This is a genomic window from Scandinavium sp. (assembly GCF_032012665.1).
Classification (GTDB): domain Bacteria; phylum Pseudomonadota; class Gammaproteobacteria; order Enterobacterales; family Enterobacteriaceae; genus Scandinavium.
In genome coordinates this window covers 1-84,028 of the sequence record NZ_DALZVG010000023.1, presented here as the reverse complement: position 1 = coordinate 84,028, position 84,028 = coordinate 1, and the positions used below count along the sequence as shown (strand labels likewise).

Annotated in this window: 82 protein-coding genes and 2 pseudogenes; 40 read left to right on the top strand and 44 right to left on the bottom strand. The window is 55.8% G+C overall.

The annotated features are described in order from the left end of the window. Together RTU33_RS17080 and clpS are read right to left on the bottom strand one after the other, a co-directional pair. On the bottom strand, positions 1-1,428 hold a 1,428-nt coding region (locus RTU33_RS17080), incomplete at its 3' end, for a Clp protease N-terminal domain-containing protein (RefSeq protein ID WP_312628956.1). Between the two features lie 30 nt (positions 1,429-1,458). Next, positions 1,459-1,779, bottom strand: a complete 321-nt coding sequence (gene clpS, locus RTU33_RS17075; RefSeq protein WP_312628955.1) for an ATP-dependent Clp protease adapter ClpS — start codon at positions 1,777-1,779, stop codon at positions 1,459-1,461. A 336-nt stretch (positions 1,780-2,115) separates the two neighbouring features. Between clpS and cspD the strand changes: the two genes are divergently transcribed. Continuing rightward, positions 2,116-2,343, top strand: a complete 228-nt coding sequence (cspD, locus tag RTU33_RS17070; protein ID WP_312628953.1) for a cold shock-like protein CspD — start codon at positions 2,116-2,118, stop codon at positions 2,341-2,343. 69 nt (positions 2,344-2,412) lie between these two features. Here cspD and macB read toward each other — a convergent pair whose 3' ends face one another. After that, positions 2,413-4,356 (bottom strand): macrolide ABC transporter ATP-binding protein/permease MacB, encoded by a 1,944-nt coding sequence (macB, locus tag RTU33_RS17065; RefSeq protein ID WP_312628952.1) that lies wholly within the window; start codon positions 4,354-4,356, stop codon positions 2,413-2,415. Further along, on the bottom strand, positions 4,353-5,468 hold the full coding sequence (gene macA / locus RTU33_RS17060) for a macrolide transporter subunit MacA (protein WP_312628951.1): 1,116 nt from the start codon (positions 5,466-5,468) through the stop codon (positions 4,353-4,355). The genes macB and macA overlap by 4 nt, the downstream gene beginning before the upstream one ends. Positions 5,469-5,619: 151 nt before the next feature. On the opposite strand from macA, the gene RTU33_RS17055 reads away from it, so the two are divergent. Then, positions 5,620-6,576 carry a VirK/YbjX family protein gene (locus RTU33_RS17055; RefSeq protein WP_312628948.1) on the top strand — a complete coding sequence of 319 codons (957 nt, stop codon included), beginning with the start codon at positions 5,620-5,622 and terminating at the stop codon, positions 6,574-6,576. Here RTU33_RS17055 and RTU33_RS17050 read toward each other — a convergent pair. Beyond that, positions 6,573-8,231: an ATP-dependent endonuclease gene (locus RTU33_RS17050; protein WP_312628946.1), complete on the bottom strand. Its 1,659-nt coding sequence runs from the start codon at positions 8,229-8,231 to the stop codon at positions 6,573-6,575. The two genes, RTU33_RS17055 and RTU33_RS17050, sit on opposite strands and share 4 nt — an antisense overlap. Before the next feature lie 399 nt (positions 8,232-8,630). On the opposite strand from RTU33_RS17050, the gene aqpZ reads away from it, so the two are divergent. The 4 genes from aqpZ (at position 8,631) to hcr (ending at position 13,127) form a co-directional block, all read left to right on the top strand. Next, a complete protein-coding gene (gene aqpZ, locus RTU33_RS17045) occupies positions 8,631-9,323 on the top strand; it encodes an aquaporin Z (RefSeq protein ID WP_312628945.1) in 693 nt (230 codons plus the stop codon). Positions 9,324-9,452: 129 nt separating this feature from the next. Continuing rightward, positions 9,453-10,352 carry a lysine exporter LysO family protein gene (locus RTU33_RS17040; protein WP_312628943.1) on the top strand — a complete coding sequence of 300 codons (900 nt, stop codon included), beginning with the start codon at positions 9,453-9,455 and terminating at the stop codon, positions 10,350-10,352. Between the two features lie 143 nt (positions 10,353-10,495). Further along, positions 10,496-12,148, top strand: a complete 1,653-nt coding sequence (gene hcp, locus RTU33_RS17035) for a hydroxylamine reductase (protein ID WP_312628941.1) — start codon at positions 10,496-10,498, stop codon at positions 12,146-12,148. 10 nt (positions 12,149-12,158) lie between these two features. Beyond that, positions 12,159-13,127 (top strand): NADH oxidoreductase, encoded by a 969-nt coding sequence (gene hcr / locus RTU33_RS17030; protein ID WP_312628939.1) that lies wholly within the window; start codon positions 12,159-12,161, stop codon positions 13,125-13,127. Between the two features lie 117 nt (positions 13,128-13,244). Here the strand turns inward: hcr and RTU33_RS17025 are convergent, their stop codons facing one another. Next, positions 13,245-13,679 carry a DoxX family protein gene (locus RTU33_RS17025; protein WP_312628938.1) on the bottom strand — a complete coding sequence of 145 codons (435 nt, stop codon included), beginning with the start codon at positions 13,677-13,679 and terminating at the stop codon, positions 13,245-13,247. Positions 13,680-13,831: 152 nt separating this feature from the next. Here RTU33_RS17025 and poxB point away from each other — a divergent pair, with 152 nt between their 5' ends. The 4 genes from poxB to RTU33_RS17005 all read left to right on the top strand — a co-directional run bounded on the left by poxB (position 13,832) and on the right by RTU33_RS17005 (position 19,143). Further along, positions 13,832-15,550, top strand: coding sequence for a ubiquinone-dependent pyruvate dehydrogenase (poxB, locus tag RTU33_RS17020; protein ID WP_312628937.1), 1,719 nt, complete (start codon positions 13,832-13,834; stop codon positions 15,548-15,550). 38 nt (positions 15,551-15,588) lie between these two features. After that, positions 15,589-16,590: a low-specificity L-threonine aldolase gene (gene ltaE, locus RTU33_RS17015; protein WP_312628935.1), complete on the top strand. Its 1,002-nt coding sequence runs from the start codon at positions 15,589-15,591 to the stop codon at positions 16,588-16,590. Positions 16,591-16,599: 9 nt separating this feature from the next. Next, a complete protein-coding gene (locus tag RTU33_RS17010) occupies positions 16,600-18,042 on the top strand; it encodes a DUF2867 domain-containing protein (protein WP_312628934.1) in 1,443 nt (480 codons plus the stop codon). A gap of 87 nt (positions 18,043-18,129) precedes the next feature. Further along, positions 18,130-19,143, top strand: a complete 1,014-nt coding sequence (locus tag RTU33_RS17005) for an NAD(P)-dependent oxidoreductase (RefSeq protein WP_312628932.1) — start codon at positions 18,130-18,132, stop codon at positions 19,141-19,143. Here RTU33_RS17005 and RTU33_RS17000 read toward each other — a convergent pair. Both RTU33_RS17000 and RTU33_RS16995 read right to left on the bottom strand, forming a co-directional pair. Continuing rightward, a complete protein-coding gene (locus RTU33_RS17000; protein WP_312628930.1) occupies positions 19,140-19,982 on the bottom strand; it encodes an N-acetylmuramoyl-L-alanine amidase in 843 nt (280 codons plus the stop codon). The genes RTU33_RS17005 and RTU33_RS17000 overlap by 4 nt on opposite strands. Then, positions 19,979-20,302 carry a heavy metal-binding domain-containing protein gene (locus RTU33_RS16995; RefSeq protein ID WP_312628928.1) on the bottom strand — a complete coding sequence of 108 codons (324 nt, stop codon included), beginning with the start codon at positions 20,300-20,302 and terminating at the stop codon, positions 19,979-19,981. The genes RTU33_RS17000 and RTU33_RS16995 overlap by 4 nt, the downstream gene beginning before the upstream one ends. Positions 20,303-20,412: 110 nt before the next feature. Between RTU33_RS16995 and RTU33_RS16990 the strand changes: the two genes are divergently transcribed. From RTU33_RS16990 to artJ (RTU33_RS16965), 6 genes are all read left to right on the top strand, one after another. Next, positions 20,413-20,925 carry a lipoprotein gene (locus RTU33_RS16990; protein ID WP_312628927.1) on the top strand — a complete coding sequence of 171 codons (513 nt, stop codon included), beginning with the start codon at positions 20,413-20,415 and terminating at the stop codon, positions 20,923-20,925. Between the two features lie 208 nt (positions 20,926-21,133). Further along, entirely contained in the window at positions 21,134-21,862 is a 729-nt protein-coding gene (artP, locus tag RTU33_RS16985; RefSeq protein WP_312628926.1) for an arginine ABC transporter ATP-binding protein ArtP, read from the top strand. Between the two features lie 20 nt (positions 21,863-21,882). After that, the gene (gene artJ / locus RTU33_RS16980; RefSeq protein WP_312628925.1) at positions 21,883-22,614 is read left to right on the top strand and encodes an arginine ABC transporter substrate-binding protein; all 732 of its coding nucleotides are present in this window, start codon (positions 21,883-21,885) and stop codon (positions 22,612-22,614) included. 6 nt (positions 22,615-22,620) lie between these two features. Continuing rightward, on the top strand, positions 22,621-23,337 hold the full coding sequence (gene artQ / locus RTU33_RS16975) for an arginine ABC transporter permease ArtQ (RefSeq protein WP_312628924.1): 717 nt from the start codon (positions 22,621-22,623) through the stop codon (positions 23,335-23,337). Beyond that, on the top strand, positions 23,337-24,005 hold the full coding sequence (gene artM / locus RTU33_RS16970) for an arginine ABC transporter permease ArtM (RefSeq protein ID WP_312628922.1): 669 nt from the start codon (positions 23,337-23,339) through the stop codon (positions 24,003-24,005). The genes artQ and artM overlap by 1 nt, the downstream gene beginning before the upstream one ends. Positions 24,006-24,177: 172 nt before the next feature. Continuing rightward, entirely contained in the window at positions 24,178-24,909 is a 732-nt protein-coding gene (gene artJ, locus RTU33_RS16965) for an arginine ABC transporter substrate-binding protein ArtJ (RefSeq protein ID WP_312628920.1), read from the top strand. An 84-nt stretch (positions 24,910-24,993) separates the two neighbouring features. On the opposite strand, the gene RTU33_RS16960 is transcribed toward artJ (RTU33_RS16965), so the two are convergent. Together RTU33_RS16960 and RTU33_RS16955 are read right to left on the bottom strand one after the other, a co-directional pair. Then, complete coding sequence (locus tag RTU33_RS16960; RefSeq protein ID WP_312628919.1) at positions 24,994-26,466, bottom strand: ATP-binding protein; 1,473 nt, start codon at positions 26,464-26,466, stop codon at positions 24,994-24,996. Continuing rightward, positions 26,463-27,185 carry a response regulator transcription factor gene (locus RTU33_RS16955; RefSeq protein WP_312628918.1) on the bottom strand — a complete coding sequence of 241 codons (723 nt, stop codon included), beginning with the start codon at positions 27,183-27,185 and terminating at the stop codon, positions 26,463-26,465. The genes RTU33_RS16960 and RTU33_RS16955 overlap by 4 nt, the downstream gene beginning before the upstream one ends. Positions 27,186-27,346: 161 nt before the next feature. Between RTU33_RS16955 and RTU33_RS16950 the strand changes: the two genes are divergently transcribed. Beyond that, positions 27,347-27,601 carry a hypothetical protein gene (locus RTU33_RS16950; protein WP_312628917.1) on the top strand — a complete coding sequence of 85 codons (255 nt, stop codon included), beginning with the start codon at positions 27,347-27,349 and terminating at the stop codon, positions 27,599-27,601. 130 nt (positions 27,602-27,731) lie between these two features. Here the strand turns inward: RTU33_RS16950 and rlmC are convergent, their stop codons facing one another. The 10 genes from rlmC to RTU33_RS16900 all read right to left on the bottom strand — a co-directional run bounded on the left by rlmC (position 27,732) and on the right by RTU33_RS16900 (position 36,646). Then, positions 27,732-28,859, bottom strand: coding sequence for a 23S rRNA (uracil(747)-C(5))-methyltransferase RlmC (rlmC, locus tag RTU33_RS16945; RefSeq protein WP_312628916.1), 1,128 nt, complete (start codon positions 28,857-28,859; stop codon positions 27,732-27,734). Positions 28,860-28,901: 42 nt separating this feature from the next. After that, the gene (locus RTU33_RS16940) at positions 28,902-29,375 is read right to left on the bottom strand and encodes a YbjO family protein (protein WP_312628915.1); all 474 of its coding nucleotides are present in this window, start codon (positions 29,373-29,375) and stop codon (positions 28,902-28,904) included. A gap of 72 nt (positions 29,376-29,447) precedes the next feature. Then, positions 29,448-30,293: a putrescine ABC transporter permease PotI gene (gene potI / locus RTU33_RS16935; protein WP_312628914.1), complete on the bottom strand. Its 846-nt coding sequence runs from the start codon at positions 30,291-30,293 to the stop codon at positions 29,448-29,450. Then, positions 30,290-31,243 (bottom strand): putrescine ABC transporter permease PotH, encoded by a 954-nt coding sequence (gene potH, locus RTU33_RS16930; RefSeq protein WP_312628913.1) that lies wholly within the window; start codon positions 31,241-31,243, stop codon positions 30,290-30,292. Before potH ends, potI begins: the two co-directional genes overlap by 4 nt. Before the next feature lie 11 nt (positions 31,244-31,254). Beyond that, positions 31,255-32,388 carry a putrescine ABC transporter ATP-binding subunit PotG gene (potG, locus tag RTU33_RS16925; protein ID WP_312628912.1) on the bottom strand — a complete coding sequence of 378 codons (1,134 nt, stop codon included), beginning with the start codon at positions 32,386-32,388 and terminating at the stop codon, positions 31,255-31,257. A 199-nt stretch (positions 32,389-32,587) separates the two neighbouring features. Then, a complete protein-coding gene (gene potF / locus RTU33_RS16920) occupies positions 32,588-33,700 on the bottom strand; it encodes a spermidine/putrescine ABC transporter substrate-binding protein PotF (protein WP_312628911.1) in 1,113 nt (370 codons plus the stop codon). Positions 33,701-34,105: 405 nt separating this feature from the next. Further along, positions 34,106-34,585, bottom strand: a complete 480-nt coding sequence (locus RTU33_RS16915) for a YbjN domain-containing protein (RefSeq protein WP_312628909.1) — start codon at positions 34,583-34,585, stop codon at positions 34,106-34,108. Positions 34,586-34,692: 107 nt separating this feature from the next. Next, positions 34,693-35,595, bottom strand: a complete 903-nt coding sequence (rimK, locus tag RTU33_RS16910; RefSeq protein WP_312628907.1) for a 30S ribosomal protein S6--L-glutamate ligase — start codon at positions 35,593-35,595, stop codon at positions 34,693-34,695. A gap of 57 nt (positions 35,596-35,652) precedes the next feature. After that, entirely contained in the window at positions 35,653-36,375 is a 723-nt protein-coding gene (gene nfsA / locus RTU33_RS16905; RefSeq protein WP_312628905.1) for an oxygen-insensitive NADPH nitroreductase, read from the bottom strand. Further along, entirely contained in the window at positions 36,359-36,646 is a 288-nt protein-coding gene (locus tag RTU33_RS16900; protein ID WP_312628903.1) for a DUF1418 family protein, read from the bottom strand. The genes nfsA and RTU33_RS16900 overlap by 17 nt, the downstream gene beginning before the upstream one ends. Positions 36,647-36,820: 174 nt before the next feature. On the opposite strand from RTU33_RS16900, the gene RTU33_RS16895 reads away from it, so the two are divergent. Beyond that, entirely contained in the window at positions 36,821-37,084 is a 264-nt protein-coding gene (locus tag RTU33_RS16895; RefSeq protein ID WP_312628901.1) for a GrxA family glutaredoxin, read from the top strand. Positions 37,085-37,099: 15 nt separating this feature from the next. Here the strand turns inward: RTU33_RS16895 and RTU33_RS16890 are convergent, their stop codons facing one another. Then, entirely contained in the window at positions 37,100-37,474 is a 375-nt protein-coding gene (locus tag RTU33_RS16890) for an inner membrane protein YbjM (protein WP_312628900.1), read from the bottom strand. Positions 37,475-37,735: 261 nt separating this feature from the next. On the opposite strand from RTU33_RS16890, the gene RTU33_RS16885 reads away from it, so the two are divergent. Beyond that, complete coding sequence (locus RTU33_RS16885; protein WP_312628899.1) at positions 37,736-39,421, top strand: aspartate:alanine antiporter; 1,686 nt, start codon at positions 37,736-37,738, stop codon at positions 39,419-39,421. A gap of 566 nt (positions 39,422-39,987) precedes the next feature. Here RTU33_RS16885 and RTU33_RS21895 read toward each other — a convergent pair. After that, positions 39,988-40,062, bottom strand: a pseudogene (locus RTU33_RS21895) (phage baseplate assembly protein V); the annotation flags it as partial. 87 nt (positions 40,063-40,149) lie between these two features. Here RTU33_RS21895 and RTU33_RS16880 point away from each other — a divergent pair. Then, positions 40,150-40,638, top strand: coding sequence for a hypothetical protein (locus RTU33_RS16880; protein ID WP_312628898.1), 489 nt, complete (start codon positions 40,150-40,152; stop codon positions 40,636-40,638). Between the two features lie 69 nt (positions 40,639-40,707). Here the strand turns inward: RTU33_RS16880 and RTU33_RS16875 are convergent, their stop codons facing one another. From RTU33_RS16875 to RTU33_RS16865, 3 genes are read right to left on the bottom strand one after another with little or no spacing between them, the layout of a single operon-like run. Beyond that, on the bottom strand, positions 40,708-41,040 hold the full coding sequence (locus tag RTU33_RS16875) for a DUF1493 family protein (RefSeq protein WP_312628897.1): 333 nt from the start codon (positions 41,038-41,040) through the stop codon (positions 40,708-40,710). Beyond that, entirely contained in the window at positions 41,034-41,477 is a 444-nt protein-coding gene (locus RTU33_RS16870) for an STM2901 family protein (protein WP_312628896.1), read from the bottom strand. Before RTU33_RS16870 ends, RTU33_RS16875 begins: the two co-directional genes overlap by 7 nt. Before the next feature lie 10 nt (positions 41,478-41,487). Further along, entirely contained in the window at positions 41,488-41,973 is a 486-nt protein-coding gene (locus RTU33_RS16865) for an Hcp family type VI secretion system effector (protein ID WP_312628894.1), read from the bottom strand. Positions 41,974-42,401: 428 nt separating this feature from the next. Here RTU33_RS16865 and RTU33_RS16860 point away from each other — a divergent pair, with 428 nt between their 5' ends. Beyond that, positions 42,402-43,202, top strand: a complete 801-nt coding sequence (locus tag RTU33_RS16860) for an SDR family oxidoreductase (protein WP_312628962.1) — start codon at positions 42,402-42,404, stop codon at positions 43,200-43,202. 1 nt (position 43,203) lies between these two features. Here RTU33_RS16860 and RTU33_RS16855 read toward each other — a convergent pair whose 3' ends face one another. Then, positions 43,204-44,061, bottom strand: coding sequence for a nickel/cobalt efflux protein RcnA (locus tag RTU33_RS16855; RefSeq protein WP_312628893.1), 858 nt, complete (start codon positions 44,059-44,061; stop codon positions 43,204-43,206). A 122-nt stretch (positions 44,062-44,183) separates the two neighbouring features. Here RTU33_RS16855 and rcnR point away from each other — a divergent pair, with 122 nt between their 5' ends. Further along, the gene (rcnR, locus tag RTU33_RS16850) at positions 44,184-44,456 is read left to right on the top strand and encodes a Ni(II)/Co(II)-binding transcriptional repressor RcnR (protein WP_312628892.1); all 273 of its coding nucleotides are present in this window, start codon (positions 44,184-44,186) and stop codon (positions 44,454-44,456) included. A gap of 7 nt (positions 44,457-44,463) precedes the next feature. Here rcnR and RTU33_RS16845 read toward each other — a convergent pair whose 3' ends face one another. Next, positions 44,464-45,006, bottom strand: coding sequence for a TetR family transcriptional regulator (locus tag RTU33_RS16845; RefSeq protein WP_312628961.1), 543 nt, complete (start codon positions 45,004-45,006; stop codon positions 44,464-44,466). An 84-nt stretch (positions 45,007-45,090) separates the two neighbouring features. Here RTU33_RS16845 and RTU33_RS16840 point away from each other — a divergent pair, with 84 nt between their 5' ends. Together RTU33_RS16840 and RTU33_RS16835 are read left to right on the top strand one after the other, a co-directional pair. After that, positions 45,091-46,293, top strand: a complete 1,203-nt coding sequence (locus RTU33_RS16840; protein ID WP_312628891.1) for an MFS transporter — start codon at positions 45,091-45,093, stop codon at positions 46,291-46,293. After that, positions 46,293-47,105 carry a Cof-type HAD-IIB family hydrolase gene (locus RTU33_RS16835; protein ID WP_312628960.1) on the top strand — a complete coding sequence of 271 codons (813 nt, stop codon included), beginning with the start codon at positions 46,293-46,295 and terminating at the stop codon, positions 47,103-47,105. Before RTU33_RS16840 ends, RTU33_RS16835 begins: the two co-directional genes overlap by 1 nt. Positions 47,106-47,203: 98 nt before the next feature. Here RTU33_RS16835 and RTU33_RS16830 read toward each other — a convergent pair whose 3' ends face one another. Next, positions 47,204-48,433 (bottom strand): MFS transporter, encoded by a 1,230-nt coding sequence (locus RTU33_RS16830; RefSeq protein ID WP_312628890.1) that lies wholly within the window; start codon positions 48,431-48,433, stop codon positions 47,204-47,206. Positions 48,434-48,698: 265 nt separating this feature from the next. On the opposite strand from RTU33_RS16830, the gene ybjG reads away from it, so the two are divergent. Both ybjG and deoR read left to right on the top strand, forming a co-directional pair. Beyond that, positions 48,699-49,307, top strand: coding sequence for an undecaprenyl-diphosphate phosphatase (ybjG, locus tag RTU33_RS16825; RefSeq protein WP_312628889.1), 609 nt, complete (start codon positions 48,699-48,701; stop codon positions 49,305-49,307). Between the two features lie 74 nt (positions 49,308-49,381). Then, positions 49,382-50,146, top strand: a complete 765-nt coding sequence (deoR, locus tag RTU33_RS16820; RefSeq protein WP_312628888.1) for a DNA-binding transcriptional repressor DeoR — start codon at positions 49,382-49,384, stop codon at positions 50,144-50,146. Between the two features lie 106 nt (positions 50,147-50,252). Here deoR and dacC read toward each other — a convergent pair whose 3' ends face one another. Further along, positions 50,253-51,461, bottom strand: a complete 1,209-nt coding sequence (gene dacC / locus RTU33_RS16815; RefSeq protein WP_312628886.1) for a serine-type D-Ala-D-Ala carboxypeptidase — start codon at positions 51,459-51,461, stop codon at positions 50,253-50,255. Between the two features lie 240 nt (positions 51,462-51,701). On the opposite strand from dacC, the gene RTU33_RS16810 reads away from it, so the two are divergent. Continuing rightward, complete coding sequence (locus RTU33_RS16810; RefSeq protein WP_312628959.1) at positions 51,702-52,328, top strand: glutathione S-transferase family protein; 627 nt, start codon at positions 51,702-51,704, stop codon at positions 52,326-52,328. Positions 52,329-52,330: 2 nt separating this feature from the next. Here RTU33_RS16810 and RTU33_RS16805 read toward each other — a convergent pair whose 3' ends face one another. After that, positions 52,331-53,443 (bottom strand): PQQ-dependent sugar dehydrogenase, encoded by a 1,113-nt coding sequence (locus RTU33_RS16805; protein WP_312628885.1) that lies wholly within the window; start codon positions 53,441-53,443, stop codon positions 52,331-52,333. A gap of 201 nt (positions 53,444-53,644) precedes the next feature. On the opposite strand from RTU33_RS16805, the gene RTU33_RS16800 reads away from it, so the two are divergent. Further along, the gene (locus tag RTU33_RS16800) at positions 53,645-53,875 is read left to right on the top strand and encodes a DUF2554 family protein (RefSeq protein ID WP_312628884.1); all 231 of its coding nucleotides are present in this window, start codon (positions 53,645-53,647) and stop codon (positions 53,873-53,875) included. 32 nt (positions 53,876-53,907) lie between these two features. On the opposite strand, the gene ampC is transcribed toward RTU33_RS16800, so the two are convergent. Beyond that, positions 53,908-55,056 (bottom strand): class C beta-lactamase, encoded by a 1,149-nt coding sequence (gene ampC, locus RTU33_RS16795; RefSeq protein ID WP_409438256.1) that lies wholly within the window; start codon positions 55,054-55,056, stop codon positions 53,908-53,910. 196 nt (positions 55,057-55,252) lie between these two features. Between ampC and RTU33_RS21890 the strand changes: the two are divergent. Then, positions 55,253-55,339 (top strand): annotated as a pseudogene (locus RTU33_RS21890) (hypothetical protein); the annotation flags it as partial. 89 nt (positions 55,340-55,428) lie between these two features. On the opposite strand, the gene RTU33_RS16790 reads toward RTU33_RS21890, so the two are convergent. Genes RTU33_RS16790 through RTU33_RS16775 form a run of 4 tightly spaced genes read right to left on the bottom strand, consistent with a single transcriptional unit; the run spans position 55,429 to position 57,966 of the window. Then, entirely contained in the window at positions 55,429-55,680 is a 252-nt protein-coding gene (locus RTU33_RS16790; RefSeq protein WP_312628883.1) for a bacteriocin immunity protein, read from the bottom strand. Next, a complete protein-coding gene (locus RTU33_RS16785; protein ID WP_312628881.1) occupies positions 55,677-55,934 on the bottom strand; it encodes a hypothetical protein in 258 nt (85 codons plus the stop codon). Before RTU33_RS16785 ends, RTU33_RS16790 begins: the two co-directional genes overlap by 4 nt. Next, positions 55,931-57,493 carry an S-type pyocin domain-containing protein gene (locus tag RTU33_RS16780; RefSeq protein ID WP_312628880.1) on the bottom strand — a complete coding sequence of 521 codons (1,563 nt, stop codon included), beginning with the start codon at positions 57,491-57,493 and terminating at the stop codon, positions 55,931-55,933. The genes RTU33_RS16785 and RTU33_RS16780 overlap by 4 nt, the downstream gene beginning before the upstream one ends. Next, positions 57,493-57,966, bottom strand: a complete 474-nt coding sequence (locus tag RTU33_RS16775) for a PAAR domain-containing protein (protein WP_312628878.1) — start codon at positions 57,964-57,966, stop codon at positions 57,493-57,495. The genes RTU33_RS16780 and RTU33_RS16775 overlap by 1 nt, the downstream gene beginning before the upstream one ends. Before the next feature lie 402 nt (positions 57,967-58,368). On the opposite strand from RTU33_RS16775, the gene rimO reads away from it, so the two are divergent. Beyond that, positions 58,369-59,694, top strand: coding sequence for a 30S ribosomal protein S12 methylthiotransferase RimO (gene rimO / locus RTU33_RS16770; protein ID WP_312628877.1), 1,326 nt, complete (start codon positions 58,369-58,371; stop codon positions 59,692-59,694). Positions 59,695-59,789: 95 nt separating this feature from the next. Here rimO and gsiD read toward each other — a convergent pair whose 3' ends face one another. From gsiD to iaaA, 5 genes are all read right to left on the bottom strand, one after another. Next, positions 59,790-60,701 (bottom strand): glutathione ABC transporter permease GsiD, encoded by a 912-nt coding sequence (gene gsiD / locus RTU33_RS16765; protein WP_312628875.1) that lies wholly within the window; start codon positions 60,699-60,701, stop codon positions 59,790-59,792. Beyond that, positions 60,702-61,622: a glutathione ABC transporter permease GsiC gene (gene gsiC / locus RTU33_RS16760; RefSeq protein WP_312628873.1), complete on the bottom strand. Its 921-nt coding sequence runs from the start codon at positions 61,620-61,622 to the stop codon at positions 60,702-60,704. 81 nt (positions 61,623-61,703) lie between these two features. Then, a complete protein-coding gene (gene gsiB / locus RTU33_RS16755) occupies positions 61,704-63,245 on the bottom strand; it encodes a glutathione ABC transporter substrate-binding protein GsiB (protein ID WP_312628871.1) in 1,542 nt (513 codons plus the stop codon). A 15-nt stretch (positions 63,246-63,260) separates the two neighbouring features. Next, positions 63,261-65,117 (bottom strand): glutathione ABC transporter ATP-binding protein GsiA, encoded by a 1,857-nt coding sequence (gsiA, locus tag RTU33_RS16750; RefSeq protein WP_312628869.1) that lies wholly within the window; start codon positions 65,115-65,117, stop codon positions 63,261-63,263. After that, entirely contained in the window at positions 65,117-66,055 is a 939-nt protein-coding gene (gene iaaA / locus RTU33_RS16745) for a beta-aspartyl-peptidase (RefSeq protein ID WP_312628868.1), read from the bottom strand. Before iaaA ends, gsiA begins: the two co-directional genes overlap by 1 nt. Before the next feature lie 198 nt (positions 66,056-66,253). On the opposite strand from iaaA, the gene moeA reads away from it, so the two are divergent. Both moeA and moeB read left to right on the top strand, forming a co-directional pair. Next, positions 66,254-67,489, top strand: a complete 1,236-nt coding sequence (gene moeA / locus RTU33_RS16740; RefSeq protein ID WP_312628867.1) for a molybdopterin molybdotransferase MoeA — start codon at positions 66,254-66,256, stop codon at positions 67,487-67,489. Next, the gene (gene moeB, locus RTU33_RS16735) at positions 67,489-68,244 is read left to right on the top strand and encodes a molybdopterin-synthase adenylyltransferase MoeB (protein ID WP_312628866.1); all 756 of its coding nucleotides are present in this window, start codon (positions 67,489-67,491) and stop codon (positions 68,242-68,244) included. The genes moeA and moeB overlap by 1 nt, the downstream gene beginning before the upstream one ends. Positions 68,245-68,335: 91 nt before the next feature. Here moeB and fsa read toward each other — a convergent pair whose 3' ends face one another. Continuing rightward, positions 68,336-68,998, bottom strand: coding sequence for a fructose-6-phosphate aldolase (gene fsa, locus RTU33_RS16730; protein WP_312628864.1), 663 nt, complete (start codon positions 68,996-68,998; stop codon positions 68,336-68,338). Positions 68,999-69,132: 134 nt separating this feature from the next. On the opposite strand from fsa, the gene RTU33_RS16725 reads away from it, so the two are divergent. The 4 genes from RTU33_RS16725 to RTU33_RS16710 all read left to right on the top strand — a co-directional run bounded on the left by RTU33_RS16725 (position 69,133) and on the right by RTU33_RS16710 (position 74,972). After that, positions 69,133-70,032: a glycyl-radical enzyme activating protein gene (locus RTU33_RS16725; protein ID WP_312628862.1), complete on the top strand. Its 900-nt coding sequence runs from the start codon at positions 69,133-69,135 to the stop codon at positions 70,030-70,032. Between the two features lie 4 nt (positions 70,033-70,036). Further along, positions 70,037-72,469 (top strand): formate C-acetyltransferase/glycerol dehydratase family glycyl radical enzyme, encoded by a 2,433-nt coding sequence (locus RTU33_RS16720; RefSeq protein WP_312628860.1) that lies wholly within the window; start codon positions 70,037-70,039, stop codon positions 72,467-72,469. Positions 72,470-72,673: 204 nt separating this feature from the next. Then, positions 72,674-73,483 carry a Cof-type HAD-IIB family hydrolase gene (locus RTU33_RS16715; RefSeq protein WP_312628858.1) on the top strand — a complete coding sequence of 270 codons (810 nt, stop codon included), beginning with the start codon at positions 72,674-72,676 and terminating at the stop codon, positions 73,481-73,483. Between the two features lie 223 nt (positions 73,484-73,706). Further along, complete coding sequence (locus tag RTU33_RS16710; protein WP_312628856.1) at positions 73,707-74,972, top strand: DUF1479 domain-containing protein; 1,266 nt, start codon at positions 73,707-73,709, stop codon at positions 74,970-74,972. On the opposite strand, the gene RTU33_RS16705 is transcribed toward RTU33_RS16710, so the two are convergent. Beyond that, the gene (locus tag RTU33_RS16705) at positions 74,969-76,060 is read right to left on the bottom strand and encodes a LacI family DNA-binding transcriptional regulator (protein ID WP_312628854.1); all 1,092 of its coding nucleotides are present in this window, start codon (positions 76,058-76,060) and stop codon (positions 74,969-74,971) included. The two genes, RTU33_RS16710 and RTU33_RS16705, sit on opposite strands and share 4 nt — an antisense overlap. Positions 76,061-76,345: 285 nt before the next feature. Here RTU33_RS16705 and RTU33_RS16700 point away from each other — a divergent pair, with 285 nt between their 5' ends. From RTU33_RS16700 to RTU33_RS16690, 3 genes are all read left to right on the top strand, one after another. Beyond that, positions 76,346-77,647: an MFS transporter gene (locus RTU33_RS16700; RefSeq protein WP_312628853.1), complete on the top strand. Its 1,302-nt coding sequence runs from the start codon at positions 76,346-76,348 to the stop codon at positions 77,645-77,647. Between the two features lie 14 nt (positions 77,648-77,661). Next, on the top strand, positions 77,662-80,028 hold the full coding sequence (locus tag RTU33_RS16695; protein ID WP_312628851.1) for a glycoside hydrolase family 31 protein: 2,367 nt from the start codon (positions 77,662-77,664) through the stop codon (positions 80,026-80,028). A gap of 144 nt (positions 80,029-80,172) precedes the next feature. Beyond that, positions 80,173-80,418 (top strand): hypothetical protein, encoded by a 246-nt coding sequence (locus RTU33_RS16690; RefSeq protein WP_312628849.1) that lies wholly within the window; start codon positions 80,173-80,175, stop codon positions 80,416-80,418. Between the two features lie 167 nt (positions 80,419-80,585). Here the strand turns inward: RTU33_RS16690 and RTU33_RS16685 are convergent, their stop codons facing one another. Continuing rightward, positions 80,586-80,900, bottom strand: a complete 315-nt coding sequence (locus tag RTU33_RS16685; RefSeq protein ID WP_312628847.1) for a hypothetical protein — start codon at positions 80,898-80,900, stop codon at positions 80,586-80,588. A 290-nt stretch (positions 80,901-81,190) separates the two neighbouring features. Continuing rightward, positions 81,191-82,786, bottom strand: a complete 1,596-nt coding sequence (locus RTU33_RS16680) for an ABC-F family ATPase (protein ID WP_312628846.1) — start codon at positions 82,784-82,786, stop codon at positions 81,191-81,193. A gap of 227 nt (positions 82,787-83,013) precedes the next feature. On the opposite strand from RTU33_RS16680, the gene ldtB reads away from it, so the two are divergent. Further along, positions 83,014-83,934, top strand: a complete 921-nt coding sequence (gene ldtB, locus RTU33_RS16675) for a L,D-transpeptidase (RefSeq protein ID WP_312628845.1) — start codon at positions 83,014-83,016, stop codon at positions 83,932-83,934. Positions 83,935-84,028: the final 94 nt, after the last annotated feature.

Genomic DNA, 84,028 nt, shown 5'->3' with positions numbered 1-84,028 from the left:
CATCTTGATGGCTTCGGTTAACGCCTCAATGGCTTTATCCTGACCAAAGACCAGCATTTTCAGGCGATCGCCCAGATTTTTCAGCGTGTCGCGATCGCTTTGCGAAACGCTCTTCTCCGGAATGCGCGCAATACGCGCCACTACGGACTCGATATCCGCCACGTTGATGGTTTTTTTGCGTTTGCTGACTGGCATCAGGCGCGCACGCGCGCCCGCTTCGTCGATCACATCAATCGCCTTATCCGGCAGGTGACGATCGTTGATGTATTTCACCGCCAGCTCCACCGCCGCACGAATCGCTTTCGCGGTATAACGCACGTCGTGGTGCGCCTCGTACTTCGGCTTCAGGCCGTTGATGATCTGTACGGTTTCTTCGACGGTCGGTTCAGTAATATCGATTTTCTGGAAGCGACGCGCCAGCGCGCGGTCTTTTTCGAAAATGTTGCTGAACTCCTGATACGTCGTAGAGCCGATCACGCGAATTTTGCCGCTGGAAAGCAGCGGTTTGATCAGGTTTGCTGCATCCACCTGGCCGCCAGACGCCGCACCCGCACCGATAATGGTGTGGATCTCATCGATGAACAGAATGCTGTTGGTATCCTGCTCCAGCTGTTTCAGCAGCGCCTTGAAGCGTTTTTCAAAATCGCCGCGGTACTTGGTGCCCGCCAGCAGCGAGCCAATATCGAGCGAGTAAATGGTGCAATCAGCGATCACTTCCGGCACGTCGCCCTGCACGATACGCCAGGCGAGCCCTTCGGCAATCGCGGTTTTCCCAACGCCGGACTCACCAACCAACAACGGGTTGTTTTTACGCCTACGGCACAACACCTGAATGGCACGCTCAAGTTCCTTATCGCGGCCAATCAGCGGGTCTATGCCGCCCACGCGAGCAAGCTGGTTCAAATTGGTGGTGAAGTTTTCCATACGATCCTCCCCGCCTGCTTGCTCTTCAGTGTTCGGTTGGCTTCCGGAATCGGAAGACTGGCTCGGCTCGTCTTTACGCGTGCCGTGGGAGATGAAGTTCACCACGTCGAGGCGGCTCACTTCATGTTTACGCAGCAGATAGGCCGCCTGTGACTCCTGCTCGCTGAAGATAGCGACCAGCACGTTGGCACCGGTGACTTCGCTGCGACCGGAAGACTGAACGTGGAATACGGCACGCTGCAGTACGCGCTGGAAGCTGAGCGTCGGCTGAGTGTCGCGCTCCTCTTCGCTGGCAGGCAGTACTGGCGTGGTCTGTTCGATGAAGGCTTCGAGTTCCTGACGCAGCGCCACCAGATCCACGGAGCAGGCTTCCAGCGCTTCGCGGGCAGATGGGTTGCTGAGCAGAGCCAGCAACAGATGCTCGACGGTCATAAACTCATGACGGTGCTCGCGCGCTCTGGCGAAAGCCATGTTTAAACTGAGTTCCAGTTCTTGATTGAGCATAGGCACCTCCCCCAATTTGAATGCCTGAAATCAGGCCTGTTCCAGCGTACACAGCAGAGGATGCTCGTTCTCCTTGGCGTACTTGTTCACCATCGCAACTTTAGTTTCAGCAACTTCTGCGGTAAACACCCCGCAAATCGCCTTCCCCTGATAGTGAACCGCGAGCATCAACTGTGTGGCACGTTCTACATCATAAGAAAAGAATTTCTGTAACACGTCAATAACAAACTCCATTGGCGTGTAATCATCATTGAGCAAAATCACTTTATACATCGACGGCGGTTTTAGCGCATCGCGTACCTGGTCTTTGGTTAGCTGGTCGAAGTCCAGCCAGTCACGCGTCTTACCCATTGTCAGTGTTCATCTTCAGTTACGCTCCGGCGGGAAACGTCCCGTCACTGACCAGAGCCGGTTTACATTGAATCTACAGTAAAGCGTAGATAACTATCCTCTATTACTGCCATTCGCTATTCCTGCTATTCGCGACCTTGGTCACATTCCTTGCAATAGCGTTAACTGCTTCAAATTTTGGTGCATTTTTCACCATACTTCGCTATCTGTCGCTTGACGCGTTGCCTGATTTATCTAAATTGTACAGGCGAGAGTTGGCGAGGTTTTGAACAGCCCGTCGATTTCACCACCGGTTCTTTCCATCTGAAATAGAAGATTCTCGAAGGATGTCGATGTATGGAAATGGGTACTGTTAAGTGGTTCAACAATGCTAAAGGGTTCGGTTTTATCTGCCCTGAAGGCGGTGGCGAAGACATCTTCGCCCATTACTCGACCATCCAGATGGATGGTTACAGAACGTTAAAAGCCGGACAAGCCGTTCGGTTTGATGTCCACCAGGGACCCAAAGGCAACCACGCCAGCGTGATTGTCCCGGTTGAAGCGGAAGCCGCCGCAGTCGCGTAACGCTTTTGGTCCATTGTGACTATCCCCCACTCAAAATGCCAGTCCTGACGACTGGCATTTTTATGCCCGTTATTCGCGGGCCAGCGCGTCCACCGGGTCAAGCCTTGCGGCGTTTCTCGCTGGCAGCCAGCCAAACAGCACGCCGGTCAGCGTCGAACAGATAAACGCCATCAGCAGCGCCAGCGGTGAAAAACCAATCCCCCAGTCAGGCAGGAACAGCTGGAGCGTAAAGGCGATCATTAGCGAAAGCGAAACGCCTAACGCACCGCCTACCAGACAAACCAGCACGGCCTCAATCAAAAACTGCTGCAGCACGTCGCGGGCTCGTGCCCCCACCGCCATACGAATACCGATTTCCCGGGTGCGCTCGGTTACGGACACCAGCATGATATTCATCACTCCAATTCCGCCCACCACCAGCGAGATTATAGCCACCAGCGTTAAGAACAACTGTAGTGTATGTGTGGTCCGCTCCGCGGTTTTCAAGATGCTGTCCATATTCCAGGCAAAGAAATCTTTCTTACCGTGACGCAGCATCAGCAGCCGGGTCAGCTGCTGTTCAGCAAGCTGGCTGTCATAGCCTTCGTTAACGCGCACGGTAATGGAATTCAGCCATGACTGCCCCATAACGCGCCCGGCCATGGTGGTGTAAGGCAGCCAGACGCGCAGGATTTTACTGCTGCCAAACATGCCCTGTTTTTCATCAGCCACACCGATAATGGTAGCTGGCATATTTCCAACAAGGATGATTTCCCCTACCACGCTGGCTTTGTGCGGGAAAAGCTGGCGGCGGGTATTGCCGTCGAGCACCACCACTTGCGCACGGCTGTTAAGCTGTACGTCGTTAAAGGTATTCCCTTCGCTGAAGGTCATGCCGTAGACGTTGAAATACTGCGCGCCCACTCCTTCCACACTTGCCGACACATCCGTGTTGCCCACGCGCAAGCGGAGGCTTTTTGATACTGCGGGCGTTGCCGAACGCACCCAGGGCTGCTTCTGGATAGCGAGCAAATCGTCATATTTCAGCGCCTGCTGGTACTGCGGATCGTCGTCGCCAAAATCTTTGCCGGGATAAATATCGATGGTGTTGGTGCCAATTGCCCTGATATCTGCCAGCACCATTTGTTTAGCCGCATCCCCCACCACCACGATAGACACCACTGAGGCGATGCCGATGATAATGCCGAGCATGGTTAACAGCGTGCGCATTTTGTTGGCCGTCATCGCCAGCCAGGCCATGGTCAACGCCTCACGAAAGCCGCTGATGAACTGTCGCCATCCGGCAGTTTCAGTCGATGCCGCAATGTTTCCGGCATTTTGCCCGCCGACAAGCGGAGGCGGATTGCTGATGATCTCGCCGTCGCGAATTTCAATGATTCGTTCTGCCTGTGCCGCCACCACCGGGTCGTGGGTCACGATAATCACCGTGTGCCCCTGCGCTTTCAGCTGATGCAGGATCGCCATGACTTCTTCGCCAGAGTGGCTGTCGAGGGCCCCGGTCGGTTCATCGGCAAGAATCACCTGCCCGCCGTTCATCAGCGCACGGGCGATACTCACGCGCTGCTGCTGGCCCCCTGAAAGCTGAGACGGCTGATAATCAACGCGATCGCCAAGCCCCAGGCGCTGCAACAGCTGCTGCGCACGCTCAAGCCGCCGCTTTCGCTCCGTTCCTGCGTACACGGCCGGTACTTCCACGTTTTGCGCAGCGCTTAAATGTGCCAGCAGATGGTAGCGCTGAAAAATAAAGCCGAAATGCTCACGACGCAGGCGCGCCAGCGCATCGCCATCGAGCGTGGCGACGTTCGTGCCGGCCACTTTGTAGGTGCCGCTGGTCGGTTTATCGAGACAGCCAAGAATATTCATCAGCGTCGATTTGCCGGAACCTGAGGCACCGACAATCGCCACCATTTCACCGGCGTTGATGCTGAGCGTAATCCCCTTCAGCACCTCAACGCTCTGATCCCCGGAGGGATAGCTGCGGCGAATCTGGCTAAGTTCCAGCAACGCCGTCATTTCACCGCCCCTGGTTTGCTCTCACCGGTGATCACTTCATCCCCTTCCTCCAGGCCTTTCACCACCTCCACATCCGTGTCATTGCGTGAGCCGATGCTGATTTCGCGCTCTTTAACCTCACCGTTGCGCAGCAGGCGCACGTTATAGCGGTTATCTCCCGTAGCATCGCCAAGCGCCGACAGTGGAATACTCAGGACATTCGTCACACCGGAGAGCTGAATATGCACCTGTGCGGTCATCTCCAGACGCAGCACGCCCTGCGGATTAGGCACCTCAAAACGTGCGTAATAGAAGATGGCGTCATTCACTTTTTCCGGCGTCGGCAGAATGTCCTTCAGCGTACCTTCATAACGGGTCAGCGGATCGCCCAGAACCGTAAACCACGCTTTTTGACCAGGCTTAAGATGAATCACGTCGGCTTCAGACACCTGAGCTTTCACCAGCATGGTGCTGAGATCCGCCAGCGTCAGAATGTTTGGCGCCTGCTGCGCGGCAATCACCGTCTGGCCTTGCAGCGTGGTAATTTGCGTCACTTCACCTGCCATTGGGGCGAGGATGCGGGTGTAGTCGAGGTTCGTTTTGGCCGTGTCGAGCGTGGCCTGATTGCGCTTGATCTGCGCATCAATGGTGCCAATCTGCGCCTCTTTGACCGCCACATCCGTCGCGCTGGTGTCCAGATCCTGGCGGGAAATAAGCTGCGTTTTTGCCAGTTGCTGATTGCGCGCGTAGGTCACCTGCGCCAGTTTACGTTCGGCGATAGCCTGCAGGCGCTGCGCGCGCAGCTCCATCAGCGTCGCCTCCACTTCTTTGATCTGGTTTTGTGCCTGCTCCGGATCGATAACCCCCAGCAGCTGGTCTTTTTTCACCTTATCGCCAATCGCCACCGACAGGGTTTTCAGCTGTCCGCTCACCTGCGCACCGACGTCCACTTTGCGCACAGCGTCCAGCTTGCCGGTCGCCAGCACGCTTTGCTGCAGATCGCTTTTACGCACAATCAGCGTCTGGTAGTTCGGCAGCGGCGCGTTCAGCGTCCGCCACAGCCAGAGTCCGGCCAGCAGAACAGCCGCAATGAGGAGCAGATATAGACTTTTGCGCTTTCCCTTAAGCTTCATAACAATCCTAAATATGTGTTTACCGGGGGATGATTGTATCTAAACATTTCCTCAACGAAACCCTGTCTTTGCCGATAGTCAGGGAGCCGTTGCATCTGCGTTGAAGGAAGCGTTGATGAAATAGCCTTTTCCTTGGGCAAGGCCTGTTTCTATGTCACTCATTGCAGAACTTTCTTACTCCGAACGCCCCACGCTGAAATCCGCCTGGCGGCTGTTTCGCCAGCTTGCAAAAGGGCAGCTGCAGCCAGGACTTGCCTGGCAGAACCCCGCGTATCGCCGCAAGTTTATGCTGCGCTCTCTGTTGACGCCATTGGCGACCACCAGGCTGCTTTCTCACCTTGCCGTTCAGCCACAGCTGGAGGCCATGCTGAATGTGCAGCCGGGTTTACCCTGCCGTATACACCGCCCCTGGATTTCCATGAATATGGCACACCAGAATGCCGCCGAAGCCCTGATCTCACACTATCAGATTTTCGCGCAGAGATTGCCACGTCGGGTAATGAACGCCTACCTCAGCCAGGACGGCGCTACGCTTGCGACGTTGACCGGCCGTGATGAGCAGACCTTCAGCATTCGCCTGTGTGCGGACGCCATGATGGATAAAGAGGGCGAAGCGACCCTGGCATTCTGCGACGCACAAGACACGGTCCTGTCTGAGCTGACGTTTACGCTGTGCCAGTTTAACGGCAAACGAACGCTTTATGTCGGCGGGATGCAGGGGGCGAAATCCCACGTGCCTCACGAGCTGATTCAGGCTGCCACCAAATCCTGCAACGGCCTGTTCCCTAAGCGCCTGCTTGTCGAAGCCGCAATGGTGCTGGGCCAGCTGATGGGAATTGAAGCCCTGCGTACGGTCAGCAATGAAACGCACATCTACCGTAACGTTCGCTATCGTAAGAAAAAACAGGACAAGCTGCACGCTGACTACAACAGCTTCTGGGTGTCACTGGGTGCAACCTTAGACAGCAACGGAGACTACCTGCTGCCGCTGGAAATGCCGCGTAAGCCGATGGAAGAGATTGCCAGCAAGAAGCGCTCGGAATATCGCCGCCGCTATGAACTGCTCGACGGCCTGCACGCGCAGACCATCAGTAGCTGTCAGCGTTAATCTGCCCGCCCGCGTGCCAGCCACAGTACGCGGGAAAACATCTTCCGCAGTAATCCCGGCACGGCCTCCACGCCACGGCGCCCCGCTTCCATTGCCACCTCAATCGCCAAATCAGGTTTCGACGATCGGTGGATTGCCTTCACGATGACCCGCCGCATATTCATCGGAATACCATCCGGGATCTGCGCTACCCGATGGTAAACGTCGTCAAACCCCTGCCGGTACATAAAGTGTTCCATATCCAGCGCAGGGAGTGCTGTCAGGTGATGCCGTTCCAGCTCGCGATCGTTATTGAGCAAGCTGCGGACCGTAGCCGCATATTTTTTTCCGGCTTCGTCGCCGTCCACCAGCACGTGCCATTCAATGCCCATTCGCCGCGCGAATTTAATCAGCGGCTTTAACCCCGACTGCGCAAACTCGATAACCTTAATTCCCTCGGCATCAAAGTGGTGCCCGCACTGGCGCGCCAGTTCGTTAATAACCCAGGTCTCTGTTTCCCCTTCCACTAACAGCCAGCAGCGGGAGAACAGCGAGGAGGCACGATTAAAGCGAATGTGAAAAGCGATACGTCGACCATCCTCAGCGTTGAGTCCATCCGGCCCCAGCCGCCACGATGCAACGCGTGACGATTCGCGCACCAGACGACAGACGTGCTCAACGGGCGTCATCGACAGCAGCTCGCCGGAATTGGTGGTGGTGATACGCTGAAGCGGCAGCAGATTCAGCAGGTTCCACGCCACCGACAGCATAATCGGATGCAGCCGCGTTTCCGGATCCTCCACCAGCAACAATGGCCGCGCGTCTTTATCGAGCCGCACCGTACCCTTGGCCTGCAGCAATGTAGAGAACAGTCCCAGCAGGATCACCCGGTGGCTACGCCCGCCGGGCTTGTCGATCATCCGGTTAATGATATCGAGATAGCGCCAGCTGCGCTGCTCGTCATGAGAACGACGACGCATCAGACGATGGCGGGACTCTGCGGTGCCCTGTTCGGAAAAATAGTGCTCCAGCAGTTGCACCATCGCCGACAATCCCTGACGAATCTGCCCGTCGGACAAATTTTGCGGGCTGGTAACCAGCTCACGGGAAAGAAAATCGAGCTGGCGAGCCGTGATTTCAACATCCGGCATGTTCGGCACCGTACCGTTGCGAATTCGCCTCATAAAGCGGGCATCCCGCAGGCGCAGAACCGGCATCAGCCGCACCAGATGGCGAGCCTGAATATCAATATCATCCAGCGGCAGCGATTCTCCCGCGCCATTAATGAAGCTACGCAGGGTCATGACGCTGTTGTCTTCCGCAAGCTCGCCCTCCAGGCGGTAATGGATACGCTGATATCCGTCCTCACAGGACACCCAGCAGCGTTCCAGCGGGCGATAGCGCCGCACGCGGTGGCGGCCGGGTTCCAGTTCCCGAAACGTCAGGATGATATGCAGATGGTGTTCGCGCCCCTGAATATCACCCGGCGGAAACCAGAAATCTTCGCGGACAAAATGGTAGAGATCGGATTCCGGCGAGAGCAGCAGCGTCAGCGCATCCAGCAGGCTGGATTTACCCCAGGCGTTCTCACCGATTAATACATTGTTCTGTTCGAGCATCAGCGATAAACGATTGATACCGCGAAAGCCAACAATCTCCACTCGTTCGAGAAGCATACGCCCTCCCCCTGAAAACTTCCCTTTCGTTAACAGGAGTATAGCGGCAGGCGTCTGGCGGTGATAGCCGGGCTAAAGCAATGTTACGATTAAAAGGAAGCCGTCACTCTTTCCTCGGCAAACTAATAACCACACAAATAATAACGGCTATCTATGAATTTAATCTTATACAGGATTAATCCGGAAAAAAGTAAACTACACTTATGGAACCTTATCTCTGTACAAGGAACGAGCAGATATTAACTTAAATCAAAATTAACGGTTTTATTTCACTGGTGAAGGGATAGCGTTCGTTCTTAAAATATGAACGCTAAATTATGTCGTCTTCCCTTTGCGACGATAAATAAAGTCCGGTACAGGATTTCCTGTTACCGTCACTGTTATATTTTTGAGGTGGTTATGTTCAGAAAACTGGCTGCGGAATGTTTTGGTACATTCTGGCTTGTATTTGGTGGGTGCGGTAGCGCCGTACTGGCGGCAGGTTTCCCGGAATTAGGGATTGGTTTTGCAGGCGTCGCGCTGGCATTTGGTTTAACCGTACTGACCATGGCCTATGCGGTAGGCCATATTTCCGGTGGTCACTTTAACCCGGCAGTTACTTTAGGTCTGTGGGCCGGCGGTCGTTTCCCGGCGAAAGATATTATTGGTTATATCGTGGCACAGGTTGTCGGCGGCATTATTGCAGCAGCCATTCTGTATCTGATTGCCAGCGGTAAAACCGGCTTCGACGCGGCAGCAAGCGGCTTCGCCTCCAACGGCTACGGCGAACATTCACCTGGCGGCTTCTCTATGCTGTCCGCTATCGTCATTGAAATCGTGCTGACCTGCGGCTTCCTGCTGGTGATCATGGGTTCCACCGATAAGTTCGCCCCGGCAGGCTTCGCGCCAATTGCTATCGGCCTTGCGCTGACCCTGATCCACCTGATCAGCATTCCGGTGACCAATACATCAGTTAACCCGGCACGTAGCACCGCGGTAGCTATCTTCCAGGGCGGCTGGGCGCTGCAGCAGCTGTGGCTTTTCTGGGTTATGCCAATCATCGGCGGCATCCTCGGCGGCGTCCTGTACCGCACTCTGCTTGAGAAAAAATAAGCCTCTCCCATAGAATGCGCAAAGGTCCGGCAATCGCCGGGCCTTTTCTTTTTTCTGCTGGCTTTACTCCCTTGCGAGCTTTCGGTAGTGTCAGGAGCGCTTTTGCCACTCTAAAGGACCGGGTCGTTCATGTTTTCGGGATTGTTGATTATTCTTGTGCCGCTGATTGCCGGCTATCTGATTCCTCTGCGCAGCCGATCTGCGCTGCGGCTTATTAATCGCCTGCTGAGCTGGATTGTTTACGTCATTCTTTTCTTTATGGGCATCAGCCTTGCCTTTCTGGATAATCTGGCCAGCAACCTGCTCGCTATTTTTCATTATTCCGCGGTCACCATTGTGGTTATTCTGCTGTGCAATATTATTGCCCTGCTGTGGCTCGAACGCACGCTTCCCTGGCAGCATCACCATAGCCAGGAGAAATTACCCTCCCGTATTGCAATGGCGCTGGAATCATTGCAGCTGTGCGGCGTAGTACTGCTCGGTTTTTTACTGGGGCTCACCGGATGGTCCATTTTGCATCACGCCACGGAGGCCAGCGAATATACGCTAATCTTCCTGTTATTCCTGATCGGCATTCAGCTGCGTAATAATGGAATGACCCTTAAGCAGATTGTCCTGAACCGTCGGGGAATGATTGTTGCCGTAGTGGTGGTTGCCAGCTCAATGGCCGGCGGCGTCATTAATGCCTTTATTCTCGATCTGCCGCTAAAAACAGGTCTGGCTATGGCTTCAGGGTTTGGCTGGTACTCTCTTTCCGGTATTTTACTCACCGAATCCTTTGGTCCGGTCATCGGCAGCGCGGCCTTCTTTAACGATCTGGCGCGCGAGCTAATTGCAATTATGTTAATTCCCGGTCTTGTACTGCGCCACCGTTCCAGCGCTCTGGGCCTGTGCGGTGCCACCTCGATGGACTTCACTCTGCCGGTATTACAGCGTTCCGGCGGCGTGGAAATCGTTCCGGCAGCCATCGTTCACGGCTTTATTCTGAGCCTGCTGGTGCCGCTGCTGATGGCATTTTTCTCCGCGTAATACTCCGATGGCGGTACGCCCGTGCCGCCAAAATTGCGTTAAATCAATCTCCCTGTCATTTATCCGACAATTCCCTTTTCAGCGTTCCGTCACAGGCTTACCCTTAAACATGTATATTAAATATAACTTTAAAAGGTGTGACCATGTTCTGTGTGCAATGTGAACAAACGATTCGTACTCCGGCAGGCAACGGCTGTGCTTACGCGCAGGGGATGTGCGGTAAAACGGCGCAAACTTCTGACCTTCAGGATCTGCTGATTGCTACGCTGCAGGGCTTATCTGCCTGGGCCGTAAAAGCCCGCGAATACGGCATTGTCAGCCATGACGTTGATAGCTTCGCCCCACGCGCCTTCTTCTCTACCCTGACAAACGTCAACTTCGACTCCCCGCGCATCGTCGGCTACGCCCGCGAAGCCATCGCCCTGCGCGAAATGCTTAAAGCACAGAGCCTGGCAAAAGACGCCAGCGCAGCAGTAGATAACCCGATGGCTGATTTACAGCTGGTGAGCGACGATCTCGGTGATTTACAGCGTCAGGCAGAGATGTTCACCCCGAACAAAGACAAAGCGGCGATTGGCGAGAACATTCTCGGCCTGCGCCTGCTGTGCCTGTATGGGCTGAAAGGGGCGGCGGCGTATATGGAACACGCCCACGTGCTTGGCCAGTACGACAACGATATCTACGCCCAGTACCATAAAATTATGGCCTGGCTTGGCACCTGGCCTGCGGACATGAATGCGCTGCTCGAGTGCTCCATGGAAATCGGTCAGATGAACTTCAAGGTGATGAGCATTCTGGACGCCGGTGAAACCACCGCCTATGGCCACCCGACGCCAACCCAGGTCAACGTCAAAGCGGTCGCCGGCAAAGCGATTCTGATTTCCGGCCACGACCTGAAAGATCTCTACAACCTGCTGCAGCAAACCGAAGGCACCGGCGTTAACGTCTATACCCACGGTGAAATGCTGCCTGCGCACGGTTACCCGGAGCTGCGTAAATTCAAACACCTGGTCGGTAACTACGGCAGCGGCTGGCAGAACCAGCAGGTTGAGTTCGCCCGCTTCCCTGGCCCGGTGGTGATGACGTCTAACTGCATCATCGACCCGACCGTCGGCGAGTATGACAACCGTATCTGGACCCGCAGCATTGTCGGCTGGCCAAACGTCAGCCACCTCGAAGGCGATGACTTCACCCCGGTTATCGAACAGGCTCAACAGCTGGCGGGCTTCCCGTACGATGAAATCGAACACCTGATCACCGTCGGCTTTGGTCGTCAGACCCTGCTGGGCGCCGCTGACACGCTGATTGACCTCGTCAGCCGCGAAAAACTTCGTCACATCTTCCTCGTCGGCGGCTGTGACGGCGAACGCACCGAACGTAGCTACTTCACCGACTTCGCCACCAGCGTCCCTGACGACTGCATGGTGCTGACGCTCGCCTGCGGCAAATACCGCTTCAACAAGCTGGACTTCGGGGATATCGAAGGCCTGCCGCGTCTGGTGGATGCCGGACAGTGTAACGACGCATACTCAGCCATCATTCTGGCGGTCACGCTGGCCGAAAAACTGGGCTGCGGCGTGAACGATCTGCCGCTGTCGCTGGTGCTTTCCTGGTTTGAACAGAAGGCGATTGTGATCCTGCTGACGCTGCTGTCCCTCGGCGTGAAAAACATCGTTACCGGGCCAACCGCACCGGGCTTCCTGACCCCGGATCTACTCGCGGTGCTGAACGAGAAATTTGGTCTGCGCTCAATCACAACCGTTGAACAGGATCTGCAGCAGATGCTGTGCGCCTGAGGAGAAAATCATGACGATGCCAACTTCTCAATGCAAATGGCGGATGCAGGTGCACCACATCCAGCAGGAAACGCCGGATGTGTGGACCCTCTCCCTGCTCTGCCATGACTATTACCCGTATCGCGCGGGGCAGTATGCGCTGGTGAGCATCCGCAATTCAGCCGAAACGCTGCGTGCCTACACGATCTCCTCCACGCCGGGCGTGAGCGAATATATTACGCTGACCGTTCGCCGAATTGCCGACGGTCAGGGATCGGAATGGTTAACCCGCGACGTTAAGCGCGGTGACTATTTGTGGCTCTCCGACGCGCAGGGTGAGTTTATCTGCGACGATAAACCTGCTGACAAGCTGCTGTTGCTCGCGGCGGGTTGCGGTGTGACGCCGGTGATGTCAATGCGTCGCTGGCTGGCAAAAAACCGTCCTGAAGCCGATGTGCAGGTCATTTTTAGCGTTCGTTCGCCAGAAGACGTCATTTTTGCCGATGAGTGGCGTAACTATCCGGTCACTCTGGTGGCGGAAAACAATGCCACTCACGGTTTTGTGGCGGGTCGCCTGACCACTTCACTGCTGGAATGCGTGCCGGATCTGGCTGCCCGTACGGTAATGACCTGCGGCCCTGCGCCCTATATGGACTGGGTGGAAGAGCACGTGAAGGCGCTTGGCGTGACGCATTTCTACAAAGAGAAATTCTTCACACCCGTTGCCGAAGCGGCGACCAGCGGCCTGAAATTCACCAAACTGCAACCGGCGAAGGAGTTTTATGCTCCGGTCGGCACCACGCTGCTGGAGGCGCTGGAAAGCAATAAAGTACCGGTGAATGCCGCCTGTCGCGCTGGCGTGTGCGGAAGCTGCAAAACCCGCGTGGTCAGCGGTGAGTACAGCGTCACCAGCACTATGACGCTGACGGATGAAGAGCAGAAGCAGGGCTATGTGCTGGCCTGCTCCTGCCATCCTCAGGGTGATTTGGTGCTGGCCTGAGGAAAATGCCCGGCGGTACTGCGTTTGCAAAGCCTACAACATCCTGAACCGTAGACCGGGTTAGCGCAGCGCCACCCGGCAAAAATCTCCCGAGGTCACCCTGGCCCCGGGAGATTTTTAATTCCATTTTGACTGACTTCCCAGCGCATAGCGCCCTGCCCCCAGACAGGCAATAGCCAACGCCGCTACGAAATAAAACACCAGGCTTTCAATGGCCCACGCCCCCACCGCATCAAGCGCGAAGGTCTGGCCGGTCCCCACCATCAGCCACGCCACCACCATCGTCAACGCCAGCACAAGTGCACAAGGTCGGGTCAGAATGCCAAGAATGATAAGGCACGGCGCAATCACTTCCCCCACCAGCACGCCGTAGGCAATAAACCCCGGCAGCCCTTTTGCTACCAGCATACTGCTGATGCCGTTAACGCCATGAAAAAGCTTATGCAGACCGTGAAACAGCATTAACCCGCCAACCGCCAGACGCAGCAGCAACCTGCCAAAATCGTCTTTCGCCGCAGAACGGCGGCTATCCATTAACAATGATTTAACCATTTGACCTTATTCCTTATTTTCCCTGTACCCAAACCAGCCTATGCTGAAGAATCGAACAAATAAACCTGCTGAAAATAAGGGGATTTTGTCGCGCACGCCAGTGAGTTTCATCTAAGCTTGTAAGCGGTATCACAAAAAGGAGAAGGAAAACCATGAAACAAACGGTTGCTGCTTATATTGCGAAAACGCTTGAACAAGCCGGGGTGAAACGAATCTGGGGCGTCACGGGTGACTCCCTTAACGGGCTCAGCGACAGCCTGAACAAAATGGGCACCATTGAGTGGATGCCGACGCGCCACGAGGAAGTCGCCGCATTCGCGGCGGGCGCCGAAGCCCAGTTAACCGGCGAGCTGGCGGTCTGTGCGGGCTCATGCGGGCCAGGGAACTTGCACCTGATTAACGGCCTGTTCGACTGCCACCGCAACAACGTCCCGGTGCTGGCGATTGCCGCCCACATTCCGTCGAGCGAAATCGGCAGCGGGTATTTTCAGGAGACCCATCCGCAGGAGCTGTTCCGCGAATGCAGCCACTACTGCGAACTGGTTTCTTCGCCGGAACAGATCCCTCAGGTACTTGCACGAGCCTTGCGTGAGGCGGTGCTGAAACGTGGCGTTTCCGTGGTCGTCCTGCCGGGTGACGTAGCGCTGAAACCCACGCCAGAGAACGCCAGCACCCACTGGTATCATGCTCCGCAGCCCATCGTGGTGCCGGAAATGGAAGAACTGCGCAAGCTGGCACAGCTGCTGCGCTACTCCAGCAATATCACCCTGCTGTGCGGCAGCGGTTGTGCCGGTGCGCATAAAGAGTTACTTGAATTCGCCGGAAAGCTGAAGTCGCCGATCGTCCATGCCATGCGCGGCAAAGAGCACGTAGAATACGACAACCCCTATGACGTGGGCATGACCGGGCTTATCGGATTTTCTTCAGGTTTTCACGCCATGATGAATGCCGACACGCTGGTGCTGCTCGGCACTCGCTTCCCGTACCGACCCTTCTACCCGGCCGATGCCAAAATCATTCAGATAGACATTGACCCCGCCAGCATCGGCGCGCACAGCAAAGTCGATATGGCGCTCGTCGGCGACATTAAGGCAACGCTTGCGGCCCTGACGCCGCTGCTGGAAGAAAAAACCGACCGGGCATTCCTCGACAAGGCGCTGGAGCACTACCGTGAGGCGCGCAAAGGGCTGGATGACTTAGCCAAACCTAGCGACAAAGCCATTCACCCGCAGTATCTGGCGCAGCAGATTAGCCACTTTGCAAACGACGATGCCATCTTTACCTGCGATGTCGGCACGCCGACCGTATGGGCGGCTCGCTATCTGAAAATGAACGGCAAGCGGCGGCTGCTCGGCTCGTTTAACCACGGCTCAATGGCAAATGCCATGCCGCAGGCGCTGGGTGCTAAAGCTACTTTTCCCGATCGCCAGGTCGTGGCCATGTGCGGCGACGGTGGCTTCAGCATGTTAATGGGCGATTTTCTCTCCGTGGCACAGATGAAGCTGCCGCTTAAAATCGTGGTCTTTAACAACAGCGTACTCGGCTTTGTGGCAATGGAGATGAAAGCCGGTGGCTATCTGACCGATGGCACCGATCTGCATGACACCAACTTCGCCAACATTGCCGAAGCCTGCGGCATCAAAGGGATTCGCGTGGAGAAGTCCGCCGATCTCGACGAAGCGCTACAGCAGGCATTCAGCCATGACGGCCCTGCGCTGGTGGACGTGGTGGTGGCAAAAGATGAACTCGCCATTCCGCCACAAATTAAGCTTGAGCAGGCCAAAGGTTTCAGCCTGTATATGCTGCGCGCCATCATCAGCGGACGCGGCGATGAGGTAATCGAACTGGCGAAAACCAACTGGCTCAGGTAAAAAGAGAGGCATACCCCTGATGCAAAAAAGGAAATGCCGTGATCGATTTACGTAGTGATACCGTCACCCGCCCGAGCCGCGCCATGCTGGAACAGATGATGGCCGCCCCGGTCGGGGATGACGTGTACGGGGACGACCCGACCGTGAATGCGCTGCAGCGTTATGCAGCAGAGCTGGGCGGCAAAGAAGCCGCCCTGTTTTTGCCAACCGGCACCCAGGCGAACCTGGTGGCGCTGCTCTCCCATTGCGAACGTGGCGAAGAGTATATCGTCGGTCAGGGCGCGCATAACTATCTCTACGAAGCGGGCGGCGCCGCGGTGCTCGGCAGTATTCAGCCGCAGCCGATTGATGCCGCTGCGGATGCCACGCTGCCGCTTGATAAGGTCGCCGCTAAAATCAAAGCCGACGACATTCACTTCGCCCGAACCAAACTTCTGAGCCTCGAAAATACCCACAACGGTAAAGTCCTGCCGCGCGAATACCTGAAAGAAGCCTGGGAATTTACCCGCGAGCGCAAGCTGGGCCTGCACGTTGACGGCGCACGCATCTTTAACGCCGTCGTGGAATATGGCTGCGAGCTGAAAGAGATCGCGCAGTATTGCGACTCCTTCACGATTTGCCTTTCTAAAGGCCTCGGCACGCCGGTCGGTTCGCTGCTGGTCGGCAGCGAGGAATACATCAGGCGCGCGAATCGCTGGCGCAAAATGACCGGTGGCGGCATGCGCCAGGCGGGCATTCTGGCGGCGGCAGGCCTGTACGCGCTGAAAAACAACGTTCAGCGCCTGAAGGACGATCACGACAACGCGGCGTGGATGGCGGCCCAGCTGAAAGAGATCGGCGCTGACGTGATGCGTCACGACACCAACATGCTCTTCGTGCGCGTCGGTGAAGAAAACGCAGCAGCGCTGGGTGAACACCTGAAGGCAAACGGCGTGCTGATCAACGCCTCGCCCATTGTGCGTTTAGTGATGCATCTGGACGTCAACCGCGAACAGCTGACGGAAGTCGTTCGCCAATGGCAATCATTTTTGAATAAATAAGGATATAACGTGCCGCAAACCATTCTGGTGCTTGGCGCCAGCGGCTATATTGGCCAGCATCTGGTCACCGAACTGAGCGCGCGTGGTTTTACCGTGCGCGCTGCGGCACGTAACACGGAAAGGCTGCAAAAGCTGGCGCTGCCCGGCGTCAGCTGTCATCACGTGGATCTGAACTGGCCTAAGGAGCTGCCCGCGCTGCTTGAAGGCGTGGACACGGTCTATTTTCTGGTTCACGGCATGGGCGAAGGCGGCAATTTTATCGCTCATGAACGGCAGGTCGCACTCAACGTCCGCGATGCCCTGCGCCAACAGCCGGTGAAGCAAATTATCTTCCTTAGCTCGCTCCAGGCCCCAGAGCATAAACAGTCCGATCACCTGCGCGCCCGCCAGATAACAGGCGATCTGTTGCGTGAAGCAAGCATTCCGGTAACCGAACTGCGCGCCGGTATCATCGTCGGCGCAGGCTCCGCAGCGTTCGAGGTCATGCGCGATATGGTGTATAACCTGCCGGTGCTGACGCCGCCGCGCTGGGTGCGTTCACGCACCACGCCCATCGCTCTGGAAAATTTGCTCGTCTACCTGGTGGAATTACTGAATCATCCGGCACAGCAGCATCGCGTGCTGGAGGCCGCCGGGCCGGAAGTACTGAGTTATCAGGAACAGTTCGAGCACTTTATGCGCATCAGCGGCCGCCATCGTCCGCTGATCCCCATCCCCTTCCCCACCAGCTGGATTTCAGTGTGGTTTTTGAACGTCATCACCTCCGTACCGCCGACCACCGCCAAAGCGCTGATCCAGGGCTTAAAGCACGACCTGCTGGCGGACGATCGCGAACTACGCACGCTGATCCCGCAGGATTTGATCTCTTTCGATGAGGCCGTCAGGCGTACGCTGAAGGAAGAAGAGCAACTGATGAACTCCAGCGACTGGGGCTATGACGCTCAGGCCTTTGCCCGCTGGCGCCCCGAATATGGGTATTTTCCGAAGCAGGCGGGCTGCACCGTCTGCACCTCCGCCAGCCTCGACGCACTGTGGCAGGTGGCCAACCAGCTCGGCGGCAAAGAGCGTTATTTCTTTGGCAATATTTTGTGGGACATTCGCGCGGGCATGGACAGGCTGATCGGGCACAAGCTCGCCAAAGGCCGTCCTGAACATGCAATGCTTGCAACCGGCGATGCGGTCGACAGCTGGAAGGTGATTATCGTCGAGCCGCAAAAGCAGCTCTCATTGCTGTTTGGCATGAAGGCTCCGGGGCTTGGGCGACTCACCTTCAGCATGAAAGATAAAGGCGACCATCGTGAAATCGACGTTCGGGCCTGGTGGCATCCGCACGGTATGCCAGGCTTGTTCTATTGGCTGCTGATGATCCCGGCGCATTTGTTCATTTTTCGGGGCATGGCAAAGCGCATGGCGAAGCTTGCCGAAGAAATCACGCGAGAAACCGCGAATTGAGCGTTTTTATTCGTAGTTTCTCATTGCAAGTCAGCGTAATTCACGGAAAAATGCGCACGAAATTCTTTTCAGACACAGTGGATTGATATGAAGGTACTGGTCACCGGGGCCACCAGCGGTTTAGGCCGCAATGCGGTGGAATATCTGCGCCGTAAAGGCATCAGCGTCAGAGCAACCGGTCGCAATGAAGCGATGGGACGCCTGCTGGAAAAAATGGGCGCCGAGTTCGTCCATGCTGATCTGACCGAACTGGTATCCTCCCAGGCGAAAGTGATGCTCGCTGGCGTCGACACGCTGTGGCACTGTTCCAGCTTTACCTCGCCGTGGGGCACTCAGGAAGCGTTCGATCTGGCAAACGTGCGCGCCACCCGTCGCCTTGGCGAATGGGCCGTTGCCTGGGGCGTGCGCAACTTCGTGCATATCTCTTCGCCGTCGCTCTATTTCGACTATCATCACCGTCGCGACATCAAAGAAGAGTTCCGCCCCAACCGCTTCGCCAACGAATTTGCCCGCAGTAAAGCGGCAGGCGAAGAGGTGATCAATCTGCTGGCGCAGGCCAACCCAAACACACGGTTTACCGTCCTGCGCCCGCAAAGCCTGTTCGGCCCGCACGATAAAGTGTTTATTCCGCGCCTGGCACAGATGATGCACCACTACGGCAGCGTGCTGCTGCCGCGCGGCGGCACGGCACAGGTCGACATGACCTATTACGAAAACGCCGTTCATGCCATGTGGCTCGCCAGCCAGCCGGTTTGTGATTCCCTGCCGTCAGGGCGCGTCTACAACATCACCAACGGCGAACCCCGCAGCCTGAAAAGCATCGTGCAAAAACTTATCGACGAGCTGGATATTCACTGTCGCATCCGCTCGGTGCCGTATCCGATGCTGGACATGGTGGCCCGCAGCATGGAGCGCTTCGGCAATAAAGCGGCAAAAGAGCCCTCTTTCACCCATTACGGCGTGTCGAAGCTGAATTTTGATTTCACCCTCGACATCAGCCGCGCGGAACGGGAGCTCGGCTATCAGCCGATTGTGACGCTGGATGAGGGCATCACCCGGACGGCACACTGGCTGAAAGACCACGGCAAGCTGCCGCGTTAACCCTGCCCGTATTTCTCCAGCAGCGCCTCGGCGATAGACTGCGTTTCTGCATCCGCCGTGCCATCCCAGCGCGAGGGGCGGAAATGCATCTGAAACGCTGCGACGACCCTTTTTTGCTGCTGCCATGTCATTCCCGGCGTCACCTCATAGCCGTATCGCGCCAGTAAATCGAGTACCGAATGCATCTCAACCGGTTGCGATGGCGCACGTCCGTTCAGGTAAAATCCTACCCGGTCAGCATCCGGCCACGCACCGATCCCCTGCTGTGCCAGCTCCCGCCACGGAAATTCAGGGCCAGGATCCTCTTTACGCTGCGGAGCAATATCCGCATGGGCCACCACGTTTTGCGGCTCAATCTTGTAGCGCGAAATGATGTCCTTCGCCAGCGGGATCAGGGCGTCGATTTGCGTGGCGGCAAACGGCGAATAGCTTTTTACGCCCGCCGTTTTCTGCCAGCCGTGATTTTCCAGTTCGATGCCAATCGAGGTGTCATTAATGCGCGTGGCACCACGCCAGAAACTGACGCCCGCATGCCAGGCCAGATCCTGTTCCGGCACCAGCTGCCAGATTAGCGGCTTACCTTTACGCAGCGGCGGGGTTTCAGGGATCAGATAATGTGCACTGACGTCCCTTCCCGTGAGCGTAACCAGAGAATTGTCGAAATCACCGGCGGTGTAGTGGATCACCAGCATTTTGATTCGAGGGTACGCATTCGGCGCCGGGTGGTTAGTATCGAGCAGATAGCCCGGTTTGCTGATCAACCCCTGGCGACTCAGTTCCCTTTCACTGGAGCAACCTGCAAGCAGCAGCACCAGCGCCATGAGGAGATAACGTTTCATTGCCGTAATTTCACCGCCGTTCCGCTGACGCTCACCATCAGCATGCTGCTGTCTTTGCCGACGGTTTCGTAATCAATATCAATGCCGACTACCGCGTCCGCGCCCAGGGCTTTAGCCTGATCGCCTAATTCCTGAAAGGCGATTTCGCGTGCCTTGCGCAACTCTTTCTCATAGGCACCGGAGCGTCCGCCGACAATGTCGCGGATCCCGGCAAAAAAATCGCGGAAGATGTTCGCTCCCAGAATGGCTTCGCCGGTCACGACGCCGCAATAGTCAGTGATGGTTTGCCCTTCCAGGGTCGGGGTTGTTGAGAACTGCATTCGGCCTCCTTCTTCAATGCCTTAGCTCTGTTTATCAAACGCATTATCGTACCGATACGCTATGCTTGAAAACATCTTAATACCGTAGTCAGTCTATAAGGAAATCCACTATGCGCTATTCTGCCGCTGCCCTGCTTGTCCCTTGTGCACTTTTGCTCAGCGCCTGCACCACCGTCACGCCAGCCTTCAAGGATATCGGCACCCGCTCGGGCCCTTGCGTTGAAGGCGGTCCGGACACCGTGGCCCAGAAATTTTACGACTACCGCATTCAGCACCGCAATAACGACTGGGCCGGGCTGCGCCCGTATCTGAGCGACGACCTGGCGAAAGTGCTTAACGATGCGAATAACGACCCGAATAAACGCGCATTGCTGCAGCAGGATCCATTCTCCAGCCGCGCAACGCCACCGGACAGCGCCGATGTCAGCAGCGCATCCACCATCCCGAATACCGATGCACGCAACATACCGCTGCGCGTAGCGCTGAAGCAGGGTTCACAGAGCTGGCAGGATGAAGTGCTGATGATCCGCGAAGGACAGTGCTGGGCCGTGGATGATGTCCGCTACCTCGGCGGCAGCGTTCACGCCCCGGCTGGCACGCTGCGTCAGACGCTCTCTAAGTAAAATTCCCATCTAATAACTCAGGGTAAATGTCTGGCATTCTGTGATGAATGCTGACATTTATTCTGATGCCCCTGCGCCTTCGCTATTTTGTGCTAACTTTAAGTATAAACGCGGTTTATAGTTAAGTTTTAACGCATAAATATTGCATAACTATTCTGTGAACGTTACTATTTGCGGCCTCAATAGCTATCGGTGTCAGATTTCCCGGATGAGTATAAAACTAGAAGGCATTAACTGCTTTTACGGCGCGCATCAGGCGCTGTTCGACATAACCCTGGACTGCCCGCAGGGTGAAACGCTGGTGCTGCTTGGCCCTAGCGGCGCGGGAAAAAGTTCGCTGTTACGCGTGCTTAACCTGCTGGAAATGCCGCGCTCCGGCACCCTGTCCATTGCGGGAAATCAGTTCAATTTCAGCAAAGCACCGAACGATAAAGCGATTCGCGATCTGCGTCAGAACGTCGGCATGGTTTTCCAGCAGTACAACCTGTGGCCGCATCTGACCGTTCTGCAAAACCTGATTGAAGCGCCCTGCCGCGTGCTCGGTTTGACCAAAGAGCAGGCTTTAGCGCGTGCAGAAAAACTGCTTGAGCGTCTGCGCCTGAAGCCATACAGCGATCGCTATCCGCTGCATTTATCCGGCGGTCAGCAGCAGCGCGTGGCCATTGCCCGTGCGCTGATGATGGAGCCGCAGGTTCTGCTGTTTGATGAGCCAACCGCCGCACTGGATCCGGAAATCACCGCCCAGATTGTCAGCATTATTCGCGAGCTGGCTCAGACCCAGATTACCCAGGTGATCGTCACTCACGAAGTGGAAGTGGCGCGTAAAACCGCCAGCCGCGTGGTGTATATGGAAAACGGTCACATTGTAGAACAAGGGGATGCGGGCTGCTTTGCCGCGCCGCAGACCGAAGCGTTTAAAAACTATCTTTCACACTGATGTTTTCGGGAACAATGACAATGAAAAAAATCGTGATTGCCGCGCTGCTTGCCAGCGTCAGCCTCTCCGCAGGCGCCGCCCAGACTATTCGTTTTGCGATGGAAGCATCTTATCCTCCGTTTGAATCCATGGACGCCAGCAATAAAATTGTCGGCTTCGACGTGGATCTGGCGAATGCCCTGTGCAAACAGATTGACGCCACCTGTACCTTCACCAATCAGGCCTTCGACAGCCTGATCCCAAGCCTGAAATTCCGCCGCTTCGACGCAGTCATTTCAGGGATGGACATCACCCCTGAGCGTGAAAAGCAGGTGCTGTTCACTCAGCCTTACTATGAAAACTCCGCGCTGTTCGTCGGCCAGAAAGGCAAAATCGCCGATATTGCCGCGCTGAAGGGCAAAAAAGTGGGCATGCAGAACGGTTCTACGCACCAGAAATTCATCACTGACAAGCACCCGGAAATCACCGTTGTGCCTTACGACAGCTACATGAACGCCAAGCTGGATATGCAGAACGGCCGTATCGATGCCGTCTTTGGTGACACAGCCGTCGTCACCGAGTGGCTGAAAGCCGATCCGAAACTGGCCGCCATCGGCGACAAAGTGACCGACAAAGACTACTTCGGCACCGGCCTCGGTATTGCCGTGCGTCAGGACAACACCGGGCTGCAGCAGAAGCTGAACACTGCGCTGGATCAAGTGAAGAAAGACGGCACTTACCAGACCATCTACAGCAAATGGTTCCAGAAGTAAGACTTGATGAACGAAATGTTTCCATTAGCAAGCGCCGCCGGGATGACCGTCGGCCTTGCCGTTTGTGCGCTGGCGATTGGCCTGGTGCTGGCAATGATCTTCGCAGTCTGGGAGTCAGCCAAATGGCACCCTGTCGCGTGGGTTGGCACCGGTCTGGTCACCGCCCTGCGTGGATTACCGGAAATTCTGGTGGTCCTGTTTATCTATTTTGGCTCTTCACAGCTGCTGCTTCTGCTCTCTGACGGCTTCACGATTAACCTCGGCGTGGTACAAATCCCGGTGCAGGTGCAGATCGAAAACTTCGACGTCAGCCCGTTCCTGTGTGGCGTAATCGCCCTCTCCCTGCTTTATTCCGCCTACGCTTCGCAAACCCTGCGCGGCGCGCTGAAAGCGGTACCGCAGGGCCAGTGGGAATCCGGCCAGGCGCTTGGCCTGTCAAAAGCGGCTATTTTCTTCCGCCTGGTCATGCCACAGATGTGGCGCCATGCGCTGCCGGGGCTGGGTAACCAGTGGCTGGTGCTGCTGAAGGATACCGCGCTGGTGTCGCTTATCAGCGTCAACGACTTGATGCTACAGACCAAAAGCATCGCCACCCGTACACAGGAGCCATTTACCTGGTACATCGTGGCGGCGGCGATTTACCTGGTGATCACTCTGCTCAGCCAGTACATCCTCAAACGCATTGACCTGCGCGCGACTCGCTTTGAACGGAGACCAGGCTGATGCTTGAGTATTTACCCGAACTGCTGAAAGGGTTGCACACCAGCCTGACGCTGACCGTCGCGTCAATTGTGGTGGCGCTGATATTGTCGCTGATTTTCACCATCATCCTGACGCTGAAAACGCCGGTGCTGGTGTGGATCGTTCGCGCCTACATCACGCTGTTTACCGGCACGCCGCTGCTGGTGCAAATCTTTCTGATTTACTACGGCCCAGGCCAGTTCCCGCAGCTGCAGAACTATCCGGCGCTGTGGCATCTGCTCTCCGAACCGTGGCTGTGCGCGCTGATTGCTCTGTCGCTCAACAGCGCCGCTTACACCACACAGCTGTTCTATGGGGCTATCCGCGCTATTCCGGAAGGCCAGTGGCAGTCCTGTGGCGCGCTGGGGATGAGCAAGAAGGATACGCTGGCGATCCTGCTGCCGTATGCGTTTAAGCGCGCCCTCTCGTCTTACTCCAACGAAGTGGTGCTAGTGTTTAAGAGTACTTCTCTCGCTTATACCATTACCCTGATGGAAGTGATGGGTCACGGCCAGCTGCTGTACGGCCGCACCTACGATGTGATGGTCTTTGGCGCGGCAGGTCTGGTGTATCTGGTGGTCAACGGTCTGCTGACCCTGATGATGCGCCTGATCGAACGCAAAGCGCTGGCGTTTGAACGCCGCAGCTAGAAAGCATAAAAAAACAACAGCAAAGCGGCTATCTCTCTGGATAGCCGCTTTTTTTATATCTTAATTAAACTATTTAATCATTTTTATTGCATATAAATTCACTCAGTGGCAAGGTAATGCTCATGCCTCAGACAGGGCAAAATTGATAAGATTGACCGACGGGAGCTTTACCATGAAGAAATTAATCCTGGCAGCGCTGCTTGCCACCGTAGCCGCAGGTGCCAGCGCGGCCGAGAAAATCAGCTTTGGCGTCTCCGCTACCTACCCACCGTTCGAATCCCTTGATGCCAACAACCAGATTGCCGGGTTTGATATCGATCTGGCCAAAGCGTTATGCAAACAGATGCAGGCGGATTGCACCTTCACCAACCACGCGTTCGACAGCCTGATTCCTTCGCTGAAGTTTAAAAAATATGACGCCGTGATTTCCGGAATGGACATCACGCCGGAACGCAGCAAGCAGGTAGCATTTACCGACCCGTACTACGCCAACTCGGCGCTGGTGATTGCCAAAAAAGGCGAGTTCAGGAGCTTTGACGATCTGAAAGGCAAGCGCGTCGGCATGGAGAACGGCACCACGCACCAGAAGTATTTGCAGGACAAACATCCTGAAGTGAAAACCGTGGCCTATGACAGCTACCAGAATGCGATCATTGACCTGAAAAATGGGCGTATCGACGGCGTATTCGGCGATACTGCGGTGGTGAACGAATGGCTGAAAACCAACCCACAGCTCGGTACCGCCACGCCAAAAGTGACCGACCCGCAGTATTTCGGTACCGGCCTTGGCATCGCGGTCCGTCCGGACAACAAAGCGCTGCTGGAAAAGCTGAACGGTGCGCTGAAGGCGATTAAAGCAGACGGTACTTACGAGAAAATCAGCAAGCAGTGGTTCCCGGAGTAATTTATCTTCCCCGGTGGCGATTCGCTTACCGGGGCTATGCTAATTTTGTAGGCCCGGTAAGCGAAGCGCCACCGGGCAATGTTTTTAAAGAGGCACAAAAAAGCGGAAACAGGCACCAGACGCCGCATCCATCAGACGAATTCCCCCGCCGTGCAGCTCCAGCATGCGGCGCACTATCAGCAGCCCCAGCCCTCCTCTGTCCTCACGCGCGCTTTTGGCATTCAGCGCCGAAGGACGCTGGAACAGCTGATCGCGCAACCCTTGCTCCACGCCCGGGCCGCTGTCAGCCACTTCCACCTGCAGCTGCGCATCCTCCTGCCAGACGCGCAGTTTGATCGTCCCGCCCTGCGGCGTGTGGCGCACTGCATTATCCAGCAGGTTCGTCACCACCCGTTCAATCATCGACACATCCGCATTAAGCAAAGGCAACGTCCGCGGCATATCGACCTGAAGCGCAAGCTGCCGGGTTTCAATGGTCAGATCGAATTTCTGTGCCACGTCCTGAATCAGTTCGGCGATAGCAAACCGCTCCAGCTGCGGCTTAATGCCGCCGTGTTCAAGCTTCGCGAGCTCAAACAGCTGCTGCGATAAGTGGCGAACTTTGTGCCCCTGGCGCAGCGCAATAGCCAGATACTGCCGATTATCCTCAGGCGTTAGCGTGTCAGCCTTCAGCGAAAGCGTTTCCAGATAGCCCAGTAATGACGTCAGCGGCGTACGTAAATCATGAGAGATGTTGGCAATAAATTCACGACGCTGGCGGTCGCTGTCCGATAGCTCATCCCACTGGCTGGCAATTTTGCGCGCCAGCTCGATAAACGTGTTATGCAGAATAGCAACTTCATTGGCCGGTTCATGCTCAGGCGTTTGCTGCGCCAGCCGTTTGATGGCGCTGATGCTGTCCTGATCGAGCCCGCGCACGTCTGCGGTCAGCTGTTTAACCGGGCGCGTCACCCAGTACCAGACCATCACGCCCGCGAGGCTGCCAAACAGCGCCACCAGCAGCAGCGACCACAGCACCGTACTCCATAGCGCTTTCTGCCAGGCGCTGTCGGAGAGCGCATTCAGATCCTCACCCTGCAAAATAATGTACAGGTAGCAGCGCAGTTCACCGTCCAGCCGAACGGGGGCAACGCTGAAGACTTTCTGCTTATCCAGGCTGCGCGGATCGTCGCCAAAAACAGGCCACGCCGCGCCGCCAAGAAACGTTTGCAGCGGCGCGATGTCGATTTTCTGGCGCTTCACATGGCCCGCCGGTGCGGCGTCGGCCAGTAAATTGCCCTCCGGTGAAACCAGATAGAGTTCAACGCTCGGGTTGAGGGTCATCAGGCGGTCAAAGAGCGTTTTAAGCGTCTGACGGTTGACGTTGCCCTGCCTGTCGAGCAGCGGTTCACTGTTGACGATTTGCTGTGCCAGCCCGGCTGAGAGGCGCTGTACCATCGCGCTGCCGTACTGGCTGGTGCTGTAGAGCTGGACGCTGCATGCGGCAATAGCGCAAAGCAGCAGGATCGCAGTGAACACCAGCGTCAGCCGCTGGCTGAGGCTCAGACGGCGGATCATGTCGTACGCTCCGTTTTGTCGCTGGCGAACTTGTAGCCTTTTCCCCAGACGGTCAGAATGATTTCCGGCTCGGCGGGATCGTGCTCAATTTTGATGCGCAGACGGTTAATGTGCGTGTTGACGGTGTGCTCGTAGCCTTCATGCTGATAGCCCCAGACCCGGTCCAGCAAAGAGAGGCGGGAGAAGACTTCCCCCGGGTGACGGGCAAACCAGTACAGTAAATCGAATTCGCGGGGCGTGAGCTCAATCTGCTCACCGCGCAGCCGCACTTCACGCGCCAGCGGGTCAATGGTCAGGCCGTGACAGCTGATTAACCCACCTTCCATGCGAATGTTTTGCCCCATCGCCTCCTGGCGGCGGAACAGTGCTTTGACACGCGCAATCAATTCAAGCACCGAAAATGGCTTAGGCAGATAGTCGTCAGCCCCCATTTCAAGACCAAGCACCCGGTGCGTTTCGCTGGTACGGGCGCTGATGATGATCACCGGCAGATAGCGCGTCATCTGGCGAATGCGGCGACAAATTTCCAGACCATCAACGCCAGGCAGCATTAAGTCGAGGATCACCGCATCCCATACCTGTTTTTCAAGCTGCACCAGCGCCTGATTGCCATCCGCTTCATGGACAATCTGATAGCCTTCGTCCTGAAGGTTCAGCCGCAGCAAGGTGGCGATATCCTGATCGTCTTCCACCAGCAGTATTTTCTTTGGCGTAGTCATCGCATTCCACCGTAAGTCGTTTCTCCAAGCTTAACGCAGGGGAGCACCGCGAGTTATCACATTTTATTTAAACTTTCGTGAGGAAGTGGGGATGAGTCGTGGCGCACGATAGCGGTATATCGCTCGTCAGATATACCCACAATGCAAAATGAGGAATGACCATGAAAAAGTTAATGATTGCCGCCGCTGCCGTTTCTGCCCTGGTGATGTTTAACGCTCAGGCCGCTGACAGCATGAGTAAAGATACGATGAGTAAAGACAAGATGGCGCTGTCTCATGACGGAATGACCAAAGACGGTATGACGAAATCCCACGATAAAATGTGCAAAGACGGGATGTGTAAAGACGGCATGAAGCACGACAAAATGGACAAGATGAAAAAGGATGAAATGAAAAAAGGCGAGATGAGTCAGTAGATTCAGGTTGCATCCGCTTATCACCCTCTCCCTAACCCTCTCCCTGAGGGAGAGGGAATCTGGACGGTGCAGCTTTTTTCGAACCCGCTCAGATCCTGGCTTTCTCCCCCTCTCTTTGGGTCCAACCTTTTTATTTCCGAATCAGCAGCGTCAGCACTTCATAGTGCGCAGTATGCGGGAACATATCGAACAGCTGCACGCGGGCGACGCGGTATGCCGCCAGGTGGCTAAAATCTTTCGCCATCGACTGCGCGTTGCAGCTGGAGTAGATGATAAACGCCGGTGCCATTTCGCTCAGATAATCGCACAAGGCTTTACCGATGCCGCGACGCGGCGGATTGACCAGCACCAGCTCCGGCACGGCGCCCTGAGCGGTGGCAAACTGCGTCGAGTCCAGCGCCTGAAAATGCAGGTTATGCAGCCCTGACTCCTGGGCTGACTGCTTCGCGCAGGCAATCGCCTCCGCCGAAATTTCAATCCCGGTCAGCATCATCTCAGGCGTGGCGCAGTGCAGGCCAAACCCGCCAACGCCGCAGAACAGATCCCACATATGCTTAACCGGCCGCTCCCGCACCCAGTCTCGCGCCGTAGCGTAAAGCTGGCTCGCCACCGACGGGTTGGTCTGGAAGAAGCTTTGCGGGCGGATCCACAGCGGTACGCCGTTAAACCGTTCAGGCAGCGCCTGCTGGTCAGTGAGGAAGATTTCCTGCTCGCCTTCCATAATCGCCATGTGAACAGGCTGAATGTTCACCGAAATCACTTTCAGCTGCGGCAGCTGCGCCTGTAACCCGGGCAGCGCGGCACGCAGCTGCTCCAGTTTCGCTTCCGAACGCAGCACAAAACGCAGCATCATCCCGCCATCGAGCTGGCTTTCCGTCAGCAGCAGGTATTTCAGCTCGCCGCGCTTGCGGGCTACGTTGTAGGGCGTGAGGCCCGCTCGGGCGATAAACGGCTTCAGGGCGCTGAATACGGGCGCAAAGGTATCAGGGTAAAGCGGGCAGTCGCAGAGATCTTCCGGCGTGCCGTCGCGGTGCAGCATACCAAGCAGCGGCTTTTCTACGCTGCCGCTGACCACCATTTTGGCTTTGTTACGAAACCCTGCTTCCGGGCCGCTGACGGGCGCACTCCAGGCTTCCACGGTCGTCGAGGAGAGCAACTGCCGGAGATCCGCCATTTTGGCGGCAAGCTGTTTGGATACCGGTTGTTCCAGCCACTGACAGGAGCGGCAGCGACCGGCATCATAGAGTGCGCACTGCATAGATTGACCTTTGAGATTTCAGAGGCCGGGATTGTAGCACCGTTATTGCAGACGGAAAAACCGGCGGCTGGCGGCGGGCACGAAAAGCAGGAACAGCACCGTCATATCCGGCAATTTTTGCATCACCAGCGTGCGGAAAATTTCCCGCTTCGACTCGCCCGCAATACTGAACAGCTCAGGATAACCATAGCCTAATGAGGCGGCCCACAGGTAGCCCGCGGCGAGCACCTGGGTCAGCAGATAGAGCCAGCGCGCCCAGTTTCGCCCCTTCACCAGCGAGAAGGCGCACCAGATTTCGATAAAGACCAGGACAAGACTGGTCAGGAAAACCAGGGTTAAGGTCCAGGTCTGGACGCTGCGGTGGATGAATTCTTCCGTGCCGCGTAAACCCAGCACGTTAAAAATCATCAGCAAATCTAGGGCACGGATAAGAATAATGGCGAGTGCCGCCACCTGCACCAGAGCAGGAACGTTCAGACTGGCATGAGATTGTCGGGTTTTAGCAAAGCGTCGCAATTGTGGCCTTCCATGAAAACGCCTCCCCCGAATGGGAGAGGCGATGACACAACTCACAAGATTTTATGCGCTTCAGCCGCGTCTTGCACGCTGGATATCACGCGCCCGCTGTTTTTCAGCCCTTGCCATCAGCAGCCAGGCGATTAAACCAATAATCCCGACTACGCCAAGGATAAGCGTTGCCAGGGCGTTGATTTCCGGATTCACCCCCATGCGCACGTTTGAGAAAACCAGCATTGGCAACGTTGTTGCACCCGGCCCGGAGACGAAGCTCGCGATGACCAGGTCATCGAGCGACAGCGTGAACGCCAGCAGCCAGCCTGAAATCACTGCGGGCATAATCATCGGTAGCGTGATGACGAAAAAGACCTTCAGCGGCGTTGCACCGAGATCCATTGCGGCTTCTTCAATCGAACTGTCGAGTTCACGCAGGCGTGAGTTAATCACCACCGCGACATACGCAGTGCAGAACGTTACGTGCGCCAGCCAGATGGTCAGCATCCCGCGCTCTGACGGCCAGCCAATTGCGTGCCCCAGCGCCACAAACAGCAGCAGCAGCGACAGCCCGGTAATGACATCTGGCATGACCAGCGGCGCGGTTATCATGAAGGCAAAGCCGTTTGAGCCACGGAAGCGCCCAAACCGTACCATCACTACCGCAGCGATTGTGCCGAGAATACACGCCATCGTTGCCGCACAGGCGGCAATCGTCAGGCTCAGGCCCACGGCGCTCATCATTGCATCGTCATGGAACAGCTCACCGTACCAGCGCGTCGACCAGCCTGCCCACACCGTCACCAGCTTCGAGCTGTTGAACGAGTAGATAACCAGCATCAGCATCGGCGCGTAGAGGAACGTGAAGCCAATCAGGAGAATCAAAATGCGCCAGGGCGAGCGTACGACCGGTAAGTTGTTCATCCGTGATCCCCCATCTGTTTTTGCTGATGCTTGTGGAACCACATGATCGGCACGATCAGCAGCAACAGCATCACCACCGCCACGGCTGAAGCCACCGGCCAGTCGCGGTTATTGAAGAACTCCTGCCACAGAACGCGGCCAATCATGATAGTGTCCGGGCCGCCGAGCAGTTCCGGGATAACGAACTCCCCTACCGCCGGAATAAACACCAGCATCGAACCTGCGATAATCCCGCCTTTGGTGAGCGGCACAATCACGCTGAAGAAGGTTTTCAGCGGCTTCGCGCCAAGATCGAGCGACGCTTCCACCAGCGAATAATCAATGCGCGTCAGCGCAGTGTAAATCGGCAGCACCATAAACGGCAGGTAGGCGTAAACAATCCCGATGTAGACCGCCAGGTTGGTGTGCAGAATTTCCAGCGGCTGGTGAATAATCCCGGTCCACATCAAAAAGTTGTTCAACACGCCATTGCTCTTCAGGATGCCAATCCACGCATACACGCGAATCAGAAACGACGTCCACGACGGCAGGATCACCAGCAACAGCAGAATATTGCGGGTAGACGGCTTGCTGTGCGCCACCGCCCAGGCGAGCGGATAGCCCAGCAGCAGGCAGCAAATCGTCGAGATCGCCGCCACCTGTAACGACTGCAGATACGCCTCAAAATAGAGCGGATCGTCCGTCAGCTGCAGGAAGTTGCCCAGGTTCAGCGTCAGCGTGATCTGGTCATCGGCCCATTCCCACAAATCGGTGTAGGGCGGGATGGCCCGCGCCATGTCGGCGAGGCTGATTTTGAAAACGATAAGAAACGGCAGCAAAAACAGCAGAATAAGCCAGATATACGGCAGGGCAATCACCAGCTTACGGCCATGCTTCATCTGCATTTTCGCAAGCCAGGCGGCAAAGCCCTCAGGCTGTTTCGCGCGGACCGGAGGTTCTAATGTGCTCATTGCGCCCTCCCCTATACCGTCAAAACCACACAGCTGTCAGCATCCCAGCACAGGCGTACCTCATCGCCCCAGGTCGGCTGACCTTTGCGATAGCGGTGTTCGTTCTGTAGCTGAGCGCTGATCATCTGGCCGCTTTTCAGGCGCACGTGGTAAATCGACAGATCGCCGAGATAGGCGATGTGCACCACTTCACCGACGGCAAAGTTATAGCCATCGGCAGGCGGCTCTTCGCAGAGCATGATTTTTTCCGGACGCAGCGCCACGTACACCGGCACGTTATCCACCACGGATGCATCCGGGTCGACCTTCAGCGGATGCATCAGCCCCGGCGAGTCAATCACCAGGCCATCCTCCTGCCGCTCTTTCAGCAAGCCTTCGAACACGTTGACCGAGCCGATAAACTCGGCGCTGTAACGGGTCGTCGGGTGTTCGTAAATCTCTTCCGGCTCGCCAATCTGCACGAACTTGCCGCGGTTCATGATGGCGATGCGCCCGGCCATGGTCATCGCCTCTTCCTGATCGTGGGTCACCATCACGCAGGTGACGCCAACGCGCTCAAGGATGTCCACCACCTCAAGCTGCATCCTGTCGCGCAGTTTTTTATCCAGCGCGCCCATCGGCTCATCAAGCAACAGCAGTTTTGGGCGTTTGGCGAGGCTGCGGGCCAGGGCCACACGCTGGCGCTGGCCACCGGAAAGCTGGTGCGGCTTGCGTTTGGCAAACTCCTGCATATGCACGATGGCGAGCATCTCCTGCACCCGCGCGGCAATTTCAGCCTTCGGCAGCTTGTCCTGCTTCAGGCCGAACGCGATATTCTGTTCCACGGTCATGTGCGGGAACAGCGCGTAGGACTGAAACATCATGTTGATGGGGCGCTGGTACGGCGGCACCTGCGAGAGGTCCACGCCATCCAGCACAATTTGCCCGGCGGAGGGCGACTCGAACCCTGCCAGCATGCGCAGCAGCGTGGATTTGCCACAGCCGGATGCGCCAAGCAGGGCAAAAAGTTCGCCTTTGTAGATGGTGAGGCTGACGTCATCGACGGCGTGCTGGCCGTCAAAGGATTTGGTCAGGTTGCGGATTTCCAGCAGCGGAGTCAGCGCTTTGCGGGTTTTCGCCTGTGGGCGTGGGATTGCGTCGGTCACGATGGTGCTCTCCGGCAAAAAACGAACATTTATAGGGTCCGGTACCCTACAAAGAACTTCACAGTGCAGCTGCACTGCCCTGGTGCGAATATTGCCCGTTAGCGCTTCGCTTACCGGGTCTGCAGGCATTCGTAAGCCCGACTTGTCGGCCCGGCGAGCTCAGCGCCGCCGGGCAATATTTGCCACCGGCAGGCCTGCGTTATTTACCGGTCTTAACCGTCGTCCACGAGCGGGTGATCACGCGGTCAATTTTTGGCGACAGTACGGACTGAGTGAACAGCTTCGCACGGACGTCCGCAGGCGGATAAATGCCCGGGTTGTCGCGCACTTCAGCACTGAGCAACGGCGTCGCCGCTTTGTTGGCGTTGGCGTAATAAACGTGGTTACTGATATTCGCCACCACATCCGGACGCAGCAGGTAGTTCAGGAACTGATACGCCTCTTCGGTATTTTTCGCATCCTTAGGAATGGCAAACATATCGAAGTAAACCATCGCCCCTTCTTTCGGGATGGTGTAGGCGATATTCACGCCATTTTTCGCTTCCTTCGCACGATTTGCCGCCTGCAAAATATCGCCCGACCAGCCGATGGATACGCAAATATCGCCATTGGCCAAATCGTTAATGTATTGAGAAGAGTGGAAATAGCGGATGAAAGGACGCAGCTTCAGCAGCAAATCGTTCGCCGCGCCGCTGTAATCTTTCGGATCTGAGCTGTTCGGATCTTTGCCGAGGTAGTGCAGTACGGCGGCATAGACTTCGCTTGGCGCATCCAGGAACGAAACGCCGCAGCTTTTCAGTTTTTCGAGATTTTCAGGCTTAAAGATCAGGTCCCAGCTGTCTACCGGCGCATCTTTACCAAGGGCCGCTTTTACTTTATCAACGTTATAGCCAATGCCGGTGGTCACCATCATGTACGGAATGCCGTATTTATTATCATGGTCGTTCTGCGCCACCAGCTTGAGCATGTCCGGATCGAGGTTTTTGTAATTCGGCAATTTGCTCTTATCAATCGGCTGGAAAATACCCGCCTGCGCCTGACGCTCAAGGAACTGCGACGAGGGCACCACGAGGTCGTAACCGGTACTGCCCGCCATCAGCTTACCTTCCAGCACTTCGTTGGAGTCAAAGACGTTATAGACGACTTTAATGCCGGTTTCTTTGGTGAAATTCGCCAGCGTGTCCGGGGCAATATAGTCAGACCAGTTATAGACATGCAGCGTTTTTTGTTCAGCAGAGAGCGCACCTGCAGAGACTGCCATCAGCGCACCCGCAACCAGACCCGTTAACCATTTCTTATTTAAGGCGGTCATATCTCTTTCCTTCTCAACGTCCGTTAACAATTGGACCAAAATCCAGGCACAGTGATGCATGCAAAATTCATGCATATTTTGTCAGTCTGCAAAGAAAAGGAGCCAGGTCCTCTCCCGGCAGGAATTGCTCGCGATTGCGTCAGGATTTTTCACGCTACAATACGTTAAACGCAGTGTTTCGCGCGCCATCGCTGAGGTTTCGCAAGAATAACTTTAGCCAGGGTTGTCCGCTATAGCTCGGGTAAAAAAACGCCTTTTATCAATTTTTTATGCAAGATCACTTTATGGCGTAAGCCATCAGGCGCCTTGCAGTGGTGAATAATTCTTTAACAAGCGGTTAAAAACAGAATATTGCGGTGAAGTGCGCAGCCGCGCTGGCGGCGACTGCGTTCAGAATGCGGGACTTTAGTGCAGAAAATGGAATTGCGTTTCTTCGACGGACGGCTCTTCTTCGTCGCCTTTAAACAGCAGCTGATGTGAACCGGCTTCGAGGATCACCATCGAGACCTGCTCTTCGCTCTGGCGGAAGAACCACTCAAACTGCTCGCGGGTGACGCCCACGTTGACCGACAGCGACTGACACACCACCAGCTTCGGCAGGTTATCATCCTGAATATCGAGGAATGCTTTCACCGTCAGCGAACTGGCGTTAATCGCAGAGAGGTCGGAGGCCAGCGGCAGCAGCGCGGATGGCTTCACTTCAGCGAGCGCCGAGAACAGCACGACGTTATCCAGCAGGTCGAGTTTGGCGTCGAAAATGCCCTCAAAATTCTGCATATGCGGCAGGTGCAGCGCCTGACAGGTATCGCACTCATAGAAGCTGATGCCCATTTCGTCGAGCCATTGACGTAGCGTATCCAGACCCGGAACGACGAGTGAATCCATAAACCCTGAAACCTCTTGCAGTGAAAGAAAAGCGTAACCATAGCGGAACCGCGTAACAGGTTACGCAAAAACGCGCTCAGATGCTACGAAACAGGTGAAATCCTGTGCTAGCCACCCGTTTTCAGACAAAAACCAGGCCGGGCGTGGCGCTCTATCCAGGCGATCATTTTTCCGGCGATATCCAGACCGGTGGTTTTTTCGATCCCTTCCAGTCCCGGCGAGGCGTTCACTTCCATCACCAGCGGACCACGGTTCGCGCGCAGAATGTCCACGCCTGCGACGTCCAGGCCCAGCGTCTGCACGGCCTTGATGGCAATCTCACGCTCAAGCGGGGTGATATCCGCAACCGTTGCCACGCCGCCACGATGCAGGTTCGAACGAAAATCACCCGCCTTCGCCCGACGCTCAATAGCCGCCACCACTTCATCGCCGACCACCAGGCAGCGAATATCACAGCCTTTAGCCTCCTGGATATATTCCTGCACCAGAATGTGCGCATTCAGCCCGCGAAAGGCGTCGATCACGCTCTCCGCCGCCTGCCGCGTTTCAGCCAGCACCACGCCAATCCCCTGAGTGCCTTCCACCAGCTTCACCACCAGCGGCGCGCCGCCGACCATATCGATCAGATCGCTGGTGTCGTCCGGTGAATGGGCGATTCCGGTAACGGGCAAATCAATGCCCTGACGGGCCAGCAGCTGCAGCGAGCGTAGCTTATCGCGGGCCTTGGTAATGGCCACGGATTCATTGAGCGGGTAGCTGCCGAGCAGTTCAAACTGGCGCAGCGCGGCGGTGCCGTAAAAAGTGATGGCCGAGCCGATGCGTGGGATCACCGCATCATAGTGCGGAAGCTGGCGGCCTTTGTAATGAATAGAAGATGCCGCCGGGCTGATGTTCATATAGCAGGAAAGCGGGTCGAGAATATCGACCTGATGGCCGCGCTTCGTGGCGGCCTCACGCAGACGCTTACAGGACCAGAGCGTTCCGTCCCGGGACAAAATGGCGATTTTCACCCTGCACCTCACTGTGATGACCTGAATAAAACAGCCACATCATACCCGGAGTGAATTTTATCGGATAGCCCAGCCCTGCTTGTGCAGGTAGTCGAGAATAAACGGTCTGGTCTCTTTGACGATAGTGCGACGAATATGGTCACTCCACGTGTCCGCCCGCGTATTGCTGCCGCGCGAGAGGTAATAATTCGCCATCTCTTCGTCATAGCGTGCCAGCTCGACCTCATCGACCGGATGATACGCATTTTCATGCACGACAATGCTCGCCGGCAGACGCGGCTTCACACCAGGATCGTCCGCAGGCCAGCCGAGGCACAGGCCGAACAGCGGCAGCACGTGCTGCGGGAGCTTCAGAAGATCCGTAACCGCCTCGATGCTGTTGCGGATCCCACCGATATACACCCCACCAAGCCCCAATGACTCCGCGGCAATCATCGCATTCTGGCCCATTAGCGCAGTATCAACGGTGCCAAGCAGGAGCTGCTCAGCACGCCCCAGCTGGGCTTCCGGGCAGATTTGCAGATGGCGGTTGAAGTCCGCACAGAACACCCAGAATTCCGCCGCCTGCGCCACGTGCTGCTGCCCGCCGGTCATTTCCACCAGCTGCTTACGCAGTTGCGGATCGGTGACGCGCACGATTGAACTGCACTGTAAAAAGCTGGAGCTGGCTGCCGCCTGCGCGCTGGCAATAATCGCTTCGCGCTGCGCCTGGGTAATGGGCTCAGCGGTAAAGTGACGAATGGAACGGTGGCTTAACAGCAGATCAATGGTTGGCGTCATCGCGTTTTTCCTGGTCGGACGAAATCGGTTTATCATGGCGCTGCATCAGCTGTGGGGCAACGGTTTGTGCCATCCCGCGAAACAGCGCCACGGCGGCGGGGATCATCAACATGATGCCCGCAAAAATCATGATTATCCCGGCCATCGGACTTGCGAACGGCGCGGGTAAGGTGACGTAGTGGTTGAGTGAAAGCCAGGCCAGCACCAGCAGCACCATGCCGAGGGCTTCCAGGATCAACACGCTTTTGGGCAAAGCGCCGAGTGAACGCATTATCAGTCTCCGGAAAACGAGTATAACGTCGAGGATAGCAACTGTACCTGGCGAAACAAGCTCTGTATCGGGCAAAGCCATCGGAACGAAAGGCAGAATCTTCTTTCCGGAAAGCGGGCACGCAGGCATCATAAGCCCCATTCGCCGATAGGCTCAGTTTCAGGAGAGAAAACAATGTTTACCGTTATTTTTGGTCGTCCAGGTTGCCCTTACTGCGTTCGTGCTAAAGAGCTGGCTGAAAAGCTGACCAACGAGCGTGATGATTTTAACTTCCGTTACATCGATATTCATGCGGAAGGGATCAGCAAGGCAGACCTTGAGCAGACCGTGGGCAAACCGGTTGAGACCGTGCCACAGATTTTCGTTGATCAGAAACACATCGGTGGCTTCACCGATTTCGAAGCCTGGGCGAAAGAGAACCTGGGACTCTACGCTTAAGATACCGCGTGGGCGTTACTCGCGCCCACGCTTTGCGTTCACCAGCCCACTGATAAATAAGAAACAGAGCGCCCCCAGCGCACACCAGAATACCGCACTGAAGATCCACGCCAGCTCCTGCCAGATGGAACGATCGGTAAAAACCCCGACCCGCATCACCACCAGACATACCGGTGCCGCCAGAATGGCGCCCAGCACAGGAAACAGCAGACGCTGCTTGCTTGAGATAAAACTTGCCACTGCCCCAGGGACAGCAAAGAACAGCAGGCCCAGCTCCGGACGTCCCGACACGCGAAAGGCACCTTTCACATTCAGTAACAGAATAAGGCATACCGCAATAAAGAGGATAAAACAGCAGATAACCCCTGCCCAGGCTCGCTCAGATCTCAAAATTCCTCCTGATTATTCTCTATCAAACTCAATGACACCCGGTTGGATAAAGTTTCCGGCAATCCATGCCGTAAAGCACTTACGTAAGCTCAAACGATTGTGACTAGCCGCAGCAATCAGGAACGATTAAACTAGCGGCCTTAATTTGATGGTGAAAGCCGTCGCCCTTTTTATTGAAAACACTCAGGCGGCGCAGGGAAGACATTAGCCCAAATAACCATTCCTTTCAACAACTTACTCGTAAACAAGAAGTTGACTTCCGTGAATATAAACGTCGCAGACTTGTTAAATGGGAATTACATCCTGTTATTATTTGTGGTACTGGCGCTGGGCCTGTGTCTGGGAAAATTGCGCCTTGGATCCATCCAACTGGGTAATTCCATTGGCGTTTTAGTGGTCTCTTTGTTATTAGGTCAGCAGCACTTCAGTATTAACACTGATGCCCTGAACCTGGGCTTTATGCTGTTTATTTTCTGCGTCGGCGTGGAAGCCGGACCCAACTTTTTTTCTATCTTTTTCCGCGACGGTAAAAATTACCTCATGCTGGCGCTGGTCATGGTGGGCACTGCGCTGGTCATGACGCTGGGGCTTGGGAAGCTGTTTGGCTGGGATATCGGCCTGACCGCCGGGATGCTGGCAGGCGCCATGACGTCTACCCCCGTGCTGGTAGGCGCAGGGGACACGCTGCGCCACTCCGGCATGGCGGGGAACGAACTGGCTACCGCGCTCGATCATCTGAGTCTCGGCTACGCCCTCACCTATCTTATTGGCCTGGTGAGCCTGATCCTCGGCGCACGCTATCTGCCAAAACTTCAGCATCAGGATCTGCAAACCAGCGCCCAGCAGATTGCTCGCGAGCGCGGCCTCGACACCGATTCCAATCGCAAAGTCTACCTGCCGGTGATTCGCGCCTACCGTGTTGGCCCGGAACTGGTCGCCTGGGCCGACGGAAAAAACCTGCGCGAACTGGGCATCTATCGCCAGACGGGCTGCTACATCGAACGTATTCGTCGCAACGGCATTCTGGCAAACCCGGACGGCGACGCGGTATTGCAAATGGGTGACGAAATCGCCCTGGTCGGCTACCCCGATGCGCATGCACGCCTTGATCCAAGCTTCCGTAACGGCAAAGAAGTGTTCGACCGCGACCTGCTCGACATGCGCATCGTCACCGAAGAAGTCGTCGTCAAAAACCACAACGTAGTCGGCCGCCGCCTGGCGCAGATGAAGCTCACCGATCACGGCTGCTTCCTGAACCGCGTCATCCGCAGCCAGATTGAAATGCCAATTGACGACAACATCGTGCTGAACAAAGGTGACGTATTGCAGGTCAGTGGCGACGCGCGCCGCGTGAAAACCATCGCCGATCGCATTGGCTTTATCTCCATTCATAGCCAGGTCACCGACCTGCTCGCCTTCTGCGCGTTCTTTATCGTCGGCCTGATGATCGGCATGATCACCTTCCAGTTCAGCTCCTTCAGCTTTGCGGTAGGTAACGCGGCAGGCCTGCTGTTCGCAGGAATCATGCTCGGCTTCCTGCGAGCCAACCACCCGACGTTTGGCTATATCCCGCAGGGCGCGCTGAATATGGTTAAAGAGTTCGGCCTGATGGTATTCATGGCCGGCGTCGGCCTGAGCGCTGGCAGCGGTATTGGCCACGGCCTGGGCGCGATTGGCGGTCAGATGCTGGTTGCTGGCCTGCTGGTCAGCCTTGGCCCGGTCGTTATCTGTTTCCTGTTCGGCGCATACGTGCTGCGGATGAACCGCGCCATGCTGTTTGGCGCAATGATGGGCGCACGCACCTGCGCCCCGGCAATGGAAATTATCAGCGACACCGCCCGCAGCAATATTCCGGCGCTGGGCTACGCAGGCACCTACGCCATCGCTAACGTGTTGTTAACGCTGGCAGGGACGCTGATTATCGTCATCTGGCCTGGCCTGGGATAAATCTGAAGAAAGGCAAACGCGGAAAAAAAACGCCTGACGGGCAGAACTTTTTGATAGCGCGTCAGTCATAACTTATGCCACTGCTTTTCTTTGATGTCCCCATTTTGTGGAGCCCATCAACCCCGCCGGATTCGGTTCAAGGTTGATGGGTTTTTTGTTGCCTGGATTTTGTGACCTTCCTAATCAGCCACTTACGAGCCACCTTTAAGACAGATGGCGACAAAATGGCGGCAGCGATTTCTCCATGGCGGCGGTAGGCACAAAAAAAACCGCCAACGGCCGGTCTTAGTCAGTAAGCAAATTGTCCCTGCCTACCTTTAGAATGAGATGACGCAGCGCTGATTTTTTGCGGGCAGCATACTGAGCGCACAAAAGTCTCATGCGTCATGAAGGTATGCACAGGCAAAAGGCAGAACATAAGCGATTTCGAAATTCCTGTTAGGGCTGAAAAGCACAAATCCTCCCAAAAAAGAGTTCCCACCACGAGCATGACTTACCCACCCGCAGGTCAGACAGGTAGTTTGAGGTTGCCGGTTTTAGCCTGGCACAGTCAGTTAACCGCTACAGTTCACTTCCGTTAAAGTACCAGTACGGATCAGGTTGGTGATCAGGCCCAAGATCTCGGTCAGTTGTGCGTTCATGGGGAAAAAGTGCATTATTATTTGTCCGAAGACATCGTGATACTTTGTGAAGCATCGGGCACATCTCAACTATTCAGGAGCAATGTCATGAATTATCGATTCAATCTTCCGTGGCGATTCTATATTTCACTTTTAGGGGTCATACTCGCCATAACTTATGCCTGGGATCAAGTTGATGATGAATTCTTTAAATTTGTCATCAAATATATAGGCGCAGTTTTCTTTGGGCTTTGTCTTGTAAGCGCACTTATATTGAGAAATGGTCTATCAGAATTACCTAAAAACATTCTCAATGCGATTTGGAACATAGAAACAGCATTTGTTTTTATTTATTTAATATCTTTAACCTATTGCTATTCCATATATGGAGAGGCGCCATCAAAAAACTTCACGACCTGGGCCGAACAGCACCCTGTCTTATTCATAACTCTTACTAACTCTCTTGGTTTTGTTGCATTAGCAAGAGCTGCAACTGCATTTACCGATATTTTTAAAAAATCCATAATGATACTTCATGAAACAACCGCCGATCCAATTGGCGATTGGATAAGAAATCGTAGAAAGACTAACCATTGATATAAAATATCTTGAGCTGTATCAGCCGCCTTTTATAGAGTTTTAACAACATAACCAGTAGTTACGGAATCAACCATAAAGCCAAACCCCAGTTCGTGCAGACTCAGCAAGCATGCGAAGCGTTAGCGGCTCGGGTTCATCGTCTCCCTTGCCACAAGTGAAAAGTGCATACAGAAAGAAGGTTTCAACAGGCCAATAGCGGTAAAAATCAAAGCCGGAAGAGTCAACATCGAACCGTTCGAAATACTCCTTCATGATCTCTGCCCCTGTCTCACTGGCCCAAACGTAGTCACCTGTGCTCAAACTTGTATCAATCGTGACAGGCCAACGTTTTTTAGTGAAAAGGCCTGGCTTATTAAACCGCTCGCAGTACCACGCAATAACGTCATCATCGGTCACCATATCTTGTCGTTCCCTCTGGCAATGGTGTTGTATTTCGTCGTTACCCGATAAGCAATTTGAGCGACATCATTGGCAATAATGATTTCTCCAATGATGGGTATCCACCTGCCGACAAAAGCCCCCAAATTTGTGACATAGGCAAACTTCATTCTTTTAATGCTACCTGTTGTCAGTGTAGGTAATCGCCGTGTTTCGATATTCAGCCAGTGCCGCAACTGCGAACTTAGAGGAGAAGTTCCAGGCGTGGACCGCGCAGGCTTTCCTCTCGTGGGTATATCCGGCTGCCCCAACAAAATCAAAGCGACAGTGAACAAATCTTCTGTTCCGAGTTGTTCGGCAGTTTCATCAAGAAAAATCCAGAACAGCAGTTCGCCAGCTGTCAGGTTGGAAAATCCCCTGTAGAAATATGTTCCGGTAAGTTCTTCCACTGAATCCATCAGCCACCACCTATCCGGTTACACGTTCATTCCAGGCATCAGCAAACTGGATATTCCCATCAACGTAGCGCCATGTGATTTTTGCATAACGAAGCTGAACCTGCTCGCGGTGGCCAACATTAGTTACTATATTGGTGTCATGCATCATCGGAGTGACGGAAACAATCTTCACCCCTTCAAGCAGCATGTTGTAATATTCAACTTCCTGGCCCGCATCGTTGATGCGATACCATTTGAATTCAGCACTCTCCAACGTCTGGCCTGTCGCCACAGCTTTAAATAAATATGGGGATGAGCTATCAAACTCTTTTTCAAAGATGAGTGCGCCATGTACACGCGTACCCGTTAACTTTCCCGTGTTATTGTCTGTCGGAATATACAAATTGTGGCTGAACGAAGATATTTCGATAGAGAATTCACGATCTTGTACATCAACCGAACCCTTGATGATTGCCCCGCCGTCATCTTTCAGCCACAAATAGGATGGAATTGCCATAGATTTATAATCCCTCATGATTTATACGGATGATTTCCAGGCAATTCTAATCTTTTAAAATCGGTTGGTAAATGAGCGATTAATCCTAATGGATTGATATAAAACATCTTTTATATGTGTTGATTTGACAGCATTCATAAAATCTATTGATTCATTGAAGTGGTTTTATCAATGCCAGTGTCATAATCAGGCCATGAAGCCCATGCCACGCCTCAGCTTACTGAACCCTGTGCTCAATATTGCAAAGGCTCATGATCAAGTCACCTTTAAAACCTTCGTGTAAAGGTTTCACGGCATAACAACCTTTCGCTTTTTTTCCTGCGTTCGTAATATTCGGCGTGAAGAGCTTTAGCCAGGTTTCCGGCCAACTTGCACCAGTCTGCATATTACCCATACTTCTGAAAGACGAATACGTGAGGGGAACCGTGATGATACTTCAGGGCAAAATTGCTGTGATCTTTGGAGGCAGCGGCGCAATAGGCCGTTCGGTCGCGCTGGCGATGGCGCGGGAAGGTGCTCGGGTCTGGCTTCTCGCTCGCGAACAGGCTCGACTCGAAAATGCTCTGGCCGAAGTACGCGCAGCAGGATTCGCTGCAAATACCCTCATCGTTGATGTTCTTGATGAACAATCCACGCTTAACCAGACGGCAAAACTGGCCCAACAAACCGGCGGAATTGACATCGTCGTGAATGCTACGGGTTTTATGCACGATCAGGGTAAAGGGATTCTGGAGCTCAGCCTGTCTGAATTCAGGCAAGGATTCGATCCGTTTTTGTCAGCCATGTTCAACATTTCAAAAGCGGTGACGCCACATATGGGTGGCGATCGGGCGGGTGTGATTTTGACTGTTGTCGCACCCGCCGGAGCGATGGTGATGCCAAATCATCTGGGTCATATTGTCGGCTGTGCAGGCACCGAGGCTTTCGTTAAATCGCTCGCCAGTGAGCTTGGGCCAAAGAACATTCGAGTGGTTGGTGTGCGTTCTCATGCCATTGTCGATGCGGTTGCCGCCGGGTCTTATACGGCCGAAATCTTTGCACCAAAGGCGCAGGCGATGGGCATAACCGTTGAGCAGTGGTTAGGTGGCGCGGCGCAAAGCACAATGCTGAAGCGCCTGCCAACACTCTCAGAAGTAGCTGGGGTGATGACTTTCCTGGCATCAGAACGGGCAAATTCCATGACCGCCACCGTCGTTAACGTCACGGCAGGCGCCACCACCAGCGGCTAGATTATTTCAGAATGCCGCTCAGGCCATGTACAGCCATATAAACACCAACCACAGCGATCAGCACGCTGGAAAAGTAAGGTGCACGCCGGGCAGTTTTGTTAAACCCGCTCCAGCCTTTTGCCGCATGGCGAACGCCTATCGCTGCCCCAGCCCCAACAGTCACCAGCGTTAACGCCAGACCAATGCTGAAACTGATAACCATGGTCGCGCCAAGAGCCAGCGCTTTCAACTGGATACAAATCAGCATGACCGTCACCGCTGCCGGGCACGGGATCAGACCTCCCGTCAGCCCAAACAGCAGGATTTGCCCATTGGTAACGTCGCGGTCAGTAAACTGGCGCTGGATTTGATTGGCATGATGGCGCTCATGCGCGTCCTGATATTCCCGTGAACCCTGCTCCAGCCCCGCCAGTTCAGCATGCGTATGATCATGATGGTCGTGGTCGTGGTCGTGGTCGTGGTCGTGGTCGTGGTCGTGGTCGTGATGCTGCTGCGACTGCATTTCCTGCAACCCGTTTTTTTCACCGCGCCAGGTACGCTGGAACATCCAGAACGCGGAGCCCAGAATGATGACCGCGGAAACAAACTGGAGCCAGGGCTCTGCCGACTGAGCGGTAAATTGCTGGCTGATGTACATCCCACCAAACGCGATTATCCAGACAATCGCCGTATGGCTCACCGTCGCCGCCAGCCCCAACATCACGGCCTGACGGACCGTACCCTTAATCGCCACGATAAATGCCGCCATCATGGTCTTGGAGTGGCCGGGTTCGAGCCCATGTAAAGCCCCTAACAAAATAGCGCTCGGAATAAAAAACCAGGCATTGCCCTGCTGGAACAGGGTGGTGAAATCGGTCATAAGGCGTTCTCTCATCCGGTATTGATGCGGCGCATTCTACTCCCCCCCAGTATACAATACTACCCCCCAGTAGATCGCCGATGGTATTATGGCCCGACTTTTACCGCCGTGGAGATCGAAGCATGTCCCATACCGTCCGTGATAAACAAAAGCTGAAAGCCCGCGCGAACAAAATTCAGGGACAGGTTAACGCCCTGAAAAATATGCTCGATGAGCCGCACGAGTGCGCAGCAGTGTTGCAGCAAATTGCCGCCATTCGCGGGGCAGTGAACGGGTTAATGCGGGAAGTGATCAAAGGCCATCTGACGGAGCATATCGTCCATCAGGAAGATGAAGTTCAGCGCGAGGCCGATCTGGATGTGGTGCTGAAAGTACTCGACTCCTATATCAAATAACCCACTTTCACAGGCGGGCAATTCTCCCCACCATCTCGCGGATCTCCGCTTTACCCAGCGGCGCACGGTCTGTGACAAAATGCAGCGTCATTCCTTCGATAAACGCATCCAGCGCGCGGGCGGTTGCCGGATCGAACCACTGCTCCAGCACCTGCTGGCTGCCCTGCATCCAGTTTTGCATTACGTTTTTAAGCGCCGGTTTGCAGCCGATAAACGCATACAGCTGATACATCAGTTCCATGTTGCGCGTCGTCGTGACCTGCGCGCTGAAAATCAGCTGCGTGATGGCGTCACAGGCCTGCTGTGGGGAGTTCACTTCGGCAAAAAACGCTTTGTATTGCACCAGCATTTCATCGGTGAAGCCGCTGAACGCTTCTTCGAGTAGCGCGTCTATGCCGCTGAAATAATAAGTCATCGACCCCAGCGGCACGTCGGCGCAGCTGGCGATTTTGCGGTGCGTGACTGCCTGAATACCGTGATGCGCGATGGTGTCCAGCGTCGCCTGCAGGATCCTTTCGCGTCGTTGCGGATCGTTGGGTCTACGGGCCATCATTTTTCCTTTTGTGATTTGTGTACAAATGTACACAACCTTGCTAGTGTTGTCTCTCCCTCTTTTTGTACAGGCAGTATACGGATGACGTCGCTTTCTCCCCGCCGGGCCCTGCAGTTGCGTATGTGGGCGCTGTTTATGTTCTTCTTTTTGCCAGGCCTGCTGATGGCCTCCTGGGCCACGCGAACGCCCGCCATCCGTGACATTCTGTCGGTCAATACGGCCGGAATGGGTATTGTGCTGTTTGGCCTGTCGATAGGCTCGATGAGCGGCATACTCTGCTCGGCGTGGCTGGTTAAGCGCTTTGGCACCCGCAAAGTCATTCGCACCACCATGTCCTGCGCACTGGTCGGAATGCTCATGCTGAGCCTCGCGCTGTGGCTCGCCTCACCCTTCTTTTTCGCCTTTGGTCTGATGGTCTTTGGCGCAAGCTTCGGGGCCGCCGAAGTGGCCATTAACGTTGAAGGTGCCGCCGTCGAGCGAGAAATGAAAAAGACCGTGCTGCCCATGATGCACGGCTTTTACAGCTTCGGCACGCTGGTCGGTGCCGGTATCGGCATGGCGCTGACGGCGTTTGGAACACCTGCCACGATCCATATTCTTCTCGCCGCGCTCTTCGGCATTGCACCCATTGCGATTGCCATTAAAGCCATTCCCGAAGGTACCGGTAAAAACTCCGCCGAAAACAGCGAGCATCACGAAAAAGGCGTGCCGTTCTGGCGGGACGGGCAGCTTATGCTGATTGGCGTGGTGGTGCTGGCGATGGCCTTTGCCGAAGGCTCCGCCAACGACTGGCTGCCGCTGCTGATGGTGGACGGTCACGGCTTCAGCCCAACCTCCGGTTCGCTGATTTACGCAGGCTTTACCCTCGGGATGACCGTCGGGCGCTTTACCGGCGGCTGGTTTATCGACCGCTACAGCCGCGTGGCCGTCGTTCGCGCCAGCGCCATCATGGGTGCACTCGGCATTGCGCTGATTATCTTTGTTGACGTCGACTGGGTTGCCGGCGTCTCCGTTATTCTCTGGGGGCTCGGTGCGTCACTCGGCTTCCCACTCACCATTTCTGCCGCCAGCGACACCGGCCCGGACGCGCCAACCCGCGTCAGCGTTGTCGCCACCACCGGCTACCTGGCGTTCCTCGTGGGCCCGCCGCTCCTCGGCTTCCTCGGTGAGCATTACGGCCTGCGCAGCGCCATGCTGGCGGTGCTGTCGTTAGTCATAGTTGCCGCACTGGTGGCACGCGCGGTCGCCAAACCTGAATCTGAACCCGCTACGGAGAGTGCATGATGAGTATCAAACTGATTGCCGTCGATATGGATGGAACCTTTCTCAACGATGATAAGCGCTACAACCGGACGCGCTTTCTCGCACAGTATCAGCAGATGCAGGCCCAGGGCATTCGCTTTGTGGTCGCCAGCGGCAACCAGTACTGGCAGCTAATTTCCTTCTTTCCGGAGATGGCCGATGAGATAGCCTTCGTGGCCGAAAACGGCGGCTGGGTGCGGGATGCGGGGGAAGATGTTTTCAACTGCGAGCTGCCTGCCGGGCATTTCCGTAAGGTAGTGGATTTTCTGCACACCCTGCCGGATGTGGAAATCATCGCCTGCGGCAAGCGCAGTGCATATACCCTGAAGCGCTACAACGATGAGCTGAAGGCGATGGCCGCGCTCTATTATCACCGCCTTGAGTTTGTCGACAGCTTCGATAAACTGGACGATACCTTCCTGAAGTTTGGCCTGAACCTGCCAGACAGGCTGGTGCCGGAGGTCCAGAAAGCCCTGCATGAGGGCGTCGGCGACCTGATGACCGCCGTCACTACGGGGCACGGCAATATCGATCTGATCATTCCGGGCGTGCACAAAGCCAACGGTCTGCGCATCCTGCAACAGCGCTGGGGTATTGAGGATCATGAAGTCGTGACGTTCGGTGACAGCGGCAACGACCTGGAGATGCTGCGCCAGGCGGGGTTTGGCTTTGCGATGCAGAATGCGTGCGAAGCGGCCATTGAAGCGGCCAACCACCGCGCCCCGCACAACAATGACGAAGGCGTGCTGCAGGTGATTGATAAAGTTTTAAGGCGGGAAGCGCCTTTCTGTTAACGGGTGGTCATTTCCGTGTGGCGGCGCTGCCTTACCCGGCCTACAAATCGCGCTTCTGTAGGTCGGGCAAACAACGTGCCGCCCGGCATTTCATCAATTTACTGCTGCGAACTACCGACCGCTTTATCCTTCAGGAAGTAGGCAATCAGCCCCAGCCAGATTAGGCCGTTAGCAAGGTTAAACACGCTGAACAGGCCGTTGCCACCAGACTGATAGGCGTGCTTGCTCACCTCAATACCGACGGTGAAAATCAGCATCTGCAGCATCCCCATCGCCGCTGATACCGTGCCCTTACTCATGTCGCTGGCGAACAGGGTCAAACGTACCAGGCCCGCGTTGGCTATCCCGATGCCGAAAGCGTAAACGCTTAAGCCTGCGGTCATCCACAGATAAGCGTGGCTGGACACAACGGTTGCAGCTGCGGCGATAACCAATCCGGCCATAATCGGCCAGCCTCCCGCGATAATCAGCCAGCGCACGGTTTTGCGCGAGGTCAGCTTCGCCAGCACCAGGTTGCCGACAATCAGTGCACCAAATATTGGCACCTGCAGCAGGCCATATTCGTAAGTGCTGGCCTGTTCCCCGCTGATGATAATCACCGGCGACTGCGCAATCCACGCCAGCAGCGGCAGGCTGACAAAGCCCGTCGCCAGCGCTCCGGCCACAAATCGCAGGTTCTTCAGCACCAGGCCATAGTCTTTGCCAAGCTCTTTTACCGACAGCTTCTCGCCGAGCCGCGTCGCGGTTTCCGGCATCGCCCGCTGCAGGCCAAAAAAGGAGATCAGCGCCAGGGCGGCAAACAGCACAAACATCGTTTCCCAGGGCGCAAGGTGCACCCAGGCGGCCCCCACCAGCGGCCCGAGCAGCGGCGCAATCAGCGCTACGTTCGCCATCAGCGCGGTGATTTTGATACACACCGCTTCCTCAAACGACTCCTGAATTGCGGCGTAGCCCACCGCACCAATAAAGCACAGGCTGATGCCCTGCAGGAAGCGCAGGAAGGTGAACTGTTCAATGTTTTGCGCCAGCAGCGTGGCGAGGCAGGTGACAATGAACCATACCACGCCGGTCAGCATCACCGGACGACGGCCAATACGGTCCGACAGCGGCCCAAGGAGCCACTGTAAAAACATCCCGCCAGCCAGATAGGCGGTCATCGAGGTTGGCACCCACTCCATCCCGGCGTTGAACTGCTCAACCACCGCCAACATGCCCGGCTGGATCATGTCGTTACCGATATAGGTTGAGAATTCGTAAAGCACCAGACAGAGCGGAAAAAGTAACGCCTGACGACCGAGGCGTTTGCCAGAAAGTGAAGGGTTTTGCATGCAATCTCTTAACGGTAAAAAATCGCGTGAAGTGTAATGAATGATAGTGGATGACGATAGCGAAAAGTGCGTGAAACACCCTGTTACAGCACAAATTTACTCGTTTAAGGTTCGCTTAAGTTGCGGACCCTATACTGCCGCCAGTGAAAGCAGAAAAATTAACGCTGACCTCAACCGCCTGACAATTAAGACAATCCCTCTTACTTGTCCCGGCGTTAATTTTTTAAGGTGAGCACCGTCATCAAACTGTAAGAGCCCGCACGCTATGCTGGAAAATTTGAATACCTCGCTGTTTTACTGGATTAACGCCACCCCGGCGTCGCCGCAGTGGATGATCTCGCTCGCGATTTTCATCGCCAAAGATCTGATCAATATCGTGCCGCTGCTGGCGGTTGCGCTCTGGCTCTGGGGGCCGCGTAAGCAGGTCTGTGCCCAGCGTCAGCTGGTGATTAAGGTGGCGATGGCGATTGGCGTAAGCCTGCTGCTTTCGTGGGTTGTTGGTCACATTTATCCGCACGACAGACCGTTTGTTGACGGTATCGGCTATAACTTCCTGCATCACTCTGCGGATGACTCCTTCCCAAGCGACCACGGTACGGTGATTTTTACCTTTGCGCTGGCGTTCCTGTTCTGGCATCGCCTGTGGTCTGGCGTAGTACTGCTGGCTATTGGCTGCGCGATTGCCTGGTCCCGCGTTTACCTCGGCGTGCACTGGCCGCTTGATATGGTCGGCGGCTTCCTCTCCGGACTCAGCGGCTGTCTCGCCTCCCAGGTGCTGTGGCTGATGTTTGGCGAAGCCATCTACCGCCGGTTGCAGGCCATGTACCGCTTCTGCTTCTCGCTGCCTATCCGCAAAGGCTGGATACGTGACTAAGCCGGGCGGCAGAGGTAAAATCGCCGCCGGACCCTTCGCCTGCCGCGACGGGCATTAAGGCTTACAGGGGTTTTATGGAAACACGGCGCGATGAGCGAATCAGCCAGCTTATTCAGGCTCTCAAACGTAGCGATAAGCTCCACCTGAAGGAAGCCGCCGCGCTGATCGGCGTGTCGGAGATGACCATTCGCCGCGACCTCAACAGCCATCGCGGTCCCGTAGTGCTGCTCGGTGGCTACGTCGTACTGGAGCCCCGCAGCGCCAGCCATTATTTACTGAGCGATCAGAAAACCCGCCTGGTGGACGAAAAGCGCCAGGCTGCCCGCCTGGCGGCAAAGCTGCTGAAAGCCCATCAGATGGCCTTTTTTGACTGCGGCACGACCACGCCGTGGATAATCGACGCCATTGATGACGAACTGCCGTTTACCGGCGTCTGCTATTCTCTGAATACCTTTCTGGCCTTGCAGGATAAGCCACTTTGTCGGGCCATACTCTGCGGCGGTGAATTTCATGCCAGCAATGCTATCTTCAAGCCGCTCAGCCCACAGGACACGCTGAGCCATCTCTGCCCGGACATCGCCTTTTATTCCGCAGCAGGCGTTCATGCCAAACTGGGCGCAACCTGTTTTAATCTTGATGAACTGCCGGTGAAACACTGGGCGTTATCCAGCGCGCAGAAGCATGTCCTGGTGGTCGATCACAGTAAATTTGGCAAGGTAAGACCGGCGAGAATGGGTGAGATTGCGAAGTTTAACGTTATCGCCAGCGACCGCCGCCCGGATGACGAACTGGCGGCGCTGGCTAAACAGCACGGGATCGCGCTGCTGTTCGATAAATAATACATTTTGCCCGGCGGCGCTTCGCTTGCGCGGGCCTACAGAAAGGTAGCCCGATTCTCCAGGCCCTGTAAGGCGTAGCCGCCACCGGGCAAGAACTGCCAATCAGTTAAGAGAACCAGCTCCCGAACCACTGGTGGAATTTCATCAGCACGAAATCCACCATCCGGTTAAAGAACCCGCCCTCATTCACCGCTTCCATCACGATCAGCGGCCGCTGTTCGATGGTTTTATCATTCAGCTTAAAGTCGATAGTGCCAACCACCTGCCCTTTCGCCAGCGGTGCGGTCAGCTGCGGCTCGTTCAGGGTATAGCTCGCTTTCAGGTTTTTCAGCTGGCCGCGCGGGAGCGTAATGGATCCGGCGTCACCCGCACCAAGCCTGGCCTGGCTGCTGTCGCCGTACCACACGCGCTGTTCAATAAACGTGGCGTCAGGCTTGATTGGCGTGACGGTTTCATAGAAGCGGAAGCCCCAGGTCAGCAGTTTTTCGGATTCATTGAAACGGATACGGTCAGTTTTGGTACCCAGCACCACCGCAATCAGACGCATATCGCCCTGCTTCGCAGAGGAGACCAGGTTGTAGCCTGCGCCTGCTGTCGTACCGGTTTTCACGCCGTCGGCACCCAGGCTGGTGTTCCACAACAGACGGTTACGGTTCGGCTGCTTGATGTTGTTGAAGGTGAACTCTTTTTCCTGGTGAATGGCGTACTCGTCCGGCACGTCGTGGATCATGGCTTTGGTCAGCAACGCCATATCGCGGGCGGTACTGAACTGACCCGGTGCATCCAGGCCGTGCACGGTTTTGAACACGGTGTTGGTCAGGCCGAGCTTCTGCGAATAGCTGTTCATCAGGCTGATGAAGGCGTCCTGGCTGCCGGCCACGTAGTCCGCCAGCGCAATACAGGCGTCGTTGCCGGACTGAATGATCACCCCTTTATTGAGGTTCTCAACGGAAACCTGATCGCCAGGCTTCAGGAACATCACCGATGAGCCGCGCAGCGCCGGGTTGCCCGTCGCCCAGGCGTCTTTGCCAATGGTGACCATATCAGACAGCTTGATTTTATTGGCTTTTATTGCCTGCCCGACCACGTAGCTGGTCATGATTTTGGTCAGGCTCGCCGGATCAAGTTTCTCATCAGCGTTGCCCTCGCTCAGGACTTTGCCGCTGTTGTAATCCATCAGGATCCAGGCTTTGGCATCGACCGGTGGAGCTTCCGGTTGTTGAACAGCATCGGCTGCCTGTAAAGCAGGTGCCACGAGGAGTAAAAGCAGAGAGCCTGCCGCCAGGCCGCGGGGAGAAACAACTGTACGCGTCATAAAAGCCACCCAAGTATCCATTCCAAAACACACGTTACGTCACCGACGCCGTGCAACAACAGGCCGTGAGTAATAACGTAGAAATGATCTTAAAGAAACAATGCGTTGGTAAAGTTTTTAAAGTTTACGCAAGAACGGCGCGTTGTGCTGAAAACTGGACATTTTTTTTGATCGCGGTTGTGTGAAGGTTAAATTTAACTGACCATGGGCATTCACTTATGCGCTGGAATTGAGGTAATGATGATTACGCTTTGGGGCAGAAATAACTCAACCAATGTTAAAAAGGTTCGCTGGACGCTGGAAGAACTCGGTCTTTCCTATAATCAGATCCTTGCCGGGCTGGAGTTTGGCCTGAATCATGACGCCGACTATCTTGCCAAAAATCCCAACGGGCTGGTGCCGCTGCTGCATGATGACGCGACCGACATCACCTTATGGGAATCAAACACCATCGTGCGCTACCTCGCGGCACAGTACGGGCAGGAAAGCCTGTGGCAGAGCAATCCAGCCCAACGTGCACAGGGCGAAAAGTGGATGGACTGGGCCAACGGCACGCTCTCTCCGGCTCACCGGGTCATCCTGATGGGGCTGGTCCGCACACCAGCGGAAAAACGCGACCAGGCAGCCATTGATGCAGCCATCGCGCAGTGTGAAGCGCTGTTCGCGATTCTGGACGACGCGCTGGCGCATTCCAACTGGCTTTCCGGCGACAATTTTGGCACTGGCGATATCGCCGTGGCGCCGTTCGTCTACAACCTGCTGGAAACGGTCAAAACCTGGCAGCCGCACCCAAATTTACAGCGCTGGTATCAGCAGCTATCGCGCCGTCCGGCGTACCAGAACGTGGTCATGATCCCGGTCACCTGATCTCAGGCAGCCGGACTCACCTTCAGCAGTTCCCCATCGGACTCGTCGGTCAGCACGTAAAGATAACCGTCGGGTCCGATGCGCACGTCACGAATGCGCTGTTTCCTATCACCCAGAATGCGCTCCGTTTCCGTTATCTTATTACCGTCGACGTTCAGAACAATCACCGCCTGATCCTTTAACGCGCCAACAAACAGCTTATGCTGCCATTGCGGGAATTTATCAGCGTCATAGAAAGCCATACCGCTCACGGCGGGCGACTGTTTCCAGAAGAAAAGCGGTGGCTCAGTGCCCGCCACTTTTTCACCTTTGGCCTCCGGGATCGGCAAACCGCTGTAGTTGATGCCATGCGTTGCCAGCGGCCAGCCGTAGTTTTTCCCGCGCTGCGGAATGTTAATTTCATCACCGCCGCGTGGCCCGTGCTCGTTCAGCCACAACGCCTGGCTCCAGGGATTCATCGCCATGCCCTGTGGATTACGAATGCCCCAGGACCAGATTTCCGCCCGAGCTCCGGGCTGGTTGACGAACGGATTATCCGGCGGCACTTTGCCCTCTTCGGTCAGGCGCACGACTTTGCCCTGAAGTTTGTCGAGGTCCTGCGCCGTCGAACGCTGGTTATTTTCGCCCAGGCCAATATAGAGATAGCCTTTGCCGTCGAACGCCAGCCGACCGCCGAAGTGGTTACCGGTGGAAAGTTTCGGCGTTTGTCGGAACACGACCCTGAACGCTTCCAGGCGGGATAAGTCATTACTCAACCGCCCGTAACCGACCGCCGTTCCCGCTTTACCGTCATCGCCCACCTCGGCATAACTGAGCCAGACTCGTCGGGACTGCGCAAAATCCGGGGCCAGCGCCACATCCAGCAAACCGCCCTGCCCGTTGGCCCATACTCGTGGAATGCCCAACAGCGGGTCAGAAAGTCCTTTGCCCTCCTGCCACAGACGCAGCTGCCCACCGCGCAGCGTAATCAGCAGCCCTTTATTGTCCGGCAAAAAGGCCATCGACCAGGGATGATCCAGCTTGCGCTGCAGCACCTCAACCTGAACACCGGCGGCAAACGCGGCAGGCGTAACAAGAAAAGCAGCAAGAAGAAGACTCATTGCGACACGCGGCATAGCAGACTCCTTTGGCAATCACTGCGTTAAGGGTAGCCAGCCTGAGGCTCGCGACCTCCACTTTTACAAAAACTTAACCATTGCGCTTTTTCACCCGCACAAAAAAGCACCATCCGTTGAGGCTTTGTTTGGAAAACTGAATAGTCACGCAATGAAACCATTGCTATAGTGCGCCGGTCTTCTCAACCAGACGGTGCCATTATGTTCAGGAAAGGGTTATCAATCGTACTGCTGCTGTGCTCACTTTTTTCCGGCCAGCTGATGGCGAACGCCAACGGACATGAGTTTTATCAGGTAGAAAACGCAGACCACTGGATGCGTCACAATGCAGACAGCGATGATATTCGGGCGAGATTCAGGGACGCCGCCGATGAATTGCGTGAGGATCACCACACCATTAAAGAACGCAAACCCGAGGTGATCCACCTCTGACAAGGCTTCCCCGTTCGGGGAAGCCTGTGAACTTAGCGTAATGCGTTAAGAATTTGCCAGGCTGCCGTGACGCGAACCGGATTCGGGTAGTTCTTGTTCGCCAGCATCACAATGCCCATCTCCTGCTGCGGCACATAGGCGATATAAGCCCCAAAACCGTTGGTGCTGCCGGTTTTATGCAGCCAGCTGGCAGGCGTTGCCGGGCGCGGTGGGGTCTGCAACGCGGCAGGAGTGGCCTTCAGCGCCACATCGTTGCCGCTGGCGGTAATCACCTGATGCGAATCGACAGGCCACGGATACATTTCCCAGCCCAGCCCCTGATACATATCGCCCACTTTGTAATAGCCGCTCTGCGCAGTGCCGATGGCTTTTTTCAGCACGGTATCGCTATCCGGTAGCTGCTGCGGCGCGATATTGGCCTGCATAAACTTCGCCATATCCTGGATAGTGGTTTTCACGCCGTAGGCTTCTGCATCCAGCATCCCCGGCGTCACGCGCACCGCTTTGCCGTCCCGATAGCCCCAGGCATAATTTGCCTTTTCCGCATCAGGCACGGTGATGAAAGTGTGCGACAGGTTCAGAGGCGAGAAGAGATTCTTCTGCATGAACTGCTCGAAACTCAGACCGCTTTTGCTCACAGCCAGCGCACCAAACAGGCCAATGCTGGCGTTGGAATAATTGCGCATCGTGCCCGGCGTCCACTGCGGCTGCCAGCCGTTGTAATAGCGCCACAGCGCGGCCTGGTTTGTCACCTCCTCCGGCACCTGCAACGGCAAACCGCCAGCGGTATAGGTAGCCAGATCCAGCATGGTGATTTTCTGCCACTGCGGTGCGCTCAGCGCATTCTCGTATTTTGCCGCCGGATCGCTGAGCTTCACGATCCCACTTTCCACCGCGTAAGCGCCTGCGGTGCCGGTAAAGGTTTTACTGACCGATCCCAGTTCAAATAAAGTGTCGTCAGTCACCGGGCGCCTCGCCTGGACGTCCGCGAGGCCATAGTGGAAATAGTAAGGCTTGCCGCGATAAATCACCGCCACTGCCATGCCGGGAATCTGCTGCTCTTTCAGCAACGGTTTAACGGTATCATCAACAATCTGTTGTAATTTTTGCGCTGAAACCGGCCCGGACGCAGCGGCCACCAGCGGCACAGCAGTGAGTGAAGTGGCAAGAATTAGCGCCATAAAGCGCGGATGTTGAAGGACAGAAGTGCAGGTGTTCGTTTTCATTTTCCCTCCTGATAAACGAATCGTAATGGTCAACCCGCGTCATTAAGCCGAAAACCCACCCGGCCTGCAATTCTTCAGTACAAATTTCCCGCCGACCTCTGTAGAATCCACGCCCTGACGACCATTCCAAAAATCGAACAATTTTTAAGCTATGAGCAATGTGACACAGCAGCCGAAAATCGGCTTCGTCTCTCTGGGTTACCCGAAAGTCAAAAATAATACATTACTGACTTTGCTCTAATCCCCAGCATGATTGACTTAGGCGAAAAAAAGCCGGGATAAAAACCCGGCGCTTCGAATCAACATGTATTGCTTTCTACCGCAAATTCATTCTTCACGAAAGCCGGGTTTACCGTTGGCTTTACGCCACTCTTGCACCTTATTTGAAATTGCTTCAGGTGTTGCGTCCGCTGTCGATTGAGGGTAGTAAATCAGGTCTGAACCTTCAGGATGTTCAGTCAGTTGAATGAACAATTCTAAAAGATCGTCTTGGTGGGCTTCAGTCCCTTGGCCACGGATTATCTCGGCGACTAAGCTGATGAAATCGCTTTTTATATAATCACTGATTAACGTATTCAAGCAGTTTCCCCACCAGCAATTTGCACAATGACATCTTCTGAATAGAATTTTTCACCGAGCAAATTTTCCAGTTGCAGAGCCTGTGCTTTAGCCACGTTAAATCCTGCAATACCTTTTACAAACGCATCTTCGTCATCTGGCCTCCATTGCATAATACCGGCAATGCTTTTCAGTTTGTCTTGGGGGATGTCGATTTCCAGAACCAATTCTTCGCTTTGTTTATCAAAAACTTCTACAGAATAGCTTATCATCACTTTTCTACCTTTCTGGTTGGGTCTGCTGGCTTGGTCTGCTCACCCGTTATGTGATTGAATTCACCTAAATGGTTACGCCCCGAACGATCATAAACTTCAACCGTACCATGCTGAGAATCCCATTCGTAAATTTTACCTTTGGCGTCTTTCCATCTTGCCCGAAGCTGCCCACCACCCTGGATAGCCGTTTTTCGAGGTGCTCTTTTTGCATCAGGAAAAGCTGGTAGCGGTGGAGTTCCTTTTGGCGCTGTATGGTATTTATGATCCGAATTCAGGTAGATATAAATTGGCGGGATATCTGAAATGGGCAGGATCAGAATGTAATCCGCAAAACTCTTTTCATCCGGTGCCGGGGTGCTGGTCGTGGTGATTTCGGTATTGTCCGGGAGTGGATCAACAATCACAGAAGACGGAAGGCGCGGCGGAGTCTGGTTTCCTGTATTCCAGGGTTTATTAGTTCCAGATTGATCGGGAGTCCAGATAATGGTTACAGGGTTTTCTTCTTCGGTGGTGAAGGTGTATGCCTGTTGGTTGTTGTCCCACTGCATTTTACGGACTCGCACCATATCTTTACCCGGTGGCGTATGCCAGCCATGCGGTACGGGATTGTCGTTAGCATCATTCTCCCATGAGAAACGTACACGGGTTGGGGCTTCACTCATTTGTGACAGCCGCATACGGTCAATAAAATCTTGTTCGCCGTCATTCAGTCTGCCGGGCATCATACCCACTAAAAACCCGGCAACTGATGCACCAGCACCAGCCGTGGCAATTTCTGCACCTCTTACCGCCCATGTGCCATAGGTAGCAAAACGCCCGGCGACCTGTTCAAGGACACTTACGCCAGCCGTTGCAGTTTGTGCTCTTGTTGCACTGGCAGCGGCTGCAACTGCGGCCTGATAATCCATTTCCTCATGATTGCCGTTGAGCCACTTATAAAGGGCGCTACGTTTCTTTGGTTTTGGGATATCTTCCGGAGCTGCTGGTTTTTTCTTTGCCGTCTGAGCGTGTTGTGGTACGTCTGAATCGATTGAAGGGTCATTGACTGGTGCTGCACGGAAAAAGCCCATCACTGCAAAGTTGCTGTGCGGCTCTTGTTCCCTTCCTGCGTCATTACAGCCTTCACCGCGAAGGCAGGATTTAGCAAAAACCCGGCTATATTCACGTTCTTGATTTGATTGTTTGGCATCAGCGCCTTGAGCCTGCCCAATTGGTCCAGGGAGTGCAGGCATCTCGACGAGATGGGACAGATCCATATGCGTTACTGTTGGTTCTTCATCAAACTCATAATAATCATCCCAGTTTGAAGGAACGAATTTCGATTTGCAGGGACAGGAACTATAGCTGTGTAGCGTTCCGGCAATCCTTTTACCATGTATGTCGTCGTCTTCAAGCCCGCCGCAAATACGGTAATGACCAGGATGTTTACCGCAGGTAACTTTATGACCTTCGCAGGCCATGTCTTTATCAAAAAACTGGTGATCGCTCCATCCTTCAAGGATTCTTCCACCGCAAACAGTCTTATCACCTCTGAACAGAAAGTAGCCCTGGACCCCCATTAGTGCTTACTCCCTGGCATGGTCAGGAATCCTTCCGGGAGTGTGTCACCTTCACGAAAAGCCAGTTTGCTGCATGATTGTGGGGTAGAGATTATTTCGTCGCCGTTATCAAGCATACTGCCAACGAGTGCAGCAGATGAGCCCTGCATAACACGCGCCTTGCCAGCCCCAGAAATGATCGTGGCTTCACTGCCATCAGCATATACAACCTTGTCACCAACCCGGGCAATTTGTAACCCTCCGGTCGTCGCACCGCCTGAAGCATGGCGAATGACTCCATCGCGACGGGTAAGACTTCCAATGACTGCAAACCGGAAAATGTGAGCTAACGGGCGGCTTAAATACTGTTTGTTAAATTCTTCAAGTTCTTTTCTGGTTTTGTCGTCACAGAGGGATAAAAGCTCTTCATCGTATGGTGGTTGTGATTGGGCTTCATGGATTTCGGGTGTGATTTCATTGGTATATTGCTGCATAAGTCCCTCTGCATCGTATCAATTTATCCTCATATACCATCCATTGTACGAATAATGCGCACGTGCCGAAAGCAATTTGCACTCAAAAATGAAATAGAGTTTCATAACATTCACGACTTGAATACTTCCCTTTTTCTCATTCAACGTGTGAAATTCACATCAGGGTATTCCTTTGAATTGCTGATGAGGTAAAACATGACTACTGTGACAATGATGCGAATAATAACTGGCAATTGTGGTAACTATCGGCCCCTCCCTCACACTATTTATCAGTCATTCTCGTTTACAGACAGCTTTCCTTCGACAACCGACGACCACATGCAATTCTTCAGTACAAATTTCCCGCCGACCTCTGTAGAATCCACGCCCTGACCATTCCAAAAATCGAACAATTTTTAAGCTATGAGCAATGTGACACAGCAGCCGAAAATCGGCTTCGTCTCTCTGGGTTGCCCGAAAAACCTGGTGGACTCTGAACGTATCCTCACCGAACTGCGCACCGAAGGCTACGACGTAGTACCAAGCTACGACAACGCCGACATGGTAATCGTCAATACCTGCGGCTTTATCGACAGCGCGGTGCAGGAATCTCTGGAAGCCATCGGCGAAGCCCTGAAAGAGAACGGCAAAGTGATTGTGACCGGCTGCCTGGGCGCGAAGGTCGATCAGATCCGTGAAGTGCACCCGAAGGTGCTGGAAATCACCGGTCCGCACAGCTATGAGCAGGTGCTGGAACACGTGCATCACTATGTGCCAAAGCCGCAGCACAACCCGTTCCTGAGCCTGGTGCCGGAACAGGGCGTGAAGCTGACGCCGCGCCATTATGCCTACTTAAAAATTTCCGAAGGCTGTAACCATCGCTGCACCTTCTGCATCATTCCATCCATGCGTGGCGATCTCGACAGCCGCCCGATTGGCGACGTGCTCTCTGAAGCGAAACGTCTGAAGGATGCTGGCGTGAAAGAGCTGCTGGTGATCTCTCAGGACACCTCCGCCTACGGCGTTGACGTCAAGCACCGCATGGGCTTCCACAACGGCGAGCCGGTAAAAACCAGCATGGTCGGCCTGTGTGAACAGCTGGCGAAGCTCGATATCTGGGTTCGTCTGCACTACGTTTACCCTTATCCACACGTGGACGACGTTATCCCCCTGATGGCGGAAGGCAAAATTCTGCCGTATCTGGATATCCCACTGCAGCACGCAAGCCCGCGTATTCTCAAGCTGATGAAGCGCCCGGGCTCCGTGGATCGCCAGCTGGCACGCATCAAGCAGTGGCGCGAAATCTGTCCGGAACTGACCCTGCGATCCACCTTTATCGTCGGCTTCCCGGGTGAAACCGAAGAAGATTTCCAGATGCTGCTCGACTTCCTGAAGGAAGCGCGCCTGGATCGCGTTGGCTGCTTCAAGTACAGCCCGGTAGAAGGTGCCACCGCCAACGAACTCGAAGGTCAGGTGCCGGAAGACGTAAAAGAAGAGCGCTGGAACCGTTTCATGCAGCTGCAGCAGCAGATTTCTGCTGAACGCCTGCAGGAGAAAGTTGGCCGTGAAATTATGGTCATTGTTGATGAAGTGGATGAAGAAGGCGCGATTGGCCGCAGCATGGCCGACGCCCCGGAAATCGACGGGGCGGTGTACCTCAACGGTGAAACTCGCGTGAAGCCAGGCGACGTGCTGCGTGTGAAAGTTGAACACGCCGACGAGTACGACCTGTGGGGTTCACGGGTTTAATCTTCCCTCTGTAGGCCCGGTAAAGCGTTTGCCGCCACCGGGCGCTATCGATGTTGCCGGATGGCGCTTCGCTTATCCGGCCGACAAAATCTCTCCTATCCTTTTATCTTCGGATCCAGCGCATCGCGCAGGCCGTCGCCCAGCAGGTTAAACGCCAGCACCGTTAAGAAAATCGCCAGCGCCGGGAACAGTGCAACGTGCGGTGACATCACCATATCGGCCCGCGCTTCGTTGAGCATGGCACCCCACTCCGGCGTCGGCGGCTGTGCGCCAAGCCCAAGGAACGACAGGCTAGCGGCAGAGATAATTGACACACCGATGCGCATAGTGAAATAAACCACAATCGACGACACCGTGCCGGGCAGAATATGGTGGAACAGAATAGTCGCGTCGCTGGCGCCGATGCTGCGCGCCGATTCGATGAACGTCTGCTGCTTTAACACCAGCGTATTGCCGCGCACCAGGCGTGCAAAGGCGGGAACGGAGAATATCGCCACCGCGATAATCACGTTTGCCATACCGTTGCCCATCACCGCCACAACGGCAATAGCCAGCAGGATACCGGGGAACGCAAACAGCACGTCGCAGATGCGCATGATGATTCTGTCCCACCAACCTTCGTAGTAGCCTGCCAGTAGCCCAAACACGGTGCCAACAGCCGCGCCGATTAATACAGCAAACACCCCCGCCGCCAGGGAAATCTGTGCGCCAACCAGCACGCGGCTAAAGATGTCACGCCCGAGCGAATCCACACCAAACCAGTGCACCATCGACGGGCCTTCGTTCAGCCGATCGTAGTCGAAGTAATTTTCCGCATCGAACGGCGCTATCCATGGCGCCACAATCGCCACCACAATCAACAACAGCACAAACACGCCTGCGGCCATTGCCACCGGCTGTTTGCGGAACTTGCGCCAGAACTCATGCCACGGCGTGCGCACCTGTCCGGGCGCAATCCCCGGAAGCGCGTTGATCACCGCCTGACGTCGCCAGTTTAACAATCGCATTTACTTGTACCGGATAGCCGGGTTGATGGCGGCATACAGCACGTCCACCACCAGATTGATAAGAATAAACTCCAGCGAAAAGAGCAGGACTTCCGCCTGAATCACCGGGTAATCACGCATCTCCACTGAATCCACCAGCAGGCGTCCGAGGCCTGGCCAGTTGAAGACTTTTTCGACCACGATGGAGCCGCCGAGCAGGAAACCAAACTGCAGCCCCATCATTGTCACCACCGGGATCATCGCGTTGCGCAGGCCGTGTTTGAGCACGACCCAGGTTTCACTGACGCCTTTAGCTCGCGCGGTGCGCATGTAATCTTCGTTGAACACATCCACGAAAGAAGCGCGGGTAAAGCGCGCCATCACCGCAGCCACAGCGGCGCCGAGGGTAATGGATGGCAGGATGTAGTGCCGCCAGCTATCGGCCCCGACGGTCGGCAGCCAGCCGAGCTGTACCGAGAAAATCTGCATCAGCAGCATCCCTAAGGCAAAAGCCGGGAAGGATATCCCCGTAACGGCTATCGCCATGCCGAGCCTGTCCGGCCAGCGATTACGCCACACGGCGGCGGCAAGGCCCATCGCCATGCCGAAAATCACCGCCCAGATCATACTACTGAGCGTCAGCCACAGCGTGGGCAGAAAGCGGCTGGCTATCTCCACGGATACCGGACGGCGCGACACCATCGACATACCGAAATCGCCCTGCAATACGTTGGCAATGTAGTGACCAAACTGCACGTACAGCGGCTGATCGAGCCCCAGCTGCTGCCGCACCATCGTTACCACCTGCGCGTCGGCTTCCGGCCCGGCAATCAGCCGCGCCGGGTCGCCCGGCAGCAGATGGACGAACAGAAATACCAGCACCGCCACGATGAGCAGCGTCGGGATCAGGCCGAGCAGGCGCTTGAGGACGTAGTTAAGCATCCTTTCCCCTTACCCCAGCCCTCTCCCCATAGGGGCGGGAGGGAAAAGGAGATGCGGCCAGGCTGCTGTGGATCAACGTAATCACTGCGTTAAGTCCGCCTCGTCAAAACTGAACCCGGTATCCGGCATGATGTAAAAACCGGTCAGATTTTTGCTGTGGGCAGACACCAGCTTTTCCACCACCAGAGGCACCCACGGCGACTCCTTCCAGATGATGTCCTGGGCATCTTTATACAAGCGCGCTTTCTCTTTGGTATCACTCGTTTTCAGCGCATCGGCCAGATCTTTGTCAACCTGCGGATTGCTGTAGAACGCGGTGTTGAACTGCGTTGGCGGCCAGTTTTGCGAGGCGAAGAGCGGTGACAGCGCCCAGTCGGCTTCCCCGGTTGACGCAGACCAGCCGGTGTAGAACATTCTCACTCCGCTCTCTTTCTGTCCCTTGGCTTCCACTTCTGAAGCGCGCTGGCCCGCATCCATCGCCGTGACCTTCGCCTTGATGCCCACCTGCGCCAGCTGCTGCTGGGTGAACTGCAGGACTTTCTGCGCGGTGCTGTGGTTATGCGATGACCAAAGCGTAGTGCTAAAGCCGTTCGGGAACCCGGCTTCTTTCAGCAATTCGCGGGCTTTGGCCGGATCGTATGGCCACGGTTTGTAGGACTGGGAATACGCAATCGACGGTGGCAGCACGCCGGTTGCAGGCGTTGCATAGCCGGCAAAGGCGACCTTCACCAGCGCCTGGCGGTTAATCGCGTAGTTGATGGCCTCGCGCACTTTCGGGTTATCAAACGGCTTCTGGGTGACGTTCATGCTGATGTAGCGCTGCATGATGGAGGGGCTTGCCACCAGCTCCAGCTTGCTGTTTTTCTCCAACAGCGGTGCCTGTTCGTAAGGGATCGGGAACGCAAACTGCGCCTCACCCGTCTGCAGCATTGCCGCCCGGGTGTTGTTGTCGACGACCGGACGCCAGGTGATGGTATCGAGCTTCGGCAGCCCCTGCTGCCAGTATCCGGCAAATTTCTTCACCTTCACAAAATCGGTCTGATTCCAGGTATCAAGCTGATACGGCCCGGTGCCTACCGGATGGAAACCAATCTCTTTGCCATATTTTTTCAGCGCCGCCGGGGAGATCATTGCCGTCGCCGGATGGGCAAGAATGTTGATAAACGCAGAGAACGGCTGCTTCAGGGTAATTTTTACCGTCTGAGGGTCGACGACTTCGGTGCTGGCGATATCTTTGTACAGGTTATAGCGTTTGAGATGGTTGTCAGGGTTGCTGGCGCGATCGAGGTTCGCTTTGACCGCTTCAGCGTTGAAATCCGTACCATCCTGGAACTTCACGCCGCTGCGCAGCTTAATGGTATAAACCCGCCCGTCATCGGAAACCTTGTAGTCTTCTGCCAGCACGTTGTGCATCTTCATGTCTTTATCGAGGCCAAACAGCCCCTGATAGAATGACTTCGCTACCGCCTGTGAGAGCGTGTCGTTGGCGTCGTACGGATCGAGCGTGGTGAAGTTCGAGCCCACCGCGACCACCACGTCTTTTGCCGCCCACGCAGGCGTCGTCGCCAGGGCGGAAACAACACCCAGCGCCAGCAGCCATTTACCTGAAATCTGTTGTGTCATGTTGTTCTCCTGAGGTTATAGACGCGCAAGCGCGCTGGGGGCATCATCCCGGGCGACAAAGTGGCCGGGGCTCACCTGAACCAGCGGCGCGCTGGCCTGCTCCACGCCGCGCGGATAAATATTACCCGGCAGTTCATCTGACAGCAGTACGCGCTGCGGCCGACGATGAGCCGGATCGGCAACCGGTACGGCTGCCATAAGCTTACGGGTATAAGGATGCTGTGGATTTTCAAACACAGAGCGGCGCGGACCCATTTCCACAATTCGCCCGCGATACATCACCGCCACGCGATGACTGATTCGCTCGACCACCGCCATATCGTGAGAAATAAACAGGTAAGCGATACCCATTTCGCGCTGCAAATCGAGCAGCAGATTAATGATCTGCGCGCGAATAGAGACATCAAGCGCCGACACCGCTTCGTCGGCAATCACCACCTTCGGGTTCAGCGCCAGCGCACGCGCGATACAAATTCGCTGCCGTTGGCCGCCGGAAAACTCATGCGGATAACGCCACGCATGCTCCGGCAGCAGTCCGACGCGCTCAAGCAACCATGCGACACGGCGACGGGCATCTTCGTCCGACATCATGCGGTGCACGCGCAGCGGCTCCAGAATCGAATAGCCCACGGTCTGACGCGGATCGAGAGAGGCAAACGGATCCTGAAAAATAAACTGAATATCCCGCCGCAGCGGCTGAAGCTGGCTATCGGCAAGCTGGTCTATCCGCTGCCCGTTAAAAGTGATGCTGCCGCTTTGTGACTCCACGAGCCGCAGCAGCGCGCGTCCGGTGGTGGATTTTCCCGATCCGGATTCCCCCACCAGCGCCAGCGTCTCGCCAGGCCAAAGGTCAAAACTGACCTTTTCCACTGCGTGCACTTCACGGGTCACGCGGTTCAGTAAGCCGCTGCGCAGCGGGAAGCGGGTAACCAGATCGCGTACCTGTAAAATCGGTTCGCCAGGGACAACTGTATCCTGCTCCCCTTTCACAATGGGCGCATTCGGCAAAGGAAAACGCCGCGGCAAATCGGTGCCGCTCATCGAGCCCAGGGTCGGTACGGCTGCCAGCAGCGCCTTCGTGTACGGGTGCTGCGGTGCGCTGAATATCTGCTCCACGCTGCCGGTTTCAACCGCCTCGCCCTGATACATCACCAGCACGCGATCGGCGATGTCCGCCACCACGCCCATATCGTGAGTGATAAAGATGACCCCCATAGCCATCTCTTTTTGCAGGACGTCAATCAGCTGGAGGATCTGCGCCTGGATGGTGACATCCAGCGCCGTAGTTGGCTCATCGGCAATCAGCACCGCCGGGCGACAGGACAACGCCATGGCAATCATCACGCGCTGACGCATGCCGCCAGAAAGCTGGTGCGGATAGCGTTTTAAGATGGTTTCCGCCTCCGGAATACGAACCTGGTCGAGCATCTTTTTGGCGGCTTTCAGCGCCTCCTCGCGCCCGAGTCCCTGATGCAGTCGGATTGATTCGGCAATCTGCTCCCCCACGGTAAACACCGGGTTCAGCGACGTCATCGGCTCCTGAAAAATCATCGCCACATCCGCACCTCGCACGTGACGCATCTGTGAGGCGCTTTGTTGGGTCACCTCAATCACGTCGCGGCTGCGCCGCCGAAGCAGCATAGACTGGCTTTTAACGCGTCCGCCGGACTGCTCCAGCAGACGCATCAGCGCCAGCGCGGTGACGGATTTTCCCGAGCCGGACTCCCCAACGATGGCCAGCGTCTCGCCGCGTTTAAGGCTGAAGGAGAGGTGCTTCACCGCCTGAACGGTTTGCTGCTCCTGCTCAAAAGCGATGTTGAGGTCGCGAACCACCAGCACGTCGCTGGCGTCGATTTCATGAGCATGGTTCATCAGCGGTAAATCCCCACGCTTGAGGTATCGCCCGCATAAGCGTAAGCGCGGTACATCCCTTCGCTGTTAAACGGCAGCGCCACGTTGCCTTCGCGGTCAACGGCAATCAGGCCACCGCTGCCGCCGAGCGTAGGCAGTTTTTCCATCACCACGCGCTCGCAGGCGTCATGAAGGCTTAAATCGCTGTATTCCATCAAGGCGGAGATGTCGTAGGCCGCCAAAGTGCGCATAAAGACTTCACCCGTCCCGGTGCAGGAGACCGCAACGCTGGCGTTGTTGGCATAGCAACCCGCGCCGGGCAGCGGGCTGTCGCCTACGCGCCCCGGCAGTTTGTTGGTCATGCCGCCGGTGGAGGTCGCGGCAGCCAGATTCCCCGCCAGATCGCGCGCTACCGCGCCGACGGTGCCCATTTTAGTTTGTTCATCAAGCGGCGCGGCGCTGTGATCGAGCTGCGTTTCCCCCGCCGCCTGGGCCTGACGCAGCTGCGCCAGCCGTTCAGGTGTAGAAAACAGATCGTTGTTGACGCGCGCCATACCGCGATCCGCGGCAAAACGCTCGGCGCCTTCCCCCATCAGCAAAACATGCGGACTCTGTTCCAGCACCAGGCGGGCGGCAAGCACAGGATTGCGCAAGTGCTTCACGCCAGCCACCGCTCCGGCGTGCAGCGAATAGCCATCCATCACGCAGGCATCCAGTTCGTGTGTTTCATCGGCGGTGAATACGGCCCCAATCCCGGCGTTAAACAGCGGACACTCTTCAAGCAGGCGAACGGCTTCGGTGACTACGTCCAGCGCGCTTGCGCCCTGCTCCAGCATGTGCTGGCCCGTTTCCACGATGAAAGCGAGCGCTTCTACATACTCTTTCTCGCGCTCTGGCGACAGGCTGGTACGGGAAATGGCCCCGGCACCGCCATGAATGGCGATCACTGCGTTACTCATTGCGCCCTTCCCTTCATCTGACGGAATGCTTTTTCTATTTAGGGTATAAATATCATCATATTGACGATTATTTTATATGATTTTTGAATATAGAAAGCGTCGTCGGTGCTGTAAAGGCCTGCTGACCATCACCGTACAGTCTGGCGCGCTTTTCTGCCATAATGGGCGCATCAGACGATTTGTCGCAGGAGTGTAGTAATGGATTTTAACGCCGGACTCATGCCGCTCGACGTGGCGCTTAACGAGATGCTGGACCGTATTTCCCCGCTGAACGCCAGCGAAACGCTGCCGCTGGTGCAGGCTTTCGGCCGTATTACCGCCGAAGATGTGGTGTCGCCGCTCGACGTCCCGGGCTTTGATAACTCAGCGATGGACGGCTACGCCGTACGTCTGGCCGATCTGGCCGAAGGCAAGCCGCTGAGAGTCGCCGGAAAAGCCTTTGCCGGACAGCCCTTCGAAGGCGAATGGCCTGCGGGCACCTGCGTGCGGATCATGACCGGTGCGCCGGTGCCGCCAGGCTGTGAGGCCGTGGTGATGCAGGAAGAAACCGAACAGACCGACGACGGCGTGCGTTTCACCGCCAGCGTCAAAGCTGGCCAGAACATTCGCCTGTGCGGGGAAGATATTCGCGCAGGCCATGCAGTATTCCCGCGTGGTACACGCCTGACAGTTGCCGAACTCCCCGTGTTAGCGTCATTGGGTATCGCCAATGTAGACGTGGTACGCAAAGTGCGCGTGGCGGTGTTCTCCACCGGCGATGAGCTTAAATTACCCGGTGAGCCGCTGGCTGCGGGGCAAATTTATGACACTAACCGCCTTGCCGTTCATCTGATGCTGGAACAGCTCGGCTGCGAAGTGATCAACCTCGGGATTATTCCGGACGATCAGAACAAGCTGCGGGCGGCGTTTATCGAAGCCGACAGCAAAGCGGACGTGGTTATCAGCTCCGGCGGCGTCTCCGTGGGCGAAGCGGATTACACCAAAACTATTCTTGATGAGCTTGGTGAAATCGCCTTCTGGAAGCTTGCCATCAAGCCCGGCAAACCCTTTGCCTTCGGTAAACTGAGCCACAGCTGGTTCTGTGGCCTGCCGGGCAATCCTGTCTCTGCGGCGCTGACGTTCTATCAGCTGGTGCAGCCGCTGCTGGCAAAACTGGGCGGTAATCCCGCTTCAGGCCTGCCGCCACGTCTGCGCGTTCGCACCTCAACGCGCCTGAAAAAATCGCCGGGCCGCCTCGACTTCCAGCGTGGCATGCTGACGCGCGATGAGAACGGCGATTTGACCGTAGCGACCACCGGCCATCAGGGCTCACATATCTTCAGCTCCTTCAGTCAGGGCAACTGCTTCATCGTGCTTGAGCGCGACCGCGGCCACGTTGATGCCGGTGAATGGGTTGACGTGGAGCCGTTTAACGCGCTGTTCGGAGGGCTGTAATGAGCGTGGAGCTGAGCGATGCGGAGACGCTGCGCTACAACCGGCAAATTGTGCTTCGTGGTTTCGACTTTGACGGTCAGGAGAAGCTGAAAGCTTCGCGAGTGCTGGTCGTCGGGCTTGGCGGCCTCGGCTGCGCGGCTGCGCAGTATCTGGTAGCGGCGGGCGTCGGGCAGATGACGCTGCTCGATTTCGATACGGTGTCGCTTTCAAATCTGCAACGCCAGACGCTGCACAGCGATGTGACAATCGACCAGCCGAAGGTGATCTCGGCCCGCGAGGCGCTTGAATGCATCAACCCGCACGTGCAGTTCACCTGTATCGACGCTCAGCTTGATGAAGCTGCTTTACGTGAGCAAATTGCTGCGCACGATCTGGTGCTCGACTGCACCGATAACGTGGCGATCCGCAATCAGCTCAACGCAGGCTGTTTTACGCATAAAACGCCGCTGGTGTCCGGCGCCGCCATTCGCATGGAAGGGCAAATCAGCGTGTTTACCTATCAGCCGGATGAACCCTGTTATCGCTGCCTGAGCCGCCTGTTCGGCGAAAACGCCCTCACCTGCGTGGAGGCTGGAGTGATGGCTCCGCTGGTCGGCGTTATCGGTTCCCTTCAGGCAATGGAGGCCATCAAGCTGCTCACGACATACGGCACGCCTGCCGCCGGGAAAATCGTGATGTATGACGCGATGACCTGCCAGTTCCGGGAGATGAAGCTGATGCGGTTTGCAGGGTGTGAGGTTTGTAGTCGCACGTGAGATTGTTGCCCGGTGGCGCTACGCTTACCGGGCCTACGAGATCCCAGACAGTCTGTAGGCCCGGTAAGGCAAAGCCGCCACCGGGCAATTTTTACAGAGAAGACCGCCCAAACGCCCCCATCCAGTCCTGTTCAAACTTGTCGATAGCGGCATCCACCGCCGGTGAGGCGATAAACTGCTGAGCAACGTCCAGCGGCAGCGTGATGGACTGACAGCCCACCAGCAGACAGTCCAGCGCCTGACGCGGCGTTTTGAAGCTCGCGGCCAGCACTTTTGATTCCGGGGCATGCAGTTCCAGCAGCTGCTGTAACTCTTCCACGCTACGAATACCGCTGCCGCCCTGCGCATCAATGCGGTTCACATAAGGTGCCACATACTCAGCACCAGCCAGCGCCGCCAGCATCCCCTGCGCTGCGCCGTAAACCGCCGTACCGAGCGTCGGGATCCCTTCGGCTTTCAGCATCTTAATTGCCGCTAAACCTTCGGCCGTTACCGGTACTTTAACCACCAGATCAGCGATGATGCTGCGCAGCTTACGCGCATCGCTCACCATTCCTTCAGCCGTGTTCGCCATCACCTGGGCGAATAAACGCCCCTGCCCGCCGAGCGCGTCCTGCAATTCAGGCAGCAGCGTTTCGAGCGGCTTTTTGCCTGCCGCCACAATGCTCGGATTCGTTGTCACGCCCGCCAGTGGGAAAACGCGCGCCAGCTTTTTGACCGCGGCAGCATCAGATGTATCCAGATAGAGTTCCATACCGGTTCCTTAAAATGTGAGGTTCTGCATGCTTTAAGACTACCACGCCGCAACCGCGCGCTTTGTTGATTCACGTCAAAATCACTTTCATTCGAAAGTTATTTAATCTTTACACGAAAGCAAAGAGGCGAATTATGATCTTCAACATTCAGCGCTACTCGACCCATGATGGCCCCGGTATTCGCACCGTTGTCTTTATGAAAGGCTGCTCGCTCGGCTGCCGCTGGTGTCAGAACCCGGAAAGCCGTGCCCGCACGCAGGATCTGCTGTTTGATGCGCGTCTATGCCTCGACGGCTGCGATCTCTGCCAGCAGGCTGCCCCCGGCGTTATCGAACGTACGCTGAATGGCCTCATTATTCATCGCGAAAGACTTGAACAGCCGCAGTTGAACGCGCTGAATGGCTGCTGCCCGACTCAGGCGCTCACCGTCTGCGGTGAAGTCAAAAGCGTGGACGACATTATGACGACCGTGCTGCGTGACAAACCTTTCTACGATCGCAGCGGCGGCGGCCTGACCCTCTCCGGCGGCGAACCTTTTATGAACCCGGAGCTGGTGCTCTCGCTGCTGAAAACCAGCCACGAGCAGGGCATTCATACGGCGGTAGAAACCTGCCTGCACGTACCGTGGAAATACATCGAACCTGCCCTGCCGTATATCGATCTGTTCCTTGCTGACCTCAAGCATGTTGATACCGATAAGTTCCGGCAATGGACTGACGGCTCCGCAAAACGCGTAATGGATAACCTCAAGCGCCTCGCGGCAGCGGGTAAAAAGATGACCATTCGCGTGCCGCTGATTCAGGGTTTCAACGCCGATGAAGCCTCAATCAAGGCCATAACCGACTTCGCCGCTGACCAACTCCACGTCAGCGACATCCACTTCTTACCGTACCACACGCTCGGCATGAATAAGTACAGCCTGCTCGGCGTACCCTACTCTGCTCCCGACAAGCCGCTCGATGCCCCGGAACTGCTGGATTTTGCCCAGCAAACGGCCCGGGAAAAAGGGCTGACTGCGACCCTACGAGGATAATACGATGACCACTCTGATTCTTGATAAACTGACCGACCGCATCAAGGCGCATAAAAACGCACTGATTCACATCGTTAAGCCGCCGGTCTGCACCGAGCGCGCCCGTCATTACACCACCGTTTACCAGCAGAATATGGATAAACCGATTCCGGTACGCCGTGCGCTGGCGCTGGCTCACCATCTGGCGGAACGCACCATCTGGATCAAACACGATGAGCTGATCATCGGCAACCAGGCCAGCGAAGTGCGCGCCGCGCCGATATTCCCGGAATATACCGTCAGCTGGATTGAAAAAGAGATCGACGACCTTGCCGACCGTCCGGGCGCGGGCTTTGCGGTGAGCGAAGAAAATAAGCGCGTGCTGCATGAAATCTGCCCGTGGTGGAACGGTCAGACCGTGCAGGATCGCTGCTATGGCATGTTCACCGACGAGCAGAAAGCGCTGCTGGCAACGGGCATCATTAAAGCCGAGGGCAATATGACCTCCGGCGATGCGCACCTGGCGGTGAACTTCCCACTGCTGCTGGAAAAAGGGCTCGATGGCCTGCGCGAAAAAGTGGCCGAACGTCGCTCGCGCATTAACCTGACCGTGCTGGAAGATTTGCACGGCGAACAGTTCCTGAAAGGCATTGATATCGTTCTGGAAGCGGTCAGCCTGCATATCACACGCTTTGCCGATCTGGCACGTAAAATGGCTGCGGAAGAATCTCGTGAAGCGCGCCGCGACGAGCTGCTGGCGATGGCGGAAAACTGCGATGTTATCGCCCACGAACCGCCAAAAACCTTCTGGCAGGCGCTACAGCTCAGCTACTTTATTCAGCTTATCCTGCAAATTGAGTCCAACGGTCACTCAGTTTCCTTTGGCCGCATGGACCAGTATCTGTATCCGTTCTACCGCCGCGACGTGGAGCTGAACCATTCTCTCCAGCGCGAACAGGCCATTGAGCTGCTGCACGCCTGCTGGCTGAAGCTGCTGGAAGTGAACAAAATCCGTTCCGGTTCGCACTCAAAAGCGTCCGCCGGCAGCCCGCTGTATCAGAACGTCACCATCGGCGGCCAGAAGCTGGTGAACGATGAAGCGATGGATGCGGTCAACCCGCTCTCTTATGCAATTCTGGAATCCTGCGGTCGTCTGCGCTCCACCCAGCCAAATCTGAGCGTGCGTTACCACGCGGGCATGAGCAACGACTTCCTCGACGCCTGCGTGCAGGTGATCCGCTGCGGCTTCGGAATGCCCGCCTTTAACAACGATGAAATCGTCATTCCGGAATTCATTAAGCTCGGTGTGGAAAAACAGGACGCTTACGACTATGCAGCTATCGGCTGCATTGAAACCGCCGTCGGCGGCAAATGGGGCTATCGCTGCACCGGCATGAGCTTTATCAACTTCGCCCGCGTGATGCTGGCGGCGATGGAAGGCGGACGCGATGCCACCAGCGGTGAAATCTTCCTGCCGCAGAGCAAGGCGCTGTCGCAGGGCAATTTCAGCACCTTCGATGAAATCATGGCCTCCTGGGATACGCAGATTCGCTACTACACCCGCAAGTCCATTGAAATTGAGTACGTTGTCGACACCATGCTTGAAGAGAACGTGCATGACATTCTCTGTTCGGCGCTGGTGGATGACTGCATCGAACGGGCGAAAAGCATTAAGCAAGGTGGCGCAAAGTATGACTGGGTGTCGGGCTTGCAGGTGGGGATTGCCAACCTCGGCAACAGCCTGGCCGCCGTCAAAAAGCTGGTCTTTGAGCAGGGGGCTATCGGGCAGCAGCAGCTTGCCGCCGCGCTTGCCGACGACTTCGAGGGCCTGACCCACGAACAGCTGCGCCAGCGTCTGATTAACGGCGCGCCGAAATACGGTAACGACGATGACGCCGTAGATGCCCTGCTGGTTCGTGCCTATCAGACCTATATTGACGAGCTGAAGCAGTACCACAACCCACGTCACGGCCGCGGCCCGATTGGCGGCGACTACTACGCAGGGACGTCCTCCATTTCCGCAAACGTACCGTTTGGCGCGGCGACCATGGCAACCCCTGACGGACGCAAAGCGCATACGCCGCTGGCGGAAGGCGCAAGCCCGGCTTCCGGCACCGATCATCTCGGCCCAACGGCGGTGATCGGTTCCGTTGGCAAGCTGCCTACCGCTGCGATTCTCGGCGGCGTACTGCTGAACCAGAAGCTCAATCCGGCAACGCTGGATAATGATTCTGACCGCCAGAAGCTGATGGTGCTGCTGCGCACCTTCTTCGAAGTGCACAAAGGCTGGCACATTCAGTACAACATCGTGTCGCGCGAAACGCTGCTGGAGGCGAAGAAACACCCGGACCAGTATCGTGATTTGGTGGTGCGCGTGGCGGGCTATTCAGCATTCTTCACCGCGCTGTCGCCGGATGCTCAGGACGATATTATCGCTCGTACTGAACATACGCTTTAAGGCTCAAAAACCAGGTTTCGTGCGGGCTAAATGCCCGGCGGCGCTACGCTTGCCGGGCCTACGTTGGTCGTGAGTAGGCCGGATAAGGCGAAGCTGCCACCCGGCATTTAAGCCTCACTTCACTTACGAATGAAATAAATTTGAGGTTTCCGTCACATTATCACTAGAATGCTCCTGAACGCAGTTAACGCCAGGAGCCTTCGTATGACCGTTAAAGTTATCGTCACAGATATGGACGGAACTTTTCTTAATGATGCCAAGCAGTACCATCGTGAACGCTTTTTGGCGCAGTTTCAGCAGCTTAAACAACGCGATATTGAATTCGTTGTGGCAAGCGGCAACCAGTACTGGCAGCTCATCTCCTTCTTCCCTGAAATTCGTGACCAAATTTCTTTCGTCGCCGAAAACGGCGCTTTGGTGTATCAGCACGGCAAAGAGCTGTTCCACGGAGAGCTAACGCGCCATGAGTCTCAGGTGGTCATCGGCGAGCTGCTCAAAGATCCCCAGCTAAACTTCGTGGCCTGCGGGCTGGAAAGCGCGTACGTCAGCGACAAAGCGCCGGAAGCCTTTGTGAAGCTGATGTCGAAGCACTATCACCGCCTGAAGCCAGTGTCGGATTATCAGCAGATCGACGACAAGCTTTTCAAGTTCTCACTGAATCTCCCCGACAGCGACATTCCGCAGCTGATTGATGCCCTGCACGTCTCGCTCGACGGCATAATGAAGCCCGTCACCAGCGGCTTTGGCTTTGTGGATCTGATCATCCCGGGCCTGCACAAGGCCAACGGCATCAGCCGCCTGCTGAAAAACTGGCAGCTCTCACCGCAGGAGTGCGTGGGCATTGGCGACAGCGGCAACGATGCCGAAATGCTGCAGCTGGTGAAATACTCTTTCGCCATGAGCAACGCCGCCGACAGCATCAAAGCCATCGCCCGTTACCAGACGGACGATAACAACCACGACGGTGCTCTGAACGTGATTCAGGCCGTGCTGGACGGCACCTCTCCTTTCTGATCCCCTCTATGCCATGCCGGATGCGGCATGGCCTTTTCCGGCCTACAAAACCCTGATGCACTGATACTCCACAGGCCTGATGAGCGCAGCGCCATCAGGCATTTCAAACCCCTTTCCGGTTCGTGAGAAGCATCAAGTTATTTAACTTGCATTAACCTAATTTTAACTTAAAGTATCACATGTAAGTTAAATTACTTTCGAATGAAAGATTGAGAGGTCCATCATGACGCTTACCTGTTCCAGTGAAACCCTGCCTGCCGATCACAAAGCGGCTATCCGCGAAGTGAAACAAGCGCTGCGTGCGCAGATTGGTGACGTGCAGGGCGTGTTCGACAAACTTACCGCCCACATTGAAGCCCGCGTGGCGCAGATCGAGGCGCTAAAAGCCAGCGGCAAACCGGTCTGGCCAGTGATTGCTTATAGCGACCTGGCCGCCGGCAAGATTACTGAAGCCCAGCGTGAGGAGATCAAGCGCAGAGGCTGTGCGGTGATCAAAGGACATTTTCCCCGCGAGCAGGCGCTGGGCTGGGACCGCTCAATGCTCGACTACCTCGATCGCAACCACTTTGACGATGTGTACAAAGGGCCGGGCGATAACTTCTTCGGCACCCTGACGGCCTCACGCCCGGAGATCTATCCGATCTACTGGTCGCAGGCGCAAATGCAGGCCCGGCAGAGTCCGGAAATGGCGACCGTGCAGTCGTTCCTGAATCGCCTGTGGCGCTTTGAAAGCGAAGGTAAACAGTGGTTCGACCCGGACGTCAGCGTCATTTACCCGGATCGCATCCGCCGCCGACCGCCGGGCACCACGTCGAAAGGGCTTGGCGCACACACCGATTCCGGAGCGCTTGAGCGCTGGCTGCTGCCTGCTTATCAGAAGGTTTTCGCCAACGTGTTCAATGGCGACTTCACGCATTTCGACCCATGGGATGCGGCGCATCGCACCGAAGTGGAAGAGTATACGGTGGATAACACCACTAAATGTTCTGTTTTCCGCACCTTCCAGGGCTGGACGGCGCTTTCAGAAATGATTCGGGATCAAGGACTGCTGCACGTCGTGCCGATTCCGGAGGCCATGGCCTACGTGCTGCTGCGCCCGCTGCTTGACGATGTCCCCGAAGATGAACTTTGCGGCGTGGCACCCGGCCGCGTGCTGCCCATCTCTGAACGGTGGCATCCGCTGCTGGTCAAAGCCCTGACTTCCATTCCGGCGCTGGAGCCGGGTGATTCGGTCTGGTGGCACTGCGACGTGATCCACGCCGTTGCCCCGGTTACCGATCAGCAGGGCTGGGGCAACGTGATGTACATTCCGGCGGCGCCAATGTGTGAGAAAAACCTCGCCTATGCGCAGAAGGTGAAAGCGGCGCTGGAAAAAGGCGCTTCGCCGGGCGACTTCCCGCGTGAGGATTATGAAACAATATGGGAAGATCGTTTTACGCTTAGCGATTTGAACGTTCACGGAAAGCGCGCCCTGGGCATACCTGTTTAATCATCGTACAGCCCTTCCCGTTCAACGGCGGTACGTCGCGTGCCTGGACGTATCCGCCGGACGGATTCCCTCACGGCAAGCTGGCCATGCAGCAGAAGAGAACCGCACGGCGCTTCTGGACGAATCAGCCGCTGCTGTAGCATCTGCACGGCCTCTACGCCCAGCTCATCACGCGGCACGTGGATAGCCGTCAGCGGCACATCCTGAATCGCGGCCAGGTTGAAACCGTCGATGCTCATCACCGACACATCCTGCGGCACCCGTAGCCCACGCTGCTGAAGCGCGTTTATCGTACCTGCGGCCATAAAATCCCCACCGACCAGAAACGCCGTCGGCAGCGGCTTGCCGCCGAGGGCATCCAGCCAGGCCCCCACTTTCTCTTCTGTTTCTTTTGCACTGAAGCTCGGCACGGTTATCAAATCGCGGGCGTCCTGAAAACGGAGGTTGCCGTTCTTCCACGCCTCACGAATGCCCATCAATCTGAGCTCCATCGTGTAGCGGCGCAGGCACATCACGTTCACCACCGAACGGTGACCCATATCGAACAGATACCGGGCAGCAAACTGGCCAATCAGGCGGTGATCCGGCGCGATCGACGGCAAACGCATGCGCTCATCGCGACAGTTGATCAGCACGCAGGGCCTGGCGAAATCCGCCGCCAGATCGTGAATGTGCGGATCGTCGATACCGAGCAGGATCGCCGCCTGGGTTTCGGCCTCATTCATTCGCGCCAGAAACAGGTTGGCATCACTGTCGTTTTCCTCCAGCGCGCAGTAACGAAGGCGCACCTCATGCGGCGACAGCGCTTTATTGATGCTCTGGATCACGCGGTAGTAAAAGATGTCGGACCGCTCATCGAACGCCCGCTGCGGCGCAAAGACAATCAGGCTGTTCAGCAACATTCTGCCTGCGGCCATGCCTTCCATCACGCCCAGCTCACGTGCACAAGCAAGCACCCGCTCTCGCGCCTTTTCACTGGTGTTGGCTTTGCCCGCCAGCACCCGGGAAACGGTGCTGCCGGAAAGGCCTGTCCGGGCGGCAATTTCGGCGATTTTGAGCTTTTTATCCAATTTGTGATCTACCTCCATTTTGAAAATGAAAGAATTTTCATGGTTAATTTACCCTGTCCACAAAGGGGTGAATGTGACTAACCGGGAAGTTTTGCCCACCTTATGAAAAAACTTGCATAAATCAGGCTATCAGCGCCGATTTTTCTGCCTTACCCTGAATTGGCCTGACAACTTCCATACTAGTTATATGGGAGCTTACCAAAAGAAAACCATTAGGTTTCAAGAAAATAGAAAAACTGGTGTGACAACTCACGGATCGAGTCGGTCATCTTCCCCCCTACAAACCGTCTTGTGGAGAATTCTATGAGCCAAGGTATTAATAACGATATGACGGTCAGCAAATCGCGCCGCGTAGTGAAAAACCTGCGCTGGTGGGTGCTGGTGCTTTTCCTTCTGGGCGTTACCGTAAACTACATCACGCGCAACTCACTGGGCATTCTCGCGCCCGAGCTGAAAACCGAACTGGGCATTACCACCGAACAGTACTCCTGGATCGTTGGCGCCTTCCAGCTGGCCTATACGATCTTCCAGCCAATTTGCGGCTGGCTGATTGACGTTATCGGCCTGAAACTCGGCTTTATGATTTGTGCGATTCTGTGGGCCGTTGCCTGTATCGCCCACGCGGGCGCAGGAAGCTGGCTGCATATGGCGCTGCTGCGTTTTGGCATGGGTGCCTCCGAAGCGGCTGCGACGCCGGCGAACGCGAAAACCATCGGCGAATGGTTCCCAAAATCTGAGCGCCCGATTGCCGCCGGTTGGGCTGGCGTCGGTTTCTCCATTGGTGCAATGCTGGCCCCGCCAATCATCTACTTTGCCCACGCCTCCTTCGGCTGGCAGGGCGCGTTCATGTTTACCGGTTTTCTGGCGCTGGTGTGGGTGGTTCTGTGGTGGGCGTTCTACCACAACCCTGATAAGCACCCAAACCTGAGCAAAGAAGAGCTGGCCTTCATCAACCAGGATAACGAAGCGCCACCGGTCAAGCTGCCCTTCTTCACCGCGCTGCGCACGATTGGTAAGAACAAACGTTTCTACGGCATTGCCATCCCGGCCTTTATGGCGGAACCGGCCTGGGCGGTAATGAGCTTCTGGGTACCGCTGTACCTCGCCAAAGCCTACGGTATGGAGCTCAAGCAGATTGCACTGTTCGCCTGGCTGCCGTTCCTCGCCGCCGATCTGGGCAGCGTGGCGAGTGGCTATCTCACCCGACTCTATGTCCGCGTGTTCGGCTGCACCCGCGTGAACTCTATTGTGGCCTCTTCCGTCAGCGGGGCGTTCCTGATGCTCTCCCTGGCGGCAATGGCCTTCACCAATAACCCGTATGTGGCAATTGCGCTGATCTCCATCGGCGGCTTTGGCCACCAGATAATCTCCTGCATGCTGAGCGCCCTGGTGGTCGAGTCGTTCGACAAAGGCCAGATGGCGACCGTCAACGGCATGCGTGGCTCCGCGGCGTGGATCGCAAGCTTCCTGTTCTCTCTGATTATTGGGGTAACGGCCGACAAGATTGGCTTCAACCCGCTGTTTATCGCCATGGGCTTCTTTGACCTGATTGGCGCAGTCTTCCTGGTTGCATTTATTGCTGAACGTCGCGCTAAACGCGCCTGAGTATAGGTTTTGATATGAAAACGCTTAAACACTGGTCCTTCGAAAAACAATCCGCCCACCACGTCGAGCTGGCCGTCGACGGCCAGCACACGCTCTGCCTGTACATGCTGGAAGAAAACCTGTTCCGCGTGCTGCTTAAACGTCAGGGCAAACTGGCGCTGGACAAAACCTGGAGCATCGCGCCGGGCCAGGACGTGCCGTGGGAAGGTCGTTCCCGCGACGATCTCTCCGGATTCAGCCTGCCTGCGTGGACGCTGGAGAAAAAAGACGACAGCCTCACCATCAGCACCTCACAGCTGCGCGTCACCGTCCACCAGCCGCTGTGGCTGGAGTGGCACTACAAAAATGAAGCGGGCGAGTGGCAGTATCTGACCGGTGACCGTCCGACCAGTGCCTATCTGGTGAATGTCCATGGCGACGGCGTGGCGCACTACCTGAAGCGTCAGAAGGACGAGCGCTTCTACGGTCTTGGCGAAAAAGCGGGTGATTTACAGCGCACCGGTAAACGCTATGAAATGCGTAACCTGGACGCAATGGGCTACAACGCGGTCAGCACCGACCCGCTCTATAAGCATATTCCGTTCACCATCACCCGCCGGGATGACGTGAGCGTCGGCCTTTTCTACGATAACCTGAGCAGCTGCTGGCTGGATCTGGGCAACGAGCTCGACAACTATCACACCGCCTATCGCCGCTGGCAGGCCGAAGCGGGTGATATCGACTACTACCTGTTCACCGGCAAGCGCGTGCTGGATATCACTAAATCCTTCGTGCGTCTGACGGGCAAAACGCTGTTCGGGCCAAAATGGAGCCTCGGATACAGCGGTTCAACCATGCATTACACCGATGCGCCGGACGCGCAGAACCAGCTGATGAACTTTATCCGCCTGTGCGACGAGCATGCCATCCCTTGCGATTCATTCCAGCTTTCGTCCGGCTATACCTCGATCAACGGCAAACGCTACGTGTTTAACTGGAACTACGACAAAGTGCCGCAGCCGAAGGTGGTGAGCCAGGCGTTCCACAATGCAGGCCTGAAGCTTGCGGCCAATATCAAGCCGTGCCTGTTACAGGATCACCCACGCTATAACGAAGTGGCGGAGAAAGGCCTGTTCGTGCGTGATTCCGAAGCCAACGCGCCGGAACGCTCGGTGTTCTGGGATGACGAAGGTTCCCACCTCGACTTCACCAATCCGGCGACCATAGCCTGGTGGCAGGAAGGCGTGACCACCCAGCTGCTGGAGATGGGCATCGACTCCACCTGGAACGACAACAACGAATATGAAGTCTGGGATGGCGAAGCGCGCTGCTTTGGCTTCGGTCAGGAAATCGCCATTAAGCACATTCGCCCGGTCATGCCGCTGCTGATGATGCGCGCCTCCATGGAAGCGCAACAGCGTTTCGCGCCGGAAAAACGTCCGTATCTGATTTCCCGCTCCGGCTGCGCCGGGATGCAGCGCTACGTGCAGACCTGGAGCGGTGATAACCGCACCAACTGGGATACCCTGCGCTATAACACCCGCATGGGCGTGGGTATGAGCCTCTCCGGGCTGTTTAACGTCGGACACGACGTCGGCGGTTTCTCCGGCGATAAGCCCGATGCAGAGCTGTTCGTCCGCTGGGTGCAGAACGGCGTAATGCATCCGCGCTTTACCATCCACTCCTGGAACGATGACCATACCGTTAACGAACCGTGGATGTACCCGGCGATCACGCCATGCATTCGCGGTGCGATTGAGCTGCGCTACCGCCTGATGCCGTATCTCTACACTCTGCTGTGGCAGGCACACGCCGACGATGAACCGATGCTGCGCCCTACTTTCCTCGATCACGAACACGACGAGCAGACCTTCGCCGAGTGCGATGACTTCCTGCTGGGCCGCGATCTGCTGGTGGCAAGCGTGGTGGAACAGGGCCAGCGTCAGCGCCCGGTCTGGCTGCCAGCCAACGAAACGGGCTGGTACGATTTCTACACCGGCGAATGGTTCTCCGGCGGCCAGTGGATCACCGTCGATGCGCCGCTGGAAAAACTGCCGCTGCTGGTTCGCGCCGGTGCCGGTCTGCCGCTAAGCGATCGCATTAAGCATGTGAAACCGCAGGACGACACCAACCGCGAACTGAAGCTGTTCCCGTTGAAGGGCGTGGGGTCAGAGCACGGCTTGCTGTTTGAAGATGACGGCGAAACCTGGGGCTACAAAGAGGGCAAAGCGCTGTGGCTTGAGTGGGAAATGGAATGCACCGGTAGCACCATTAATCTGAAGCTGAACCCGCGCGGTGATTTCCGCCCGGCGTGGAATGCGCTGAAGGTGACATTACCTGTGGGCGAGAAGCGTCAGCTGCTGATTAACGGCGAAGCCAGCGATGAGTGGTGCCTGAAGTAAGGCCTGGCGGCCCTTTCCCTTTGGAAGGGCAGAACAAATTAATGTCCAGCTGTAACTAACTGCGTCATGCGTGTAACAGCGCATGGCGTTTTTTACAACCGCAGGATAATGTCAAAGGGCCTCTTAATCTGCGGACAATCCATAATGAAAATATTCACCGCTTTCGCCGTTGTTCTTGCCCTTGGCTCCACCAGCGCACTGGCCTTTCAGGAAAAACCGTCCCCGGAAGCCGCCGCTGCGTCAGCCACAACCGTCAAAACCACCGCGCTGAGCCGTTTTTCAGCCGATGAAAATGATGGCGACATCGCTCAGGCTTATGCACCAGGCACCTTTACCCGCACCGCAACGACCAGCAACGGCTATCCGCTTCCCGTTCCGCATCACCACTAATGTTGCAGGATGCCCGGCGGCGGCTTCGTCTTGCCGGGTCTACCGCTATTCCCGCGCAGAGTCACCGGGCACTTTTCTCGTCAGATTGCCGCAATCAAAAATCCGATCAGCACGCAGTACAGCATCAGCGTCAACAGCGTCAGCACAATCAGCATCGCCTTCTCCCGTCAGGACCGAAGCATCATCAGGCGGATAAATGCCACTACCGTAAGACTGCATAGCGCCCAGTTACGCAGGCGGGTTAGCCACTCTGTTCGCTCGCAGGATTTGTCCTGCACGCTTCGGCGTCGGCAATGCGAGACACATTCGCGAATTATGTCCTGACGAGTGATATTACGCAGCACTTTGTGGCCAATGATCTGCTCTTCGGCATCGTCCTGCTGAAGGCAAATCGTCACGTGATAAACCTGTCCGGTTTCCCGAATGTGATAACGATAAAGAGCGGATTCTGATACGCCGGAATAAAAAGAAAACTCACGCATAGCCCCTCCTGCCACTGAAAATTCAGTCGCTATTTCTTCACAGAATTGTGCAGAAATAATGGGGAGATCGTGGGATTACGAAGGTGTTGCGGAAGCGTTTAAAAATAAGGCGGTCGGGCGGGAGAAAACCCCGGTTACGCAGATGCACACGAGAATGTGAATATATTTCCCTATGGATTTCGCGCTGCAACAAGGCGGCAAGTCCGCAAATCCCCGGGAGCTTACTAAAGTAAGTGACCGGGGTGCGCGGGTGCAGCCAACACTGTTGCAGCGTGAAAGACGACGAGAAATCAGTTGTCGATGCCTTTACTGCGCAGATAATCTTCGTAGTTGCCGCTGAAGTCGATCACGCGCTCTGGCGTAATTTCGATTACGCGGGTCGCCAGTGAAGAAACGAACTCACGGTCATGGGAGACGAAAATCAGGGTGCCCTGATACATTTCCAGTGCCATGTTCAGCGATTCGATGGATTCCATATCCAGGTGGTTGGTCGGTTCATCCATCACCAGAATGTTGGGTTTTTCCATCATCAGCTTGCCGAACAGCATACGGCCTTTCTCACCACCGGAAAGCACCTTCGCTGGCTTCTTGATGTCGTCCTGGCTGAACAGCAGACGGCCGAGGAAGCTGCGCACCACCTGCTCGTCATCACCTTCCTGCTTCCACTGGCTCATCCACTCAAACACGGTGAGATCGTTTTCGAACTCGTACTCGTGATCCTGCGCGTAGTAACCAATTTTGGCGTTTTCGGACCATTTCACCGTCCCGCTGTCCGGCTGAGCTTCACCCACCAGGGTTTTCAGCATGGTGGATTTACCCACGCCGTTAGCACCGATGATGGCAATCTTCTCGCCCACTTCCAGCAGCAGATTGAAGTTCTTGAACAGAGGACCGTCTTCAAACCCTTTGGTGAGCGCTTCCACTTCCAGCGCGTTACGGAACAGTTTCTTGTCCTGCTCAAAGCGAATGAACGGGTTCTGGCGGCTGGACGCTTTCACTTCTTCCAGCTTGATCTTATCAATCTGGCGGGCACGAGAGGTTGCCTGACGAGATTTAGAGGCGTTGGCGCTGAAGCGGCTAACGAAGGATTGCAGGTCAGCAATCTGCGCTTTTTTCTTGGCGTTATCGGCCAGCAGACGCTCACGGGCCTGAGTGGCCGCCGTCATATATTCATCGTAGTTGCCTGGATAAACGCGCAGTTCGCCGTAGTCCAGATCCGCCATGTGGGTGCAGACCATATTCAGGAAGTGACGGTCGTGCGAAATGATAACCATGGTGCTGTCGCGCTCGTTGAGCGTCTGTTCCAGCCAGCGAATGGTGTCGATGTCCAGGTTGTTCGTCGGTTCATCGAGCAGCAGGATATCCGGATTAGAGAACAGCGCCTGCGCCAGCAGCACACGCAGCTTCCAGCCAGGTGCGACTTCACTCATCGGGCCGTAGTGCTGCTCCAGCGGAATACCCACGCCGAGCAGCAGTTCACCCGCGCGGGATTCGGCAGAGTAGCCGTCCATTTCGCCGTAGGCGACTTCAAGATCGGCCACTTTGTAGCCCTCTTCTTCGCTCATTTCCGGCAGCGCGTAAATGCGATCGCGCTCCTGCTTCACTTCCCACAGTTCGGCATGGCCCATGATCACCGTATCAAGCACGGAGAACTCTTCAAAGGCGAACTGATCCTGGCGCAGCTTACCGATGCGCTCATTAGGATCGAGCGAAACGTTGCCGAGGGTCGGCTCCAGGTCGCCCCCCAGAATTTTCATAAAGGTGGATTTACCGCTTCCGTTGGCGCCAATCAGGCCGTAACGGTTGCCGCCGCCAAATTTGACGGAGATGTTTTCGAACAGCGGCTTACTGCCGAACTGCATAGTGACGTTGCTGGTAACTAACACGGGCGTATCCTGAAAGATGTGACAAACAGCCTATTTTGCCACAAATCCGAATAAAAATCGCCTTGCTCGTGCACGGGCTACACTGTCACCATGGAACCAGACGGTGAAAAAAGTGTGATTTCGTCCACATCTGATTTCCCTGCGGCGTGGAATGCACCTATAATGCGCTCCCATTAAAGGTTCCTTTTCTCCAACAACAGCCTGCTGGCATCGATACTTCGCACAACATGAAAATGAAATTATCTACGCTTTTCGCGGCAGCTTTTGCCGTTATGGGCTTTTGCAAAACTGCATCTGCTGTGACCTATCCTCTGCCAACCGACGGAAGCCGTCTGATTGGCCAGAATCAGGTGGTCACTATCCCGGAAGATAACAAGCAGCCGCTTGAGTATTTTGCTGCGCAGTATCAGATGGGTCTGTCCAACATGACCGAAGCCAACCCTGGCGTCGACGTGTACCTGCCAAAAGGTGGCACGGTGTTGAACATCCCTCAGCAGCTGATCCTGCCTGATACGGTACATGAAGGCATCGTGATTAACAGCGCTGAAATGCGTCTGTACTACTACCCGAAAGGCACCAACACGGTAATCGTGCTGCCAATCGGTATCGGCCAGCTGGGGAAAGATACCCCAATTAACTGGACCACCAAGGTTGAACGTAAGAAAGCGGGCCCAACTTGGACGCCGACTGCGAAAATGCACGCGGAATATATTGCCGCAGGCGAACCGCTGCCGGCCGTTGTTCCCGCGGGTCCGGACAACCCGATGGGTCTGTACGCCCTGTATATCGGTCGTCTGTATGCTATCCACGGCACCAATGCTAACTTCGGTATCGGCCTGCGCGTGAGCCACGGCTGCGTGCGTCTGCGTAACGACGACATCAAGTTCCTGTTCCAGAACGTGCCAGTTGGGACGCGCGTGCAGTTCATCGATGAGCCTGTGAAAGCCACCACCGAGCCGGACGGCAGCCGCTACATTGAGGTTCACAACCCGCTGTCAACCACCGACGCTCAGTTCAACGGCGGTGAAGTCGTACCAATCACCCTGACCAAATCCGTGCAGGCAGTGACGGGTCAGAGCGATGTGGATTCCACCGTTGTGGACCAGGCCGTTCAGGATCGCTCAGGGATGCCAGTTCGCCTGAACTGATCCTTCAGCGCTGAGGACAAAAAAAGGCAGGTTGCGAAACCTAATGCCGATCGTTTAAGGATCGGTTGACCGATCCGGTAGCTGGTGTAAAAAG

What these genes read in the sequence shown, in the direction of transcription:
- clpS (WP_312628955.1), bottom strand. Translation starts at nt 1,779, where the DNA reads ATGGGTAAGACGCGTGACTGGCTGGACTTCGACCAGCTAACCAAAGAC.
- cspD (WP_312628953.1), top strand. Translation starts at nt 2,116, where the DNA reads ATGGAAATGGGTACTGTTAAGTGGTTCAACAATGCTAAAGGGTTCGGT.
- macB (WP_312628952.1), bottom strand. Translation starts at nt 4,356, where the DNA reads ATGACGGCGTTGCTGGAACTTAGCCAGATTCGCCGCAGCTATCCCTCC.
- macA (WP_312628951.1), bottom strand. Translation starts at nt 5,468, where the DNA reads ATGAAGCTTAAGGGAAAGCGCAAAAGTCTATATCTGCTCCTCATTGCG.
- RTU33_RS17055 (WP_312628948.1), top strand. Translation starts at nt 5,620, where the DNA reads ATGTCACTCATTGCAGAACTTTCTTACTCCGAACGCCCCACGCTGAAA.
- RTU33_RS17050 (WP_312628946.1), bottom strand. Translation starts at nt 8,231, where the DNA reads ATGCTTCTCGAACGAGTGGAGATTGTTGGCTTTCGCGGTATCAATCGT.
- aqpZ (WP_312628945.1), top strand. Translation starts at nt 8,631, where the DNA reads ATGTTCAGAAAACTGGCTGCGGAATGTTTTGGTACATTCTGGCTTGTA.
- RTU33_RS17040 (WP_312628943.1), top strand. Translation starts at nt 9,453, where the DNA reads ATGTTTTCGGGATTGTTGATTATTCTTGTGCCGCTGATTGCCGGCTAT.
- hcp (WP_312628941.1), top strand. Translation starts at nt 10,496, where the DNA reads ATGTTCTGTGTGCAATGTGAACAAACGATTCGTACTCCGGCAGGCAAC.
- hcr (WP_312628939.1), top strand. Translation starts at nt 12,159, where the DNA reads ATGACGATGCCAACTTCTCAATGCAAATGGCGGATGCAGGTGCACCAC.
- RTU33_RS17025 (WP_312628938.1), bottom strand. Translation starts at nt 13,679, where the DNA reads ATGGTTAAATCATTGTTAATGGATAGCCGCCGTTCTGCGGCGAAAGAC.
- poxB (WP_312628937.1), top strand. Translation starts at nt 13,832, where the DNA reads ATGAAACAAACGGTTGCTGCTTATATTGCGAAAACGCTTGAACAAGCC.
- RTU33_RS17005 (WP_312628932.1), top strand. Translation starts at nt 18,130, where the DNA reads ATGAAGGTACTGGTCACCGGGGCCACCAGCGGTTTAGGCCGCAATGCG.
- RTU33_RS17000 (WP_312628930.1), bottom strand. Translation starts at nt 19,982, where the DNA reads ATGAAACGTTATCTCCTCATGGCGCTGGTGCTGCTGCTTGCAGGTTGC.
- RTU33_RS16995 (WP_312628928.1), bottom strand. Translation starts at nt 20,302, where the DNA reads ATGCAGTTCTCAACAACCCCGACCCTGGAAGGGCAAACCATCACTGAC.
- RTU33_RS16990 (WP_312628927.1), top strand. Translation starts at nt 20,413, where the DNA reads ATGCGCTATTCTGCCGCTGCCCTGCTTGTCCCTTGTGCACTTTTGCTC.
- artP (WP_312628926.1), top strand. Translation starts at nt 21,134, where the DNA reads ATGAGTATAAAACTAGAAGGCATTAACTGCTTTTACGGCGCGCATCAG.
- artJ (WP_312628925.1), top strand. Translation starts at nt 21,883, where the DNA reads ATGAAAAAAATCGTGATTGCCGCGCTGCTTGCCAGCGTCAGCCTCTCC.
- artQ (WP_312628924.1), top strand. Translation starts at nt 22,621, where the DNA reads ATGAACGAAATGTTTCCATTAGCAAGCGCCGCCGGGATGACCGTCGGC.
- artM (WP_312628922.1), top strand. Translation starts at nt 23,337, where the DNA reads ATGCTTGAGTATTTACCCGAACTGCTGAAAGGGTTGCACACCAGCCTG.
- artJ (WP_312628920.1), top strand. Translation starts at nt 24,178, where the DNA reads ATGAAGAAATTAATCCTGGCAGCGCTGCTTGCCACCGTAGCCGCAGGT.
- RTU33_RS16960 (WP_312628919.1), bottom strand. Translation starts at nt 26,466, where the DNA reads ATGATCCGCCGTCTGAGCCTCAGCCAGCGGCTGACGCTGGTGTTCACT.
- RTU33_RS16955 (WP_312628918.1), bottom strand. Translation starts at nt 27,185, where the DNA reads ATGACTACGCCAAAGAAAATACTGCTGGTGGAAGACGATCAGGATATC.
- RTU33_RS16950 (WP_312628917.1), top strand. Translation starts at nt 27,347, where the DNA reads ATGAAAAAGTTAATGATTGCCGCCGCTGCCGTTTCTGCCCTGGTGATG.
- rlmC (WP_312628916.1), bottom strand. Translation starts at nt 28,859, where the DNA reads ATGCAGTGCGCACTCTATGATGCCGGTCGCTGCCGCTCCTGTCAGTGG.
- potI (WP_312628914.1), bottom strand. Translation starts at nt 30,293, where the DNA reads ATGAACAACTTACCGGTCGTACGCTCGCCCTGGCGCATTTTGATTCTC.
- potH (WP_312628913.1), bottom strand. Translation starts at nt 31,243, where the DNA reads ATGAGCACATTAGAACCTCCGGTCCGCGCGAAACAGCCTGAGGGCTTT.
- potF (WP_312628911.1), bottom strand. Translation starts at nt 33,700, where the DNA reads ATGACCGCCTTAAATAAGAAATGGTTAACGGGTCTGGTTGCGGGTGCG.
- RTU33_RS16915 (WP_312628909.1), bottom strand. Translation starts at nt 34,585, where the DNA reads ATGGATTCACTCGTCGTTCCGGGTCTGGATACGCTACGTCAATGGCTC.
- nfsA (WP_312628905.1), bottom strand. Translation starts at nt 36,375, where the DNA reads ATGACGCCAACCATTGATCTGCTGTTAAGCCACCGTTCCATTCGTCAC.
- RTU33_RS16900 (WP_312628903.1), bottom strand. Translation starts at nt 36,646, where the DNA reads ATGCGTTCACTCGGCGCTTTGCCCAAAAGCGTGTTGATCCTGGAAGCC.
- RTU33_RS16895 (WP_312628901.1), top strand. Translation starts at nt 36,821, where the DNA reads ATGTTTACCGTTATTTTTGGTCGTCCAGGTTGCCCTTACTGCGTTCGT.
- RTU33_RS16880 (WP_312628898.1), top strand. Translation starts at nt 40,150, where the DNA reads ATGAATTATCGATTCAATCTTCCGTGGCGATTCTATATTTCACTTTTA.
- RTU33_RS16875 (WP_312628897.1), bottom strand. Translation starts at nt 41,040, where the DNA reads ATGGTGACCGATGATGACGTTATTGCGTGGTACTGCGAGCGGTTTAAT.
- RTU33_RS16870 (WP_312628896.1), bottom strand. Translation starts at nt 41,477, where the DNA reads ATGGATTCAGTGGAAGAACTTACCGGAACATATTTCTACAGGGGATTT.
- RTU33_RS16865 (WP_312628894.1), bottom strand. Translation starts at nt 41,973, where the DNA reads ATGGCAATTCCATCCTATTTGTGGCTGAAAGATGACGGCGGGGCAATC.
- RTU33_RS16860 (WP_312628962.1), top strand. Translation starts at nt 42,402, where the DNA reads ATGATACTTCAGGGCAAAATTGCTGTGATCTTTGGAGGCAGCGGCGCA.
- RTU33_RS16855 (WP_312628893.1), bottom strand. Translation starts at nt 44,061, where the DNA reads ATGACCGATTTCACCACCCTGTTCCAGCAGGGCAATGCCTGGTTTTTT.
- rcnR (WP_312628892.1), top strand. Translation starts at nt 44,184, where the DNA reads ATGTCCCATACCGTCCGTGATAAACAAAAGCTGAAAGCCCGCGCGAAC.
- RTU33_RS16845 (WP_312628961.1), bottom strand. Translation starts at nt 45,006, where the DNA reads ATGGCCCGTAGACCCAACGATCCGCAACGACGCGAAAGGATCCTGCAG.
- RTU33_RS16840 (WP_312628891.1), top strand. Translation starts at nt 45,091, where the DNA reads ATGACGTCGCTTTCTCCCCGCCGGGCCCTGCAGTTGCGTATGTGGGCG.
- RTU33_RS16835 (WP_312628960.1), top strand. Translation starts at nt 46,293, where the DNA reads ATGAGTATCAAACTGATTGCCGTCGATATGGATGGAACCTTTCTCAAC.
- RTU33_RS16830 (WP_312628890.1), bottom strand. Translation starts at nt 48,433, where the DNA reads ATGCAAAACCCTTCACTTTCTGGCAAACGCCTCGGTCGTCAGGCGTTA.
- ybjG (WP_312628889.1), top strand. Translation starts at nt 48,699, where the DNA reads ATGCTGGAAAATTTGAATACCTCGCTGTTTTACTGGATTAACGCCACC.
- deoR (WP_312628888.1), top strand. Translation starts at nt 49,382, where the DNA reads ATGGAAACACGGCGCGATGAGCGAATCAGCCAGCTTATTCAGGCTCTC.
- dacC (WP_312628886.1), bottom strand. Translation starts at nt 51,461, where the DNA reads ATGACGCGTACAGTTGTTTCTCCCCGCGGCCTGGCGGCAGGCTCTCTG.
- RTU33_RS16810 (WP_312628959.1), top strand. Translation starts at nt 51,702, where the DNA reads ATGATTACGCTTTGGGGCAGAAATAACTCAACCAATGTTAAAAAGGTT.
- RTU33_RS16805 (WP_312628885.1), bottom strand. Translation starts at nt 53,443, where the DNA reads ATGCCGCGTGTCGCAATGAGTCTTCTTCTTGCTGCTTTTCTTGTTACG.
- RTU33_RS16800 (WP_312628884.1), top strand. Translation starts at nt 53,645, where the DNA reads ATGTTCAGGAAAGGGTTATCAATCGTACTGCTGCTGTGCTCACTTTTT.
- ampC (WP_409438256.1), bottom strand. Translation starts at nt 55,056, where the DNA reads ATGGCGCTAATTCTTGCCACTTCACTCACTGCTGTGCCGCTGGTGGCC.
- RTU33_RS16780 (WP_312628880.1), bottom strand. Translation starts at nt 57,493, where the DNA reads ATGGGGGTCCAGGGCTACTTTCTGTTCAGAGGTGATAAGACTGTTTGC.
- RTU33_RS16775 (WP_312628878.1), bottom strand. Translation starts at nt 57,966, where the DNA reads ATGCAGCAATATACCAATGAAATCACACCCGAAATCCATGAAGCCCAA.
- rimO (WP_312628877.1), top strand. Translation starts at nt 58,369, where the DNA reads ATGAGCAATGTGACACAGCAGCCGAAAATCGGCTTCGTCTCTCTGGGT.
- gsiD (WP_312628875.1), bottom strand. Translation starts at nt 60,701, where the DNA reads ATGCGATTGTTAAACTGGCGACGTCAGGCGGTGATCAACGCGCTTCCG.
- gsiC (WP_312628873.1), bottom strand. Translation starts at nt 61,622, where the DNA reads ATGCTTAACTACGTCCTCAAGCGCCTGCTCGGCCTGATCCCGACGCTG.
- gsiB (WP_312628871.1), bottom strand. Translation starts at nt 63,245, where the DNA reads ATGACACAACAGATTTCAGGTAAATGGCTGCTGGCGCTGGGTGTTGTT.
- gsiA (WP_312628869.1), bottom strand. Translation starts at nt 65,117, where the DNA reads ATGAACCATGCTCATGAAATCGACGCCAGCGACGTGCTGGTGGTTCGC.
- iaaA (WP_312628868.1), bottom strand. Translation starts at nt 66,055, where the DNA reads ATGAGTAACGCAGTGATCGCCATTCATGGCGGTGCCGGGGCCATTTCC.
- moeA (WP_312628867.1), top strand. Translation starts at nt 66,254, where the DNA reads ATGGATTTTAACGCCGGACTCATGCCGCTCGACGTGGCGCTTAACGAG.
- moeB (WP_312628866.1), top strand. Translation starts at nt 67,489, where the DNA reads ATGAGCGTGGAGCTGAGCGATGCGGAGACGCTGCGCTACAACCGGCAA.
- fsa (WP_312628864.1), bottom strand. Translation starts at nt 68,998, where the DNA reads ATGGAACTCTATCTGGATACATCTGATGCTGCCGCGGTCAAAAAGCTG.
- RTU33_RS16725 (WP_312628862.1), top strand. Translation starts at nt 69,133, where the DNA reads ATGATCTTCAACATTCAGCGCTACTCGACCCATGATGGCCCCGGTATT.
- RTU33_RS16720 (WP_312628860.1), top strand. Translation starts at nt 70,037, where the DNA reads ATGACCACTCTGATTCTTGATAAACTGACCGACCGCATCAAGGCGCAT.
- RTU33_RS16715 (WP_312628858.1), top strand. Translation starts at nt 72,674, where the DNA reads ATGACCGTTAAAGTTATCGTCACAGATATGGACGGAACTTTTCTTAAT.
- RTU33_RS16710 (WP_312628856.1), top strand. Translation starts at nt 73,707, where the DNA reads ATGACGCTTACCTGTTCCAGTGAAACCCTGCCTGCCGATCACAAAGCG.
- RTU33_RS16705 (WP_312628854.1), bottom strand. Translation starts at nt 76,060, where the DNA reads ATGGAGGTAGATCACAAATTGGATAAAAAGCTCAAAATCGCCGAAATT.
- RTU33_RS16700 (WP_312628853.1), top strand. Translation starts at nt 76,346, where the DNA reads ATGAGCCAAGGTATTAATAACGATATGACGGTCAGCAAATCGCGCCGC.
- RTU33_RS16695 (WP_312628851.1), top strand. Translation starts at nt 77,662, where the DNA reads ATGAAAACGCTTAAACACTGGTCCTTCGAAAAACAATCCGCCCACCAC.
- RTU33_RS16690 (WP_312628849.1), top strand. Translation starts at nt 80,173, where the DNA reads ATGAAAATATTCACCGCTTTCGCCGTTGTTCTTGCCCTTGGCTCCACC.
- RTU33_RS16685 (WP_312628847.1), bottom strand. Translation starts at nt 80,900, where the DNA reads ATGCGTGAGTTTTCTTTTTATTCCGGCGTATCAGAATCCGCTCTTTAT.
- ldtB (WP_312628845.1), top strand. Translation starts at nt 83,014, where the DNA reads ATGAAAATGAAATTATCTACGCTTTTCGCGGCAGCTTTTGCCGTTATG.